99 protein-coding genes and 4 pseudogenes are annotated in these 114,469 nt (G+C 72.8%); 68 read left to right on the plus strand and 35 right to left on the minus strand.

Annotated features, from left to right (window positions below; translation table 11 throughout):
- Together SGA01_RS43075 and SGA01_RS16620 are read left to right on the plus strand one after the other, a co-directional pair.
- Window positions 1-664: pseudogene (locus SGA01_RS43075) on the plus strand (DEAD/DEAH box helicase); the annotation flags it as partial.
- A 66-nt stretch (window positions 665-730) separates the two neighbouring features.
- Window positions 731-1,528: a tetratricopeptide repeat protein gene (locus tag SGA01_RS16620; protein WP_141297403.1), complete on the plus strand. Its 798-nt coding sequence runs from the start codon at window positions 731-733 to the stop codon at window positions 1,526-1,528.
- 61 nt (window positions 1,529-1,589) lie between these two features.
- On the opposite strand, the gene SGA01_RS16625 is transcribed toward SGA01_RS16620, so the two are convergent.
- The gene (locus SGA01_RS16625) at window positions 1,590-2,885 is read right to left on the minus strand and encodes a DUF1015 domain-containing protein (protein ID WP_174867340.1); all 1,296 of its coding nucleotides are present in this window, start codon (window positions 2,883-2,885) and stop codon (window positions 1,590-1,592) included.
- Between the two features lie 82 nt (window positions 2,886-2,967).
- On the opposite strand from SGA01_RS16625, the gene SGA01_RS16630 reads away from it, so the two are divergent.
- From SGA01_RS16630 to SGA01_RS16645, 4 genes are all read left to right on the plus strand, one after another.
- Window positions 2,968-4,044, plus strand: a complete 1,077-nt coding sequence (locus SGA01_RS16630) for an HAD hydrolase-like protein (protein WP_141297287.1) — start codon at window positions 2,968-2,970, stop codon at window positions 4,042-4,044.
- 176 nt (window positions 4,045-4,220) lie between these two features.
- Window positions 4,221-5,180, plus strand: coding sequence for an iron chelate uptake ABC transporter family permease subunit (locus tag SGA01_RS16635; protein WP_174867352.1), 960 nt, complete (start codon window positions 4,221-4,223; stop codon window positions 5,178-5,180).
- Window positions 5,177-6,211: a FecCD family ABC transporter permease gene (locus tag SGA01_RS16640; protein ID WP_141297288.1), complete on the plus strand. Its 1,035-nt coding sequence runs from the start codon at window positions 5,177-5,179 to the stop codon at window positions 6,209-6,211. The genes SGA01_RS16635 and SGA01_RS16640 overlap by 4 nt, the downstream gene beginning before the upstream one ends.
- Window positions 6,208-7,095 carry an ABC transporter ATP-binding protein gene (locus tag SGA01_RS16645; protein ID WP_371866041.1) on the plus strand — a complete coding sequence of 296 codons (888 nt, stop codon included), beginning with the start codon at window positions 6,208-6,210 and terminating at the stop codon, window positions 7,093-7,095. The genes SGA01_RS16640 and SGA01_RS16645 overlap by 4 nt, the downstream gene beginning before the upstream one ends.
- Here SGA01_RS16645 and SGA01_RS16650 read toward each other — a convergent pair.
- Window positions 7,084-7,431: an SCP2 sterol-binding domain-containing protein gene (locus SGA01_RS16650; RefSeq protein WP_141297289.1), complete on the minus strand. Its 348-nt coding sequence runs from the start codon at window positions 7,429-7,431 to the stop codon at window positions 7,084-7,086. The two genes, SGA01_RS16645 and SGA01_RS16650, sit on opposite strands and share 12 nt — an antisense overlap.
- Before the next feature lie 42 nt (window positions 7,432-7,473).
- On the opposite strand from SGA01_RS16650, the gene SGA01_RS16655 reads away from it, so the two are divergent.
- From SGA01_RS16655 to SGA01_RS16680, 6 genes are all read left to right on the plus strand, one after another.
- Window positions 7,474-7,749 (plus strand): hypothetical protein, encoded by a 276-nt coding sequence (locus tag SGA01_RS16655; protein ID WP_055644302.1) that lies wholly within the window; start codon window positions 7,474-7,476, stop codon window positions 7,747-7,749.
- Window positions 7,750-7,756: 7 nt separating this feature from the next.
- Window positions 7,757-8,572: a TlyA family RNA methyltransferase gene (locus SGA01_RS16660; RefSeq protein WP_141297290.1), complete on the plus strand. Its 816-nt coding sequence runs from the start codon at window positions 7,757-7,759 to the stop codon at window positions 8,570-8,572.
- Window positions 8,569-9,489 carry an NAD kinase gene (locus tag SGA01_RS16665; protein ID WP_141297291.1) on the plus strand — a complete coding sequence of 307 codons (921 nt, stop codon included), beginning with the start codon at window positions 8,569-8,571 and terminating at the stop codon, window positions 9,487-9,489. The genes SGA01_RS16660 and SGA01_RS16665 overlap by 4 nt, the downstream gene beginning before the upstream one ends.
- Before the next feature lie 94 nt (window positions 9,490-9,583).
- On the plus strand, window positions 9,584-11,326 hold the full coding sequence (gene recN, locus SGA01_RS16670; protein WP_141297292.1) for a DNA repair protein RecN: 1,743 nt from the start codon (window positions 9,584-9,586) through the stop codon (window positions 11,324-11,326).
- The gene (locus tag SGA01_RS16675) at window positions 11,323-12,129 is read left to right on the plus strand and encodes a hypothetical protein (protein WP_141297293.1); all 807 of its coding nucleotides are present in this window, start codon (window positions 11,323-11,325) and stop codon (window positions 12,127-12,129) included. Before recN ends, SGA01_RS16675 begins: the two co-directional genes overlap by 4 nt.
- Window positions 12,130-12,237: 108 nt before the next feature.
- The gene (locus tag SGA01_RS16680) at window positions 12,238-13,389 is read left to right on the plus strand and encodes a glycosyltransferase family 4 protein (RefSeq protein ID WP_141297294.1); all 1,152 of its coding nucleotides are present in this window, start codon (window positions 12,238-12,240) and stop codon (window positions 13,387-13,389) included.
- A 69-nt stretch (window positions 13,390-13,458) separates the two neighbouring features.
- Here the strand turns inward: SGA01_RS16680 and SGA01_RS16685 are convergent, their stop codons facing one another.
- Window positions 13,459-15,081, minus strand: a complete 1,623-nt coding sequence (locus SGA01_RS16685) for a PucR family transcriptional regulator (protein WP_141297295.1) — start codon at window positions 15,079-15,081, stop codon at window positions 13,459-13,461.
- 161 nt (window positions 15,082-15,242) lie between these two features.
- Here SGA01_RS16685 and SGA01_RS16690 point away from each other — a divergent pair, with 161 nt between their 5' ends.
- Window positions 15,243-16,757 (plus strand): APC family permease, encoded by a 1,515-nt coding sequence (locus SGA01_RS16690; protein ID WP_141297296.1) that lies wholly within the window; start codon window positions 15,243-15,245, stop codon window positions 16,755-16,757.
- A 24-nt stretch (window positions 16,758-16,781) separates the two neighbouring features.
- Window positions 16,782-18,434 carry a flavin monoamine oxidase family protein gene (locus tag SGA01_RS16695; RefSeq protein ID WP_141297297.1) on the plus strand — a complete coding sequence of 551 codons (1,653 nt, stop codon included), beginning with the start codon at window positions 16,782-16,784 and terminating at the stop codon, window positions 18,432-18,434.
- A 6-nt stretch (window positions 18,435-18,440) separates the two neighbouring features.
- On the opposite strand, the gene SGA01_RS16700 is transcribed toward SGA01_RS16695, so the two are convergent.
- Both SGA01_RS16700 and SGA01_RS16705 read right to left on the minus strand, forming a co-directional pair.
- Window positions 18,441-19,823 (minus strand): FAD-binding oxidoreductase, encoded by a 1,383-nt coding sequence (locus SGA01_RS16700; protein ID WP_141297298.1) that lies wholly within the window; start codon window positions 19,821-19,823, stop codon window positions 18,441-18,443.
- Window positions 19,824-19,890: 67 nt separating this feature from the next.
- Entirely contained in the window at window positions 19,891-21,693 is a 1,803-nt protein-coding gene (locus SGA01_RS16705; protein WP_141297299.1) for a glycoside hydrolase family 15 protein, read from the minus strand.
- A 500-nt stretch (window positions 21,694-22,193) separates the two neighbouring features.
- On the opposite strand from SGA01_RS16705, the gene pyrG reads away from it, so the two are divergent.
- From pyrG to SGA01_RS16770, 13 genes and pseudogenes are all read left to right on the plus strand, one after another.
- Entirely contained in the window at window positions 22,194-23,852 is a 1,659-nt protein-coding gene (gene pyrG, locus SGA01_RS16710) for a CTP synthase (protein WP_024757730.1), read from the plus strand.
- A 98-nt stretch (window positions 23,853-23,950) separates the two neighbouring features.
- Window positions 23,951-24,577: an NUDIX domain-containing protein gene (locus SGA01_RS16715; protein WP_055644312.1), complete on the plus strand. Its 627-nt coding sequence runs from the start codon at window positions 23,951-23,953 to the stop codon at window positions 24,575-24,577.
- A 164-nt stretch (window positions 24,578-24,741) separates the two neighbouring features.
- Complete coding sequence (locus SGA01_RS16720) at window positions 24,742-26,727, plus strand: AAA family ATPase (protein ID WP_141297300.1); 1,986 nt, start codon at window positions 24,742-24,744, stop codon at window positions 26,725-26,727.
- Window positions 26,728-26,874: 147 nt separating this feature from the next.
- Window positions 26,875-27,990 (plus strand): alanine dehydrogenase, encoded by a 1,116-nt coding sequence (gene ald / locus SGA01_RS16725; protein ID WP_141297301.1) that lies wholly within the window; start codon window positions 26,875-26,877, stop codon window positions 27,988-27,990.
- Window positions 27,991-28,438: 448 nt separating this feature from the next.
- Entirely contained in the window at window positions 28,439-29,464 is a 1,026-nt protein-coding gene (locus tag SGA01_RS16730) for a ParA family protein (protein ID WP_037631020.1), read from the plus strand.
- Window positions 29,449-29,955, plus strand: coding sequence for a hypothetical protein (locus SGA01_RS16735; RefSeq protein ID WP_079037673.1), 507 nt, complete (start codon window positions 29,449-29,451; stop codon window positions 29,953-29,955). Before SGA01_RS16730 ends, SGA01_RS16735 begins: the two co-directional genes overlap by 16 nt.
- Window positions 29,956-30,000: 45 nt before the next feature.
- Window positions 30,001-31,188 (plus strand): segregation and condensation protein A, encoded by a 1,188-nt coding sequence (locus SGA01_RS16740; RefSeq protein WP_141297302.1) that lies wholly within the window; start codon window positions 30,001-30,003, stop codon window positions 31,186-31,188.
- Entirely contained in the window at window positions 31,185-31,778 is a 594-nt protein-coding gene (gene scpB, locus SGA01_RS16745) for an SMC-Scp complex subunit ScpB (RefSeq protein ID WP_079037675.1), read from the plus strand. Before SGA01_RS16740 ends, scpB begins: the two co-directional genes overlap by 4 nt.
- Window positions 31,778-33,019 (plus strand): pseudouridine synthase, encoded by a 1,242-nt coding sequence (locus SGA01_RS16750; RefSeq protein WP_141297303.1) that lies wholly within the window; start codon window positions 31,778-31,780, stop codon window positions 33,017-33,019. Before scpB ends, SGA01_RS16750 begins: the two co-directional genes overlap by 1 nt.
- A gap of 126 nt (window positions 33,020-33,145) precedes the next feature.
- Window positions 33,146-33,280: pseudogene (locus SGA01_RS42090) on the plus strand (nicotinamide riboside transporter PnuC); the annotation flags it as partial.
- A gap of 35 nt (window positions 33,281-33,315) precedes the next feature.
- Window positions 33,316-34,383 (plus strand): AAA family ATPase, encoded by a 1,068-nt coding sequence (locus tag SGA01_RS16760; protein ID WP_141297304.1) that lies wholly within the window; start codon window positions 33,316-33,318, stop codon window positions 34,381-34,383.
- Complete coding sequence (locus SGA01_RS16765; RefSeq protein ID WP_141297305.1) at window positions 34,380-35,117, plus strand: NUDIX hydrolase; 738 nt, start codon at window positions 34,380-34,382, stop codon at window positions 35,115-35,117. Before SGA01_RS16760 ends, SGA01_RS16765 begins: the two co-directional genes overlap by 4 nt.
- A complete protein-coding gene (locus SGA01_RS16770) occupies window positions 35,114-36,139 on the plus strand; it encodes an ADP-ribosylglycohydrolase family protein (protein WP_141297306.1) in 1,026 nt (341 codons plus the stop codon). The genes SGA01_RS16765 and SGA01_RS16770 overlap by 4 nt, the downstream gene beginning before the upstream one ends.
- A 24-nt stretch (window positions 36,140-36,163) precedes the next feature.
- On the opposite strand, the gene SGA01_RS16775 is transcribed toward SGA01_RS16770, so the two are convergent.
- Genes SGA01_RS16775 through SGA01_RS16785 form a run of 3 tightly spaced genes read right to left on the minus strand, consistent with a single transcriptional unit; the run spans window position 36,164 to window position 37,736 of the window.
- On the minus strand, window positions 36,164-36,841 hold the full coding sequence (locus SGA01_RS16775; protein WP_141297307.1) for a nucleotidyltransferase domain-containing protein: 678 nt from the start codon (window positions 36,839-36,841) through the stop codon (window positions 36,164-36,166).
- A 10-nt stretch (window positions 36,842-36,851) separates the two neighbouring features.
- Entirely contained in the window at window positions 36,852-37,346 is a 495-nt protein-coding gene (locus SGA01_RS16780) for a Rieske (2Fe-2S) protein (RefSeq protein ID WP_141297308.1), read from the minus strand.
- Between the two features lie 45 nt (window positions 37,347-37,391).
- The gene (locus SGA01_RS16785; RefSeq protein ID WP_141297309.1) at window positions 37,392-37,736 is read right to left on the minus strand and encodes a DUF952 domain-containing protein; all 345 of its coding nucleotides are present in this window, start codon (window positions 37,734-37,736) and stop codon (window positions 37,392-37,394) included.
- Window positions 37,737-37,808: 72 nt separating this feature from the next.
- On the opposite strand from SGA01_RS16785, the gene SGA01_RS16790 reads away from it, so the two are divergent.
- The 6 genes from SGA01_RS16790 to der all read left to right on the plus strand — a co-directional run bounded on the left by SGA01_RS16790 (window position 37,809) and on the right by der (window position 43,090).
- Window positions 37,809-38,273: a YidB family protein gene (locus SGA01_RS16790; RefSeq protein ID WP_494485669.1), complete on the plus strand. Its 465-nt coding sequence runs from the start codon at window positions 37,809-37,811 to the stop codon at window positions 38,271-38,273.
- Between the two features lie 121 nt (window positions 38,274-38,394).
- Complete coding sequence (gene aroH / locus SGA01_RS16795; RefSeq protein ID WP_141297311.1) at window positions 38,395-38,757, plus strand: chorismate mutase; 363 nt, start codon at window positions 38,395-38,397, stop codon at window positions 38,755-38,757.
- Window positions 38,754-39,842 (plus strand): prephenate dehydrogenase, encoded by a 1,089-nt coding sequence (locus tag SGA01_RS16800; RefSeq protein WP_055644325.1) that lies wholly within the window; start codon window positions 38,754-38,756, stop codon window positions 39,840-39,842. Before aroH ends, SGA01_RS16800 begins: the two co-directional genes overlap by 4 nt.
- A 329-nt stretch (window positions 39,843-40,171) precedes the next feature.
- Entirely contained in the window at window positions 40,172-40,930 is a 759-nt protein-coding gene (gene cmk / locus SGA01_RS16805; RefSeq protein ID WP_229918015.1) for a (d)CMP kinase, read from the plus strand.
- Window positions 40,885-41,571, plus strand: coding sequence for a lysophospholipid acyltransferase family protein (locus tag SGA01_RS16810; protein ID WP_190133520.1), 687 nt, complete (start codon window positions 40,885-40,887; stop codon window positions 41,569-41,571). The genes cmk and SGA01_RS16810 overlap by 46 nt, the downstream gene beginning before the upstream one ends.
- Window positions 41,572-41,641: 70 nt before the next feature.
- Window positions 41,642-43,090, plus strand: a complete 1,449-nt coding sequence (der, locus tag SGA01_RS16815; RefSeq protein ID WP_141297314.1) for a ribosome biogenesis GTPase Der — start codon at window positions 41,642-41,644, stop codon at window positions 43,088-43,090.
- 84 nt (window positions 43,091-43,174) lie between these two features.
- On the opposite strand, the gene SGA01_RS16820 is transcribed toward der, so the two are convergent.
- Together SGA01_RS16820 and SGA01_RS16825 are read right to left on the minus strand one after the other, a co-directional pair.
- Complete coding sequence (locus tag SGA01_RS16820) at window positions 43,175-43,603, minus strand: hypothetical protein (protein ID WP_371866042.1); 429 nt, start codon at window positions 43,601-43,603, stop codon at window positions 43,175-43,177.
- A gap of 212 nt (window positions 43,604-43,815) precedes the next feature.
- Entirely contained in the window at window positions 43,816-44,598 is a 783-nt protein-coding gene (locus SGA01_RS16825) for a DUF8842 C-terminal domain-containing protein (protein ID WP_055644328.1), read from the minus strand.
- A 217-nt stretch (window positions 44,599-44,815) separates the two neighbouring features.
- On the opposite strand from SGA01_RS16825, the gene SGA01_RS16830 reads away from it, so the two are divergent.
- Complete coding sequence (locus SGA01_RS16830) at window positions 44,816-45,490, plus strand: LysM peptidoglycan-binding domain-containing protein (RefSeq protein WP_229918017.1); 675 nt, start codon at window positions 44,816-44,818, stop codon at window positions 45,488-45,490.
- 2 nt (window positions 45,491-45,492) lie between these two features.
- Here SGA01_RS16830 and SGA01_RS16835 read toward each other — a convergent pair whose 3' ends face one another.
- The 3 genes from SGA01_RS16835 to SGA01_RS16845 are packed head-to-tail and all read right to left on the minus strand — an operon-like array spanning window position 45,493 to window position 49,150.
- Window positions 45,493-46,152 carry an ATP-binding cassette domain-containing protein gene (locus SGA01_RS16835; RefSeq protein WP_141297315.1) on the minus strand — a complete coding sequence of 220 codons (660 nt, stop codon included), beginning with the start codon at window positions 46,150-46,152 and terminating at the stop codon, window positions 45,493-45,495.
- Window positions 46,149-48,761 carry an ABC transporter permease subunit gene (locus tag SGA01_RS16840; RefSeq protein WP_141297316.1) on the minus strand — a complete coding sequence of 871 codons (2,613 nt, stop codon included), beginning with the start codon at window positions 48,759-48,761 and terminating at the stop codon, window positions 46,149-46,151. The genes SGA01_RS16835 and SGA01_RS16840 overlap by 4 nt, the downstream gene beginning before the upstream one ends.
- Window positions 48,749-49,150: a hypothetical protein gene (locus tag SGA01_RS16845; protein WP_141297317.1), complete on the minus strand. Its 402-nt coding sequence runs from the start codon at window positions 49,148-49,150 to the stop codon at window positions 48,749-48,751. Before SGA01_RS16845 ends, SGA01_RS16840 begins: the two co-directional genes overlap by 13 nt.
- A 123-nt stretch (window positions 49,151-49,273) precedes the next feature.
- On the opposite strand from SGA01_RS16845, the gene SGA01_RS16850 reads away from it, so the two are divergent.
- The 4 genes and pseudogenes from SGA01_RS16850 to SGA01_RS16865 form a co-directional block, all read left to right on the plus strand.
- On the plus strand, window positions 49,274-49,801 hold the full coding sequence (locus SGA01_RS16850) for an MTB12 C-terminal domain-containing protein (RefSeq protein WP_141297318.1): 528 nt from the start codon (window positions 49,274-49,276) through the stop codon (window positions 49,799-49,801).
- Complete coding sequence (locus SGA01_RS16855; protein WP_141297319.1) at window positions 49,779-51,074, plus strand: ABC transporter substrate-binding protein; 1,296 nt, start codon at window positions 49,779-49,781, stop codon at window positions 51,072-51,074. The genes SGA01_RS16850 and SGA01_RS16855 overlap by 23 nt, the downstream gene beginning before the upstream one ends.
- 77 nt (window positions 51,075-51,151) lie before the next feature.
- The gene (locus SGA01_RS16860; protein ID WP_141297320.1) at window positions 51,152-52,438 is read left to right on the plus strand and encodes a glycosyltransferase; all 1,287 of its coding nucleotides are present in this window, start codon (window positions 51,152-51,154) and stop codon (window positions 52,436-52,438) included.
- Window positions 52,439-52,513: 75 nt separating this feature from the next.
- Window positions 52,514-53,581, plus strand: a pseudogene (locus SGA01_RS16865) (helix-turn-helix transcriptional regulator); the annotation flags it as partial.
- 1 nt (window position 53,582) lies between these two features.
- On the opposite strand, the pseudogene ctaD reads toward SGA01_RS16865, so the two are convergent.
- A pseudogene (gene ctaD, locus SGA01_RS16870) lies at window positions 53,583-55,481 on the minus strand (aa3-type cytochrome oxidase subunit I); the annotation flags it as partial.
- 53 nt (window positions 55,482-55,534) lie between these two features.
- Between ctaD and SGA01_RS16875 the strand changes: the two are divergent.
- Window positions 55,535-55,750, plus strand: a complete 216-nt coding sequence (locus tag SGA01_RS16875; RefSeq protein WP_055644338.1) for an I78 family peptidase inhibitor — start codon at window positions 55,535-55,537, stop codon at window positions 55,748-55,750.
- 73 nt (window positions 55,751-55,823) lie between these two features.
- Here SGA01_RS16875 and SGA01_RS16880 read toward each other — a convergent pair whose 3' ends face one another.
- Window positions 55,824-56,639, minus strand: a complete 816-nt coding sequence (locus SGA01_RS16880) for a phosphatase PAP2 family protein (RefSeq protein WP_371866043.1) — start codon at window positions 56,637-56,639, stop codon at window positions 55,824-55,826.
- A gap of 472 nt (window positions 56,640-57,111) precedes the next feature.
- On the opposite strand from SGA01_RS16880, the gene SGA01_RS16885 reads away from it, so the two are divergent.
- Window positions 57,112-58,869, plus strand: a complete 1,758-nt coding sequence (locus tag SGA01_RS16885; RefSeq protein ID WP_141297323.1) for an MFS transporter — start codon at window positions 57,112-57,114, stop codon at window positions 58,867-58,869.
- A gap of 42 nt (window positions 58,870-58,911) precedes the next feature.
- Here SGA01_RS16885 and SGA01_RS16890 read toward each other — a convergent pair whose 3' ends face one another.
- Entirely contained in the window at window positions 58,912-59,346 is a 435-nt protein-coding gene (locus SGA01_RS16890) for a cell division protein SepF (RefSeq protein WP_141297324.1), read from the minus strand.
- A 311-nt stretch (window positions 59,347-59,657) separates the two neighbouring features.
- Here SGA01_RS16890 and SGA01_RS16895 point away from each other — a divergent pair, with 311 nt between their 5' ends.
- Window positions 59,658-60,956 (plus strand): DUF5685 family protein, encoded by a 1,299-nt coding sequence (locus SGA01_RS16895; protein ID WP_141297325.1) that lies wholly within the window; start codon window positions 59,658-59,660, stop codon window positions 60,954-60,956.
- A gap of 58 nt (window positions 60,957-61,014) precedes the next feature.
- Here the strand turns inward: SGA01_RS16895 and SGA01_RS16900 are convergent, their stop codons facing one another.
- Both SGA01_RS16900 and SGA01_RS16905 read right to left on the minus strand, forming a co-directional pair.
- Window positions 61,015-61,992, minus strand: a complete 978-nt coding sequence (locus SGA01_RS16900) for an ABC transporter substrate-binding protein (protein WP_141297326.1) — start codon at window positions 61,990-61,992, stop codon at window positions 61,015-61,017.
- On the minus strand, window positions 61,989-62,468 hold the full coding sequence (locus tag SGA01_RS16905; protein ID WP_141297327.1) for a GNAT family N-acetyltransferase: 480 nt from the start codon (window positions 62,466-62,468) through the stop codon (window positions 61,989-61,991). The genes SGA01_RS16900 and SGA01_RS16905 overlap by 4 nt, the downstream gene beginning before the upstream one ends.
- Before the next feature lie 435 nt (window positions 62,469-62,903).
- Here SGA01_RS16905 and SGA01_RS16910 point away from each other — a divergent pair, with 435 nt between their 5' ends.
- The 8 genes from SGA01_RS16910 to SGA01_RS16945 all read left to right on the plus strand — a co-directional run bounded on the left by SGA01_RS16910 (window position 62,904) and on the right by SGA01_RS16945 (window position 71,383).
- Window positions 62,904-63,761, plus strand: coding sequence for an amino acid ABC transporter permease (locus SGA01_RS16910; protein ID WP_055644345.1), 858 nt, complete (start codon window positions 62,904-62,906; stop codon window positions 63,759-63,761).
- Entirely contained in the window at window positions 63,758-65,587 is a 1,830-nt protein-coding gene (locus tag SGA01_RS16915; RefSeq protein WP_141297328.1) for an FAD/NAD(P)-binding protein, read from the plus strand. Before SGA01_RS16910 ends, SGA01_RS16915 begins: the two co-directional genes overlap by 4 nt.
- 92 nt (window positions 65,588-65,679) lie before the next feature.
- Window positions 65,680-66,600 (plus strand): amino acid ABC transporter permease, encoded by a 921-nt coding sequence (locus tag SGA01_RS16920; RefSeq protein WP_141297329.1) that lies wholly within the window; start codon window positions 65,680-65,682, stop codon window positions 66,598-66,600.
- Window positions 66,597-67,403: an amino acid ABC transporter ATP-binding protein gene (locus SGA01_RS16925; RefSeq protein ID WP_141297330.1), complete on the plus strand. Its 807-nt coding sequence runs from the start codon at window positions 66,597-66,599 to the stop codon at window positions 67,401-67,403. The genes SGA01_RS16920 and SGA01_RS16925 overlap by 4 nt, the downstream gene beginning before the upstream one ends.
- A 49-nt stretch (window positions 67,404-67,452) precedes the next feature.
- A complete protein-coding gene (locus tag SGA01_RS16930; protein ID WP_055644349.1) occupies window positions 67,453-68,427 on the plus strand; it encodes an ABC transporter substrate-binding protein in 975 nt (324 codons plus the stop codon).
- Window positions 68,428-68,477: 50 nt separating this feature from the next.
- Window positions 68,478-69,266: a DUF1684 domain-containing protein gene (locus SGA01_RS16935; RefSeq protein ID WP_141297331.1), complete on the plus strand. Its 789-nt coding sequence runs from the start codon at window positions 68,478-68,480 to the stop codon at window positions 69,264-69,266.
- A 208-nt stretch (window positions 69,267-69,474) separates the two neighbouring features.
- Entirely contained in the window at window positions 69,475-70,341 is an 867-nt protein-coding gene (locus SGA01_RS16940) for a S1 family peptidase (protein WP_255325207.1), read from the plus strand.
- Between the two features lie 148 nt (window positions 70,342-70,489).
- A complete protein-coding gene (locus tag SGA01_RS16945; protein ID WP_141297332.1) occupies window positions 70,490-71,383 on the plus strand; it encodes a S1 family peptidase in 894 nt (297 codons plus the stop codon).
- A 117-nt stretch (window positions 71,384-71,500) separates the two neighbouring features.
- On the opposite strand, the gene SGA01_RS16950 is transcribed toward SGA01_RS16945, so the two are convergent.
- Window positions 71,501-72,436, minus strand: coding sequence for a GNAT family N-acetyltransferase (locus SGA01_RS16950; protein ID WP_141297333.1), 936 nt, complete (start codon window positions 72,434-72,436; stop codon window positions 71,501-71,503).
- A gap of 117 nt (window positions 72,437-72,553) precedes the next feature.
- Window positions 72,554-73,603 carry an ABC-2 transporter permease gene (locus SGA01_RS16955; protein WP_141297334.1) on the minus strand — a complete coding sequence of 350 codons (1,050 nt, stop codon included), beginning with the start codon at window positions 73,601-73,603 and terminating at the stop codon, window positions 72,554-72,556.
- A gap of 182 nt (window positions 73,604-73,785) precedes the next feature.
- Between SGA01_RS16955 and SGA01_RS16960 the strand changes: the two genes are divergently transcribed.
- The 4 genes from SGA01_RS16960 to SGA01_RS16975 all read left to right on the plus strand — a co-directional run bounded on the left by SGA01_RS16960 (window position 73,786) and on the right by SGA01_RS16975 (window position 80,248).
- Window positions 73,786-77,334: a DNA polymerase III subunit alpha gene (locus tag SGA01_RS16960; RefSeq protein ID WP_141297335.1), complete on the plus strand. Its 3,549-nt coding sequence runs from the start codon at window positions 73,786-73,788 to the stop codon at window positions 77,332-77,334.
- A complete protein-coding gene (locus tag SGA01_RS16965; RefSeq protein WP_141297336.1) occupies window positions 77,331-78,290 on the plus strand; it encodes a DNA polymerase Y family protein in 960 nt (319 codons plus the stop codon). The genes SGA01_RS16960 and SGA01_RS16965 overlap by 4 nt, the downstream gene beginning before the upstream one ends.
- Window positions 78,291-78,470: 180 nt before the next feature.
- Complete coding sequence (locus tag SGA01_RS16970) at window positions 78,471-79,364, plus strand: esterase/lipase family protein (protein ID WP_141297337.1); 894 nt, start codon at window positions 78,471-78,473, stop codon at window positions 79,362-79,364.
- Window positions 79,365-79,495: 131 nt separating this feature from the next.
- Window positions 79,496-80,248 carry a D-Ala-D-Ala carboxypeptidase family metallohydrolase gene (locus SGA01_RS16975; RefSeq protein ID WP_141297338.1) on the plus strand — a complete coding sequence of 251 codons (753 nt, stop codon included), beginning with the start codon at window positions 79,496-79,498 and terminating at the stop codon, window positions 80,246-80,248.
- A 19-nt stretch (window positions 80,249-80,267) separates the two neighbouring features.
- Here SGA01_RS16975 and SGA01_RS16980 read toward each other — a convergent pair whose 3' ends face one another.
- Window positions 80,268-81,317, minus strand: a complete 1,050-nt coding sequence (locus tag SGA01_RS16980) for a lytic polysaccharide monooxygenase auxiliary activity family 9 protein (protein WP_141297339.1) — start codon at window positions 81,315-81,317, stop codon at window positions 80,268-80,270.
- Between the two features lie 143 nt (window positions 81,318-81,460).
- Window positions 81,461-82,129 (minus strand): response regulator, encoded by a 669-nt coding sequence (locus SGA01_RS16985; protein WP_079037678.1) that lies wholly within the window; start codon window positions 82,127-82,129, stop codon window positions 81,461-81,463.
- Between the two features lie 133 nt (window positions 82,130-82,262).
- Between SGA01_RS16985 and SGA01_RS16990 the strand changes: the two genes are divergently transcribed.
- From SGA01_RS16990 to SGA01_RS17010, 5 genes are all read left to right on the plus strand, one after another.
- A complete protein-coding gene (locus SGA01_RS16990; protein WP_141297340.1) occupies window positions 82,263-83,246 on the plus strand; it encodes a Bug family tripartite tricarboxylate transporter substrate binding protein in 984 nt (327 codons plus the stop codon).
- A gap of 92 nt (window positions 83,247-83,338) precedes the next feature.
- On the plus strand, window positions 83,339-83,833 hold the full coding sequence (locus SGA01_RS16995) for a tripartite tricarboxylate transporter TctB family protein (protein ID WP_141297409.1): 495 nt from the start codon (window positions 83,339-83,341) through the stop codon (window positions 83,831-83,833).
- A gap of 3 nt (window positions 83,834-83,836) precedes the next feature.
- Window positions 83,837-85,333, plus strand: a complete 1,497-nt coding sequence (locus SGA01_RS17000) for a tripartite tricarboxylate transporter permease (RefSeq protein ID WP_141297341.1) — start codon at window positions 83,837-83,839, stop codon at window positions 85,331-85,333.
- Complete coding sequence (locus SGA01_RS17005; protein WP_141297342.1) at window positions 85,330-85,794, plus strand: GNAT family N-acetyltransferase; 465 nt, start codon at window positions 85,330-85,332, stop codon at window positions 85,792-85,794. The genes SGA01_RS17000 and SGA01_RS17005 overlap by 4 nt, the downstream gene beginning before the upstream one ends.
- A gap of 81 nt (window positions 85,795-85,875) precedes the next feature.
- Window positions 85,876-86,286 carry a DUF6299 family protein gene (locus SGA01_RS17010; RefSeq protein WP_141297343.1) on the plus strand — a complete coding sequence of 137 codons (411 nt, stop codon included), beginning with the start codon at window positions 85,876-85,878 and terminating at the stop codon, window positions 86,284-86,286.
- A 7-nt stretch (window positions 86,287-86,293) separates the two neighbouring features.
- Here the strand turns inward: SGA01_RS17010 and SGA01_RS17015 are convergent, their stop codons facing one another.
- Both SGA01_RS17015 and SGA01_RS17020 read right to left on the minus strand, forming a co-directional pair.
- Window positions 86,294-86,776, minus strand: a complete 483-nt coding sequence (locus SGA01_RS17015) for a ribonuclease FAU-1 family protein (RefSeq protein ID WP_141297344.1) — start codon at window positions 86,774-86,776, stop codon at window positions 86,294-86,296.
- Complete coding sequence (locus SGA01_RS17020) at window positions 86,757-87,680, minus strand: GNAT family N-acetyltransferase (RefSeq protein WP_141297345.1); 924 nt, start codon at window positions 87,678-87,680, stop codon at window positions 86,757-86,759. Before SGA01_RS17020 ends, SGA01_RS17015 begins: the two co-directional genes overlap by 20 nt.
- 73 nt (window positions 87,681-87,753) lie before the next feature.
- Between SGA01_RS17020 and SGA01_RS17025 the strand changes: the two genes are divergently transcribed.
- The gene (locus tag SGA01_RS17025) at window positions 87,754-88,128 is read left to right on the plus strand and encodes a GntR family transcriptional regulator (protein WP_055644368.1); all 375 of its coding nucleotides are present in this window, start codon (window positions 87,754-87,756) and stop codon (window positions 88,126-88,128) included.
- A 24-nt stretch (window positions 88,129-88,152) separates the two neighbouring features.
- Here the strand turns inward: SGA01_RS17025 and SGA01_RS17030 are convergent, their stop codons facing one another.
- The 4 genes from SGA01_RS17030 to SGA01_RS17045 form a co-directional block, all read right to left on the minus strand.
- Window positions 88,153-89,271, minus strand: a complete 1,119-nt coding sequence (locus SGA01_RS17030) for a DUF5925 domain-containing protein (protein WP_141297346.1) — start codon at window positions 89,269-89,271, stop codon at window positions 88,153-88,155.
- An 86-nt stretch (window positions 89,272-89,357) separates the two neighbouring features.
- On the minus strand, window positions 89,358-90,122 hold the full coding sequence (locus SGA01_RS17035; RefSeq protein ID WP_141297410.1) for a polysaccharide deacetylase family protein: 765 nt from the start codon (window positions 90,120-90,122) through the stop codon (window positions 89,358-89,360).
- A 44-nt stretch (window positions 90,123-90,166) separates the two neighbouring features.
- Window positions 90,167-91,303 (minus strand): glycosyltransferase family 2 protein, encoded by a 1,137-nt coding sequence (locus SGA01_RS17040; RefSeq protein ID WP_229918019.1) that lies wholly within the window; start codon window positions 91,301-91,303, stop codon window positions 90,167-90,169.
- Window positions 91,300-92,130 (minus strand): glycosyltransferase family 2 protein, encoded by an 831-nt coding sequence (locus tag SGA01_RS17045; RefSeq protein ID WP_141297347.1) that lies wholly within the window; start codon window positions 92,128-92,130, stop codon window positions 91,300-91,302. Before SGA01_RS17045 ends, SGA01_RS17040 begins: the two co-directional genes overlap by 4 nt.
- Before the next feature lie 669 nt (window positions 92,131-92,799).
- On the opposite strand from SGA01_RS17045, the gene SGA01_RS17050 reads away from it, so the two are divergent.
- The gene (locus SGA01_RS17050; protein WP_141297348.1) at window positions 92,800-93,606 is read left to right on the plus strand and encodes an SGNH/GDSL hydrolase family protein; all 807 of its coding nucleotides are present in this window, start codon (window positions 92,800-92,802) and stop codon (window positions 93,604-93,606) included.
- Here the strand turns inward: SGA01_RS17050 and SGA01_RS17055 are convergent.
- Entirely contained in the window at window positions 93,590-94,591 is a 1,002-nt protein-coding gene (locus SGA01_RS17055; protein WP_141297349.1) for a protein kinase domain-containing protein, read from the minus strand. The genes SGA01_RS17050 and SGA01_RS17055 overlap by 17 nt on opposite strands.
- 323 nt (window positions 94,592-94,914) lie before the next feature.
- Between SGA01_RS17055 and SGA01_RS17060 the strand changes: the two genes are divergently transcribed.
- Window positions 94,915-95,187, plus strand: coding sequence for a hypothetical protein (locus SGA01_RS17060; protein ID WP_079037679.1), 273 nt, complete (start codon window positions 94,915-94,917; stop codon window positions 95,185-95,187).
- A 194-nt stretch (window positions 95,188-95,381) separates the two neighbouring features.
- On the opposite strand, the gene SGA01_RS17065 is transcribed toward SGA01_RS17060, so the two are convergent.
- The 3 genes from SGA01_RS17065 to SGA01_RS17075 all read right to left on the minus strand — a co-directional run bounded on the left by SGA01_RS17065 (window position 95,382) and on the right by SGA01_RS17075 (window position 98,353).
- Window positions 95,382-96,578 (minus strand): CaiB/BaiF CoA transferase family protein, encoded by a 1,197-nt coding sequence (locus SGA01_RS17065; protein WP_141297350.1) that lies wholly within the window; start codon window positions 96,576-96,578, stop codon window positions 95,382-95,384.
- Window positions 96,579-96,641: 63 nt separating this feature from the next.
- Complete coding sequence (locus SGA01_RS17070; RefSeq protein ID WP_141297351.1) at window positions 96,642-97,418, minus strand: ABC transporter permease; 777 nt, start codon at window positions 97,416-97,418, stop codon at window positions 96,642-96,644.
- Entirely contained in the window at window positions 97,415-98,353 is a 939-nt protein-coding gene (locus SGA01_RS17075; RefSeq protein ID WP_141297352.1) for an ATP-binding cassette domain-containing protein, read from the minus strand. Before SGA01_RS17075 ends, SGA01_RS17070 begins: the two co-directional genes overlap by 4 nt.
- Before the next feature lie 63 nt (window positions 98,354-98,416).
- Between SGA01_RS17075 and SGA01_RS17080 the strand changes: the two genes are divergently transcribed.
- Window positions 98,417-99,148, plus strand: coding sequence for a TetR/AcrR family transcriptional regulator (locus SGA01_RS17080; RefSeq protein ID WP_141297353.1), 732 nt, complete (start codon window positions 98,417-98,419; stop codon window positions 99,146-99,148).
- A 21-nt stretch (window positions 99,149-99,169) separates the two neighbouring features.
- On the opposite strand, the gene SGA01_RS17085 is transcribed toward SGA01_RS17080, so the two are convergent.
- The 3 genes from SGA01_RS17085 to hmgA are packed head-to-tail and all read right to left on the minus strand — an operon-like array spanning window position 99,170 to window position 102,578.
- Window positions 99,170-100,459 carry a type ISP restriction/modification enzyme gene (locus SGA01_RS17085; protein WP_141297354.1) on the minus strand — a complete coding sequence of 430 codons (1,290 nt, stop codon included), beginning with the start codon at window positions 100,457-100,459 and terminating at the stop codon, window positions 99,170-99,172.
- A gap of 14 nt (window positions 100,460-100,473) precedes the next feature.
- Entirely contained in the window at window positions 100,474-101,223 is a 750-nt protein-coding gene (locus tag SGA01_RS17090; RefSeq protein WP_055644380.1) for a GntR family transcriptional regulator, read from the minus strand.
- 41 nt (window positions 101,224-101,264) lie between these two features.
- Complete coding sequence (gene hmgA, locus SGA01_RS17095) at window positions 101,265-102,578, minus strand: homogentisate 1,2-dioxygenase (RefSeq protein WP_141297355.1); 1,314 nt, start codon at window positions 102,576-102,578, stop codon at window positions 101,265-101,267.
- Between the two features lie 152 nt (window positions 102,579-102,730).
- Between hmgA and SGA01_RS17100 the strand changes: the two genes are divergently transcribed.
- From SGA01_RS17100 to SGA01_RS17125, 6 genes are all read left to right on the plus strand, one after another.
- A complete protein-coding gene (locus SGA01_RS17100) occupies window positions 102,731-104,869 on the plus strand; it encodes a right-handed parallel beta-helix repeat-containing protein (protein WP_141297356.1) in 2,139 nt (712 codons plus the stop codon).
- Window positions 104,866-105,726: a cupredoxin domain-containing protein gene (locus SGA01_RS17105; protein ID WP_141297357.1), complete on the plus strand. Its 861-nt coding sequence runs from the start codon at window positions 104,866-104,868 to the stop codon at window positions 105,724-105,726. Before SGA01_RS17100 ends, SGA01_RS17105 begins: the two co-directional genes overlap by 4 nt.
- Window positions 105,723-106,991 (plus strand): hypothetical protein, encoded by a 1,269-nt coding sequence (locus SGA01_RS17110; protein WP_141297358.1) that lies wholly within the window; start codon window positions 105,723-105,725, stop codon window positions 106,989-106,991. The genes SGA01_RS17105 and SGA01_RS17110 overlap by 4 nt, the downstream gene beginning before the upstream one ends.
- 315 nt (window positions 106,992-107,306) lie before the next feature.
- Complete coding sequence (locus tag SGA01_RS17115) at window positions 107,307-112,214, plus strand: RICIN domain-containing protein (protein ID WP_141297411.1); 4,908 nt, start codon at window positions 107,307-107,309, stop codon at window positions 112,212-112,214.
- A 168-nt stretch (window positions 112,215-112,382) separates the two neighbouring features.
- Entirely contained in the window at window positions 112,383-113,705 is a 1,323-nt protein-coding gene (locus SGA01_RS17120; protein WP_141297359.1) for a hypothetical protein, read from the plus strand.
- 73 nt (window positions 113,706-113,778) lie between these two features.
- Window positions 113,779-114,408, plus strand: a complete 630-nt coding sequence (locus SGA01_RS17125; protein WP_055646415.1) for a TetR/AcrR family transcriptional regulator — start codon at window positions 113,779-113,781, stop codon at window positions 114,406-114,408.
- Window positions 114,409-114,469 lie beyond the last annotated feature (61 nt).

Below are 114,469 nucleotides of genomic sequence, written 5' to 3' on the forward strand. Positions count from 1 at the left end.
TCGTGACGAGCGTCGTGACGAGCGGCCTTCGTTCCGTCGTGATGAGCGCCCCTCCTCCTTCCAGCGTGACGACCGGCGCGACGACAACCGCGGTGGCGGCTTCCGTCGTGATGACAACCGTGGTGGCGGTTCCGGCGGTGGCTTCCGTCGTGACGACAACCGTGGCGGTGGCACGGGCGGCGGCTTCCGTCGTGACGAGCGCCCCTCCTCCTTCCAGCGTGACGACCGGCGCGACGACAACCGCGGTGGTGGCGGCTTCCGTCGTGACGACCGTCGTGATGACAACCGTGGTGGTGGCGGCTTCCGACGCGACGAGCGGCCCTCCTCGTACCAGCGTGACGACCGTCGTGACGACAACCGCGGTGGTGGGTTCCGTCGGGACGACAACCGTGGCGGCGGCACCGGTGGTGGCTTCCGTCGTGATGAGCGGCCCTCCTCCTTCCAGCGTGACGACCGTCGCGATGACAACCGCGGTGGTGGCGGCTTCCGGCGTGACGAGCGTCGTGACGAGCGGCCTCCCTTCCGTCGGGACGACCGGCGTGACGACAGCCGTGGCGGTGGCTTCCGCCGCGACGACCGGCGTGACGGCGACCGCGGTGGGTTCCGTGGGCGGGACGACCGGGGCGGCTACGGGGCGCGTGACGACCGTGACCGGGACCGTGGCGACCGTGCGCCGATCAAGCGGCTGCCGATCCCGCCGGAGGTCACCGGTGACGAGATCGACGCGGACGTGCGTCAGGAGCTCATGAGCCTGCCCAAGGGGCTGGCCGAGGACGTCTCGCGCAACCTCGTCATGGTCGCCCAGCTGATCGACGACGAGCCGGAGAAGGCGTACGAGTACTCCCGGGTCGCCCTGCGGCTCGCGTCGCGTGTCGCGGCCGTGCGCGAGGCCGCCGGCTTCGCCGCGTACGCCACGCAGAAGTACTCCGAGGCGCTGGCCGAGTTCCGTGCCGCGCGGCGGATGAGCGGTGGCGTCGAGCTGTGGCCCGTCATGGCCGACTGCGAGCGCGGCCTGGGCCGCCCCGAGCGGGCGCTGGCGATGGCCGGCGAGCCCGAGGTGCAGAAGCTGGACAAGGCCGGACAGGTCGAGATGCGGCTCGTGGCCGCCGGCGCCCGTCGTGACCTGGGTCAGCTGGACGCCGCCATCGTGACGCTGCAGAGCCCCGAGCTGGCGTCCGGCGCCGTTCACCCGTGGACCGCGCGTCTCCGGTACGCCTACGCCGACGCCCTGCTCGCCGCCGGACGCGAGAGCGAGGCGCGGGACTGGTTCGCCAAGGCCCTGGAGTCCGACAAGGACGGCGTCACGGACGCCTCGGACCGGCTCGCCGAGCTGGACGGCATCGAGTTCGTGGACGCCTTCGACGACTCGGACGACGAGGACGATGTCGAGGGCATCGAAGACGTCGAGGACGATGTCGAGGACGTCGAGGATGCGGACGACGTCGAGGACGTCGAGGGTGGGATCGTCGATGTCGCGGATGACGTCGACGATGTCGAGGACGTCGACGTCGACGGCGACGACCGTTGATCCGTTGAACATGTGAGAAGGGCGGCACCCCTCGGGGTGCCGCCCTTCTTCGTTTCCGGGCTCAGTCCAGCGCGAGGCTTCTCAGGACCAGGCCGGTCGCGGGCTTCGGGCCGAACGAGGTCGACTTGCGGGGCATCGTCACGCCCTGGCGGGCCAGGTCCCGTACGACCTCTTCGCGTACCGGGTGCATCAGGACCGCCGTACCGCCGCGGCGCTCCGCCTGGGCGACCGCGGCCTCGGTGTCGTGGATGTAGGCGATGTCCTCGGGCGCGTCCGGGATGTGCCAGATCTGCTCCAGAAGAGTGGAGTGCAGGACGGTCGCGTCCAGGGTGCGCCAGGCCTCGGGGCGGTCCGCGCGGATCGTCCGGTCGAGGAGGGTGGGGTCCGGGCGGTCCAGGAGATGGAAGGCGCCGTCACCCGCGAGGAGGAACGCGTTGCCTTCGGCCGCCGCGGTGGCCAGGGCCTCCAGGGCCATCGGCAGGGGGCGCTCGATCCGGCGTACCCGGAAGGAGTCGCCGAGGGCCGCCAGGGCGTCGGCGACCGGCAGGCGATTGAGGAGGCGGTGGATGGCGCGGACCCGCAGGGGATAGCGGGCGGTGTCGATGAGGAGGACCAGGCCGTAGTTCCAGGGGCCGGGAGCGGTGTGCTCCTCGCGCAGCCGCAGATACGTCGCCCAGCGGTGGTGGCCGTCCGCGATGAGGGCCTGGTGCCGGCGGAGCTCCTCGGCGACGGTGGCCTGTTCGGCCGGGTCGGTGACCGCCCAGAGACGGTGGTGGAAGCCGTCCTCCGTGGTGGTGGAGAGCAGGGGCTCGCGGAGCACGGCGCGCTCGATGACGGCGTCGGCGCCGCCGTCGTCCTCCCCGACGTAGGTGAGGAGCAGGGGCTCCAGATTGGCGGCCGTGGTCCGCATGAGGGCGGCACGGTCCTCGACCACGTGCGGCATGACGTCCTCGTGCGGGAGGACCACGCCCTCGTCCGGGGTGGAGAGCTCCAGGGCACCGATGATGCCGCGCTGGAGGATGCCGTCGCCGCTCTGCTCGTACACGTAGAGCGCGGGTTCCGGGTCCGGGGCGAGGACGCCGTCGGCGAGCCAGCGGTCGAGGGTGACGGCGGCCTTGCGGTGGCGGGTGCCGGCGGTGATGGCCTGCGGGAGGATCAGCCGGACGATGTTGTGGGGGTCGGCCGATTCCAGATGGAGAAGTCCGTCAGGTCGTACGACGACGTCGTAGGGCGGGGACGTCACGGCGGCGAGGCTGCCGACCCGCTCGGGGACGTAACGGAGTCCGCGGAACGGGGCCAGGCGCAGCCCTGCGTCGTCGTCGCGGACAGCGTCGGCCGCGTGACCTGAGGTGTTCATCTCGACATCGTATGTGGGCGCGGCCATGAGCGATGATCGGGGGAGCGGGGGAGACTTCACCCGGCGAGGCGAGGAGTGAGCGGTGACGGTGCGGAACGGCCAGGGGCAGCACGACGGTGGCGGCAGGAGGCTTCCGGGGAGCAGCGCGGTGGCGTTGAGCGCGGCGTACGACACGGCGCTCCTCGACCTGGACGGTGTCGTGTACGCGGGCGGGGAGGCCATCCCGTACGCGGTCGAGGCGCTCGGTGTGGCGCGCGAGGGCGGCATGCACCTGGCGTACGTCACCAACAACGCGCTGCGGACGCCGGAGGAGGTGGCGACGCACCTCACCGACCTCGGTGTGCCGGCGGTGGCCGGGGACGTGGTCACCTCGGCGCAGGCGGTCGCGCGGCTGATCGCCGAGGAAGTGCCGCCGGGGTCGAGGGTGTTGGTCGTCGGGGGCGAAGGGCTCCGGGTGGCGCTGCGTGAGCGGGGGCTCGTGCCGGTGGAGTCGGCGGACTTCGAGCCGGCGGCGGTCGTCCAGGGGTACGGGGGCCCGGACCTGCCGTGGGGGCGGTTCGCGGAGGCCGCGTACGCGGTGCAGCGCGGGGTGCCGTGGTACGCCTCGAACACCGACCTGACGATTCCGGGTGCGCGGGGGATCGGGCCGGGGAACGGTGCCGCGGTGGAGGTCGTCCGGATCGCGTCGGGGGGTCGTGCGGAGCCGAAGGTCGCGGGGAAGCCGCTGCCGCCGATGCACCGGGAGACGGTGCTGCGGACGGGGGCCGCGCGGCCGCTGGTGGTGGGGGACCGGCTGGACACGGACATCGAGGGTGCGTTCAACGGCGGGGTGGACTCGCTGCTCGTCCTCACCGGGGTGACGGATGTGGCGCAGTTGCTGACGGCGGTGCCGGAGCATCGGCCGACGTATGTGGCGGCGGATCTGCGGGGGTTGCTGGTGGGTCAGCCGGAGGTCGCCGAGGGAGCGGGTGGAGTCGTCGCCTGCGGGGCGTGGCGGGCGTCCGTGAGCGGGGGCGAGTTGGTACTGGAGGCGGCGTCCGAGGCGCGCGCGGACGTGATGGACGGGGTGCGGGCCTTGTGCGGGGCCGCGTGGTCGGCCGCGGGGGACGGGGTGTGCGGGGCGGACGCGGGGAAGGCGCTGGCGTCGCTGGGGTGGTGACGCTGGGGTGGTGACGCGGCGGGTCGATGGGGTCGTCGCTCGGGCGAGGGTAAGAAAATTGGGTAGGCTAACCTAACTCCGTGTTGGTTGAGAGTCCTTCCCGAGCGAGCGCGGATCCGACGCCCGCCGCCCCGACCGCGACACGGCGGAACTCCGTGCGTGCCGTCGGGCTGGTGGTGGCCGTCGCGGTCCTGCTGCTGGTCTGTGTCCTGAGCATCATGATCGGTGCCAAGCCGGTGCCGCTCGGAGACGTGTGGCACGGGCTGTTCGAGAACAGCGGCGTGGGCAACGACGTCGTCATCCATGACGTACGCGTCCCCCGTACCCTCCTCGGGCTGCTCGTCGGGCTCGCCCTCGGGCTGTCCGGGGCCGTGATGCAGGGGCTGACCCGCAATCCGCTCGCCGAGCCCGGACTGCTCGGGGTGAACGCGGGCGCCGCCGCGGCGGTCGTCTCGGCCATCGCGTTCCTCGGGGTGGTCGACGTCAAGGAGTACGTCTGGTTCGCCTTCGTGGGAGCCGCGGTCGTCGCCGTCGTCGTCTATCTGCTGGGGGGCAGCCGCAGCGCCACCCCCGTGCGGCTGGCGCTCGCCGGCACCGCCGCGACCGCCGCGCTCTACGGGTACGTCAACGCCGTCGAGCTGCTCAACTCCGCTGCCCTCGACCGGATGCGGTTCTGGACGGTCGGCTCGCTCGCCTCCGCCGACATGGCGACGATCCGGCAGGTCGCCCCCTTCATCCTGACCGGGGCCGTCCTCGCGCTCCTCATCGCGCGGCCCCTGAACGCCATGGAGATGGGCGACGACACCGCCCGGGCCCTCGGCGCGAACATCAACCGGACCCGGGTCGTCGCCATGGTGGCCGTCACCCTGATGTGCGGAGCCGCGACCGCGGCCTGCGGGCCCATCGTGTTCCTCGGGCTGATGGTCCCGTACATGGTGCGGGCGATCACCGGGCCCGACATGCGCTGGATCCTGCCGTACGCGGCCGTCCTCGCGCCGGTCCTGCTGCTCGGCTCCGACGTCGTCGGGCGGCTCGTGGCCCGGCCCTCCGAGCTCCAGGTCGGCATCGTGACCGCTCTCATCGGCGGGCCCGTCTTCATCCGACTCGTACGCCGCAAGAGGATGGCCCAGCTGTGACCACCAAGACCCTGCGGGCCGGCGGCGGGTTCTCCGTACGGTACGAGCCCCGGGCCGCGCTCTCCGTCCTCGGCCTGCTCGTGCTCACCGTGGCCGTCGCCGTCGTCCTCATCGGCACCGGGGACTTCCCCATGACGCCGGGCGAGGTCGTCGACACGCTCCTCGGCAAGGGCACCGTCGTCCAGGAGTTCGCCGTCATGGACCTGCGGCTGCCGCGGGTCCTCGTCGCCGTCTTCGTCGGCGCGGCGCTCGCCGTCGGCGGGGCCGTCTTCCAGTCGGTCTCCCGCAATCCGCTCGGCAGCCCCGACGTCATCGGCTTCGGTCAGGGCGCCACCGTCGGCGCGCTCGCGGTCATCGTCCTCTTCCAGGGGGACGCCGCTGCCGCGGCCGGCGGGGCCGTCGTCGGCGGGCTCGTCACCGGTGTGACGATCTACCTGCTCGCGTGGAAGAAGGGCGTGCACGGCTACCGGCTGGTGCTCGTCGGCATCGGCGCCGCCGCCATGCTCACCTCCGTCATCCACTACCTGATCACCAAGGCCAATCTGGTGGACGCCACCCGCGCCACCGTGTGGATGACCGGCTCCCTCGACGGGCGCGACTGGTCGCAGTTCTGGCCGCTGTTCGCCGTCTGCTGCGTCCTGCTGCCGCTCGTCCTCGGCCACGGCCGGGCCCTGCGCATGCTGGAGATGGGCGACGACGCCGCGTACGCCCTCGGCGTGAAGGTCGAGCGGACCCGGATCGTCCTCATGGCCTCGGCCGTGCTGCTCGTCGCCGTCGCCACCTCCGCCGCCGGGCCGATCGTCTTCGTGTCGCTGAGCGCGCCCCAGCTGGCCCGCCGGCTGACCCGGGCGCCCGGCCCCAACCTCGCCGCCTCCGCCCTCATGGGCTCGGCGCTGCTGCTCAGCGCCGACTGGATCGCCACCAACGCCTTCGGCGAGCGCCAGCTCCCGGTCGGCGTCGTCACGGGCATCCTCGGCGGCTGCTATCTGCTCTGGCTGCTCGTCACCGAACGCAAGGCGGGCCGGATATGACCACGCACGCCAAGAACAAGGACAACAGGAGTACGGGTATGACCGGTCGGCAGAAGCAGCGTCTGAGCGCGGAATCCGTCACCCTCGCGTACGAGCAGCGGGTCATCGCCCGGGACCTGTCCGTCGAGATCCCCGACAACTCCTTCACCGTCATCGTCGGGCCCAACGCCTGCGGCAAGTCGACCCTGCTGCGCGCCCTCTCCCGGATGCTGAAGCCCGCCGAGGGGCGGGTCCTGCTCGACGGGGCGTCGATCCACTCGCTGCCCGCCAAGAAGGTCGCCAAGACCCTCGGCCTGCTGCCCCAGTCCTCGATCGCGCCCGACGGCATCACCGTCGCCGACCTCGTCGCCCGCGGCCGCTACCCGCACCAGGGACTGCTGCGCCAGTGGTCGCCGGAGGACGAGCGGATCGTGCAGGAGTCGATGGCCTCGACCGGCGTCGCCGAGCTGGCCGACCGGTACGTCGACGAGCTCTCCGGCGGGCAGCGCCAGCGCGTCTGGATCGCCATGGCGCTCGCCCAGCAGACGCCGCTGCTGCTCCTCGACGAGCCGACGACCTTCCTCGACATCCAGCACCAGATCGACGTCCTCGACCTCTGCGCCGAGCTGCACGAGACGCAGGGCCGGACGCTCGTCGCCGTCCTGCACGACCTCAACCACGCGGCCCGGTACGCGACCCACCTCATCGCCGTCCGCGGCGGCGAGGTCGTCGCCGAGGGCCCGCCGTCCGAGGTCGTCACGGCCGAGCTCGTCGAGCGGGTCTTCGGGCTGCGCTGCCAGGTCATCGAGGACCCGGAGACCGGCACGCCGCTCGTCGTACCGGCCGGGCGCAAGGCGCGGGCCCGTGACACCGGGGCCGCTCAGAAGCCCGCCCTACAGAAGTGAGCGCAGCTTCAGCAGGTCGCGGAAGCCGGCCTCCAGCCTGACCCGGCCGGAGGCCCAGGCCTTCGCGAAGTTCAGCTCGCCGCCGACCATCGCCACCAGGTCGTCGCCGGTCATCGCGAGCCGGATCTGCGCCTTCGCCGGCGGCGGGCCGGGGACCGTGCCCTCGACCTCGATCCGGCCGTCCGCGAGACGGCCGGTGAAGGTCGTGTCGAGGTCCGTGATGTGGCAGCTCAGGGTGCGGTCGAGCGCGGTCGCGCCCCGCACGTCGCCGTCGGCCCGCGCGAGACTGTCCGAAAGTCTGTCCAGTGCGCCACGGCACTCAGTGATCGTCGCCATCGCCGTCGACCGTACCTCAGGGCTTCGCGATAGCGTCGGGGGATGAGCGACGCGACGACCGAGCAGGGGCCCGACGAGCGAGAAGCCGCGGGGGCCGCCGAGGACCACGAACCCGCCGCGCCCGCGCCGCTCGGCATCGCCCGGGAGCTCACCGGCCACGCCGCCGTCGACGCCCACCTGGCGCGTCTCGCCGAGGTGGACCACCTCCCGGCGGACGGACACCTGGAGGTGTACGAGGATGTACACCGTGGACTGCGCGCCGAGCTGACCTCGCTCGACGCGCACCCCGCCCCCCGTCCGCACGACAACAGGAGCTGAACCGAACGTGGCAGGAGTGGCACGCCGCCGTCTCGACGCCGAGCTGGTACGGCGCAAACTCGCGCGCTCGCGCGAGCACGCCAGCCAGCTGATCGCCGCGGGCCGGGTGACCGTCGGCAAGACCGTCGCCACCAAGCCCGCCACACAGGTCGAGACCGCCGCGGCCATCGTCGTCGTCCAGGACGACTCCGACCCCGACTACGTCTCGCGCGGCGGCCACAAGCTCGCCGGGGCCTTCGAGGCCTTCGTCCCGCAGGGCCTGCGGGTCGAGGGCCGGCGCGCCCTGGACGCCGGGGCCTCCACCGGAGGCTTCACCGACGTGCTGCTGCGCGCGGGCGCCGCCCATGTGGTCGCCGTCGACGTCGGCTACGGGCAGCTCGCCTGGTCGCTGCAGAGCGACGAGCGGGTCACCGTGAAGGACCGGACGAACGTACGCGAGTTGACACTCGACGCCATCGACGGTGTGCCCGTCGATCTCGTCGTCGGCGACCTGTCGTTCATCCCGCTCGGCCTCGTCCTGCCCGCCCTCGCGGCGTGCACGGCGCCCGACGCGGACCTCGTCCTGATGGTGAAACCGCAGTTCGAGGTGGGCAAGGAGCGGCTCGGCACCGGCGGAGTCGTACGGAGCTCCGAGCTCCGCGCCGACACCGTGAAGAACGTGGCCCGGCGCGCCGCCGAGCTCGGACTCGGTGTCCTCGGCGTCACCGCCAGCCCGCTGCCCGGCCCCTCCGGGAACGTCGAGTACTTTCTGTGGCTGCGGGCAGGCGCGCCCGCGCTGGATCCGGCGGACGTAGACCGCGCCGTGGCGGAGGGACCTAGTTGAGCTCGACAGCAGCACCATCGGGAACATCGCGCACCGTCTTCCTGCTCGCGCACACGGGCAGGCCCGCCGCCGTGCGCAGCGCCGAACTGGTCGTCCTGGGGCTGCTGCGCTGCGGCATCGGCGTCCGCGTCCTGGAGGCCGAGGCCTCGGACCTGCCACTGCCGCCGTCCGTCGAGAAGGTGCCGGAGGCCTGCTCCGACGCCCTCGACGGCTGTGAACTCCTCGTCGTCCTCGGCGGCGACGGCACCCTGCTGCGCGGCGCCGAGTTCTCCCGCGCCTCCGGGGTGCCGATGCTCGGCGTCAACCTGGGCCGGGTCGGCTTCCTCGCGGAGGCCGAGCGCGACGACCTCGACAAGGTCGTCGACCGGGTCGTGACGAAGGCGTACGAGGTCGAGGAGCGCATGACCCTCGACGTCGTCGTGTACGAGAACGGCGACGTCCTGCACCGGGACTGGGCGCTCAACGAGGCGGCCGTCCAGAAGGTGTCCCCGGAGCGGATGCTGGAGGTCGTGCTCGCGATCGACGGCCGCCCGGTCACCGGCTTCGGCTGCGACGGGGTGATCTGCGCGACACCGACCGGCTCCACCGCCTACGCCTTCTCGGCGGGCGGACCGGTCGTCTGGCCGGAGGTCGAGGCCCTGCTCATGGTCCCCATCGGGGCCCACGCGCTGTTCGCCAAGCCGCTCGTCACCACCCCCGAGTCGGTCCTCACCGTCGAGGTCGAGCCGCACACCCCGCACGGCGTGCTGTGGTGCGACGGGCGGCGGACCGTGGAGCTTCCGGCGGGAGCGCGGGTCGAGGTACGGCGGGGCGCCGTGCCCGTCAGGCTGGCCCGTCTGCACCACGCCTCCTTCACGGACCGGCTGGTCGCCAAGTTCGCCCTCCCGGTGTCGGGCTGGCGGGGCGCTCCGCACTGACGTACCCCTTGACCGGCCTGCCGGGTGCTCGAACGATCGGCGCGCCGGAGAGTTACGGCCGGGGCGATGTCGCATCGGACCAGGGAAACCTCGTATGGTCTGGGGCGTGCTGGAGGAGATGCGGATACGGTCGCTCGGGGTCATCGACGACGCGGTGGTCGAGCTGTCGCCCGGCTTCACCGCGGTGACCGGTGAGACCGGTGCGGGCAAGACCATGGTCGTGACCAGTCTGGGCCTGCTGCTCGGTGGACGGGCCGACCCGGCCCTGGTGCGGATCGGCGCGGCCTCGGCCGTCGTCGAAGGACGGATCAGCGTGCCCGCGGGCGCGCCCGCCGCCGTACGCGCGGAGGAGGCCGGGGCGGAGCTCGACGAGGGCGTGCTCCTCGTCAGCCGCACCATCTCGGCCGAAGGACGCTCACGGGCCCACCTCGGCGGGCGCTCCGTGCCCGTCGGGCTGCTCGCCGAGCTCGCCGACGAGCTCGTCGCCGTCCACGGGCAGACCGACCAGCAGGGCCTGCTCAAGCCCGCCCGGCAGCGCGGAGCGCTCGACCGGTACGCGGGTGAGGCCGTCGCCGCACCGCTCGCCGTCTACGGCGAGGCGTACAAGCGGCTGCGGGCCGTCACGGGCGAGCTGGAGGAGATCACCACCCGGGCCCGGGAGCGGGCCCAGGAAGCCGATCTGCTGCGCTTCGGGCTCACCGAGATCGAGGCCGTCGCCCCGCGCGCCGGGGAGGACACCGAACTCGCCGCCGAGGCGGAGCGGCTCGGGCACGCCGAGGCCCTCGCCTCCGCCGCGGCGCTCGCGCACGGCGCGCTCGCGGGCAACCCCGAGGACCCCGAGGCCGTCGACGCGACGACCCTCGTCGCGGGCGCGGGCCGGGCCCTGGAGGCCGTACGGTCGCACGACGCGGCGCTCGCCTCGCTGGCCGACCGGATGGGGGAGATCTCCATCCTGCTCGGGGACGTGGCCGGGGAGCTCGCCGGATACGCCGACGACCTGGACGCCGACCCGCTGCGGCTCGCCGCCGTCGAGGAGCGGCGCGCGGCCCTCACCCAGCTCACGCGGAAGTACGGCAAGGACATCGACGCCGTCCTCGCCTGGGCCGAGGAGAGCGCGGCCCGGCTCGGCGAGCTGGACGGCGACGACGACCGCGTCGAGGAGCTGACCGCCGAGCGGGACCGGCTGCGCGACGAACTGTCCGTCCTCGCCCAGGGGCTCACCGACGCCCGCACGGAGACGGCCGACCGGTTCGCCGGGGCGGTCACCGCCGAGCTCGCCTCGCTCGCCATGCCGCACGCGCGCGTGTCCTTCGCCATCAGTCAGACCGAGGACCCCGACGGTGTCGAGGTCGGCGGCCGGCGGGTCGCGTACGGACCGTCCGGGGCCGACGAGGTCGAGCTGCTGCTCGCCCCGCACCCCGGCGCGCCGCCGCGGCCGATCGCCAAGGGCGCGTCCGGCGGTGAGCTGTCCCGCGTGATGCTCGCGGTGGAGGTCGTCTTCGCGGGGACCGACCCCGTGCCCACGTACCTCTTCGACGAGGTCGACGCGGGTGTCGGCGGCAAGGCGGCCGTGGAGATCGGGCGGCGGCTCGCCAAGCTCGCCAGGACGGCGCAGGTCGTCGTCGTCACCCACCTTCCGCAGGTCGCGGCCTTCGCCGACCGGCAGCTGCTCGTCGAGAAGACCAACGACGGTTCCGTGACCCGCTCCGGCGTCACCGTCCTGGAGGGCGAGGAGCGGGTCCGGGAGCTGTCCCGGATGCTCGCCGGCCAGGAGGACTCCGAGACGGCCAGGGCGCACGCGGAGGAGCTGCTCGCGACGGCCCGGGCGGACGGGTGAGGCGTCTCGCGTCGTTCGGGGTCGCCGCGGGCGTGACGCGGGCGGTGTACGAGGGGCTGCGCCGGTCGTCGGGCGGCCAACGGTCGGCGGGTGACCCGCTGTCGGTGGGTGACCTGTCGCCGTCGGGTGACCTCTCGTCCGGCGGCCTCGCCTCGTCGGGTGACCCGCGGTGGACGCGGACCAACCACGCCGGGCGGAGCGTCGACCTGTTCGCCGGGCCCGCGACCGCTCTCGGTGCGGCCGTCGGCAGTGGCAGCGGGCCCGTGGCGTTCGCCCTGCTGGCCGCTGCGGCGTGCGGGGCGTACGACGATGTGAAGGGCGATCACCGGCGCGGTTTCCGGGCGCACTTGGCGGCGCTGCGGGACGGCGAGGTGACCAGCGGGGCCGTCAAGCTCCTCGGCATCGGCGCGGCCTCGCTGGCGGCCGGGGCGCTGCTCAAGGATCGGCCCGTGGACAAGGTCCTCGCCGGGGTCGTCATCGCCGGCAGCGCCCACCTGGTCAACCTCGTGGACGTACGGCCGGGGCGGGCGGGCCTGGCCGTGCTCGCGCTCGGCGCGCCCGGGCTGCTCCGCGGATCGCTCGCCGCCGCCCCGATGGGAGCCGCGGCGGCGGTCCTCGGCGAGGACCTCGGGGAGCGCACCATGCTCGGTGACACCGGGGCGCACGCGCTCGGTGCGGCCGTCGGCGGCGCGATCGCCGCCGGGAACGGGCGGTTCGGGCTCGTCGCGCACGCGGCGGGACTCGTCGCCGCCGCGGCGTGGGGGGAGTGGGACGCCGCCTCGCGCGCTCGCTCAAGTGGGTGAACCCTGGGGCGGGTCCGGGCGGCGGACGCCCTCCGTACAAGGGATCGACGCCGTTTCGGTGCCGGAACGTGCGTACGGTCGGCGGTACGGGCTGGCATCCTAGGGCGCGTGACACAGCTCCGTACGGTCCAAGTGCTGGGCGGCGGCAGCGCGGGCAGCAGCTCTCACGTCCGATCACTCGCCTCGGGGCTGGTGGCGAGGGGCGTGCGGGTGACCGTGTGCGCCCCGGCAGAACTCGACCGTCTCTACGACTACCTCGGTGCGGGGGCGCACTTCGTGCCCCTGCCGCGCCTCGGGGACCCCGCGACCGTCACCGCGCTCCGTAACGCCTGCATCGGCGCGGACGTGGTCCACGCGCACGGGCTCCAGGCCTCCGTGCGGGCCACCCTCGCGCTGTCGGCGCCGTCCTGCGGGACGGCTTGTGGAGGGCTGGGGTCCGGTGCGTCGGGGTCCGGCGTGCCCGGGTCCGGTGGGGGGCGCACGCTGCTCGTCACGACCTGGCACAGCCGGAACCACCTGGGCGGGGCGCGGGGCGGGGTGCAGCGACTCCTGGAGCGGAGCACCGTACGGGCCGCGTCCGTCGTCCTCGGGACATCGTCCGAGCTCGTCGACCGGGCGCGGCGGCGCGGGGCGCGGGACGCCCGGCTCGCGCCGGTCACCGTGCCGGCCGGGCGCGGGCCCGTCTGCCTGCACGACGGCAAGGCCCGGGCCGAACTGGGCGCGGTCGACCGGCCCTTGCTGATGGCCGTCGGAGCGCTCGAACGAGGGCGGGGATACGGGACGCTGCTCGACGCCGCCCGCTCGTGGCGGGACCTCGACCCGCAGCCGCTGCTCGTCATCGCGGGCGAGGGGCGCGAACGGGCCGCGCTGCAGCGGCGGATCACGGCGGAGCGGCTCGCGGTGCGGCTGATCGGGCGGCGCGACGACGTCGCGGAGCTGCTGGCCGCCGCGGACGTCGCGGTCCTCCCGTCGCGCCGGGAGGCCCGGTCCCTGCTCGCGCAGGAGGCGCTGCGGCTCGGCGTCCCGCTCGTCGCGACGGCGGTCGGCGGAGTGCCGGAACTGGTCGGGGACGCGGCGGAGCTCGTGCCGTACGGGGACGCGGCGGCGCTCGCGGGCGCGGTGCGGGGGCTGCTGGAGGACGCGGAGCGGCGGATGGACCTCGCGGCGGCGGGGCGGGTGCAGGCGGGGACCTGGCCGACGGAGGACGAGACCGTCGCGCATGTGCTGAGCGTGTACGACGAGTTGGCGGGGCGGCGGTAGGCGGGGGCGGGCTGGGTGATTCCCCCGCCCGCTCCCGCCTACCGCCCCTTCCCGAAGCCCTGCGGCCTGTTACGTCGCGTGGCGGCGGGCCCTCAGGGCCAGCGAGAGGGCCAGGACCGTTTGGGGGTCGTCCAGGTCCGTGCCCAGGAGTTCGGAGATGCGGGCCAGACGGTTGTAGAGCGTCTGGCGGTTGAGGTGGAGTTCGCGGGCCGTCTCCGCCTTGCGGCCCGCGTGCGCCAGGTACGTCTCCAGGGTCGGCAGCAGCGGGGGACGGGACGCGCGGTCGTGGTCCCGGAGCGGGCCGATCGCGCGGTCCACGAAGGCCGCCAGGTCCGGGTGGTCGCGCAGCCGCCACAGCAGCAGGTCGATGTCGAGGCGGCGGGCGTCGTACCAGGGGAGGTCCGACAGGCCCTGCGCCGCCGTCGCCGTCTCCGCCGCGTGCCGCAGGCCCGCCGAGGCCGCCGCCCAGCTTCCGGCGACGCCCACGACGACCACCGGCGGGTGGACGCCCGCACGCTCCAGGCCCGCCCGCTCCACGCCCGCGCGGAGCGCCGCCGCGACCCGGTCCGCGACGGCCGTGCGCTCCGACTCCGAGCGCAGGCCCAGGAGGAGCGGGACCCGTCCCTCGACCGGGCGGACGCCCAGCAGGACCGGGACGCCGACGGAGGAGAGCTCTTCGAGGACCGCCCGGGCGAGGAGCGCCCAGTTGCCCGAAGGGGAGAGCTCCGAGGCCAGCCGCATGACCACCGGCAGCAGCGGACCCTCGCCCGGCTTGAAGCCGAGGACGCGGGCCTGGGCCGGCGCCGCCTCGGCCGTGATCCGGCCCTCCGCCAGGTCCGTCAGGAAGTCGCCCCGGCCGCGCGCGGCCAGCTCCTCCTCCTGGCGCGCCTGCATGAGGACCACTGCGAGGATGCCCGCCGCCCGCTCGGCCGCCATCCGGTGGACGGGGGAGAGGGCGCCGGAGACCGCGAGGAGGACCAGACGGGCCCGGACCGAGCCCGTACCGGGGCCGCCGCCCGGCACGTCGACGAGGACCGTACCGGTGGGCGGGCCGGATTCGCGGGCCGCGCGCTGGCCGCGCAGCCCGTCCCACACCTGGAGCGGGTCGGCGGGACCGGACTCGGTGCCCGCCGCGTACAGCAGCTGGCCGTCGGCGGTCTCCAGGAAGACCGGGTTCGCGGCGAAGTCGGAGAGGATCCGCAGGACCTGCGGGACCCCACCGCCGCCGAGCAGGGCCTCCGTGCACTGCCGGTGGACCTCCTCGGCCTGCCGGAGGAGCGCGTAGTGGCCGTTGACGATCTCGGTGTGGATCTCCTCCGTGACGGCCACGAAGGGGACCTCGCGGTGCAGCTGCACCAGGGGGAGCCCGGCGGCCCGCGCGGTCTCCACTATCGTCGCCGGGAGGCGGGCGAAGCGCGGGCCGAGCTCCACCACGAGCGCGGCGATGCCCCGGTCCGCGAGCCGGCGGACGAAGGCCCGCTGCTCGGCCGGACGGGTCCCGAGCCCGAGGCCCGTGGTCAGCAGCAGCTCGCCGCCCTTGAGCAGCGACGCGATGTTCGGCACCTCGCCCGCGTGCACCCAGCGCACCGTGCGGTGCAGCCGGTCCGCGCCGGCGACGACCTCCGGGAGCCCGCTGCGCAGCCCCGGGAGTTCGAGCGCCCGCTGCACGGTGATCCCGCCCTGATTGTCCATGGGGCCGGACGCTACCCGCGTCCGTGTTTCCGTGACATCACCCCACGGTCACGGCACCGGACACTTCGTACATCGGGGCGACAACTCGTCGCCCCATGGCGGGAATTGTGCGACCGCATGTCGATTGTGGCCTGCATCACACGCGAGGATGCTCTCGCGCCATGGCAGAGAACTCCACCCCAGAGGTCCACCGGCTGAAGGCGAACTCCGTCGGTCTGGTCGGCGTCGTCTTCATGGCCGTCGCCACCGCGGCCCCGATCACCGCGATGACCGGCAACCTCCCCATCGCCGTCGGCTTCGGCAACGGCACCGGCGCACCCGCCGGCTACCTCTTCGCGACGCTCGTCCTGACCGTCTTCTCCGTCGGCTATGTCGCCATGGCGAAGCGGATCACGGCAGCGGGCGCCTTCTACGGCTACATCTCGCACGGTCTCGGCCGGATCGCCGGCATGGCCTCCGGCATGCTCGCGGTCCTCGCGTACATCGTCTTCGAGGCCTCCATCGTCGGCGTCTTCGCGTACTTCGCCAAGACGACGGTCGCCGATCAGCTCGGCGTCGACATCCCGTGGATCCTGTACGCGGCGGTCATGCTGGCCGTGACGGCCGTCCTCTCGTACTTCGACATCAATCTGACCGCCAAGGCACTCGGCGTGATGCTCATCGCGGAGATCGCCGTCCTCTTCGCGGTCGCCACCGCCGTGCTGATCGCCGGCGGAGGACCCGACGGCATCCCCGTCGAGCCGATCAACCCCATGAACGCCTTCACCGGCACCTCGGCGGGGCTCGGGCTCTTCTTCGCCTTCTGGTCCTGGGTCGGCTTCGAGTCGACGGCCATGTACGGGGAGGAGTCCCGCGACCCGAAGCGGGTCATCCCGCGCGCCACCCTGATCTCCGTCATCGGCGTCGGTCTCTTCTACATCTACGTGTCGTGGATGACGATCGCCGGAAACGGCCTCACCGGGTCCGTGAAGCTGTCGGCCTCCTCCTCCCCCCTCGACCTGTTCTTCGCGCCCACCCAGTCCTTCATCGGCGCCTGGGCCGTCGACGCCTTCCAGTGGCTGCTGCTGACCGGCTCCTTCGCCTGCGGCATGGCCTTCCACCAGTGCGCCTCGCGCTATCTGTACGCCATCGGCCGCGAGGGCTTCCTCCACCCGGCGCTCGGCCGCACCCACGCGCGGCACGGCTCGCCGTACATCGCCTCCTACGTGCAGAGCGCGATCGCCGTCGGCCTCGTCGGCGCCTTCTGGCTCACCGGCCAGGACCCCTACATCCACCTCTACACCCTGCTCGCGATCCTCGGCACGATGGCGATCCTCATCGTCCAGACCCTGTGCTCCTTCGCCGTCATCGGCTACTTCCGCAAGAACCACCCCGAGGACCGGCACTGGTTCAGGACCCTCACCGCGCCGCTCCTCGGCGGCATCGGCATGATCGCCGTCGTCGTCCTGCTGGTCATCAACATGGAGACCGCGGCCGGACTCGCCGCCGACTCCCTCTTCTTCAAGGCGATCCCCTGGATCGTCGGCCTGGTCTTCTTCGGAGGCCTCGGCCTCGGCTTCTACCTCAAGGCCAAGCGGCCCGAGCGCTACGAGATCATCGGCCGGATCGTCCTGGAGGACGCGGCCGAGCGCCCCGCCGAGGCAGCCCCCGCCCCCGCCGTCGTACCGCAGAGCTGATTCCCCCTCCCCAAGGAGCGCTCCATGGCACGCACCAACCCGATGCACCTGCTGAAGCGCCTCGCCGCCGAGCACGCCGACGCCCGGCGTCTCGACATCCCCGTCGACGAGCTCAGAGGCATGAGAGCCGACGCCCTCGGGCGCCGCTCCCTGCTCAAGTACGCGGCCGCCGCCGGTGTCGTCGTCGGCGCCGCCGGGGCAGCCGGCCTCGGCGGGGCCGTCCCCGCCCGCGCCGCCACCCCGTCCCCGCCCGTCAAGAACTCCGCCAGGGTCGCCGTCGTCGGCGCCGGGATATCCGGCCTCACCGCCGCCCTCACCCTCCAGGACGCGGGCCTCAGCCCCGTCCTCTACGAGGCCGACCCCTCACGCGTCGGCGGCCGGATGTGGACCCAGCGCGGCCACTGGGCGTACGGCCAGACCTCCGAGATCGGCGGCGAGCTGATCGACACCGGCCACAAGAAGATCCTGGAGCTCTGCCGCCGCTTCGACCTCGACGTCGAGGACTTCCTCGGCGGCGGACCCAACGGGGCCGAGGAGGTCCTCTGGTTCGGCGGCGCCTACTACCCGCGCCACCAGGCCGACGAGGACTTCAACGCGGTCTACCAGGCACTGCGCCGCGACCTCTCCGAGGCGGGCGAGGTTTTCTGGAACCAGACCACGCCCACCGGCACCGCCCTCGACAACATGTCCGTGTACGAGTGGATCGAGACCCGGGTCCCCGGCGGCCACTCCTCGCCGCTCGGCAGGTTCATCGACGTCGCCTACAACGTCGAGTACGGCGCCGACACCACCGAACAGTCCTCGCTCGCCCTCGTCCTGCTCATGGGCTACCAGACCAATCCGGGCAACTTCAACATCTGGGGCCTGTCCAACGAGCGGTACCACATCGTCGGCGGCAACGACCTGCTCCCCAACGCCATCGCCGGCGCCCTCACCTCCGGGACCCTGCGCCGGGGCTGGTCCCTGACCGCCGTGCGGTCCAACGCCGACGGCACCCAGACGCTGACCTTCACCGAGGCCGGCGCCGTCCGGACCGTCACCGCCGACCACACGATCCTCTGCCTCCCCCTGCCGGTCCTCAAACAGCTCGACCTGTCCCTGGCGGGCTTCGACCCCCTCATGCGGAACCTGCTGCGGGACGCCCGCATGGGCCACTGCACCAAGCTCAACATGCAGTTCGGCACCCGCCCCTGGCGCGGCACCGGCCCCTGGCCCGGGGTCTCCGCCGGAGACTGCTTCACCGACAGCGAGGTCCAGCAGACCTGGGACACCACCAAGGTCCAGGGCGGCACCGGCGGCATCCTCATCCAGTACGGCGGCGGCAGCCTGGCCAGGAACCTCGACCCCGCAGGGCCGTTCTCCACCGAGTCCGACCCGTACGTCCGGAACCTCGTCACCCGCTACCTCGCGGGCATCGACGCCTTCTTCCCCGGCACCTCCGCCGCCTACACGGGCCGCGCCCAGCTCTCCGCCTGGCACAAGAACCCGAACGCCCTCGGCGCGTACTCCTGCTGGCCCGTCGGCTACCTCCACCGGTACGCGGGATACGAGGGCAAGGCCCAGGGCAACGTCCACATCGGCGGCGAGCACTGTTCGTACGACTTCCAGGGCTTCATGGAGGGCGGCGCCACCGAGGGCGAGCGCGCCGCCAAGGAGGTGATCGACGCGCTTCGCTGAGCCGGCTCAGCGGGCCGGCACGATGTTCTGGTTGAAGCGGAACACGTTGGCGGGGTCGTACTGGGCCTTCACGGCGGCGAGCCGGCGGTAGTTCTCCTCACCGAAGGAGGAGACGATCCGCTGCTCGCCCTCGGCACCGATGAAGTTCAGGTACGTCGCCTCGATGGCCCACGGCCGCGCGTCGGCGCGCACGTCGTGGACCCACTGCTTCGCCTGCTCGTCGTATGCGGGGTCCTCCCAGGTCGCGAACGGGTGCACCGCCCAGGGGGCGGTGCGCCACGGCTGCGGGTACTCGGAGGGCCCCGCGGCCACGGCCCCGCCCATCAGGAACAGCACGTGCTGGGTGGCGGTCGAGGCCGGGATCCGCGCGCCGCGGTCGCAGAAGACGTCCACGGCCTCATCGGGGAAGTCCCGCAGGTACTCGGCCGACCAGTAGTTCCGCAGCCCGGGCGGGTCGTCGAGCATCGTCTGCAGGTCCACGTACGGGATGTCCGTGACGACCTCGACCACGGGCTTCAGCGCGAACAGCGGCGCCGCGAACTCGCGCAGCTCGGAGACCGGGCCGGTGTACGTGAACAGTGCCCCGCAGACCAGCTTGCCGACCAGGTCCTCGGGGACGAAGGGCTCGGGGGGCGCAGGCATGTAGATGGCGCCGCCGCCCATCTCGTCCGGCGCGCGGACGCCGAGATCGCGGAAGGTGCGCACGACCTCGGGCGCGTCGCCGGGCAGGAACAGCAGCATCGCGACGCTCATCTCGGGCAGCGGGTGCAGCCGCAGCGTCAGCGAGGTCGCCACCCCGAAGTTGCCGCCGCCGCCGTGCAGCGCCCAGAACAGCTCCGGGTTCTCCTCCGCGTCCGTGTGGACGTGCTTGCCCTCGGCGGTGATCAGGTCGGCGGCGAGGAGGTTGTCGCTGGCGAGGCCGAACTTCCGCTCCAGCCAGCCCGAGCCGCCGCCCAGCGTGAAGCCGCCGACGCCGGTGGTGGACACCCGCCCGCCGGTCGTCACCACGTGGAACGGCTGGCACGCGTGGTCCAGGTGGGCCATGGTCGCCCCGCCCTCGACCCGTACCGTCATGTCCTCCGGGTCCACGACGACCCCGTGCATCCGGCGGAGGTCGACGATCAGCGCGCCGTCGATCATGGAGGTCCCGGCGACGCTGTGCCCGCCGCCGCGCACCGCGATCGGCAGCTCGGCCTCACGGCCGAACAGGATCGCGTTGGACACGTCGGCCTGCGTGGCGCACTGGGCGATCACCGACGGGCGCCGGTCGATCATGCCGTTGTGCAGGGCACGAGCCTCGTCGTAGCCCGGACCGCCGGGGGTGATCACCTCGCCGGCCAGGTCCTCGACCAGTCCGGCCAGGGCGCTTTCGGAGACATGGGGAGCCATGGGAGCCCCCTTTTCGTACGGGGGACAGGACCCTCCCAGCGTATTCCGGCGGGCCGTGCTCCGCGCCTCAGCCGCCGTACGCCCCGCTGGCCGTCAGGCGCAGCGCGGTGTCGATCAGCGGGACGTGACTGAACGCCTGCGGGAAGTTGCCCACCTGGCGCTGGAGCCGGGGGTCCCACTCCTCGGCGAGCAGCCCGAGGTCGTTGCGCAGGGAGAGCAGCTTCTCGAAGAGCGTGCGGGCCTCGTCCACCCGGCCGATCATCGCCAGATCGTCCGCGAGCCAGAAGGAGCAGGCGAGGAACGCGCCCTCGTCGCCCTCGAGGCCGTCGACGCCGGCCTCCTCGCCGGCCGTCGGGTAGCGCAGCACGAAGCCGTCCTCCGTGGACAGCTCCCGCTGGATCGCCTCGATCGTGCCGATGACCCGCTTGTCGTCCGGCGGCAGGAAGCCCATCTGCGGGATCAGCAGCAGCGAGGCGTCCAGCTCCTGGGAGCCGTACGACTGCGTGAAGGTGTTCCGCTCCGGGTCGTAGCCCTTCTCGCAGACGTCCCGGTGGATCTCGTCGCGCAGTTCGCGCCAGCGCTCCAGCGGGCCGTCGGCGTCCCCGGACTCGATGAGCTTGATCGTGCGGTCGACGGCCACCCAGGCCATCACCTTGGAGTGGGTGAAGTGGCGGCGCGGGCCGCGGACCTCCCAGATGCCCTCGTCGGGCTGGTCCCAGTGCTTCTCCAGGTAGTTGATCAGCTTGATCTGGAGGAGGGAGGCGTAGTCGTTGCGGGAGAGCCCCGTCATGTGCGCGAGGTGGAGGGCCTCGGTGACCTCGCCGTAGACGTCCAGCTGGAGCTGGTTGGCGGCGCCGTTGCCGACGCGGACCGGGCCGGAGTTCTCGTACCCCGGCAGCCAGTCGAGCTCCGCCTCGCCGAGCTCCCGCTCGCCCGCGATGCCGTACATGATCTGGAGGTTCTCGGGGTCTCCGGCGACCGCGCGAAGCAGCCAGTCCCGCCAGGCGCGGGCCTCCTCGCGATAGCCGGTGCGCAGCATCGAGGAGAGGGTGATCGCCGCGTCCCGCAGCCAGGTGTAGCGGTAGTCCCAGTTGCGGACGCCGCCGATCTCCTCGGGCAGCGAGGTGGTCGGCGCGGCCACGATCCCGCCGGTCGGCGCGTACGTCAGCGCCTTCAGCGTGATCAGGGAGCGGACCACCGCCTCCCGGTAGGGGCCGTGGTACGTGCAGTGGTCGACCCACTCGCTCCAGAACTCGGCGGTCGCCGCCAGCGAGCCCTCCGGGTCCGGCAGTGCGGGCGGCTCCTTGTGGGAGGGCTGCCAGGAGAGCGTGAAGGTGATCCGGTCGCCGGGGGAGACCGTGAACTCGGAGTACGTCGTGAGGGACTCGCCGTGCGTCTCCGCGTCCGTGTCGAGCCACACCGAGTCGGGCCCGGCGACGGCGACCGTGCGCTCGCCGACCTTGTGGACCCAGGGCACGATCCGGCCGTAGCTGAAGCGCATCCGCAGCGCGGAGCGCATCGCGACCCGGCCGGAGACGCCCTCCACGATCCGGATGATCTGCGGCGCGCCGTCGCGCGGGGGCATGAAGTCCGTCACCCGGACCGTGCCGCGCGGGGTGTCCCACTCGGACTCCAGGATCAGCGAGTCGCCCAGGTAGCGGCGCCGGTCGGCAGGGGGTGCCTCGGCGTCCTCGGCCACGGTGGGACCCACCCGCCAGAACCCGTGTTCCTCCGTGCCGAGCAGCCCCGCGAAGACCGCGTGGGAGTCGAAGCGGGGGAGGCACAGCCAGTCGACGCTGCCGTCCCGGCAGACCAGCGCGGCCGTCTGCATGTCTCCGATGAGTGCGTAATCCTCGATGCGCCCGGCCACGTGCTTCACTCCAGTCGAACGGCCACGTCCGCCCCGTGGGGCGCTTGCTCGGTTGCGCCGGCTGGGTGTCAGCCGGGTCTGCTGGTGTCAGCGGTCAAGGGTTCGTCGACGAGCTCTCGGTCCGGTCGGGCCGGCGGGGTGTTGCCGATGGCCGGTCTGCTCGGCGGGCTGTGTCCGAGCAGAATACGTCGCACCCTAGTGACCCGGTGATCACGCGGGTAACGCAGCTGCTCCGATCGGGTGAACAGGCCCGTGACCACGTCGATCACCCCGCCGGACGGATCCCGCCCCACCCTTCCGTAGCCGTCCGTGAACACCCGACTGCCGCGTGTGGCCGGAAGCGGTCTCCCGATGTCGCTGATACCCTGGTACCCCGTGGACCGGTGGGAAACGGCGACAGCCGAGGACCCCGAAACCGCAGCGACGGCACCCCCCGATTCTTCCGGAGGGGACGCCGGTACGCACCTCCAGAACGCGACCACGGGAGCCCCCTCTTGGCGATGCCGCCCAACACCACGACGACCAAGCACATCTTCGTCACCGGGGGTGTCGCCTCCAGCCTCGGCAAGGGCCTGACCGCCTCCAGCCTGGGTGCGCTCCTCAAGGCCCGCGGCCTGCGGGTCACGATGCAGAAGCTCGACCCGTACCTGAACGTCGACCCGGGCACGATGAACCCCTTCCAGCACGGTGAGGTGTTCGTCACCAACGACGGCGCCGAGACCGACCTGGACATCGGCCACTACGAGCGCTTCCTCGACGTCGACCTCGACGGTTCGGCCAACGTCACCACCGGCCAGGTCTACTCGCAGGTCATCGCCAAGGAGCGGCGCGGCGAGTACCTCGGCGACACCGTGCAGGTCATCCCGCACATCACCAACGAGATCAAGTCCCGGATCCGCCGCATGGCGACGGACGACGTGGACGTCGTCATCACCGAGGTCGGCGGCACCGTCGGCGACATCGAGTCCCTGCCGTTCCTGGAGACCGTCCGCCAGGTCCGCCACGAGGTCGGCCGCGACAACGTCTTCGTCGTGCACATCTCGCTGCTGCCCTACATCGGCCCCTCCGGCGAGCTGAAGACCAAGCCGACCCAGCACTCGGTCGCCGCCCTCCGCAACATCGGCATCCAGCCGGACGCGATCGTCCTGCGCGCCGACCGCGAGGTCCCGACCGCCATCAAGCGCAAGATCTCGCTGATGTGCGACGTCGACGAGGCCGCGGTCGTCGCCGCGATCGACGCCAAGTCGATCTACGACATCCCGAAGGTCCTGCACACCGAGGGCCTGGACGCCTACGTCGTCCGCAAGCTCGACCTGCCCTTCCGCGACGTGGACTGGTCCACCTGGGACGACCTGCTGGACCGCGTCCACAACCCCGACCACGAGGTCACCGTCGCGCTCGTCGGCAAGTACATCGACCTGCCCGACGCCTACCTGTCGATCACCGAGGCCATGCGGGCCGGCGGCTTCGCCAACAAGGCCCGGGTCAAGGTCAAGTGGGTCACCTCCGACGACTGCAAGACGCCGGCCGGCGCCAAGAAGCAGCTCGGTGACGTCGACGCGATCCTCATCCCCGGCGGCTTCGGCGACCGCGGTGTGAACGGCAAGATCGGCGCGATCCAGTACGCCCGCGAGAACAAGGTGCCGCTGCTCGGCATCTGCCTCGGCCTCCAGTGCATCGTCATCGAGGCCGCGCGGAACCTGGCGGACATCCCGGACGCCAACTCCACCGAGTTCGACCCGGCGACCGCGCACCCCGTCGTCTCCACGATGGAGGAGCAGCTCGCGTACGTCGAGGGCGCCGGCGACCTGGGCGGAACGATGCGCCTGGGCCTGTACCCGGCGAAGCTCGCCGAGGGCTCGATCGTCCGCGAGGTCTACGACGACCAGCCGTACGTGGACGAGCGCCACCGCCACCGCTACGAGGTCAACAACTCCTACCGCGCGGAGCTGGAGAAGAAGGCCGGCCTGGTCTTCTCCGGCACCTCCCCGGACAACAAGCTCGTCGAGTACGTCGAGTACCCGCGCGAGATCCACCCCTACCTGGTCGCCACCCAGGCGCACCCGGAGCTCCGCTCCCGCCCGACCCGCCCGCACCCGCTCTTCGCGGGCCTGGTCAAGGCGGCCGTCGAGCGCAAGACGGGCAAGCCCGCGAAGTAACCGGCGCTGTCGTCGGTCGGCGTTAACGTTGCCGGGGTACGGGTCCTTGACGACGCGTACCCCGGCTTTCGTGTGTGCGCGTACGTGGGAGGACCCAGATGGAGCTGCAGGACACCCCGGAGGAGTGGCGGGTCGTCGCGACGACGACCCCCTTCCAGGGAAAGAAGACCAGTGTCCGCACGGACGAGGTGGTCATGCCGGACGGCACGGTCGCGAGCCGCGACTACCAGGTCCACCCCGGCTCGGTGGCCGTCCTGGCCCTGGACGAGCAGGACCGGGTCCTGCTGCTCAAGCAGTACCGGCACCCGGTGCGGCAGAAGCTGTGGGAGATCCCCGCGGGGCTCCTCGACGTGCCCGGTGAGAACCCGCTGCACGCCGCCCAGCGCGAGCTGTACGAGGAGGCCCACGTCAAGGCCGGGGACTGGCGGGTCCTGACGGACGTCTACACGACCCCGGGCGGCTGTGACGAGGCCGTGCGGATCTTCCTCGCCCGGGACCTCGCGGAGGCGGAGGGCGAGCGCTACGAGGTCTCCGACGAGGAGGCCGACATGGAGCTGGCGCGGGTGCCGCTCGCGGAGCTCGTGCGCGGGGTCCTCGCGGGCGAGCTGCACAACAACTGCCTGGTGGTGGGCGTCCTGTCGCTGGCCGCCGCGCGCGCGGGCGAAGGAGTCGAGGCGTTGCGCCCGGCGGAAGCGCCCTGGCCGGCCCGTCCGTTCACTTCGTGACGGCCCGTCGGGAACGCGGCGGTGTGACGATCGGCTGATCCGATCGGGGGATGTGTCCGCCGCGCTCCACCGGGTCGGTGCCGCGCGCTGAACTACGCTCGGAATCGCCCGTGCGGAGACCCCCGCGGGATCGGCTCGTGCGCAGGTGGACGGGAGCGTGGCCCGTGACGGATCAGGCGGTGGCGGCGGCCGTGGGCCGGCGGTTCTTCGGCCGGCAGCGGGAGTTGAAAGCCCTGCACGCCGACATCGAACGGACCGGCCTCGACACCCTCACGGGTCGCAAGGCACCCCGCGCCCGGGTCCTGCTCGTCGCCGGCAAGCCCGGCTCCGGGCGTACCGCCCTCGCCGAGGAGCTGGCCGACGGCCTCGCCGACCGCTACCCCGGCGGGGTGTTCCGCGCCCGGCTCACCGAGCCCGGCGGCGACCCCGTCCCCACCGCCCGCGTCGCCCAGGAACTCCTGGCCGCGCTCGGCGTGGCCGAGCCGCCCGGCGCCGGCGAGGACGAGCTGACCGAACTGGTCCGCCACGCCCTCGCCGGGCGCCGGGCCGTCCTGATCCTCGACGACGCCGTCGACGCCGAGCAGGCCGACCCGCTGATCCCCGACGACCCCGCCACCCTGGTCGTCGGCGTGTCGCGCGGGCCGCTCACCGGCATCCCCGACGTCCGGCCCTGCACCCTCGGCGGCCTCGACCCCAAGTCGGCCATCGAGCTGCTCACCGCCTTCACCGGCTCCGTCCGCATCACCGTCGACCCGCAGGCCGCCGAGACCCTCGTTGAGGAGTGCGGGGGGATGCCCGGCGCCGTCGTCCTCGCCGGGGGCTGGCTCGCGGCCCGCCCCAAGGCCTCCGTCGCCGATCTCGCGAAGCAGCTGCGCGGGCTGAGCGGCGACCCGCTCACCCGGACCTTCCTGCTCGCCCACGAGGCGCTGCCCGCGACCGCCGCCCGGATACTGCGATTCCTCTCCCTGGCCCCGCTCGGCCGGGCGGACGCCCACACCGCCTCCGCGCTGGCCGGCTGCTCGGTCTCCGCGGCGGACACCACCCTCGCCGACTTCGCCGCCCTGGGGCTCGTCTTCGCCGGTGACGACGGGCAGTACGAGGTTCCCGGCCATCTCGTCCCCCTCCTTCGCGCTCAGCTGGAGGAGCGCGACCGGCCCGCCGAGGTGCAGCTCGCCCGGGCCCGGATGCTGGAGCGGACCGTACGGCTCCTCCAGTCGTGCCGTGCGGTCACCGAACCCGAGGGCTCGCCCGCCCGGCGGAAGCTCGCCGGTCTGCCGCGCGCCCTGCGCTTCCCGAACCGGGCCGCCGGGGCCGACTGGCTGCGCTCCCGGCAGCCCGTCCTCCTCGCCTCCGCACGCCTCGCCGTCGCCGACGGGGAGCTCGACACCCTGGCCCGCCGCCTGATCGCCTCCTTCGTCAGGGCGCTGGCCGCGCACCGGGGCGCCGAGGCCGCCGCGCCCGAGCTGTACGGCCTCCACCAGCTCGTCCTGGACGTGGCCGAGCGGCGCGGGCTGCACCGCGAGCGGGCGGCCGCCCTCCTGAACCTGGCGGACCTCGACGCGAGGACCGGACGGACGAAGGACGCTCTGCTGCGATATCGGTTGGCTTTGGACGCCGGCAGGGCAGCAAATGATCCGTACGCCACCGGTCGGGCGATGGAATCCGTAGGTGGCTCGTATCAGGAGCTGGGGGACTGGCAGCGGGCCGGCGACTGGTACGGCCGCGCGCTGGCCCAGCGCCTCGCCCGCGACGAGCGCGCCGACCAGGCCCGGTTGTACGGACGCCTCGGCGCCGTGCAGACCTACGCCGGGCGGTACGGCGAGGCCCTGCGGAACTGGCGGGCCGCCGCGGCCGGCTACCGCAGGCTCGCCGATCTCCCTGGCCACGCCCGGGCGTTGAGCGAGGCGGCCCGGGTGCAGGAGTACGCGGGGCGGCCCGAGGAGTCGCTGCGGACCTGCGAGGAGGCGGTGGAGTGGGCCCGGCGGGCGCAGGACACCCGGCTCCAGGCGGCCCTCCAGCTGCGCCTCGCCGACACGCTCGACCGGCTCGGCGACCCCGCCGCGGCCGGGCTGCACAGGGCCGCGGCGGAACGATTGCTGGAAACGCGCGCCACAGCCTGCGAAATCCGTAGTGGGTTCGAGAAAGATTAGTACTTTGAAAGGCTAGACACCGGGAACTCCTTCATTAGACTGGGTCCGCCGCGTTCGAACGTGGTCTGCCCCGGTGCGCCGCAGTGCATCCGGGTATGTATCGCAGTACCCCAGTTGTCCCCCCAGATTCAAGGACCGTGATCGACGATGAAGGTCGGCATCCCCCGCGAGGTCAAGAACAACGAGTTCCGCGTGGCCATCACCCCTGCCGGTGTCCACGAGCTCGTCCGCAACGGCCACCAGGTCTTCATCGAGCAGAACGCCGGTGTCGGCTCCTCGATCACGGACGAGGAGTACGTCGGCGCCGGCGCCGAGATCCTCGCCACCGCCGACGAGGTCTGGGCCACCGCCGACCTGCTGCTCAAGGTCAAGGAGCCCATCGCGGAGGAGTACCACCGCCTCCGCAAGGACCAGACCCTCTTCACGTACCTGCACCTCGCCGCCTCCCGCGAGTGCACGGACGCGCTGCTGGAGTCCGGCACCACCGCCATCGCCTACGAGACCGTCGAGACCGCGAACCGCGCCCTGCCGCTGCTCGCCCCGATGTCCGAGGTCGCGGGCCGCCTGGCCCCGCAGGTCGGCGCGTACCACCTGATGCGCTCGGTCGGCGGCCGTGGCGTCCTCCCCGGCGGCGTCCCCGGCACCCACGCCGGCGAGTGCGTCGTCATCGGCGGCGGCGTCTCCGGCTGGAACGCCACGCAGATCGCCGTCGGCATGGGCTTCCACGTGACCCTGCTCGACCGTGACATCAACAAGCTCCGCGAGGCCGACAAGATCTTCGGCACCAAGGTGAAGACGATCGTCTCCAACGCCTACGAGCTGGAGAAGGCCGTCATCGAGGCCGACCTCGTCATCGGCGCCGTCCTCATCCCGGGCGCCAAGGCCCCGAAGCTGGTCACCAACGAGCTCGTCGCCAAGATGAAGCCCGGAAGTGTCCTTGTCGACATTGCGATCGACCAGGGCGGCTGCTTCGAGGACTCCCACGCGACCACCCACGCCGAGCCGACCTTCCAGGTCCACAACTCGGTCTTCTACTGCGTCGCCAACATGCCGGGCGCCGTCCCGAACACCTCCACCTACGCGCTCACCAACGCCACGCTGCCCTACATCGTGTCGCTGGCGAACAACGGCTGGGCCGAGGCCCTCCGCCGTGACTCCGCGCTCGCCCTGGGTCTCAACACCCATGACGGCAAGGTGGTTTACAAGGAGGTCGCCGAGGCGCACGGCCTCGACCACGTCGAGCTGAGCGCCCTCCTGGGCTGATCTTCGAGGCGCCGCCGTCAACCGGTGCCGTCAATGCCACACACCCGGCCGGACCTTGTTCGACAAGGTCCGGCCGGCTGTGCGTCCGGCCCCGTCGGGGGCCCGAGCAACTCGCCTCGAACGTAACCCTTTAACCGTTTCGCGCACCCCTGAAACGTACGGATGCATGCCTGCGCACCCTTGACAGAGAGGTGTTCGGTTGCCGACACATCCGGCCGGGTCCGGCGGATTGTGTTGCTGCGGAGCGGTGACACGCCATAGAGTCGCCAACCGTCGGCATGGTGCCACGCTGACCTATCGATAAATGTTCCTGGTGACATCCAAGGAGGTAAGACGACTTGTGAATGAGTCGACAATTACTCCCGGGAGCGGTGCGCCAGGTGCTCCGATCGGCTCCGTCGCGGTGCGGACCTTCGCGACGCACCAGCCCATGACGACAGCCCACACGATGAAGACGATGGACGGCCTACACGTGAACGCCACGGCCGGCAACGAGATGGGCCGAGAGTCCACCCACTTCGCCGCCTTTGACGAGGTGCCCGAGGGGCACTTCTACGACCCCGACGCCGAGTACGAGCCCGACCCGGAGTACGCGGCCACCCTCGCACCCGACGCTGCCCGCCAGCGTCGCGAGCGGATCGGCCCCACCGGACGGCCCCTGCCGTACTTCCCGATCCCGGGTCCCCTGACCGACCACGGACCCGCCAAGATCATCGCGATGTGCAACCAGAAGGGCGGCGTCGGCAAGACCACGTCGACCATCAACCTGGGTGCCGCGCTCGCCGAGTACGGACGACGGGTGCTGCTCGTCGACTTCGACCCGCAGGGAGCCCTGTCGGTCGGCCTCGGCGTGAACCCGATGGAGCTCGACCTCACCGTCTACAACCTGCTCATGGAGCGGGGCATGTCGGCGGACGAGGTCCTCCTCAAGACCGCCGTACCCAACATGGACCTGCTGCCGAGCAACATCGACCTCTCGGCCGCCGAAGTCCAGCTCGTCAGCGAGGTCGCGCGCGAGTCGACGCTCCAGCGCGCCCTGAAGCCGCTGATGAACGACTACGACTACATCGTGATCGACTGTCAGCCCTCGCTCGGCCTGCTGACCGTGAACGCCCTGACGGCGGCTCACAAGGTCATCGTGCCGCTGGAATGCGAGTTCTTCGCCCTGCGCGGAGTGGCGCTGCTGACCGAGACGATCGAGAAGGTCCAGGAGCGGCTCAACCCCGACCTGGAGCTCGACGGCATCCTCGCCACGATGTACGACTCGCGGACCGTGCACAGCCGTGAGGTCCTCGCGCGCGTCGTCGAGGCCTTCGACGACCACGTGTACCACACGGTCATCGGGCGGACCGTGCGCTTCCCGGAGACCACGGTCGCCGGCGAGCCCATCACCACGTACGCCTCGAACTCCGTGGGCGCCGCCGCCTACCGTCAGCTCGCCAGGGAGGTGCTCGCCCGGTGTCACGCCGAGTGAGTCTGCCCGGCGCCGACGAACTCTTCCGTACGACCGGGGGGACGGCGCTCCAGTCGTCCTCACCCCGCCGGGCCGTCCCGGCCCCGGCGGGCGAGAGCGACACGGCGGCGGCCGAGAGCTCCGCGGAACACACGGCCGCGGACTCCGAGGCAGCCGAACCGCGGGCCCGGACGGCGGAGCCTGAAGGCCCCGCCGCCCCGAAGCCCGCGGGCCCCGCCGCGGTCCCGGCCCCGGCAGCCGCCCGGCGGCGCGGCGGTCGTGCCCCGAACAGGCGGCCCAGCGGCCGTGAGCGCCACGACGAGAAGATCACGGTCTACGTCTCCGCCGAGGAGCTCATGGACCTGGAGCACGCCCGACTGGTGCTCCGCGGTGAGCACGGGCTCGCCGTCGACCGGGGCCGGATCGTCCGGGAGGCCGTCGCGGTCGTCCTGGCGGACCTGGAGTCCCGCGGCGACGCGAGCATCCTCGTGCGCCGCCTGCGCGGCCGCTGACGGTAGCCTGCGGGCTGCCGAGCTCTCCGTTCCCCCTGGACCCCCATGCACCACGCCTCTGACGAAACGTCCCGCCCGCCGGGCCGCCGCCCCCTGGGCCGCGGTCCGGGCGGGACACGGGGGTCCGCGGCCCATGAGGGCCCGGGGGTGGGAGTGGCCCTGCCGGGGACGGAGGCGGAGGTCGAGCCCGTAGCCGAGGCTGTAGACCGGCTTGTGGCGGAGCCCGTAAACGAGTCTGTCGACACGTCCGTGGTCGATGCTTCGGTCGATTCCGTGGTCGAGATCCTGGCCGAGCCCGTGGCCGATCCCGTGTCCGTCGCTCCTGCCGGGAGCGCGGTCGCCGAGGCCGCCGAGGTCGGCGACGGGCGGTTCACCGTGCGGCTCGCGAACTTCGAGGGGCCCTTCGACCTGCTCCTCCAGCTCATCACCAAGCACAAGCTCGACGTCACCGAGGTCGCCCTCTCCCAGGTCACCGACGAGTTCATGGCACACCTCCGTGCCCTGGGCCCCGACGGCGACCTCGACCAGACCACCGAGTTCCTCGTCGTCGCCGCCACCCTGCTCGACCTCAAGGCCGCCCGGCTGCTGCCCGTCGCCGAGGTGGAGGACGAGGCCGACCTCGCCCTCCTGGAGGCCCGCGACCTCCTCTTCGCCCGCCTCCTCCAGTACCGCGCGTACAAGCGGATCGCGGAGATCTTCCAGGACCGCTGGGAGGCCGAGGGCCGCCGCCACCCCCGTACCGTCGGACTCGAACCGCACCACGCCGAGCTGCTCCCCGAGGTCGTCATCTCCATCGGCGCCGAGGGCTTCGCCAAGCTGGCCGTCAAGGCCATGCAGCCCAAGGCCGAGCCCCAGGTGTACGTCGACCACATCCACGCCCCGCTCGTCAGCGTCCGCGAGCAGGCCGCCGTGGTCGTCGCGCTGCTGCGTGAGCGCGGGACGGCGGCCTTCCGCGAGCTGATCGAGGACGCCGGGGACACCCTCACCGTCGTCGCCCGCTTCCTGGCCCTCCTGGAGCTCTACCGGGAGAAGGCCGTCGGCCTCGACCAGGAGACGGCCCTCGGGGAGCTCACCGTCACGTGGGCCGGCGGCGACGGGGAGACCCGCGTCACCGACGAGTTCGACCGGGAACCCGACCCGGACCGGGACGCCGACCCGGATCCCGCGTCCGACCCGGACCCCGTGTCCGCCCCGGATCCCGCATCCGCCCCAGAAACGGAGGCCCAGGAGTGAGCGACCTCAAGCCCTCCCTCGAAGCCGTCCTGATGGTCGTCGACGAGCCCGCCACCGAGCAGCACCTCGCCAAGGTCCTGGACCGGACCCCGCGCGAGGTGGCCGACGCCCTGCACGAGCTGGCCGACGAGTACACCGCCCAGGGCCGCGGCTTCGAGCTGCGGCGGGTGGCCGGCGGCTGGCGCTACTACACCCGGGCGGCCCACGCGGCGGCCGTCGAGGCCTTCGTGCTCGACGGGCAGCAGGCCCGGCTCACCCAGGCGGCCCTGGAGACCCTCGCGGTCGTCGCGTACCGCCAGCCGGTCAGCCGTTCCCGGGTCTCCGCGGTCCGCGGAGTCAACTGCGACGGGGTCATGCGGACCCTTCTCCAGCGGGGTCTGGTGGAGGAGGCGGGCGCGGAACCCGAAACAGGTGCGATCCTGTACAGGACGACGAACTATTTCCTGGAGCGGATGGGCCTGCGCGGCCTGGACGAACTCCCCGAGCTCGCGCCTTTCCTCCCCGAGGCGGAGGCGGTCGAGCCGGACTCACTGGAAGGCGTCCCGTCGTTCGATCCGGACGCAGACGTAGACGACAAGACGGAAATTTGATGCGAAGCAGCAGCGGCAGGAACAGCAGCGGAAACAACGGCGGGAGCCGTGGTGGCAACAGCGGCGGCCGCGGCGGCAGCGGCGGTGGCCGCGGCGGCAGCAGCAGTGGCGGCGGTGGCTACCGCGGCGGCAGCAGCGGCGGCGGCGCCGGTCGTGGGGGCAGCGGCGGCGGTGGCCGCGGCAGCAGCAGCGGCGGCGGCGGTGGCTACCGCGGCGCCGGCGGCGGCCGTGACGACCGGCAGGGCGGCGGCAGCGCCAGGCCGCGCAACCCGCGTCCCGAAGAGCGCCAGTACGACGTGCCCGGCCTCGGCGGCTCCGCCGGCGGCCCCAAGAGCGGCCGCGGCTCCTCCGCGCGCGGTGGCGCCAAGGGCGGCCCCCGGCAGTCCCCGCAGCGCGGTGGCGGCCGTACCGAGCCGTCCCGCTCGCGCGAGTACGACGCCCGCACGGAGGAGCGCAACCGGGAGCGGTACGCCGGCAAGCCCGAGATCAAGACCCCCAAGACCCACCCCGGCGCCGAGCAGGAGGGTGAGCGTCTGCAGAAGGTCCTCGCCCGTGCCGGCATGGGCTCCCGGCGTGCCTGCGAGGAGCTGATCGAGCAGGCCCGCGTCGAGGTCAACGGCCAGATCGTGCTCGAGCAGGGCATGCGCGTCGACCCGGAGAAGGACGAGATCAAGGTGGACGGCCTGACCGTCGCCACCCAGTCCCACCTGTTCTTCGCGCTGAACAAGCCCTCCGGCGTCGTCTCCACCATGGAGGACCCGGAAGGCCGCCAGTGCCTGGGCGACTACGTCAACAACCGTGAGACCCGGCTCTTCCACGTCGGCCGGCTCGACACGGAGACCGAGGGCATCATCCTGCTCACCAACCACGGTGAGCTGGCCCACCGCCTCACGCACCCCAAGTACGGCGTGAAGAAGACCTACCTCGCCGCGATCACCGGCCCGCTGCCCCGCGAGGTCGGCCGCATGCTCAAGGACGGCATCGAGCTGGAGGACGGGTACGCCCGCGCCGACCACTTCCGTGTCGTCGAGCAGACCGGCAAGAACTACCTGGTCGAGGTCACGCTGCACGAGGGCCGCAAGCACATCGTGCGCCGGATGCTGGCCGAGGCCGGCTTCCCGGTCGACAAGCTGGTCCGTACGGCCTTCGGTCCGATCTCCCTGGGTGACCAGAAGTCGGGCTGGCTGCGCCGTCTGACCAACACCGAGGTCGGCATGCTGATGAAGGAAGTCGGGATGTAAGTCCCACCCCTCTCCGCGAGAGGCCCGTGACCGCACGTCGGTCACGGGCCTTTTTCGCGCTTGTGGCCGAGACCCGTCAGCATTTATAGTCAAGGTGACTCTTAAGGAGCGGGTGTGAGTCTCGCGTTCCTCTTCATCGCCCTCGCCGCGTGCGGCCGGCGGACCTGGACCCACGGGGGTGGACCAGGCTCCGGCCTCCTCCCGGTGCGCCGCATCTGCGGCACCGGGTGGGCCCGGCCGCTCGCGGCGGGGGCGGTGGGGGCCGAACGAGCTCCGACGACGGGAGGTCCGACGACATGAGGCGTTTCGGTCACGGCCTCGTCCTCGGCGGCTTCTGTCCGCCGCACGCGGGTCACCACCACCTCGTCCGCACCGCGGGTCGGCGGTGCGAGCGTCTCACCGTGCTCGTCCGCGCCTCGTCCGGCGACAGCCCGTCCCTGGCCGAGCGGGTCGCCTGGATGCGCGAGATCCACCCCGACGCCTTCGTCGTCGGAGCCGTCGCCGACCTCCCCGTCGGTCTCCGGGACGCCGACGTCCTGGACGCCCGCCTGGCGGTGCTCCGGGCGGCCGTGCCCGAGCGCGTCGACGCCGTCTTCACCTCGGAGCCGTACGGGGAGGAGCTCGGCCGCCGCCTCGGCGCGGAGTCCGTCGCCGTCGACCAGGACCCCGACCCCACCCGCTTCCCCGTCTCCGACGCCGCCGTCCGCGCCGACCTCCCCGGCTCCTGGGACTTCCTGGAGGCCCCGGTCCGCGCAGCGCTCACCCGGCGTGTCGTCGTCCTCGGCGCCGAGTCCACCGGCGCCACCACCATGGCCCTCGCCCTCGCCGACCACTACCGGCGGCGCGGCGGCGTCTGGGCCCGCACCCGCTACGTACCGGCGTACGGGCGCGAGTACGGCGAACTCAAGCTCGCCGGGCTCCGGGCCGAGCACCCCGGCGCCACCCGGTCCGACGTCACCTTCCGCTCCTCCGACTTCCCCGTCATCGCACAGCGCCAGGCCGAACTGGAGGAGGAGGCGGCCCGCGACGGCTCGCCCGTCCTCTTCTGCGACACCGACGCCTTCGCCGGCACCATCTGGCACGAGCGGCACATGGGCACCGCGAGCGCCGAGGTCGGGGAGATCGCCGCCCGCGGCAGGCAGCACCTCTGGCTGCTCACCGACCACCGGGGCGTCGGCCGCGAGGACGACGCGCTGCGGCCCTGGATGACCGCACGCTTCCTCACCCAGCTCGCCCACACCGGCCGCCGGACGGCCGTCCTCAGCGGCCCGCACGAGGAGCGGCTCGCTTCGGCCGTCGCCGCCGTCGACGCCCTGCTGGCCGAGGGCGCGCACCTGACCGATCGCATCGCGGAGGGCCGATGAGCACCCCCAAGGCACCCGAGGGCTACGACAGGCACGCTTTCGAACCCTTCGCCGTCACCGTCGACCTCGCCGTCCTCACCGTCCGCGAGGAACGCCTGCACGTCCTCCTCGTCCAGCGCGGCCAGGAGCCGTACGCGGGGGAGTGGGCGCTGCCCGGCGGCTTCGTCCTGCCCCGCGAGTCCGCCGAGACGGCCGCCCGCCGCGAGCTCGCGGAGGAGACCGGGCTGGCCGGGGCCATCGTCGAGGGACTCCACCTCGAACAGCTCCGGACCTACAGCGACCCCGACCGGGACCCCCGTATGCGGGTGGTCTCCGTCGCCTTCACCGCGCTCGTCCCGGGCCTGCCCGAGCCACGCGGCGGCGGCGACGCGGCCGAGGCGCGCTGGCTGCCCTACGGCTCGTACGGGCCGCTGGCCTTCGACCACGACCGGATCCTCGCCGACGCCCGCGAACGCGTCGGCGCCAAGCTCGAGTACAGCTGCCTCGCCACCGCCTTCTGCCCGCCCGAGTTCACCCTCGGCGAGCTGCGGCAGGTGTACGAGACGGTCTGGGGCGTCGAACTCGACCGCCCCAACTTCCGGCGCAAGGTCCTCACCACACCCGGCTTCGTCCGGGCCGTGGAAGGACCGCCGCGCCGCACCGGCGGACGGGGGAAACCGGCCGCGCTCTACCGGGCGGGAGAGGCCACGGCCCTCCACCCGCCGCTGCTCCGACCGGAAGGACGATCCACATGAAGCGGCAGACCGCCAAGAAGGCCGCCACCGGGGCGCTGATCGGGCTGGCGCTCGGCGACGCGCTGGGCTTCCCGACCGAGTTCCACGACGTGCCGTCGATCCTCGTGAAGTGCGGGCCCTGGCGGCAGATGGCACTGCCCGTCAGGAACAAGAAGGCGTACGTCACCGACGACACCCAGATGACCCTGGCCTTCGCCCGGGGCATCCGCACGGCCACGGACCGGGGCGTCCTCGCCCCGCTGCGCCTCGCCCGGCCCGTCCGGGACGAGTTCGTCGACTGGTACCACTCGCCGGAGAACAACCGCGCCCCCGGCAACACCTGCCTGCGCGCCTGCATGCTCCTCGACGGCGACCGGCTCTGGCAGGACGCCAGCCAGATCCACTCCAAGGGCTGCGGCGCCAACATGCGGGTCGCGCCCATCGGGCTCGTCCCCGGCCTGAGCGAGGAGCAGCGGGCGGGCGCCGCCCAGCTCCAGGCGGCCCTCACCCACGGCCACCCGACCGCGCTCGCCGCCTCCGACCTCACCGCCCGCGCCGTCCACCTGCTCGCCCGGGGCGTGGACCCGGCCGGGCTCGTCGGACAGCTGCGCTCGTACGCGTACGAGAACCGCTCCCGCTACCACGAGCACTGGCTCGGGGACCTCTGGACCCGCTCCCAGGACCCCAGCGCCCTGTCCTTCGTCCGGCGGGGCTGGGACGAGTGCCTGGCCGTCCTGGAGCGCCTGGCCGCCGTGCAGCGCACGGCCGACCCGGAGCTCGACCCCTGCGAGTACACCGGCGACGGCTGGATCGCCGAGGAGGCCCTCGCGACCGGGCTGCTGTGCTTCCTGCTCTTCCCCGACGAGCCCCTCACCGCCCTGCGCAGGGCGGCCTGCACACGCGGCGACTCCGATTCGATCGCCGCCCTCACGGGCGCCTTCGCCGGCGCGCACCTGGGCGCCGACGCCTGGCCGGAGGAGTGGGCGGAACCCATCGAGTACCGCAGCGAGCTGCTGGCCTTCGGGGCGCTCTGGGACGTCTGAGCGGGGGACCGGCGCCGCCGGGCGTCAGAGAGACGCGCGGCGGGCGCGGATCAGGAAGTCCTGGACGCGGGCGTGGTCCGGGGCGGCCGGGAGGGGGCTCGTGTCGTGGGCGTGGTCCGCCTCGTCCTGGAGGCGGTTCATCCAGGACTCGACCTCCTGCCACGACACCTCGCCGCGCTTGACCGCGAGATAGCGGTCGCGCTCCTCGCCGACGTCGACGCGGAGTTCGCCCGTGCGCAGCAGGTCGCGGCAGCTCGTCAGCAGCCGCAGCAGGTGCATCGCGTGCTTCCAGCGCGGCTGCCCGTGCTGCCGGACGTCCGCGTCCAGCTTGCGGCGCTGGCCGCCGGCGTACCGGACGAAGGTCTGGTGGGCCTGCCGGGAGAGGAACGCCCCGCGCAGGGAGAGCAGTTCGCGCCCGGTGTCGTCGACGTGCTCGACGACGGGGGAGTGCAGGCACTCCAGGACGTTCGGGTTGTTGCGCAGGGCCAGCTCGCAGAAGCGCTCCAGCTCCCAGCTGAACTGGTCCTCGCCCGGGCCCTCCACATGGGCCGGGGGCTTGTCGAACCGCCAGAAGAGCGGCGTCGGGGCGAGATAGACGCCCCGCACGTCGGTGTCGCTGCCCTCGGTCGCCAGACCGAAGGCGCGCGAGCCCATCACGCAGGAGTAGATCGTGTGGTCGCGCACCAGCTCGTCCGGAGTCATGGCGGTGAGATTACGCGAGGGTGATCGATTCCCCCGAGACAATAATCTCCTCGGCCGGGAGCGGGCGGGTGGCCGGGCCGTGCGCCACCGAGCCGTCGGCGATGCGGTACTTGGAGCCGTGGCAGGGACAGTCGATGGTGCCGTCCGCGACCTTGTTCACCAGGCAGCCCTGGTGGGTGCAGACCGCGGAGAAGGCCTTGAACTCGCCGGCGGTGGGCTGCGTGACGACCACCTTCTCCTTGGTGAAGACCGTGCCGCCGCCGACCGGGATCCCGGAGGTCCTGGTCAGCGGGGGAGCGCCGGTCGCCGTGGCCGAGGTGGCGGGCTCCTCCGGGGTGGCGGATGCCGCGGACGTCGCGGGGGCGCTCGGTGCGGCCGAGGTGTCGGGTGTGGCCGGGGCGGTGGTCTCCGTACCGCCGTCACCCCCGCCGTCCGAGCCGCAGCCCGCCGTCAGGGCCGCGGCGGCGATCAGGACGGTACGGCGGTTCGTGGCGCGTGAAGTCATGGTGCCCAGCTTGGCGGCGCCCCTGCCGGAGGTCCCGCAACACGCCTACGGGCGGGGCGTCAGCTCCCTCGCACGGCCGTCCGCGTCCCGGCGGACCTCCAGGACCTCCCGCACCGCGGTCCGCTCGATCGCTCCGTAGACGTGCGGGTAGAGCCGGCCCTCGGCGCCCTCCCAGCGGACCTCGCCGGCCAGCCGGGACTCGTCGATCACCAGGACCAGGAGCGGGCCGGGCACGGACCGGTAGGGGCCGTCGGCGATCGCCAGGGCCGCGGGCTCGTCGGCCGAGCAGTGGACGAAGCCCTCGGCGGCGAGCGACGCCGGGGCGTAGGGGGCGGTGGGATCGGCGGGGTCGGCGGACCAGTCGGCCAGCGGTACGACGTGCAGCAGCATGCCGACTGTTCTATCGCGTGCCGACCGCTCCACCGCGTGCCGTGTGTACACCAAGTGGCGGAACGGCGCGATATGGGTGAGATTGAGCGTGTTCCGTACCGGACGAAAGGCAGAACGATGGCGGGAAACGACCTCGGCAGTCTCCTCGGCAGCCTCCTCGGAGGCGGCCAGGGCGGTAGCGGCGGCGGCGTCCTCGGCTCCCTGCTCGGCGCCCTCGCGGGCGGCAAGAGCGGCGCGGGCGCCGACGGCGCGAACCCGCTCGGCGGGCTGATCGACATGCTGACGAAGTCCGGCCTCGTCGACCAGGCCCAGTCCTGGGTCGGCACCGGCCGGAACCAGCCCGTCAGCGGCGCCCAGATCACCGAGGCCCTCCCCGACGAGACCCTCCGGAAGGTCGCGGCGGACGCCGGCGTCAGCCCGCAGGAGGCCGCCGACCAGATCGCCCAAACCCTGCCCCAGGCCGTCGACAAGCTGACCCCGAACGGCTCGGTGCCCCAGGGCTCCCTGGAGGACATCATCCGGCAGCAGCAGCTCTAGGGCAGCCGTCCGGCAAGTCCCCGGCGTCCGCCCTCCGTCTCGGAAGGCGGGCGCCGCGACGCGTCCTGCCCGCCGCTGACTAGGCTGAACGGAGCACTTGACGCAGGCGAAGGAGCACGACGTGGCGGTACGAGCGGTCCGAGGAGCCGTCCAGCTGGAACGGGACGAGGCCGGACACATGCGCGAGCAGGTCGAGGAGCTGCTCACCGCCGTCCTCGCGCGCAACGAACTCACCGCCGACGACCTCATCAGCATCTGGTTCACGGCCACCCCCGATCTGCACAGCGACTTCCCCGCCGCCGCGGCCCGCGGGATCGGCATCGTGGATGTACCCCTCATCTGCGCCCAGGAGCTCGACATCGAGGGCGCCATGCCGAGGGTCGTCCGGCTCCTCGCCCACGTCGAGACCGATCTGCCCAAGTCCCGGATCGCGCACGTCTACCTCGGCGCCGCGGCCGCCCTGCGCAAGGACATCGCCCAGTGAGAACAGCGCTCGTCATCGGCACCGGACTGATCGGCACCTCCGCCGCGATCGCCCTGGCGAGCCGGGGCGTCACGGTCCACCTCCGCGACCACGACCCGGCGCGCGCCCGGACGGCCGCCGCGCTCGGCGCGGGCACCGACGAGGCGCCCGAGGGGCGCGTGGACCTCGCGATCGTCGCCGTACCCCCCGCGCACGTCGCCGCGACCCTCGCCGAGGCGATGTCGGCCGGCCTCGCGCGCGGCTACCTGGACGTGGCGAGCGTCAAGGGCGGGCCGAAGCGGGAGCTGGAGGCGCTGGGCCTCGACCTCACCGCGTACATCGGCTCGCACCCGATGTCCGGCAAGGAGCGCTCGGGCCCGCTCGCGGCGACCGCCGACCTCTTCGAGGGGCGGCCCTGGGTCCTCACCCCGACCCGGGACACCGACACCGAGGTCCTCAACCTCGCCCTGGAGCTCGTCGCCCTCTGCCGGGCCGTGCCCGTCGTCATGGACGCCGACGCCCACGACCGGGCCGTCGCCCTCGTCTCCCACACCCCGCAGCTGGTGTCGTCGATGGTCGCCGCGCGCCTGGAGGAGGCCGACGAGTCGGCCGTACGGCTCTGTGGGCAGGGCATCAGGGACGTCACCCGGATCGCCGCCTCCGACCCGCGCATGTGGGTCGAGATCCTCTCCGCGAACCCCGGCCCGGTCGCCGACGTCCTCTCGGGCGTCGCCGCCGACCTCGACGAGACGGTCCGCGCGCTGCGCTCCCTGCAGTCCGCCGACGAGGACAAGCGCCGGGACGGTGCGTCCGGGGTCGAGGACGTCCTGCGCCGCGGGAACGCCGGCCGGGCCCGCGTCCCCGGCAAGCACGGTGCCGCCCCCACGGCCTACGAGACCGTCGCGGTCCTCATCAGCGACCAGCCGGGCGAGCTGGCCCGGATCTTCGCCGACGCCGGTCGGGCGGGGGTCAACATCGAGGACGTGCGCATCGAGCACGCGACCGGTCAGCAGGCGGGCCTGGTGCAGCTGATGGTCGACCCGGCGGCGGCGCCGTCCCTGAGCGCGTCCCTCCAGGAACGAGGCTGGGCCCTACGCACCACCTGACCCCCGGCCTTGTCCGGGCAGCCGCCCGCCAGCGCCACCGCCCCCGTCGCGGGCAGCGGCTCCGGTGGGTTGGAGCCCGCCCCCGCCCGTTGCGGGCAGTCGTTCCGCCGGTGCGGAGCCCGCCCGCTACGGCGGTGCCGCACCCCCCCGTGTGCCCACCCTCCCCCAGAGGGGGGACCCCCAGCCCTGCGGGACGATTGCCCACACGGAGGGTGGGCACAGTCCGGCAGGGGTGCGGCCCGCATGGGGCGCGGGGCGCACGCCCAGTGCGCGTCGTCCTGTGGGCGCGCGCTCACGCGTCGGGTGCTCGCGGTCGTGGGTGGGGCCGAATGGGTGCTGGGGACTCGGTAACCTTGTGGAGGTGCCCGCATCTCGGCGAGGCCCTATCGCTCCCCCAGGAAGGTGTTCCCACCGTGGAATCCGTGATCGTCGCCATCGACGGGCCGTCCGGCACGGGCAAGTCGAGCACCTCCAAGGCGGTCGCCGCCAAGCTGGGGCTGAGCTACCTCGACACCGGCGCCCAGTACCGGGCGATCACCTGGTGGATGATCAGCAACGGCGTCGACGTGACCGACGCCGAGGCCGTCGCCAACGCCGCCTCCAAGCCGGTCATCGTCTCCGGCACGGACCCGGGCCGCCCCACCATCACCGTGGACGGTGCCGACGCCGCCGGTCCCATCCGTACCGAAGAGGTCACCTCCAAGGTCAGCGCCGTCAGCGCCGTCCCCGAGGTGCGGAGCCTGATCACGGAGCTCCAGCGGTCCATCGCCCGCAGCGCCGAGCACGGCATCGTCGTCGAGGGCCGGGACATCGGTACCACCGTCCTGCCGGACGCCGACCTGAAGATCTTCCTCACCGCCTCGCCCGAGGCCCGTGCCGCCCGCCGCTCCGGCGAGCTCAAGGGCGCCGACGTGCACGCGACGAAGGAAGCCCTGATCAAGCGGGACGCGGCCGACTCCAGCCGTAAGACCTCCCCGCTCGCCAAGGCCGGCGACGCCGTCGAGGTCGACACCACCGACCTCACCCTGGACCAGGTCATCGAGTGCGTCGTCACCCTCGTGGACGAGAAGAGGACGGCCGCCAAGTGACCGTGCCCTCCGAGAGGGGCGCCGCCGTCGGCCGACGCATCGGCATCGGCCTGATGTACGGCTTCTGGAAGCCGCGTGTCCTCGGCGCCTGGCGGGTGCCGGCCTCCGGCCCCGTCATCCTCGCCGTCAACCACGCGCACAACATCGACGGCCCCATGCTCATGGGCACCGCACCGCGCCCGGTGCACTTCCTCATCAAGAAGGAAGCCTTCGTCGGGCCCCTCGGGCCCTTCCTGGAGGGCATCGGGCAGGTCAAGGTCGACCGCGACAGCACCGACCGGAACGCGATAGGCAACGCCCTGGGCGTCCTGGAGCAGGGCGGCGTCCTCGGGATCTTCCCCGAGGGCACCCGGGGCGAGGGCGACTTCGCCTCGCTCCGCGCGGGCCTGGCGTACTTCGCCGTCCGCAGCGGCGCGCCGATCGTCCCGGTCGCCGTCCTGGGAAGCACCGAGCGCCGCGGACGGTTGGTCAAGGCACTGCCTCCGCTGCGCGGCCGCGTCGACGTCGTCTTCGGCGACGCATTCGAGGCGGGCGACGGCTCCGGCCGCCGCACCCGCAAGGCGCTCGACGAGGCCACCGTACGGATCCAGGGGCGGCTCTCCGCTCACCTGGAAAACGCCAGGCGCCTCACCGGGCGCTGAGCGAGACTTTCAGTAGTGGGCCCCGCGGCTCGGGGACCCACCGACCACGAATGATCAAGGAACGGACTTCATGAACGACCAGCACGACCACGGGGCGCTTGGCGACGCCGAGTACACGGAGTTCATGGAGCTCGCCGCGGAAGAAGGCTTCGACGTCGAGGAGGTCGAGGGCGCGATCGAGGAGGCCGGGCACGGCCCGCTCCCCGTCCTCGCCGTCGTCGGCCGTCCGAACGTCGGCAAGTCGACCCTGGTGAACCGCATCATCGGCCGCCGCGAGGCCGTCGTCGAGGACAAGCCGGGCGTCACCCGTGACCGCGTCACCTACGAGGCCGAATGGGCCGGGCGCCGCTTCAAGGTCGTCGACACCGGCGGCTGGGAGCAGGACGTCCTCGGCATCGACGCCTCCGTCGCCGCCCAGGCCGAGTTCGCCATCGAGGCCGCCGACGCCTGCCTCTTCGTCGTGGACGCCACCGTCGGCGCCACCGACACCGACGAGGCTGTCGTCAGGCTGCTCCGCCGCGCCGGGAAGCCGGTCGTCCTCGCCGCCAACAAGGTCGACGGACAGTCCGGCGAGGCCGACGCCGCCACGCTCTGGTCCCTGGGCCTCGGCGAGCCGTTCCCCGTCTCCTCGCTGCACGGCCGCGGCACCGGCGACCTCCTCGACGAGGTCCTGAGGAAGCTGCCCGAGGCCCCCGAGCAGCGCTTCGGCAGCGCCGTCGGCGGCCCGCGCCGCATCGCCCTCATCGGCCGCCCGAACGTCGGCAAGTCCTCCCTGCTCAACAAGGTCGCGAACGAGGACCGGGTCGTCGTCAACGAGCTGGCCGGCACCACCCGCGACCCGGTCGACGAGCTCATCGAGCTCGGCGGCGTGACGTGGAAGTTCGTCGACACCGCGGGCATCCGCAAGAAGGTCCACCTGCAGTCGGGCGCGGACTACTACGCCTCCCTGCGGACCGCCGCCGCCATCGAGAAGGCGGAGGTGGCCGTCATCCTCATCGACACCACCGACAAGATCTCGGTCCAGGACCAGCGCATCATCACGATGGCGGTCGAGTCGGGCCGCGCCATCGTCATCGCCTACAACAAGTGGGACGAGCTCGACGAGGAGCGCCGCTACTACCTCGAGCGCGAGATCGAGACCGAGATGCAGCAGGTCACCTGGGCGCCCCGGGTCAACGTCTCCGCCAAGACCGGCCGTCACATGGAGAAGCTGGTCCCGGCCATCGAGACCGCCCTCGCCGGCTGGGAGACCCGTGTCCCCACCGGTCGGCTGAACGCCTTCCTCGGTGAGATCGTCGCGGCCAACCCGCACCCGATCCGGGGCGGCAAGCAGCCCCGCATCCTCTTCGGCACGCAGGCGGGCACCAAGCCGCCGCGGTTCGTGCTCTTCGCCTCGGGCTTCCTGGAGGCCGGCTACCGGCGCTTCATCGAGCGCCGTCTGCGCGAGGAGTTCGGCTTCGACGGCACCCCGATCCACATCTCGGTGCGCGTGCGCGAGAAGCGCGGCCGTAAGAAGTAGTCCGTGGGCGGTCCGCCGCGCGGATCGACGGAACGGCTGAGGGCCGGGGCTGGTAGCCCCGGCCCTCAGCCGTTCACGGATGTCTCAGAAGCCCCTGCGGGGGCCCGGCGGGAGCGCCGCCGGGGTGTGGTGCTGCTGCGCCGGCCACATCTGCGGATACGCGGAGGCGTACCGCTGACCGCTGCCGTAGCCCTGTACGGCTCCGTATCCCTGGCCGTTCCCGTACAGACCCGTGCTCGTGGTCGTACCGAAGGCCCGGAAGGCCACGTCCTCCTCGCCGCTGCGGTCACCCGGCAGCGTCCGGAACGACCGCCGGTACTCCGAGAGCAGGGCGTCGTAGATCGGCGTGGGCGACTGGCCCGCCGCGACGTCCTGCGCCGGGCGCATGGCGGGGATCTGGCTCGGATAGGGCTGGAGGAAGGGGTCGTATGGGTGCACGTACGTGCCAACGACCCCGCCGCCGGTCGGATGCGGGCGGCTCTCCGAAAGAGCGGCCCGCCGGGGGCGCGGCACGGTCGGCACCTCCGGCACCGCCGCGCCTCCCGTGCTCCTCGCTCCCGCCACCCCCAGGGGGGCACCCGCCGCCGGTCCACCGGCGCCGGTGAACCCCGCGGTGCCTGTCAATCCGCTCAGCCGGCCCGGCTGTCCCGGCCCTCCTGGCGTCGGGGGTCCCACCCGTCCGCCTGGGGCCCGCGGGGGCCTTATGCCGGGCCGGCCGTCGTCCATCAGGTACCGGCCAGCGGCATCGCCGCCGCCACCAGGCGCCCGTTCGCCGCGGCCTTCTCCAGGGCGTCGCGCAGCAGGTCCTCGCGCGGCTGCTGGCCGATGGAGCCCACCGGGGCGGCGAAGACCAGGACCGTGTGCGACTTGTTGGCCGCCGCGCGCCAGCCCTCGGTGACCTGGAGCGGCTGGTGCGCCTGCCACCAGGCGGCCTGACCGGCGCCGTTCGGCCCCGGCTGGAGGACGGAGTGCAGCTGGCCCATGGCGACCAGGACCGACCAGCCCGGCAGCGGCGCCGGCTTCTCGTTGAGATCGGTGACGGGCCGGAAGCCCTGCTCCGCGAGGAGCGGCAGGAACTCGTCGACGAGGCCGTCCGTGCCCGGGCGGGCCACGGGGGCGGTCGGCTCCACGACCAACGCCGGGTGCAGCTCGCCCTCGATCAGGACGAGACCGCTGGTGACGCCGAGCACGGCCTGCTCGGGGTGGGCGGCGGACAGCGCGTCGGCGGCGTCCGACGCGGTGATCGAGGCGACGGCTCCCTGGAGCTGCGCCTCGGCGACCTTGACGACCTGGGACGGGATGCAGCTGGCGTGGGCGAACGCGAGGACCGCGGTCTCCTCACCGACGAACAGCACCGTGCTGGTGCGCTCCTGCTCGGAGTCCCCCGGCGTGCGGCAGGAGGTGCAGTCGTAGCTGCCCGGGGCGTTGTCGCCGGCAAGCAGCCGGTCGGCTTCTTCGTCGCCGATCTCGGCGCGTACGTCCTCGCTGACGTCGAGCATGCGCGGCACGGGGGACTCCCTGGACTCGGTACGGGGGGACGCCGGGCCGTTCCCGGGCGTCTCATGCCGACTTCAACGGGTCAGGATCGGCCGGGGTCACGCGTGGAAGCGAGGCAACTTGCCGGTGGCTCGTGCGGCGGGGCCCGTGACTCCGACCGGGTGGGGTGTGAACAGTGTTCCGCGCGGCACGGGCCGGGGGTGCCGGGCGGCTGCCTAGCCTGCCCCGATGTCGAAGATCCGATTTTGGACGGCCGGTCCCGCGGTGGCCGCGGCGGCGGCGCTGATCGCCCTGACGCCGGTCTCCGCGCACGCCCGGGACGCGTCCGAGGGGCCGTGGGACACCGCCGTCGCGCCGCCGGCGGGGGCGCAGGCCGGGACCGTCGCGGGGGAAGTGTCGGGGGCCGTGGCCGACGCGGTCTCCGGGGCCCTCTCGTCCGCCGCCGACGCCGTGCGCGCGGCGGCCGCGGTGCCCGGCTACGCCTGCGCCGGCGACCAGTGGCCCTGGGGCTGCGTCGCCGAGTGCGAGAGCAGCGGCCGCTGGCACGTCAACACCGGCAACGGCTTCTACGGCGGCCTCCAGTTCTGGCAGCCGACCTGGGTCGAGCACGGCGGCACGAAGTACGCCCCGCGCGCCGATCTGGCGACCCGCCCGCAGCAGATCACGATCGCGGAGGAGGTCCTGCGCACGCAGGGCTGGGGCGCCTGGCCCGTCTGCTCCAAGCGGTACGGGCTGAGCGGCCGGGTCCACACCGTCCAGCCGGGGGACTCGCTCGGCTCGATCGCCCGGCGTTTCGCCGTCAAGGGCGGCTGGCAGGCGCTCTACGCGGCGAACCGGAGCCTCGTCGGGCCCGACCCGAACCGGATCGTCGTCGGCACGATGCTGCGGATCGCGCCGCTCTGAGGTCAGAGCGGCGCCCCTCGGGGGTACTCGTGCGGCTCCCCGCCCGACGCGCGGGAGCCGCGCCGCAGCTCCTGGACGAGCGAGCCGCGTGGCAGCCCCTCCGGTACGCGCTGCTCGGCGAGGACCACGGCCGCCCCGCGCTCCACGGCGAGCGCCGCGAGCAGCGCGTACGTACGGGCGGCGACCGGCGGGGCCATGCCGAGCGACGGCTCGTCGACCAGCACCACGCGTGCGGGCCTCAGCAGGGCACGGGACAGGGCCAGCATCCGGCGCTCCCCACCGGAGAGGGTCCCGGCGGCCCGGGACAGCAGGGGTACGAGCTCGGGGTACGGGGCGGGGGCGCCTCCCGGCACGGTGAGCGCGAGGTTCTCGGCGACGGTGAGCCCCTCGTACACCGCGCGCAGATCCGGTACGAAGCAGAGCCCGCGGCGTGCCCGCGCGTGCGGCGGGAGCCGGGTCACGTCGGCCCCGCGCCACAGGACCCGGCCGGAGGAGAGCCGGACCGTGCCGGCGAGGGCCCGCAGGGCCGTGGTGCGGCCCGCGCCGTTGCGCCCGAGGAGCACGGTGACGGTGCCGGCGGGCACGGGCAGGTCGAGGCCGTGCAGGGCCTCCAGGGGGCCGTAGCGGACCCGGGCCGCGCGCAGTTCGATCTCGACGCTCATGACAGGATCCGGCCGCCTTCCATGGTGTGCACGGTGTGGGCGATCCCGGCGACGAGGTCCGGGTCGTGCTCGACGACGAGGACCGTCAGGCCGTCGGCGGCGAGCGCGGCGAGGATCCGGGCGAGCGCGGCGGTCTCGGCGGCGTCGAGGCCGGCGGCGGGTTCGTCGAGGAGGAGTGTGTGCGGCTGCCCCGCGAGCGCGCGGGCCAGCTCGACCCGGCGCAGCGTCCCGGTCGGCAGGTCGGCGGCCGCGCGGTGCCGTACGGGGCCTGCGAGGCCGACCAGCCGCAGGCTCCGCTCGACCGCGGCGGGGTCCCCGCGGACCCGGCCCCGGTCCGCGCCGAGGCGGACGTGCTCCTCGACGGACAGCGACGGGAACACGGCGAGCCGCTGGAAGGTCCGGGCGATCCCGAGACGCGTCCGGGCGTGCGCCGGGCGGGAGGTGATGTCGGCGCCGCCGAGCGTGATCAGGCCCTGGTGGTGCCGGGGGCGGAGGGTACCGGCGAGGCAGTCGAAGAGGGTGCTCTTGCCGGCGCCGTTGGGGCCGACGAGGGCGGTGATGCGGGCGGGGGTGAGGGCGAGCGTGACGTGGGAGAGGGCCGTGATGCCTCCGGGGTAGGTGAGGGTGAGGTCGTCAGCGCGGAGTTCCGGGGCGGGGGCCGATGCGGGTGCGCGGCCCGGTGCGGGCCGGTGGGGGTGCGTCCGGCCTTCGGCCGGACGGGCGTTCCCACCCGCATCACCCGTGCGGGGTGTCGACAGAGGTGCGGGTCTTCCTGCGGGGGGTTCGGCGCCGTCGGCGGCCGACGGCCGGTGACGGCGTGCCCGGCCGCCCGCCGGTTCGGTGGCCTTGGGGAGCAGCAGCGTCGTCAGCGGGGGGAGGCGGCCCGACTGGGTGGCCAGGAGGCCGATCAGGGCCGCTGCCGTGCCCGCCCGGGGGCCCGCGTCCAGGGTCACCAGGAGCGCCGCCCCCACCAGGGGCGTGAGCAGGCTGTCGGCGCCGGCGCCGAGGACCAGGACGGCCGCGAACCAGAGCAGACCGCGCACCGGGTCGTACGCCTCCGGGTCGAAGGCGCGCAGCCCCATGCCGAGCAGGCCGCCGCCGAGGGCCGCCAGGGCCGCGCCCAGGACGAAGGCGAGGAGCTTGAGGGCCGGGACCGGGACGCCCGCCGCCTCCGCGCCCGGTTCGTGGTCCCGCAGGGCGGCCAGCGCGCGGCCCGTGCGGCCCCGGCGCAGCGCCGCCACCAGGGCCAGACAGCCGGCCAGCAGCACCAGCTCCAGGGCGTAGAAGGCGCGGTCGTCGGAGAAGCCCGCAGGGCGGCCCAGGGACAGGCCCGCCGTCGCGTACGGCTGGGTGAGGACGAAGCGGCTCACGGCCACGCCGGTCGCCAGGGTGGCCAGGGCGAGGGCCAGGCCGTGACGGCGGATCGCCGGCCAGGCCGTCACCAGACCGGCCAGGGCCACCATCGGCACCGCGAGCCCCAGCGCCAGGAGGACCGGGACGCCCGCCGTGGCCAGCAGGGCCGTGAACAGCGCGCCCAGGCCCGCGTACGCCGCCTGGCCGAGGGCGATCTGGCCGCCGCGGCCCGCCACCACGACGAGGGACAGCAGGATCATCGCGAGCGCCGGGACCTGCACCGCCGTGTGCAGGTCGGAGCCCGCGAAGCCGAGGGGGAGGAGGAAGAGGACGCCGATGGCCGGCCAGAGGAGGGTGGGCACGGGCGGGGTGGGGGGCGGTGGGGGCAGGGCGTCCCGGCCCTTGCCGCCGACGCCCGGCAGGACCAGCGCCGCCACCAGGAGCGCCACCACGAAGAGGTTCGCCCCTAGCGCCTGCACCAGCGGGCCCGCCCATCCCTCCGGGTGCAGCCGTGTCATCTGCGCCTGGGCCACCCCGATCGCGACCGCCGCCACGATCGCGACCGGCAGCGAGCGCATCCGGGCGATCACCGCGACCGCGATCACCTCGATGACGAGCAGGGGCATCCCGTACGGGTCGAGCCGTACGTACGGGGCGAGGAGCACGCCCGTCAGCCCGGCCGTGAACGAGCCGAACGCCCAGCCCGCCGCCGCCACCCGGTCCGCGTCCACCCCCGACAGGACGGCGAGCGGACGGTTGTCGACGACCGCCCTCAGCTCCCGGCCGAACCGGGTCCACCGGGTCACCGCCGTCACCAGGCAGGCCAGCGCCACCACCGCCGCCAGCTGTGCCCACGGGTCGTCACCGAGCAGCACCGGCGCGTCGTCCCGTGCCCCGACGCCCCACAGCAGCGCCGCCCCGCCCACGAGCAGCACGAAGACGCCGATGGAGGCCACCAGGGTCTGCGCCGGGTTCGAACCGAGGAGGGCGAGCGGGCGGAAGACGCCCCGGTCCAGGACGAGGCCGATGCCGGGCGCCACCACCAGGAGCGTGACCAGGGCGCCCAGGGGCAGCGGCCAGTCCCACACGACCACCAGCTGCCGCAGGACGTACGCGCAGATCATCGCGACGGCGCCGTGCGCCAGGTTCAGCACGCCCGTCGCCCGGTAGGTGACGATCAGGCCGATCCCGGTGAGCGCGGCGGCGCTGCCGACGGCGAGGCCGGCGAGCGTCAGTTCGTACGTCAGGGAGGCCATGGCTCACATACCGGGCAGGGGTCCAGGGGCGCGTCGCCCGCCTCCGTCGCCTCCGCCTTGCCCGCCACCAGCGGGCAGTCGGGGCGATGGGCCAGGGTGCCTCCGGGCACCCGGAGGGGCGGGCCGTCCGAGGAGGGCGGGGGAGTCTCCGCGGTCTCGGGCGGGGGCGCCCGGTCCGGTGGGCTCGCGGGGAGCAGGAGCGCCGCTGCGACGAGCACCGCGCCCGCCACGACCAGCGCCGCCCCCGGCACCGTGCACGAGGCCAGATAGGGCAGCTGCCGCTCGGCGAAGCGCTCGCCGGAGATCCCGTACCAGCCGAGCACACACAGCACCGCGCCCACGGCGGCCGCCGTGACACCGCCCCACAGCAGGATCCGGGACCTCTGCACGGGCCTCCCTCGTCGCTCCCTTTTCTTGCACTATGCTCTGGTTTCTTGCGCTATGCCCCTGTTCGCCCCACTCTGGAAGCAGCAGGCCGTACGGCCTGGAGAGACACCCGGTGGTGAGCCCAGATGGTTCTCGAACGACTCGGCGGACGTCCCCGGCTCGCTGCCCTCGCGGCCGCCGCCCTCCTGGCCCTCGCCCCCGCCGTCGCGGGCTGCTCCGACGACTCGACGTCCGGCAGCCAGGTGTCGGAGACCCCGCCGCCCGGGATGACCGCCCTGCCGCCGGGGGAGGACGAACCCGCCGACGCGGCCGCCGCCGAGGCGGAGATCACCAAGAACTGGACGGCCTTCTTCGACCCGAAGGTCCCCGCGGCCGAGAAGGTGAAGCTCCTGGAGAACGGCGAAGCGATGCAGCCCGTCCTCGCCGCCTTCGCCGGCGACAGGAACGCCGCCATGACCTCGGCGAAGGTCACGGGCGTCGAGTTCACCTCGGCCACCGAGGCCAACGTCACCTACGACCTGCTCGTCGGCGGGGCCCCCGCCCTGCCCGACTCCCAGGGCACCACGATCCTCCAGGACGACACCTGGAAGGTCTCCGTGAAGACCCTCTGCGGCCTGGTCGAGCTGAGCGGTGTCACCGTTCCGGGCTGCTGAGACGGTCGCGGCTCTGCTCCTGGCCGTGCTGCTCGCGCTCCTCGCGGGGTGCGGCAGCCGGCTCCCGGAGCGGGCCTTCGAGACGCGGCCCACCGCCAACCCCCCCTCCGGCGGTGAGCCGCTCCGCGTCGGGATCATCACCAGCGCCACGAGCCCGGTCGGCGGGCAGGCCTTCATCGGTCCGCGCGACGGAGCCCGCGCCTACTTCGACGCGCTCAACGCCCGCGGCGGCCTCGACGGACGCCGGGTCGAGGTCGAGACCTGCGACGACGGCGGCAGCGGCGTCGGCAACAACGCGTGCGTGCACCGGCTGATCGACGAGCGCAAGGTCTTCGCGCTCGTCGCCACCACCGCCCTCGACTACGCGGGCGCGCCGCTCGTCGCCAAGGCGGGCGTCCCCGACATCGGCGGCCAGCCCCTCACCCCCGCCTACGACACGTATCCGCACCTCTACGGGATCTACGGCAGCTCCGCCCCGCGCACCGGCGGGAAACCCGGCTGGAACGGGACGCTGTACGGCGGGACCGAGGTCTACCGCTGGTTCGAGCAGCAGAAGGGGGCCAGGACCGCCGCCGTCGTCTCGTACAACCAGGCCGCGTCGGCCGCGTACGCCCGGCTGGTCTCCGACGGGCTGCGTGCCGAGGGCTACCGGGTCGTCGACGAGCAGGTCGACTTCGCCCTGCCCAACTTCCGCGCGGTCGCCGCCGATCTGCGGGACCAGGACGTCGACCTTCTCTTCGACGCGATGGACACCCATGGCAACGTCCGGCTGTGCGAGGCGATGGAGGCGCTCGGGGTCCGCGTCGACGCCAAGGTCACCAACGTCCAGAACTGGTCCTCCTCCGTCGCCGAGGACTACGCCCGCGCCCCCGGTTGCCGGAACGCCCTGTGGGTGACCGGAGCCAGCCGCAACCACCAGGACACCGGCCACCCCGCGGTCCGCGAGTTCCAGGCGGCCATGGGGCACCGGCCCTTGTCGCAGTGGCAGTTGGAGGGGTGGGCGGCGGCGATGTGGTTCACCGACGCGGCCCGCTCCTGCCTTGCCGGGGGCGGGCTCACCCGGGGGTGCGTCGAGGAGTTCCTGAACCGGCCGGAGCCGTACACCGCGCGCGGACTGCTGCTGCCCGTCCGCTTCGAGCACCTCGCGCGACCGCCCGAGACCCGTCACACCTGTCTGTCCGTGGCCCGTTGGGAGGACGGCCGGGGCTGGGTGGGGCAGGGCGACATGACGGACAACTGCGCGACCGTTCCCATGTTGGGCTATCGCCCGTGAAACGGAGGTACGTCCCGGCAGTACAGTCAGCGCGACCGACAGACCGACATCACTGACCGGGGGGAACCGGCAGCGCGATGCGTATCTCCTTTCTGCTCCACAACGGTTACCACTACGGCGGCACGATCCGGACGACGTTCACGCTCGCCGAGCAACTGGCCACCCGACACGAGGTCGAGGTCGTCTCGGTGTTCCGCCACCGGGACCGGCCGCTCCTCGGCCTCCCCGCGGACGTGACGCTCCGTCATCTCGTCGATCTGCGTGAGGACAGCCCGGATCACGACGGGCGCCACCCCGACCTCCACCGGCCCGCCGAGGTCTTTCCGCGCGGCGACGGCCGCTGGAAGCAGTACAGCGCGCTCACCGACGCCCGGATCGGGGAGTACCTGCGCGGCGTCGAGGCCGACGTGCTCGTCGCCACCCGTCCCGGGCTCAACGTGCACCTGGCCCGGCAGGCCCGGCGGGGGCCGGTCCTCGTCGGCCAGGAGCACCTGGTCCTGGCCGGCCACAGCCGCCGGCTACGGCGGGACATCCGGCACGAGTACCGGCTGCTCGACGCCGTCACGACGGTCACCGAGGCCGACGCCCGCGCCTACCGGAGGCTGGGGCTGCCCGGCGTACGGATCGAGGCCGTGCCCAACAGCGTGCCCGCGCCCGCCCTGCCGCCCGCCGATCCCGCGGCGCGGACCGTCGTGGCGGCGGGCCGGCTGACCCGCGTCAAGCGGTACGACGTGCTCATCGACGCCTTCGCCGAGGTGGCCGCGGACCACCCGGACTGGACGCTGCGGATCTACGGCACCGGCGACGCGGTCGAGGACCTTCAGGGGGAGCTGGCCCGGCAGATCGAGGAGCGGGGCCTCGGCGGGCAGGTCTTTCTTATGGGCGCCGTCCATCCGATGGAACCGGAGTGGGCCAAGGGCTCGATCGCCGCGGTGACCTCGCGGCGGGAGTCCTTCGGGATGGCGATCGTGGAGGCGATGCGCTGCGGGCTGCCGGTGGTGGCGACCGACTGCCCGAACGGGCCGCGCGAGATCATCGAGGACGGGGTCGACGGGCGGCTCGTGCCCGTCGACGACGTGGCCGCGGTCGCGGCGGCGCTGCGCGGCCTCGTCGAGGACGACGAACTGCGCGCGAAGACCGCGCGGGCGGCACTCGCCTCCTCCGAACGCTTCGACCCCGCCCGGATCGCGGCCCGGCACGAGGCGCTCTGGACGGAACTCGTCGACCGGGGCGCGAGCCGGCGCACCCACTCGGCGGGGCACGCGAGGCGGCACCACGAGATCGGCCGGGCCGTCGACGCGCTCTACCTGCTGAGGGCGAAGGCCGCCCGTCCGGTGCGCGGCCTGCTCCGCCGCCTCCACTGACGGCCTTTCGATCCTCCGGCCCTCGCGGTCGCATCGAGGACCGTAACTGTCCGCGAGGGCTGACAGACTCGAGGCATGTTGGAGACCTCCGCACGGCTGCTGCGTCTGCTCTCGCTGCTCCAGGCCCACCGGGAGTGGTCCGGTGCCGATCTCGCCGACCGGCTCGGGGTGACCTCGCGTACGGTACGGCGCGACGTCGACCGGCTGCGCGAGCTCGGCTATCCCGTGCACGCCAGCCCCGGGACCGGCGGTGGCTACCAGCTCGGGGCCGGGGCCGAGCTGCCGCCGCTGCTCCTCGACGACGAGGAGGCCGTGGCGGTCGCCGTCGGTCTGCGCACCGCGGCCGGCCAGGGCGTCGAGGGCATCGGCGAGACGTCCGTACGCGCCCTCGCCAAGCTGGAGCAGGTCCTGCCGGCGCGGCTGCGGCGGCGGGTCGGCGCGCTCACCGACTTCACCGTGCCGATGCTCCGGACCCCTCGGGAGCGGGTGGACCCGGAGGTGCTCACCGAGCTGGCCAACGCCTGCCGGGACAGCGAACGGCTCCGCTTCGCCTACCGCGACCACGGCGGCGCCGCCACCCGCAGGACCGTCGAACCGCACCGGCTGGTCTGCACGGAGCGGCGCTGGTACCTCGTCGCCTGGGACGTCGACCGGGGCGACTGGCGGACCTTCCGGGCCGACCGGATCGAGCCCAAGCCGCCGCACGGCCCGCGCTTCCCGCCCCGGGAACCGCCCGCCGACGACCTCGCCGCGTACGTGTCGAAGGGGGTGTCCGGCTCGGCCTACGCGACGGAGGTGACCGTCCGGCTGTTCGTCCCGCTCGCCGAGGCCGCCGGGGTCGTCGGTCCGATGGACGGGGTCCTGGAGCCCGAGAGCGAAGGGACCTGTCTGCTGCGGGCGGGGGCGCACAACCTCCAGGTCGCGGTGGTGCACGTGGTGCTCATGGGGCTCGACTTCGAGGTGGTCGAGCCACCGGAGCTGACGGAACGGGTCCGCGACCTCAGGGACCGGCTGTCCCGCGCTCTCGCTCGGACGGAGGGGGAGACGGCGGCGGGCTCGTGATCCGCATCCGCTCGAAGGCCGCGAACTCCGGGTGGCGCAGGTCGAAGGCCGGCGACTCGGAGCGGATCCGCGGCACGGAGTCGAAGTTGTGCCGGGGCGGCGGGCACGAGGTCGCCCACTCCAGCGAGCGTCCAAAGCCCCACGGGTCGTCCACGTCGACCTTCGCGCCGTACCGGTGGGTCCACCACACGTTGTAGAGGAAGGGCAGCGTGGACGCGCCGAGCAGGAAGGCGCCGATCGTCGACACCGTGTTGAGCGCCGTGAAGCCGTCCGCGGCCAGGTAGTCGGCGTACCGCCGGGGCATGCCCTCCGCGCCGAGCCAGTGCTGCACCAGGAACGTCAGGTGGAAGCCGACGAACAGCGTCCAGAAGTGCATCTTGCCGAGCCGCTCGTCGAGCATCCGGCCGGTGAACTTCGGCCACCAGAAGTAGAAGCCGGCGAAGGTCGCGAAGACGACCGTGCCGAAGACCGTGTAGTGGAAGTGGGCCACGACGAAGTACGAGTCGGTGACCTGGAAGTCCATCGGCGGCGAGGCGAGGATCACCCCGGTGAGCCCGCCGAAGAGGAACGACACCAGGAAGCCGACCGACCACAGCATCGGCGTCTCGAAGGAGAGCGAGCCCCGCAGCATCGTCCCGGTCCAGTTGAAGAACTTCACCCCGGTCGGCACCGCGATCAGGAAGGACAGCAGCGAGAAGAACGGCAGCAGCACCGCGCCCGTCGCGAACATGTGGTGCGCCCAGACCACGACCGAGAGGCCGGTGATCGCCATGGTGGCCGCGATCAGCGTCGTGTAGCCGAAGATCGGCTTGCGGGCGAAGACCGGGATGATCTCGCTGACGATGCCGAAGAACGGCAGCGCGATGATGTAGACCTCGGGGTGGCCGAAGAACCAGAAGAGGTGCTGCCACAGCAGGGCCCCGCCGTTCTCCGGCTGGAAGACCACGGAGCCGAGCCGCCGGTCCGCCTCCAGGACGAGCAGCGCCGCCGCGAGGACGGGGAAGGCGACGATCACCAGGACCGCCGTGAAGAGGATGTTCCAGGTGAAGATCGGCATCCGGAACATGGTCATGCCGGGGGCCCGCATCCCGATGATGGTGGCGAGGAAGTTCACCGAGGTGAGGATCGTGCCGAAGCCCGAGAGCGCGAGCCCCATGATCCACAGGTCGACGCCGACGCCCGGCGAGCGCTCCAGGCTGTTGAGCGGGGCGTAGGCGGTCCAGCCGAAGGCGGCCGGGCCGCTCGGCGTGAGCAGCGAGCCGATCACCATCAGGCCGCCGAAGAGGAACAGCCAGTACGAGAACATGTTCAGCCGCGGGAAGGCGACGTCGGGTGCGCCGATCTGCAGCGGTACGAGCTCGTTGGCGAAGCCGGCGAAGGTGGGCGTGGCGAAGAGCAGCAGCATGATCGTGCCGTGCAGCGTGAAGGCCTGGTTGAACTCCATGTTCGACACGAGCTGGAGCCCCGGGCGGGCGAGCTCGGCCCGCATCAGCATGGCCATGAGCCCGGCCAGCAGGAAGAAGACGAACGAGGTGACCAGGTAGAGGTGGCCGATCTTCTTGTGGTCGGTCGTGGTGAGCCAGTCGATCAGTACGCGGCCGTGCCGCTGTCGGGCCGGTTCGACGGTCGGGGTCGCTGTCTCGGTGCCCATCGCTGCCTCCGCCTCGCCCCCGGGGGTGTCTTGCCGGGCATCGGGACATGATGCGGGCAGCGGGCCGGCGGGGGAGGGAGGCGGCGGGGGCGGTTGCTCCGGTCGGCCGACACTCCCCGGCGGAGTCGTCGTAAGCGTTGTGTAAGGGAAACGTGAGGGCACGGCGTGCGAGGTCCGGATAATTCGCCGCGTGACGCCCGGGGAACGGGGAATTCCCCGGGATTTCGCCGGTGCCGTGATCCCCTCGTGCGAAGTGCCGGAGCCTCTTCGGAATTGCTGGAGAATCGACCCGGAACTGTCCCATCGAGTGATGGTCGGCGTGTCAAACATATGTCGAGAACTTGTGACACAAGCGTGACCGCGAAGAGGCTAACGTGAGGCCCATGTCACCCACATCGCGCACTCCCGAACCGCCCCGCGACGCTCCCGAGTCCTATGTGGGACTGGATGCGGACGGCGCCGAGCGGCTCGCCAGGGCACGGGGCTGGAAGGTCGTCAGGTCCCTGCCGCCCGGCTCGATCATCACCATGGAGTACCTGTCCGGACGCATCAACTTCGAGGTCGAGGACGGCGCCGTCACCCGCTGCTGGCTGGGCTGACGGGCGGAGCGACGAACGCGGGAAGGGCCCCGGACCGGGTTCGGTCGGGGCCCTTCCTCGATGTCGGGGGCGGTCAGCCGCGGGTCGCCGGAGCGCGGCCGCGGGCCACTCCCACGGTCTCGCGGACCGGCTCCTCGGACCCGGCCGGACGCTGCGGGAAGAAGGCCGGGCGCGGGCCACCGGAGGCCACGGGCAGGGAGGGCACCAGCCGGCGGCGGTCGCGCAGCCGCTCCAGCAGACGGTCGCGCATGGCGAGGATCCAGGACTCCGCCACCGCGAGGAGCGGCTCGCACCAGGGCAGGGCGAGCAGGACCAGCAGCCCCGCGGCCCAGCCGAGCACCACGTCGCTCAGCCAATGGGTGCCCAGATACACGGTGGTGAGACCGACGCCGAGCGCGACCACCGCGGAGGTGGCGGACAGATAGCGCCTGGCCCGTGGGGTGGTCGCCAGGTAGGCGAGGATGCCCCAGGTCACGACCGCGTTGGCGGTGTGCCCGGAAGGGAATATGTCGCCGCCCGCGAAGAGCTCGGCGGAGCCGACCTGTGTCGCGTAGTGGGGGCCGAGACGGCCGAGTCCGAGCTTGACCGCGCCGACCGAGACGTTGAGCAGCAGCAGCGCGGCGCCGAGACACAGCAATGGCCGCAGGGTGTGCTGGCGCCAGGAGCGCCAGCCCAGCCATGCGGCCACCATGACGGCCGTGGGGCCGCGCTGACCGAGGACGACGTAGTAGTCGAGGAAGGCGTGCAGTTCGGGCCACTGCTGATAGGGCCGGAACAGCATGATCTTCCAGTCGAGGGTCACCAGCCAGGTCGACAGCACCACCGCGACGACAATGGCCAGATAGAACGCCGACGCCCCGCCGAAGAGCGCGAGACGCGTGCGGGTCATCCGAGGGACCTCTATCTTCGGCGGTTCCGGCTCCCGGTCCAGCCGGGCAAAGATGTCGGTACGCACCCAATCGACGTTACAGGGAGTGAGAAGCAGACCCGGTCGTTCCGGTGCCTTCGTGATGACCATGTGATGTGGAGTAGGTCTCAGTCGCCACTCCATTCCCGGCGTCCGTCGGTAAATCCGATGACCTTCAGCCCTATTGGCGGTGCGGCTCTTTCCGGAAGAGTGTTTGAGCGCAGGGGAATTGCCTCAAACAGATATACGTACGGAATTCCATGCGACGCGCGGCCCGCTCCGAGTGGCGTACGCCACACGGGGAGGCCCGCCGGGGTGAGAGCTGCGCCACGCGCTCGGGGCTTGAACTCGCGTACGCTGACGGCTCACTCGCCCGTCGATGTCGGGCCGCCCCAGGGGCATACGCCCTGGTCGGCGCCTGCCGAGCGCGAGAGCTTCACTGGGAGGTACGTACATGCAGCGGACGATCACGGCCCGAGCACGAGAGCGTGCCGCCGACGGCGGAACCAACCGCTGGGTCGTCCTTTTCGTCCTCTGCGTCAGCCTCCTCCTGGTCGCCCTCGACGCGACCATCCTTCACGTCGCCGTCCCCTCGCTCACCGAGGACCTGCGCCCCAGCTCCACCGCGCTGCTCTGGATCGTCGACGCCTACCCGCTGATCTGCGCCTCGCTGCTGATCCTCTTCGGCACCCTCGGCGACCGGGTCGGCAGACGGCGGGTCCTCCTCCTCGGCTACGCGCTGTTCGGCGTCGCCTCGGCGGTCGCCGCCCTCGCCACCGAGCCGGGGGTCCTCATCGCGGCCCGCGCGCTGCTCGGTGTCGGCGGCGCCATGATCATGCCCGCGACGCTCTCCATCCTCCGGACGGTCTTCCCCGACCGGCGGGAGCGCGCCACCGCGATCGGCATCTGGACCGCCACCGCCGCGATCGGCGCCGCCACCGGACCGGTGCTCGGCGGCTTCCTCGTCGAGAACTACTGGTGGGGCTCCGTCTTCCTCATCAACATCCCGCTGATGGCGCTGATCCTGCCCCTCGGCCGCCGCCTCCTCCCGGAGTCCCGCGGCGCCACCGACGGACCCTGGGACGTCCTCGGCGCCCTCATGGCCGCCGCCGGAGTCCTCGGCTGTGTCCTCGGGGTCAAGCGCGCCGGAGCCGGCGAGCCGCTGCTCGCCCTCCCGACCGCGGGGCCGCTGCTGCTCGGCGCCGGACTCCTCGTCCTCTTCGTCCGCAGGCAGAAGCGGCGCCCGCACCCGCTGATCGACATGCGGCTCTTCTCCCGGGCCGCCTTCACCACCTCGGTCGGCTGCATCGTCATCGGCATGCTGGCCCTGGTCGGACTGGAACTCATCGCCGTCCAGTACCTCCAGCTCGTCCTCGGACTGAGCCCCCTGGAGACCGGGCTGCGGCTCCTGCCGCTCACCTTCGCCGCCATGGCGGCCGGCGCCACCGGCTCGTACACCCTGCGCAGGATCGGCCCGCGCCGGATGGTCGGCTGGGGCTTCGTGCTCACCGCAGGCGCGGTGCTGCTGCTCACGTTCATGGGCCAGGACGACCGGCCGCTGCTGCTCACGGTGGGCTTCGTGCTGCTCGGCTTCGGCCTGCAGACCACGCTCTTCTCGGCGTACGAGTCGATGCTCAGCGAGGCGCCGCAGCGGAGCGCCGGCGGCGCGGCCGCGATCGGGGAGACCTCGTACCAGCTCGGTGCCGGCATGGGCATCGCGCTGCTCGGCAGCGTGATGAACGCCGCGTACGCCCCCGGGCTCGCCGCGGTCCCCGGGGTCCCGGCGGAGGCCAGCAGCGCCGCGTCGAACTCCCTCGGCGAGGCCTACAAGGTCGCCGACCAGCTCGGCGGCACGGCGGGCGAGGCCCTGCACCAGGCCGCGCGGCACGCCTTCGTGAACGGTCTGCACATCACGCTCTGCGTGAGCGCCGTGCTGCTGCTCATCGGTGCGGTGATGGCCCGGCGACTGCCCCGGGTCATGGAGTGCCCGGCGGAACCGGACGAGTCGTGTGACTCGTACGAGGTGCACGAGTCGTACGAGTCGCGTCAGCCGGCCACGTCGTGCGAGCCGATCGAGGCCCGTGAGCCGATCGAGACGCGTGAGTCGATCGAGGTCCGTGAACCCGCCGAGGCCCGTGAGGCCGCCGAGCCGCGGGTGCCCGCGACCCGGGAAGCGATCGAGCCCGCCGGCTCCGGACGTCCGGCGCACTGACCCGATCCCTCGGGTGGTGTCCGGTCGGGCCGGCGGGCCCGCTCAGCTCTGGTTGAAGAAACCGTCCTGCGGACGCCGACGGGTCTCTCCGCCGACGATCTGGGTGTCGGCGGGAGTGAGCAGGAAGACCCGCGTCGCCACGCGCTCGATCGAGCCGCGCAGGCCGAAGGCGAGACCGGCGGCGAAGTCGACCACGCGCTTGGCGTCGTTCGGCTCCATCGCGGTCAGGTTCACGATCACCGGAACACCGTCCCGGAAGAGCTCTCCGATGCCCCGGGCGTCCCGGAAGCCGTCCGGGGAGACGGTGGCGATCCGGCGGCCCTGCTCCTGGGCGGTGTCCGTGGCCACCCGGACACGGGGGTCCGTCACCCAGGCGTCGCCGTTCTCGGCACCGTCGGCGTACTCGTCGTCGTAGTAACGCTCGTCGTTGTCCTCGACGAGTCCCAGCCAGGCACTTGCCTTGCGCACCGATCCCATGGACGCCTCCTTTCAGCGCGGTCACTTGTGGTTCCGCAATCCCTATCGTCGTCCATGATGCGGATCGCGCGCCAAGCGGATACACGCCGCGCAGGGGATTCGTGACGGTACTGGTGCAGAACGTGAGCGTCGATTCCTGGCGATACGTCAGGAAACTTGCGGTATGCGGGGCCTGACGGAGGGACGTGCAACTTAAAATATGAAAGTCGGGCCAGAAGGGTGACGGTGGGCGCGTACGGGTGAACGACCCTGCTCGCTACGATGCCGCGAAGCCGCTCGACGGCACTTCGCACGGCGCACGGGGGAAGCTCATGTTCGGAATCGTCAGACCTTGCACGCACCGGCTCACCGACGGGCTCAAGACCGAGTGGATGGCCCACCTCTGCGGCCTCTGCCTGGCACTTCGCGCGGACCACGGGCAGTTCGCCCGGGTCGTCACCAACTACGACGGGCTCATCGTCTCGGTCCTGACGGAGGCTCAGACAGGGGTGACCGCGGCGGGCCGTCGCACGGCCGGGCCCTGCGCGCTGCGCGCCATGCGGACCGCGCCCGTGGCCCAGGGCGAGGGCGCGCGCCTCGCCGCCGCCGTCTCGCTCGTCCTCGCCTCGGCGAAGGTACGGGACCACGTAGCGGACCGGGACGGCCTGTTGGCGCGCAAGCCGGTCGCCGCGGCGGCCCGCCGGGTCGCCCGCTCCTGGGACAAGGCCGGGGCCAGGACCGGCCGTGCCCTCGGCTTCGACACCGCCGTCCTCGTCGATGCCGTCGACCGGCAGACCGGGATCGAGACCCTCGCGGGACTCGGCACCCCCCTGCTCACCGTCACCGAGCCGACCGAGACCGCGACCGCGGCCGCCTTCGCGCACACCGCCGTCCTCGCGGGACGCCCGGAGAACGCCGTGCCGCTCGCCGAGGCCGGCCGGCTCTTCGGCCGCCTCGCCCACCTCCTCGACGCCGTCGAGGACCAGCAGGCCGACGCGGCGGCGGGCGCCTGGAACCCGCTCACCGCGACCGGCACCTCCCGGGAGGAGGCCCGCCGACTCGCCGACGACGCCCTGCACGGGATCCGGCTCGCGCTGCGGGACGCCGAGTTCGCCGACGGCAAGCTCGTCCACGTCCTCCTCGCCCATGAACTCCGGACCTCGGTGGACCGCGCCTTCGGCACGACGAGCTGCTCGCACGGGGCGCAGGGGCAGGGGCAGGGGCCGGTGCACGGGCAGGGCCCGGTGCCGGGGAACCCGTACGCGCCCCACGGGTCGGGACCCGTCCCCGGCAACCCGTACGCTCCGGGACCCGGCGGCCCGGGGGGACCCGGTGGGCCCTACGCCCCCGGGCCCGGCGGCCCCGGTGGTCCCGGCGGACCGTTCCCGCCCGGGCCGCCGAACCGGCGCGGCCTGATAGCCGGGTGCGCCCTCTGGGTCGGTCTGGCCTGCACCTGCCAGATGTGCTGCGGGACCTTCGAGGACCCCTGGAGCCGGCAGCGTCGCGAGGGGCTCTGCCAGCAGTGCGACCCCGGCAGCTGCTGCGACTGCTGTGACTGCTGCAGCAACTGCTCCTCCTGCTGCGAGGGAGACGGCTGCTGCGGGGACTGCAGCTGCGGCTGCGACTGCTGACACCCCGTCGGGCACCCGGCCTCCTCGCCGGGCGCCGCCCGCCCCGCCCGCGCACCCGCTACTTCGTCGGCGCCGGGATCTCCGGCGGGGTGATCTGCGACCGCTCGATGCCCGAGCCCGTCACCCCCCACTTCTTCAGGATCCGGTCGTACGTCCCGTCGGCCTTCAGGCCGTTCACCGCGGCCTGGAAGGCGGGGGCGAGCGGGGTGCCCTTCTTGAAGGCGAAGCCGACGTCGAGCCGGCGGTACTCGTTGAGGAACTTCACGTTCTTCTGCTGCGTCACCGCGTAGCGCACGCCGTTGATCGTGCTCATCAGGACATCGCTGCGGCCCTGCTGGAGCGACATCCAGACCGCTCCCGTCTCGTTGAAGACGTTCACCTCGTACGCCGGCTTCCCGGCCTCCGCGCACCGGCCCTTGTTCTTCTCCAGGGTCTGCTCGAAGGTGGTGCCGGCCCCCGTCGCGACCTTCAGCCCGCACAGCTGCGTGAGGTCGGTGACCGCCTTCAGCGAGCTGTCGGACCGGGTGGCGAAGCCCTGCCCGTCGTTGATGTACGTGACGAAGTCGATCGTCTTGCGCCGCTCCTCGGTCACGCCGAAGTTCCCGGTGCCGACGTCGTACTTGCCGCTGCTCAGCGCCGGCAGGATCGCTTCGAAGCCGACGACCTCCCGCTTCCACTCCAGCCCGAGGGCCTTCGCCACGGCGGCCGCGAAGTCGGAGTCCACCCCGGTCACGGTCTTGCCGTCGGGCAGATAGGTAGAGCTGGGCGGGGTCCCGACGGAGGTGGCGATCGTGAGGACGCCCCGCTGCCGGACGTCGGCGGGGAGCAGCTTCGCCGCTGCCTCGTTCTTCTTCACCGCCGACACCACGTCCTCGGTCGGGAGCGAGCCCTTCGCGGCGCCCGGCGCTCCGGAGGCCCCGGCCGGCGCGGTCGCGGGCTCGCCTCCGGAGCAGGCGGTGAGAGCGAGCGCGGCGGCGGTGATCAGCGCGAAGCCGAAGGTCGTGCGGGCGGTTCCGGAACTCGTACGCGTACTCATGGTTTCGGGTTCTCCAGGAACTTCTCGAACGGCAGGGGGCCGAGTGACTCGAGATCGGCGGACACGTCGAAGAGGGGCCGGTAGCCGGTCGCCAGATAGAGGCCCCTGGCCTCCGGCTGACGCGGACCGGTCGTCAGATAGACACGGGTGTAGCCGCGGGCGGCGGCCTCGCGTTCGAGCACGGTGAGGACACGGCGGGCCAGCCCGCGCCTGCGGTGTGCCGAGTGGGTCCAGATCCTCTTCAGCTCGGCGGTGTGCTCGTCGTAGCGGCGGTACGCGCCTCCGGCCACGGGCCGGCCCTGCTCCAGGAGGAGCAGGAAGGTGCCGTGCGGAGGGGCGAACTCCTCGGTCGGGTAGCGGCTCAGGTCGTCGGCGGTGCCGTACCGGGTCGTGTACTCGTGCGCCAGCTCGTCGAGGAGCGGGCGCGCCAAAGGGTCGGTGGTCGTGGTCCGGCGTACGGACAACGTGAACGTCATGAAGGTCCTTCAGGACGAAGGAGGGCAAAAGGGCAGGGCGAGGGGAGGGAAGAGCTCAGGCAGCCACGAAGGGCTCAGGCACCGGCAGGGGGCCCGGGTGTGAAGGCGCCGCGGAGAACAGCACGCGGGCAGGGAAGAACTGCGGGCAGAGCGGAGGGTCGGCTCAACAGGAAGAGGACCACACGCGACCGAAGTCGATGTGGGAGCGCTTGACCAGCTGCTGCGGATGCATGGGCCCCAGTGGAACAGGCATCCGTGCGGACGTCAACCACGATGAGACGTACGGCTCACAGTGCGGACACCCTTGACAGCAGGGCGTGTTGACCGCATAGCCTCGAAGGAGCGGATCGGGCTGAGGGGCCCGGATCCGTGCTCAGTGCGTGTGAAGGCGCACCCCGTGTTCGATCCGCCCCCTGGCATCCACGGAGCCTTCGCATGACCACGCCCCTCGCCACCCTCGTCAAGACCGACTCCACGGCCCCGCCCGCCGAGCCGCCTCCGCGCGTCGTCCCCACCCGTCGCGCCGGACAGTGGGTCACCGCGGCCGTCGTCCTCGTCCTCCTCGGCCTCGGACTCCTCTCGGTCGTCCGCAACAAGGCCTTCCAATGGGACGTCGTCGCGCAGTACTTCACCTCCGCGTCCGTCCTGCGCGGCCTCGGCCTCACCCTGTGGCTGACCGCCCTCGTGATGGCGCTGGGTTTCCTCCTCGGCACCCTGCTCGCCGTCTTCCGCCTGTCCGCCAACCCCGTGCTGCGCGCGGTCAGCTGGGGCTACGTCTGGTTCTTCCGGTCCACGCCGATCCTGGTCCAGCTGCTGTTCTGGTTCAACATCGGCGCGCTCTACCCGACCGTCCTCGGCGTGCACACGGTCAACCTCCTCGGCCCCGTCGCCGTCGCCGTCATCGGCCTCACCCTGCACGAGGCCGCCTACGCCGCCGAGGTCGTGCGCGGCGGCATCCTCTCCGTCGACCGCGGCCAGATCGAGGCCGCCCAGTCCCTCGGACTCGGCCGCCTGCGCCGGCTCACCCGGATCGTGCTGCCCCAGGCGATGCGCGCGATCGTCCCGCCCGCCGGGAACATGCTGATCGGCACCCTCAAGGGCACCTCGATCGTCTCCGTCATCGCCGTCCAGGACCTGCTCTACTCGACCCAGCTCATCTACCACCGCACGTACGAGGTCATCCCGCTGCTCCTCGTCGCGACCCTCTGGTACGTCGCCGTCACCTCGGTCCTCAGCCTCGGACAGCACTACGTCGAGCGGTACTACGCCCGGGGCACGGGAGGTGCCCGATGAGCACCCGTCCGAAGGGCCCCCGCCCCTCGATCGTCGTCGTGGGCGCCGGACCGCGCGGGACCGGCTTCCTCGAACGGCTCGCCGCGAGCCTGCCCGAGCTGTACGGCGACGACCCCCTCGACGTCCACCTCGTCGACCCGCACCCGCCCGGCCCGGGCCGGATCTGGCGCACCGAACAGTCCCCGCTGCTGTGGATGAACTCCCAGGCCGAGGACGTCACCATGTTCACCGACGAGACCGTGTCGCTCGACGGGCCTGTCAGGCCGGGACCCACCCTCGCCGACTGGGCCGACATCGAGGGCCGCACCTTCCCCACCCGCCCCCAGCAGGGCGCCTACCTGCGCTGGGTGTACGAGCGGGCCCTCGCCGCCCTGCCCGCCTCCGTCACCGTCCACGAGCACCGCACCACCGCGCTGCGCGTCGGCGGCCCCCGCGACGGACGCCAGCGGGTCTGGCTGGAGGCCGGCGCCGAGCCCCTCCTCGCCGACCTCGTCGTCCTCACCGTCGGCCACCTCGGCGCCGAACCCGCCCCGGAACAACGGGCGCTCGCCGACTTCGCCGCCCGCCACCGGCTCGTCCACCTCCCGCCCGACTTCACCGCGGACACCGACCTCTCCGCGCTGCCCGCGGGCGAGCCCGTCCTGGTCCGCGGCTTCGGCCTCGCCTTCGTCGACCTGATGGTGCTCCTCACCGAGGGCCGCGGCGGACGGTACGAGGGGGAGGGCGACGACCTCGTCTACGTACCCTCCGGCCGGGAGCCCGTGCTGCACGTCGGATCGCGGCGAGGCGTCCCGTACCACTCGAAGATCGGATACGCCCTCGACGGCGAACGCCCCCCGCTGCCCCGGTTCTTCGGGACCGAGCAGACCGACGCCCTCCTCGACCGGGACGGGCCGCTCGACTTCCGCCGCGACGTGTGGCCGTTCATCGACAAGGAGCTCGGCTGGGCCCACTACCACCGGCTCTTCTCCACCCACCCCGAGCGGACCGCCCTCGCCTGGAGCGACTTCGAGCAGGCCTACGCGGCGGCGCCACCGCGCGGAGCCGAGATCGCCGCGCTCGTCGCCGCCGCCGTCCCCGACCCCGCCGACCGGCTCGACCTGGACGGCCTCGACCACCCCCTCGACGGGGTCCGCTTCGGCTCCGCCGAGGCGCTCCAGGACGGCCTGCGCGCCTACGTCACCGACGACCTGAGCCGCCGTCACGACCCGGCCCACAGCCCCGACGCCGCCGTCTTCGCCGGGCTGCTCTCCGTCTACGGACAGCTCCTCAGGCTCGGCGAGCGCGTCGACACCGGCGGCTGGTGGCACGGCTTCTTCAGCTACCTCGCCTCCGGCCCGCCCGGGCCCCGGCTCCGGCAGCTCCTCGCGCTCTCCCGCGCCGGCGTGGTCCGCTTCCTCGGACCCCAGGTCACCGTCGAGACCGACGAGGAGCGCGGGGTCTTCCGGGCCGTGTCCGCCGCCGCGCCGGGGGAGTGGACCGAGGCGCGCGCCCTCGTCGAGGCGCGGCTGCCCGACCCCACCCTGGAGCTCACCGACAGCCCGCTGCTGCGCGCCCTGTACGAGGACGGTGCCCGGGCCACCGCCAGCGGACTCCTGGTCGTCGACCCCACCGACGCCAGGATCCTGGAGCGCGACGGGCGCCCGCACCCGCGCCGCTTCGCGCTCGGGCCGCACACCACCGCCCGGGCCGGCGGGGCCTTCACCCGGCCTCGTACCGGCGGGATCGCCTTCGGGCAGAACGACGTCGCGGCGCGGGCCGCCCTGTCCTTCCTGCGTGACCGGGCCGACCGGAGCTGTCGGCTCCCGGCCTCGCTGAGCGCCTGATCCGCGCCTCTGTTCTGCGCCCCTGATCCGCGCCCCTGATCCGCGCCCTGCTCCCGCTTCCTCGCTTCCCGACCCGTTCCCGAGGTACCGCCATGGCTCTCACCAGCGATCCGCCCTCCGCCGTCCCCCTCACGAAAGACCCGGAAGCCGCCGCCCCTTCCCCCACCCCCACGACGTCCTCGGCACCCGCCGACCTCGTGGTCGTCCCCGTCCGCCACCCCTGGCGCTGGGTGGCCGTCGCCGCCACCGCCGTCCTGCTCGCGCAGTTCGCCCACGGGCTCATCACCAACCCCGGCTGGGAATGGGACGTCTTCGCCGCGTTCTTCACCACCGAGACGATCCTCCGGGCCGTCTGGGTCACCCTCCAGCTCACCTTCTACGGCACGGCCCTCGGCTTCGCGATCGGCATCGTGCTGGCCTTCATGCGCCTCTCGGCCAACCCCTTCCTGCGGTCGGTCGCCTTCGCCTACATCTGGGCCTTCCGCTCGATCCCGCTCATCGTCCAGCTGCTCTTCTGGTTCAACCTCGCCTACCTCTACAAGGAGTTGAGCATCGGCATCCCCTTCGGGCCGAGCTTCCTCTCCTTCGACACGATGGGCCTCGTCGGGGAGATGAGCGCCGCCGTCCTCGGGCTCGCCCTCCACCAGGCGGCCTACGCGGCGGAGATCGTCAGGGGCGGCGTACTCGCCGTGGACGAGGGCCAGTCACAGGCGGCGGCCTCCCTCGGCATCCCCCGGCTCCGGCAACTGCGGCGGATCGTGCTGCCGCAGGCGATGCGGTCGATCCTGCCCAACGCCGCCAACGAGATCATCTCGCTCTTCAAGGGCACCTCGATCGTCTCGGTCATGGCGATCGGCGAACTCTTCTACCAGGTGCAGGTCGTCTACGGCCGCAACGGACGGGTCGTCCCGCTCCTGATGGTCGCCACCGCCTGGTACGTCCTGCTCACCACCGCGCTCTCCGTCGTCCAGCACTACGTCGAACGCCACTACGCGAAGGGGAGCGCCCGATGAGCTCCGCCACCACCACCGTCTCCGCCGCCGTCTCCGAGACCGCCACCGCCAAGGTCGAGATCCGCTCCGTCCACAAGAACTTCGGCCCGCTCCACGTCCTGCGCGGCATCGACCTCGACGTCCGGGCCGGCGAGGTCACCGTCGTCCTCGGCCCCTCGGGCTCCGGCAAGTCCACCCTCCTGCGGACCATCAACCACCTGGAGAAGGTCGACAGCGGCACGGTCAGCGTCGACGGCACCCTCGTCGGCTACCGCCGCTCCGGGAACAGGCTCTACGAGCTGCGGGAGCGCGACATCCTCAAGCAGCGCACCCGGATCGGCTTCGTCTTCCAGAACTTCCACCTCTTCCCGCACCTGACCGTCCTGGAGAACATCGTCGAGGCGCCCGTCTCGGCCCTGAAGCGCCCCCGCAAGGAGGCCGAGGCCGCCGCCCGGAAGCTCCTCGACCGCGTCGGACTCGCCGACAAGGCGGAGGCGTACCCCAAGCAGCTCTCCGGCGGACAGCAGCAGCGGGTCGCCATCGCCCGCGCGCTCGCCCTGGAGCCGGGGCTGCTCCTCTTCGACGAACCGACCTCCGCGCTCGACCCCGAACTGGTCGGCGAGGTCCTCGACGTCATCAAGGACCTGGCCGCCTCCGGCACCACCATGATCGTCGTCACGCACGAGATCGGCTTCGCCCGTGAGGTCGCCGACACCGTGGTCTTCATGGACGAGGGCCGGATCGTCGAACAGGGCCCGCCGGCCGAGGTCCTGGACAGCCCGCGCCACGAGCGCACCCGCGCCTTCCTCTCCAAGGTCCTCTGACCCTCGCTGTCTTGCTCTCTCCCACACTCACACGCACAGGAGCACCGTCATGAAGTCCCGCCGCACCGTCCTCGCCGCCCTCGCCTCGCTCACCGCCCTCGGACTCCTCACCGCCTGCGGCTCGGGGGAGGCCGCCACCGGCGAGATCAAGCCCGAGGGCCAGAAGGGGAACGGCATCAACGTGGGCCCCGACCAGAAGCGCGTCCACACCGCCAAGGTCGAGGCCATCGCCGCGCAGGTGCCCGAGGCCGTCCGCAAGAGAGGCACGCTCGTCATCGGCGTCTCCGCGAACAGCAGCCCGCCGCTCGCCTTCCGCGCCACCGACGACAAGACACTGATCGGCACCGAGCTCGACCTCGCGATCCTGGTGGCCGACACCCTCGGCCTGAAGCCCCAGTTCGAGCCGGTCTCCTGGGAGAACCTCTTCGTCGGCCTCGACAGCGGCAAGTACGACGCCGTCTTCTCCAACGTCACCGTGACCGAGGAGCGCAAGGACAAGTACGACTTCGCGACCTACCGTCTCGACGACCTCGCCTTCGAGGCGAAGAAGGGCTCCGGCTGGACGGTGAAGGGCCCCGAGGACGTGGCGGGGAAGAAGATCGCCGTGGGCTCCGGCACGAACCAGGAGAAGATCCTCGTCGACTGGTCCGCGCAGAACGAGAAGGCGGGCCGCAAGGGCGTCGAGATCTCGTACTTCCAGAACACCAGCGACTACTACCTGGCCCTCCAGTCCGGCCGGATCGACGGCTACCTCGGCCCCAACCCCGTCGTCGCCTACCACGTGGCCTCGGCCGGGCAGACCGAGGTCGCCGGGAAGTTCTCCGGCGCGGGCGCCGGGCTCCAGGGCAAGATCGCGGCCACCACGAAGAAGGGCAGCGGCCTCGTCGCCGCCTACGCGGCCGCGATCGACCACATCGTCGGGAACGGCACCTACGCCCAGGTGCTGAAGCGCTGGGGTCTTGGCAGCGAGGCCGTGGAGAAGTCGGAGATCAACCCGCCCGGCCTGCCCCGCACCAAGAACTGACCCACGGCGCGCCACGGGCTTCGCGAGCCCGTATGGAAAGGTGGAACACCATGAGTACGGATCCCCAGCACGACTGGCAGCACTGGCACGAGCAGCGTGAGGCGACGGTCTCCTCCTCGTACGGCCCGCTCTCCCTCACGGGCACGCACTGGCTCGAGGATCACCCGGAGGGTCGAATTCCGGCCGTTCCCGGCGAGTGGCGGGAGGACGGCGACGAGGTGGTCCTGACGGCGGACGCCGAGGACGCGATCACCGTCGACGGGAAGCCCTTCACCGGCACCGTGCGGCTCACCGCCGACCACCCGCCGATCCACGAGTCCCGGGTCGAGTCGGCCGGCCGACGGCTCGTGGTCCTGCGGCGCGAGGGGCTCTGGGCCGTACGGGACTTCGACCCCGGATCGGAGGCGCGGCGCGCCTTCGCGGGCATCGAGGCCACCCCGTACGACGAGCGCTGGGTGGTGCCCGGCGTCTTCCGTCCGTACGAGGAGACGCGCAGCGTGCGGGTCGAGAACGCCGACGGGCGGGAGCGCGGTCTCGGGCTCGCCGGGGAGCTGGCCTTCGACCTGCACGGCGGCGAGCACACCCTCCAGGTGGCCGTCGAGGACGACGGCTCGCTGTGGGCTGTCTTCGCGGACGCCACCAGCGGCCGGGACAGCTACCGCTTCCGGTTCCTGCGGCCCGAGGCCCCGGCGGCGGACGGCTCGGTGACGGTGGACTTCAACCGGGCGCTGCTGCCGCCGTGCGCCTTCGCCGACCACTTCATCTGCCCGTTCCCGCCGCCGGGCAACACGCTCGACACCGCGGTACCGGCGGGGGAGCGCCGGGTGAACCCCGCCTGACCTCTTCTGACCAGGGCTTTTCGCGCGGTGCGCGGATGACGGACGCCTCCGGCCGCGACGGCCGGGGGCGTCCGCCCGTTCCGCGGTCTTGTGCGTCCGCTCCGTGGGCGTCACCATCGCTCACGGTGCATGTCAGGAACACGTCACCTGATGGCGCCTCACGGGCCCGCCATCCACGGGCCCCTCCGCTTTTCCCAGAAGGAGAATTGTGAGGAGCACAGTGAGGAACACCCGCACCCGTCTGCTCGCCCTCGTCGCAGGAATCGCGGCCGTGACGGCCGTCGGGCTCCCCGGCGCCCAGGCCGCCCCCGTCCCCGGCCCGGCCGGAGCCGCCCAGCTCGCCCGCGCCGACGCCGCCGTCGACGCCGCCGGGGTCGGCGGCACCGCCTGGTACGTGGACAGAGCGTCGGGCCGGGTCGTCGTCACCGCCGACTCCACCGTCACCGACGCGGGGATCGCGAAGATCCGCGCGGCGGCCGGCGCCGACGCCGGAGCCCTCCGCGTCCAGCGCACCTCCGGCGTCTTCACGCCCCTGCTCGGCGCGGGCGACGCCATCTACGGCAGCGGCTACCGCTGCTCGCTCGGCTTCAACGTGCGCAGCGGCAGCACGTACTACTTCCTCACCGCCGGCCACTGCGGCAACGTCGTGAACACCTGGTACACCAGCTCGGCACAGTCCACCCTGATCGGCGCCACCGTCGGCTCCAGCTTCCCCGGCAACGACTACGCGCTGGTCCGCTACGACAACGCCTCGCTCGGCCACACCGGTGGCTTCACCGCCGCCGACGCGTATGTGGGCGAGTCGGTCAAGCGCTCCGGCTCCACCACGGGCACCCGCAGCGGCACCGTCACGGGCCTCGACGCCACCGTCCGCTACTCCGGCGGCGGCACCGTCCGCGGCATGATCCAGACCAACGTCTGCGCCGAGCCCGGCGACTCCGGCGGCGCGCTCTACGACGGCACCAAGGCGCTCGGCATCACCTCCGGCGGCAGCGGCAACTGCTCCACCGGCGGGACGACCTTCTACCAGCCCGTGCCGGAGGCCCTCGCCAAGTACAAGGTCGCCCTCTACTGAGCCCGTTGAGGACCCGTACGGCCGAAAGGCGCCCTTGCGGCGTGAAGTCGTGCAGTCCGAAACTCCCCCACAGCGCAGGCCCTTGGCCGCGCCTCACGGGCCCGGCACCCCACGGCGGGCCCCCGATTCCCCTCTGGAGGAACGAGAAGTGAGGACCACGCGCACCACCCCCACGAGAACCGTCCGGATGCTCGCCGTCGCAGCCGGTCTCGCCGCCGTCGCGGCGCTCGCCGTCCCCACCGCGAGCGCCGACACCGCGCAGACCTTCGGCGCCGAACGGCTCTCGGCGGCGAGCGACGCCGTGCTCGCCGCCGACGTGGCCGGCACCGCCTGGCACGTCGACAGCGCCACCGGCGCGGTCGTCGTCACCGCCGACTCCACGGTCTCCGCCGCCGAGATAGCGAAGATCAAGCGGCAGGCCGGGGCCAACGCCGGCGCGATCCGGGTCGAGCGGACCCCCGGCACCTTCACCAAGCTGATCTCCGGCGGCGACGCGACCTACGCCGACGCCGGCTGGCGCTGCTCCCTGGGCTTCAACGTCCGGGACAGCGCGGGCACCTACTACTTCCTCACCGCCGGTCACTGCACCGACGGCGCGGGCACCTGGTACTCCAACTCCTCGCGGTCGACCGTCCTCGGCTCCACCGCCGGGTCGAGCTTCCCGACCAACGACTACGGCATCGTCCGCTACACCAACAGCTCGGTCACCAAGTCCGGCACCGTCGGCAGCGTGGACATCACCAGCGCCGCCAACGCGACGGTCGGCATGTCGGTCACCCGCCGGGGCTCCACGACCGGCACCCACAGCGGCTCGGTGACCGGCCTCAACGCCACCGTGAACTACGGCGGCGGGGACATCGTCTACGGCATGATCCGCACGAACGTCTGCGCCGAGCCGGGCGACTCCGGCGGCCCGCTCTACTCCGGCAGCCGGGCGATCGGCCTCACCTCGGGCGGCAGCGGCAACTGCTCCTCGGGCGGGACGACGTTCTTCCAGCCGGTGACGGAGGCGCTGAGCGCGTACGGGGTCAGCGTCTTCTAGCAGGCAGGCGAGCCCCGGGCGTACTGCGGCGAGTAGCCCGCCGCGGTACGACAGTGCCGCGCCGTCCGCCCCGCGCGAGGAAGCGCGGGGCGGCGGTGCGTCGCCCCGCGGTCCACGTCAGAGGGCGCGGGCGAACTCCAGCCGGTCGGCGAAGTTCACGTACCCCGCGCGCTCGAAGGCCTTGGCCATCGCCACGTTCGCGGCATCGCAGTCCCCGCGGATCTCGGTGGCCCCGGCGGCGGCCAGGACGCGCGTGCCCCGGATCACGACCGAGGTGGCGTACCCCTTGCCCCGGTGGGCGGGGGCGACGCCGACGAATCCGATGACCGGAACGCTGGGGTTCTCGGCGGGCAGGCTGATCACGGCGACGGTGCCGTCCGCGTCGTAACCGAGCTCCCACCACGTGGGCTCGTGCTTCAGCTCGGCCGTCTCCTCGAAGAGCAGCTCGGCCGCGCGTCGCGCGCCGTGCTCCTGTACGTCGGCCGCGAGACGGGCGTCCGCGGTGTCCGCGAGCAGCTCGGCGAGGACCGCGACGAAGGGCTCGGGGCCGAGTTCGGCGAGCGAGCGGAAGGTCAGCCGGGGGTCGTCGGCGGGCAGTGCGCCGGTGGGGACCTGGAGGCTGAACCGGCGTCCGTCGCGGATCGCCGCGAAGCCGGACGCCCGCAGCAGCTCGCCCCGGCGCTCCGGGTTCCGCTGGAACTGCGGGGCCTGGGCGGGGGAGTCGACGACGTGCTCCAGCTCCTTCGCGCCCAGCTCCCCGGCCTTGGCCGCCGCCGCGTCGAGCAGCGCGGCCGCGGTCTCCGGCGCGTCCTCCGGCGCCTCGAACAGCACCAGCGCGAGCGGGACCTCGTGCCCCGGTATGGTCCACAGCACCACGCTGCCGGTGAGGCGGCCGTCGCCGTCCTCGGCGACCAGGCACCACTCGGGCCGGGTGCACGCGCTGTCGAGGAGCTGGGTGAGGTACGCGCGGGTGGCGGCGTTGCGCTCGGGGTCGCCGGGGTGCTCGATCAGAGCGGGGAGTTCGTCGGGACGGGCGGGGCGAACAAAAGTCACGGAGAGCCTTGTCGGTTCGAGGGACGGTCGATGGTGCCCCGCGAACGTAGCGGTCAACGAGCCGGTGAGCCAGGGGTTTTGTTTTCGGCGGGTCGCCAGTGGGTCGTCAGCGGGTGGTCAGCGGGTCGGCCCGCCGCTCGCGGTGTCGAGTTCCCCGGAGATCGGCTCCGCCTCCGGCTTGCGCTTCAGTGAGGACATCACCAGGGTGACGACGGCGCCGACGACCGCCCAGGCCGAGAGGACCAGCATCGAGGCGGTCATGTCGTTGCCCTTGAAGTACGCGATGGAGCGCGCCGCCCAGGTGCCGGCGCCCGGCGGCAGCCACGGGCCGATCGCCTTCCAGAACGGGGGCAGCATCGGCAGCGGGAAGGCGCCGCCCGCGCTCGGGTTGCCCGCGACCACGATGAGGAGGATCGCCAGGCCGATGCCGACGATCCCGAAGACCGACTGCAGGGCGAGCGTGGCGGCGCCGACGGCGAAGACGACCAGGGTGCCCAGGCCCCACAGGGCCGCGATGCTGCCGGGCAGGGCGCCCAGGATCGGGCCGACGATGATCGCGCCGCCGAGCCCGCCGAGGGCCGCGTAGAGCGCGAGGACGCCGAGCCGGATGATCGCCCGCTCCCGGTTGGCGGGCCGTGAACCGGCGCTGATCGCCAGGATCGCGGCGCAGATGTAGCCGCCGACGCACCAGCCGACGACGAGGTAGAAGGCGGAGAGCCCGTCGAAGTCCTCCGGCGACGCGGGGGCCACGTCGACGGTCCGGACGGTGCGCTGCTGGGTCGCCTCCAGCTTGGTGAAGATCGACTCCAGGGCGGAGGAGAGCACGGTGCCGCCGCCGGAGGCGACGAGCAGGGTGTCGGTGCGGCCGGTGGGGTCGACGACGAGGGCCCCGTCGATGTCCCGGTTCAGGATCTGCTTCCGCGCCTCGGCCTCGTCGGTGACGGTCCGGGGGTCGATCGGCCCGCCGGGGAGCTTCTCCAGCTGCCCGACGAGCTGGGCGGAGACCCGTGGGGGTGCGACGACGCCGAAGGGCACGTCCGTCGGCTTCGGGTGGTGCAGGGCCCCGACGTACGAGGTGATGAACAGGAGCTGGAGGGCGAAGACGCCGACGACGAGCAGGGCGGCTCGGGGGGTGACGGCGCTTTTCAGTTCATCGACGAGACTCATGCCCCCCAGGCTCCGGGGCGCAGGGTGTTTCCGCAGGTAGGAGGGGTCCGAATGGCTGACATGGGTGGGGGAGGGGTGTCCCGCGTTCGGGTTATCGTACGCACGTTCGAAATGCGTTAGGGTGGGAACGAGGGGGTGGGAACGTACGTACGAATTCGATGCGGGAGTGCGGGAGGTGCGCCATGCCGGGATTCACGCACCTGCACACCGCGTCGGGCTACTCCCTGCACTACGGGGCCTCGCACCCCGAACGGCTGGCCGCCCGCGCGGCCGAGCGGGGCATGGACGCGCTCGCCCTGACCGACCGCGACACCCTCTCCGGCGCGGTCCGCTTCGCGAAGGCGTGCGCAAAGGAAGGCGTCCGCCCCCTGTTCGGCGTGGACCTCGCCCATGAGGCGCCGGAGCCCGCGCACGACACGGGGCAGGGCTCCGCCCGCCGGGTGCCCGTGCGCGGCGGCGCCTTCGTCGACGAGTCCGCGCCCCGCGCCCTCTTCCTCGCCCGCTCCCGCGCCGGCTGGGCCTCCCTCTGCGCCATGATCACCGCCGCCCACGCCGGAGGCGGCACGGGTGGCGGCGGTACGGGCGCGGGAGGCACAGGCGGGCAGCCCCTGCTGCCCTGGGCCGCCGGGTACGACGAGGGGCTGATCGTGCTCCTCGGCCCCGCGTCCGACGTCGGCCGCGCCCTCGCCGCGGGCCGCCCCGACCGGGCCGCCCGGCTGCTCGCCCCCTGGCGCGAGCGGTACGGCGACGCACTGCGCCTGGAGGCCGTCCACCACGGCCGCACCGGCACGGGCCCCGGCTCCCTGCGGCTCGCCGCCCGTACCGTCGGCTTCGCCGCCGAGCAGGGCGTCCCGCCCGTCCTCGCCAACGCCGTCCGCTATGCCGACCCCGGCCTGGGGCCCGTCGCCGACGTCCTCGACTCCGCCCGCCGCCTCGTCCCCGTCGACCCCCGCAAGGAGCTCGACAGCGGAGAGGCCTGGCTCAAGGGCGCCGAAGGGCCCGACGGCATGCTGGCCGCCGCCGAGCTGATCGTCGAGGCGGCCGGCTTCCGCCGGGACGCCGCCCACCGGCTGCTCGACCGGACGGCGGCGGTCGCCGCCGACTGCCTGGTCGACCCCGAGGACGACCTCGGCATCGGCTCCGCGCACTTCCCGGAGCCGTACCTCGTCGGCGCCGAACACCGCACGGCCCAGCGTGTCCTCGCCTCCCGGGCCGCCGCCGGCATGGTGCTCAAGGGGTACGAGAAGCGCCGCGCCTACTGGGACCGGATGCACCGCGAGCTGGACGTCATCGCCCACCACGGCTTCGCCACCTACTTCCTGACGGTCGCCCAGGTCGTCGACGACGTCCGGGGCATGGGGATCCGGGTCGCCGCCCGCGGCTCCGGCGCCGGCTCCCTCGTCAACCACCTCCTCGGCATCGCCCACGCCGACCCGGTCGAGCACGGCCTGCTCATGGAGCGCTTCCTGTCCAAGCGCCGCACCGTCCTGCCCGACATCGACGTCGACGTCGAGTCCGCCCGCCGCCTGGAGGTCTACCGGGCGATCATCGGCCGCTTCGGCACCGAGCGGGTCGCCACCGTCTCCATGCCCGAGACCTACCGGGTCCGCCACGCGGTACGGGACGTCGGCGCGGCCCTCTCCCTCGACCCGGCCGAGATCGACCGGATCGCCAAGGCCTTCCCGCACATCCGCGCCCGGGACGCGCTCGCCGCCCTCGACGAACTGCCCGAGCTGCGCGAACTCGCGGGCGAGCGCGATAAGTTCGGCCGGCTCTGGGAGCTGGTCGAGGCGCTCGACGCACTGCCGCGCGGCATCGCCATGCATCCCTGCGGGGTGCTGCTCTCGGACGCCTCGCTGCTCACCCGCACCCCTGTGGTGCCGACGAGCGGCGAGGGGTTCCCCATGTCGCAGTTCGACAAGGAGGACGTGGAGGACCTCGGGCTGCTCAAGCTCGACGTCCTCGGCGTGCGCATGCAGTCCGCGATGGCCCATGCCGTCGCCGAGGTCGAGCGCGCCACCGGCGCCCGCCCGGACATCGACGCGATCCCGGAGGCGGACCCCGAGACGTACCGGCTCATCCGCTCCACCGAGACCCTCGGCTGCTTCCAGATCGAGTCCCCGGGCCAGCGCGACCTCGTCGGCCGGCTCCAGCCCGCGTCCTTCCACGACCTCGTCGTCGACATCTCGCTCTTCCGCCCCGGGCCGGTCGCCGCCGACATGGTCCGCCCCTTCATCGAGGCCCGGCACGGCCGCGCCCCCGTCCGCTACCCGCACCCCGACCTGGAGGGGCCGCTGAAGGAGACGTACGGCGTGGTCGTCTTCCACGAGCAGATCATCGAGATCGTCCGGATCATGACCGGCTGCCGCCGCGACGAGGCCGACCAGGTGCGGCGCGGGCTCTCGGACCCCGGATCGCAGGGCCGGATCAAGGCCTGGTTCGCCCGGGAGGCCTCGGCGCGCGGATACGAGGACGAGGTCGTCGCCCGTACCTGGGAGATCGTGGAGGCCTTCGGCTCGTACGGCTTCTGCAAGGCGCACGCGGTGGCCTTCGCCGTGCCGACGTACCAGTCGGCCTGGCTCAAGGCGCACCACCCGGCGGCCTTCTACGCGGGGCTGCTCACCCACGACCCCGGCATGTACCCCAAGCGGCTGCTGCTCGCGGACGCGCGGCGGCGCGGGGTGCCGGTGCTGCCGCTGGACGTGAACCGCTCGGCGGTCGCCCACCGTATCGAACTGGTGTCCGATACTCCGGCGGTGTGGGGCCTTCGGCTCGGCCTCGCCGACGTCCACGGCATCGGCGAGACCGAGAGCGCCCGCATCGAGGCCGGACAGCCCTACGCCTCCCTGCTCGACTTCTGGGAGCGGGCCCGCCCGCGCACCCCCGTCGCCGAACGGCTCGCCCAGGTCGGCGCGTTGGACGCCTTCGGCGCCAACCGCCGCGACCTGCTGCTCCATCTGACCGAACTCCGGCGCATCCACCGGGGAGCCGCCTCCCACGGCGCTCAACTCCCGCTCGCCCAGGGCGGGAAGACCGCCCCCGTCGGCCTCCCCGACCTCGACGACACGGAACGCCTCAGCGCCGAGCTCGGCATCCTCGGCATGGACACCTCCCGCCACCTCATGGACGACCACCACGCCTTCCTCCGGGAACTCGGAGTCGTCTCCGCCCAGCGGCTGCGCGACACCCCCCACGGCCGGACCGTCCTGGTCGCGGGCGCCAAAGCCGCCACCCAGACCCCGCCCATCCGCTCCGGGAAACGGGTCATCTTCAGCACGCTCGACGACGGAACGGGCCTGGTCGACCTCGCCTTCTTCGACGACGCCCATGAGCGCTGCGCCCACACCGTCTTCCACTCCTGGCTGCTCCTCGTCCGGGGCGTCGTGCAGCGGCGCGGACCGCGCAGCCTCAGCGTGGTCGGCTCGGCCGCCTGGAACCTCGCCGAACTGGTCGAACTGCGGGCGTCCGGCGGCCTGGAGGCGGTGGGGGCGCGGCTCGCCGAGCCGGGACCGACCGGAGGGGCCGGCGGCGACGGCGGCAATGGCGGGAACGGCGGCAATGGCGGGAACGGCGCGAACGACGACTTCGCGCCCGCCGGCGACTCCGGCCGCCGCATCACGATGTCCACCGGCTACGAGATGAACCCCTGGGCCGACCTCCGGCCGGCCGGGGAGGGCGTCGCCGCACCGGCGCGGAAGCTCTGGCACAGCAGCCCGGGGAGCGCGGGATGATCCTCTGTATACGCTTCCGCCTCGAACCGATGTGGGAGGCTCTGCTTCCGCAACTGGTCGAGCTCCTCGGCGAGTTCACCCCGACCGTCGAGACCGCCCCGCCCGCCGAGGTGCTCGCCGACGTGCGCGGCGCGCTGCGCTACTTCGGCTGGAGCCCCGCCGAACTCGCCTCGGTGATCCGGGTCAGAGCGCTCGCCCTGTACGGCGTCGACTGCGTCATCGGCGCCGGCCCCAACCCCATGCTGGCCCGGACGGCGGCCCGCGAGGCCCGGCCCGGCGTCACCCTCGTCGCCGAGGACCCGGCCGCCTTCCTGCGCGACCGGCCGGTCGTCACGCTCGACGGCGTCGGCCGCGCCACCGCCCGTACCCTCTGCGGCTACGGACTCGACTCCGTCGGCCGGGTCGCCGACGCGCCGCTCGGTGTGCTCCAGCGGCTCGTCGGCGCGAAGACCGGCCGCGAGCTGTGGGAACGGGCGCGGGGCATCGACCGCACCCCCGTCGTCCCGAACGCGGTCTCCCGGTCGATGGCGGCCGAGCGCTCCTTCCCGCACGACGAGATCGACCGTACGGAACACCGCAGGGCCCTCCTCTCGCTCGCCACCGAGCTCGGCGCACGGCTCCGCGCGGAGCGGCAGGTGTGCCGCTCGCTCGCGGTCACCGTGCGGTACGCCGACCGCAGCACCACGACCCGGAGCCGTACCCTGCCCGAACCGACCGCCCACTCGGCGGCGCTCACCGCCCTCGCGTACGCCGTCCACGACTCCTTCGGCCTCCAGCGGGCCCGGGTGCGGGGGATCGCGCTGCGCGCCGAGGGCCTGACGGCCGCCGAAGGGGCCGCCCACCAGCTGTCCCTGGACCCGACGGACGAGAAGACCCGCAGGATCGAGGCGGTGGCGGACCGGGCGCGGGCGAAGTTCGGGCCGCGGGCGGTACTGCCGGGCTCGCTGGTGGCCTGATCATCCTTCCGTACGCGCTTCTTGACGACACCTCACTTTTTACCGACGCGTAACTTCCCAGCCGAGGCTACCGATGCGTAGCTTGGCTGAAGCGCATCCCCACCGCGCATCCCCACTTGTGGTCCGGGCCGCAGGGCACAGCACCCCCACCATCCCCTTGAGCCGCAAGGAGATCGCCCGATGCTGCCCCGGAAATCCCGCACGTCGAAGCCCTGGAAGCACGCCGTCAGAGCGCTGTCCGTCCTGCTGCTGACCGCCGCCGCCACGCTCGCCCCCACCGCCACCGCCTCGGCCCAGACGGAGACCGCCGCCTCCAGTCGTGGCTGGAACGACTTCTCCTGCAAGCCCTCCGCCGCCCACCCGCGCCCGGTCGTCCTCGTCCATGGCACCCTCGGGAACTCCGTCGACAACTGGCTCGTCCTCGCGCCCTACCTGGTGAACCGTGGCTACTGCGTCTTCTCGCTCGACTACGGCCAGCTGCCGAACGTGCCGTTCTTCCACGGGCTCGGCCCCATCGCGAAGTCGGCCGAGCAGCTCGACACGTACGTCGACCGGGTCCTGGCCGCGACCGGAGCCCCCGAGGTGGACCTCGTCGGACACTCGCAGGGCGGCATGATGCCCCGCTGGTACCTCAAGTTCCTCGGCGGGGCCGAGAAGGTGAACGCGCTCGTCGGGATCGCCCCCGACAACCACGGCACCACCCTCCTCGGCCTCACCAAGCTCCTGCCGTACTTCCCCGGCGCCGAGGACCTGATCAAGGCCAACACCCCGGGCCTCGCCGACCAGATCGCCGGCTCGCCGTTCATCACCCAGCTCAACGAGGGCGGCGACACCGTGCCCGGCGTCCGCTACCACGTCATCGCGACCCGCTACGACGAGGTGGTCACCCCGTACCGCTCGCAGTTCCTGTCCGGCCCGAACGTCACCAACGTCCTCATCCAGGACAAGTGCGCGCTCGACCTGTCGGAGCACGTGGCGATCGGCACGGTGGACCGGGTCACCTTCCACGAGGTGGCCAACGCCCTCGACCCGGCCCGCGCGACCCCGACCACCTGCCTCTCGGTGATCGGCTAGCGCCGGTCCCGTCATTGGGCCGACAAATGACGCTCGTCGGGTGTGGTTGACGCGCGTCGACGCGGCGGCCAGTCTCGGGGGTGGCCCGACATCACGGGTCACCCCCGGTCCTGTGAGGCAATGGAGGCTCGATGCCCCGACGCACCGCACGCTCCTCGTTCGTCCGCCTGCTTCTCTCGATTGTCATGCTCATGGCTTCCGCAGTGGGTGGAGTGGTGGCAACCGCCGGCACCGCCCATGCGGACGGCTGCTACACCTGGTCGCGCACCCTCTCCGAGGGATCCTCCGGCTCCGATGTGACGGAACTGCAGATCCGTGTGGCCGGCTACCCCGGCTACGGCGGGGTCCTCGCGATCGACGGAGCCTACGGCCCCGGGACCGCCGCAGCCGTCAAGCGCTTCCAGGCCGCCTACGGACTGGTCGCCGACGGCGTCGCGGGCCCCGCGACCTTCAGCACGATCTACAGCCTCCAGGACGACGACTGCACACCGGTCCACTTCTCCTACGCGGAGCTGAACACCTGCAACACCACCTGGGCGGGCGGCGCGGTGACCGCGTCCGCCGCCAAGGCCAACGCGCTGCGCACCATGTGGAAGCTGGAGGCCCTCCGCCACGCACTCGGCGACCAGTCCGTCCGGGTCACCAGCGGTTTCCGCAGTCACGCCTGCAACGACGCGGTCGGCGGAGCCGCGTCGAGCCGGCACCTGTACGGCGACGCGGCCGACCTCGGCTCAGGGCCCCACTCGCTGTGTCGCCTCGCCCAGCAGGCCCGCAACCACGGCTTCAACGGCATCCTCGGGCCCGGCTATCCCGGACACGGCGACCACACCCACGTCGACCACCGCGCCGGCCGTTTCTGGTCCGCGTCCAGCTGCGGCATCTGACACGACCGGCGCCGGGCCCCTACCCGTGGGTCCGGCGCCGCCGGGCGGCCCCGAAGAGCACGGCCGCGCCCAGCGCGAGCACGGCGGCGCCACCGATCGCGAGGTACGGGGTGGTGGCGTCGCCGCCGGTCTCGGCCAGCTCCACCCCGGACTCCGAACCGGCTGCGGGAGCAGGCGCGTTGGGCGCGGCGCTCTCGGCGGCCGGCGCCGTGGTCGCGGCGGTCGCGCTGGGCTCCGCGGCCGGCTGAGTGGCCGGCTGCGTGGCCGGCTCCGTGGTCGGGGCGGCCGTCGCGGGCGCGGCCGCCGTCTCCTCCGCCCCGGTCGACGCGTCGTGGTCCCCGTGCCCGCCGTGCTCGACGGAGGACTCGTCCTTGCCGTCCTCGATCTGCTCCTCGCTCGGCGCGGAGGCGGTCGGCGCCGGGGCCGTACCGCCGCCGCTGTCCGCCCCGAACACCACGTCCGAGCAGGTGTAGAACGCCTCGGGGGAGTCGGAGCGCTGCCAGATCGAGTAGATCAGATGACGGCCGGTCTTCTTCGGCACCGTCCCCTGGAAGACGTAGTCGCCGCTCTCCATCCGCGGGTCGGTCACCTTCGCGAACGGCTTCTCCTCCAGGTCCGCCCACGTCAGCGGCTTCGACGGGTCGTACCCGTCCTTCGTCACGTACAGCTCGAAGGAGCCCCGGTGCGGCGCCGTCCCCTTGTAGCGGAACGTGTGCCCACCCGCCTCCATCCGGCTCGCCGGCCAGTCCGCCCGCGCCAGGTCGAGCCCCCGGTACTTGTCGTTGCCCGCGCTGCACAGCTTGCCGTTCGGGATCAGCTCCCGGTGCTTCCCGGCGGCGTTCGCGATGTTCACCGCGTTCCAGTCGTAGAACGCCTGCGTCCCACTCGCCGCCACCGCCGCCTTGCACGCCGCCGACGTCGGCGACTCGGGCCCCTCCGCGTAACAGGCCGACACCCGGCTCACCGGATCCGTCATCGACCCATGGGCGAACGCGGACCCGGACGCCAGCCCGGAGAGTGCCAGCACAGCGGAGGCGGTCACGGCCGCGGTCGTACGGCGAGAGGTCATGGGGGGACAGCTCCTTCACGAGGGTGGTGTGGGGGGTTGGCTAGGAAACTAGCCGCCCGGAACCGTGAAAAAGCCCGTGGAGAGCGGGAGATGGCGATCCTTAGGATCGCTTTAAGGTGGAGGAAAGAGGCGCCTGAGGAAAGTCAGCCCAGCCGTCGGTAGCGGCGTTCCGGGCGGCCCGTTCCGCCGTAGCGCAGGGTGATCTCCGCGCGGCCTGTCTGGGCGAAGTACTCCAGGTAGCGGCGGGCGCTCACTCGGGACAGGGCGCCGGCCTCCGCGCATTCCGTCGCCGAGAGGCCCTCCGGGTGGGCGCGGAGGATCGAGTCGACCAGGTCGGCCGTGTGGGCGGCGAGGCCCTTCGGGAGTTCGCGGGAGCCCCGGGGGCGGGTGCCGAAGATCTGGTCCACGTCCTCCTGGCGGGCCTCGGCCAGGTCGTCGAGGCGGGTGTGGAGGGACGCGACGTGGCGGAGCTGCTCGTGGAGGGCCGCCTGGGTGAACGGCTTGATCAGGTAGTGCAGCGCGCCGGCGCGGAGCGCCGAGCGGATCGTGCCCACGTCCCGGGCCGCGGTGATGAAGAGCGCGTCCATGCCCAGGCCCGCCGCCCGCAGCTCCCGCAGCACCCGGATCCCGTCCATGTCCGGCAGGAAGACGTCGAGGAGTACGAGGTCGGGGCGGAGCCGCTCGGCCGCGCGCAGCGCCTCGGCGCCGCTGTGCGCGACCCCGGACACGGTGAAGCCCTCCACGGCCGACACGTAGCGGCAGTGCAGCTTGGCGACCATGAAGTCGTCGTCCACCACCAGCACATTCGTCACGCCGACACGCTAGGTCGCGACCACAAGGACCACAACGTCCATTGATTGCGGAAGAGAGACAGCTTCTTCACGTACGTGCAACATGTGGGCCACCTCACACCCCCATTTACCTCCTACCTGAGAGGCGGCACACGTGCGTCTGCGCACCCCCCTCGCTCTCCTCGGGTCGGCGTTGCTGGTCCTCGTGGGTCCGCCGCTGCTCACCACCGGCAGCGGATCCGACACCGGCACGCAGATACCCGGACTGCGCTTCATGGTCCCCAACACCCCCGGCGGCGGATACGACATCACCGCCCGTACCGCCGCCAAGAACGCTGAGGAAGCGGGCCTCACCGGCGACATCGAGGTCTTCAACCTGCCCGGTGCAGGCGGCACCGTCGGTCTCACCCGGCTCGTCGGTGAACGCGGCAACGGCCGCCTCGCCATGTCCATGGGCCTCGGCGTCGTCGGCGCCGTCCACACCAACAAGACCCCGAGGACCCTCGCCGACACCACTCCGATCGCCCGGCTCACCGAGGAGCAGGACATCGTGGTGGTCGGCAAGGACTCCCCGTACAAGACCATCCAGGAGCTGCTCGCCGCCTGGAAGAAGGACCCCGGCAAGCTGCCCGTCGGCGGCGGCTCCTCGCCCGGCGGGCCCGACCACCTCGCTCCGATGCTGATGGCCCAGGCCGCCGGGATCGCCCCCAAGGACGTCAACTACGTCCCCTTCGACGGCGGCGGCGAACTCCTCGCCTCCATCCTCGGCAACAAGGTCGGCTTCGGCGTCTCCGGCGTCGGCGAGTACCTCGACCAGATCAAGGCGGGCGAGCTGCGTCTCCTCGCCGTCACCGGTCCGAAGCGGGTCCCCGGCCTCGACGCCCCCACGCTCCGCGAGGCGGGTCTCGACACCGAGTTCACCAACTGGCGCGGCATCGTCGCACCGCCGGGCCTCTCCGACGCCGAGCGCGAGAAGCTCGTCGGGCTCGTGACGAGACTCCACGACTCGCCGCAGTGGCGCGAGTCCCTGAAGACCCACGGCTGGAACGACGCCTTCCTGCCCGGCGAGGAGTTCGGCGACTTCCTCACCGCGCAGGACGAGCGGGTCGGTACCGTCCTCAAGGAGCTCGGCCTGTGACCGCCCACCCGAACCCCAAAGCGACCCCCGACCCCGACGCGAACCCCGACGCGAACCTCAACGCGACCCCCGACCCGAGGCCGAACCCCTCGGTGAAGAACTGGCTGCGCGAGCGCTCCGAGCTCGGCGTCGGCGTCCTCCTCTTCCTCCTCGGCGTCCTCGTCCTCACCGACGCCCTCACCCTCGACACCGACGTCACCGGCCGCGGCCCCGTCGGCCCCGCCACCGTCCCCGTCGTCGTCGGCTGCGGCCTGCTCGTCGTCGCCGTCCTCCTCACCGTCGACGTCCTGCGCGGCGGCCGAGGCGAGGCCGAGGCCGGCGAGGACATCGACCTGACCGAGCCCGCCGACTGGCGCACCGTCCTGCTCCTCGCCGGGGTCTTCCTCTCCTTCGCCGTCCTCATCGGCCCCCTCGGCTTCCCCGTCGCCGGCGCGCTCCTCTTCTGGGGAGCGGCCTACGCCCTCGGCAGCCGGCACCTCCACCGCGACCCGCTGATCGCGGCCGCCCTCTCCTTCTTCACCTACGGCGTCTTCGACAAGCTGCTCGGCGTCCCGCTGCCCGGCGGCCCGCTGATGGGAGTGATCTGATCCATGGATTCCCTGTACTCCCTCATCGACGGCTTCGGGACCGCCCTCACCCCGATGAACCTGCTGTGGGCCGCCGTCGGCGTGCTCCTCGGCACCGCCATCGGCGTCCTGCCCGGCATCGGCCCCGCCATGGCCGTCGCCCTGCTGCTCCCGGTGACGTACGGACTCGAACCGACCGGCGCCTTCATCATGTTCGCCGGCATCTACTACGGCGCCATGTTCGGCGGCTCCACGACCTCGATCCTGCTCAACACCCCGGGCGAGAGCGCCGCCGTCGTCGCCGCCATCGAAGGCAACCCGATGGCCAAGGCGGGACGGGGCGCCCAGGCGCTCGCCGCCGCCGCCATCGGCCACTTCGCCGGCGGCATGATCGGCACGATCCTGCTCGTCGTCCTCGCCCCGACCGTCGCCGCACTCGCCGTCGACATCGGCGCCCCGGACTACTTCGCGCTCATGGTCCTCGCCTTCATCGCGGTGACCTCCGTCCTCGGCTCCTCCCGCATCCGCGGCCTCGCCTCCCTCCTCATCGGCCTCACGATCGGCCTCGTCGGGCTCGACCAGATGACCGGCCAGCAGCGCCTCACCTTCGGCTCGCTCCAGCTCGCCGACGGCGTCGACGTCGTCATCGTCGCGGTCGGTCTCTTCGCGATCGGCGAGGCCCTGTGGGTCGCCGCGCACCTGCGCCGTACGACGGGCGAGGCCATCCCCGTGGGCCGGCCCTGGCTCGGCCGGGACGACGTGCGGCGGACCTGGAAGTCCTGGCTGCGCGGTCCCTTCATCGGCTTCCCGTTCGGCGCGATCCCGGCCGGCGGCGCCGAGATCCCCACCTTCCTCTCGTACGTCACGGAGAAGCGGCTCTCGAAGCACAAGGAGCAGTTCGGCAAGGGTGCCATCGAGGGCGTCGCCGGACCCGAGTCGGCGGCCTCCGCCTCCGCGGCGGGCACGCTCGTCTCGATGCTCACCCTCGGCCTGCCCACGACCGCCGTCGCCGCCGTGATGCTCGCCGCCTTCCAGCAGTACGGCATCCAGCCCGGCCCGCTGCTCTTCGAGCGGGAACCCGAGCTGGTCTGGGGCCTGATCGCCTCGCTCTTCGTCGGCATGGTGCTGCTGCTCGCCCTCAACCTGCCGCTCGCGCCGGTCTGGGCGAAGCTGCTGCGCATCCCGCGCCCGTACCTCTACGCCGGCATCCTCTTCTTCGCCGCCGTCGGCGCGTACGCGGTGGGCGGCGAGGCGCTCGACCTGGTCATCCTGCTCGTCGTCGGTCTCATCGGCCTCGGCATGCGGCGCTACGGACTTCCGGTGCTCCCGGCCGTCATCGGCGTCATCCTCGGCCCGGCCGCCGAACAGCAGCTCCGCCGCGCCCTCCAGATCAGCGACGGCTCCCTGACGGGCCTGGTGAACACCCCGTTCTCGGTCACCGTGTACGCCGTCGTCGTGGTTCTCCTGGCCTGGCCCCTGTCGGGGCGGGTGATCAGCCGCCGCCGTAACGTGTCGGCATGATCCACGAGACACCCCGCCCCGCAGTCCCCTCCGACGTGCCCGCGGTGAAGGCCGTGACCGATGCGGCCTTCCACCACTACATCGATCGGATCGGTCTCGTGCCGGCGCCGATGGAGGCCGACCATGCGGCGAACGTGGCCGCGGGGCGGGTGTTCGTCGTCGGTGACCCGGTGGCCGGCCTCGTCGTGGTGGTCCCCGAGGCCGACCACCTCTACCTGGACGAGGTCGCCGTCCACCCCGACGCCCAGGGCACCGGCCTCGGCCGTGTCCTCATGGAGTGGGTGGAGGCACGGGCGCGGCAGCTCGGCCTGCCCGAGGTGCGGCTGCTGACCAACGCGATGATGTGGGAGAACCAGAAGCTGTACGAGCGGTACGGCTACGAGGTCGTCGAGCGGCGCGCGGACGGACCGTACGATCGTATCCACTACCGAAAAGTGCTCAACTCGCCCCCGATGGGGTGAGTTTCGGACATGGAACGGCTTGATCCGGTATCCCTGGCGGGCAGTACTTCCAACCCCCCACGCCCCGAAGGGACCCCGCTCATGCGCGTCCGTACCGCCCTCGCCGCAGGCGCCCTGCTCGCCGTCGCCGTCGCCCCTCTCGCTCACGCGGGAGGGGTCGACGGCCTGTCGGTCCACGGATACGGCACCGTCGCCGACGACAGCACCGTCACCCTCTCCGGCACGTACCGCTGCACCGACGACAGCGAAGGACCCGTCTTCGTCAGCTCCACGCTCCGCCAGGGGGACCGTTCCGCCGGGATCGGCGGCACCCAAGCCGTCTGCGACGGGCACCTCCGCGAGTGGGTCAACACCTCCGTCGTGAAGGACCCCGCCTACCGGCCGGGCGCCGCCCGGGTCGAGGCCACCCTCGTACAGCTCACGGCCGACGAGCTTGGCCTCCCGACGCCCGGCTTCCTCGCGACGGAGGAGTCGGACGTCGAGCTGCGCTGACCGCCGACTACCGGTCCAGCAGGTCGATCAGGCCCTCACGGCCGAGCACTTCGAGCTCGTCGAGGGCCACGACGGCGCGGTTCGCCGCCTCCGGGTCGGTGGCGGCGAGGCCGCTCGCCTCGAACTCGTCCTCGTCGAGCCGCAACACCTCGCTGCCGTCCGCCGACACCCACAGGTCCAGGTCCAGGTCCTCGACCACCACCCCGGAGCCGTCGATCTCGGCGGGCCGGGTGATGTCGCAGTACCAGCCCTTGAGGGTGCCGTCGCCGGACCACACCTCCTTGACCGTGTACCAGCGGTCCCGCCAGTAGTGCTCCACGAAGACGTCGCCCGGCTCGAACCGCACGAAGCCGAAGTCCCGTACCCCCTCGGCGGCCCACGGGGCGCGGACCGACAGGCGGCCGCCCTCCTCCGTGAGGACCTCGGCCGGGTAACGGATCTTCGTCCGCCCCGCCTTCATCAGGGTGATCTCAACCGATCGTCCGGACATGCCGTACCTCCACCGCGCCGATCTCGTATCCGAACTGCTTGTTGATCGCCAGCATCGGCTCGTTGCCGGTGTCGTTCCCCGTGAACGCCTCCACGCAGCCCGCCGCGCGGGCCCGGTGCAGGGACGTGTTCTTGACGAGCTTCGCGAGACCGCGGCCGCGGAAGGCGGGGGCCGTGCCCGTCATCCCCGAGGCGTACCGGCCCAGACCGTCCGTCTGCGCCGCGCTGAACGCGGCGGGCACCCCGTCCACCACCGCGACCGTCGTCAGCGTCCGGTCGAGGAGGGGATGGGACCAGGTGGTCTCCCGCCAGTGCGCGAAGTCGTCCATCTCGACCCCCACGTCACCCGGCTCGTCGGCGGTCGTCACCGCGTCCAGCTCGAAGAGCGGCCGCGGATCGTCCGCGAAGTCCTCGGCCGTCAGCAGCTCGACACCGGCCGGCGGCTCCTGGAGCGGCGGCAGTTCGGCCGCCGCCAGGTCCAGGCGGAGGAAGTACGCGGAGCGGCTCGGCGCGTAGCCCCGGCGCTCGGCCCAGGTACGGTTCCGCGGCTCGTCCAGGGCCCAGGTGTACAGCGTGCGGGCACCCCGCTCCGCGACGTGTTCCTCGCCGGCGCGCAGCAGCAGCGTGCCGGCGCCGAGGCCCGCGTGCGCCGGGTCCACGTACACGTTGACGTAGCCGATGCCGGGCTCCGGCGCGTCGTGCGCGATCCCCACCTGGGCCGTCCCGATGACCGTGCCGTCCGCGCTCACGGCGACCAGCGGGCGGTAGTGGCTGTCGGGGTGGGCATGCGCCCAGTCGAACACGAGCTGCTCGGCGGTCGCGAGCATGAAGGGCAGTGCGGCGCGGCGGACCCGGGCGAAACCCTCGGCGTCCTCGGTCCGTACATCACGGACGATCACAGTCATGTGGTCGCACGCTACGTGTGGATGGTGGCCGCCGCCTCCCATTTTCCCGTGGGGTGGGGGCAGAATCGGAGGGGTGACACTCACCATCGCCGTGGACCACGAATCCACCACCGCTCCCTACGAACAGCTGCGTGCCCAGATCTCGGAGCGGGCCCGGTCGGGCAGACTGCCGGTCGGATACAAGCTGCCGACGGTACGCGGGCTCGCGGAGCAGCTCGGCCTCGCCGCGAACACGGTCGCCAAGGCGTACAAGGCACTGGAGTCGGACGGGGTGATCGAGACCCGTGGCCGCCACGGGACCTTCGTCGCGGCGGCCGGCGACGCGGCGACCCGCCGTGCCGCCACCGCCGCCGCCCAGTACGCCGAGGAGGCCCATCGCCTCGGCCTCGGCCGGGCGGCCGCGGAGGCGGCCGTGAGCGAGGCCCTGCGCGCGGCCTACGACAGCTGACCGGTCCCTGACCGCGGTCCGGCTCTACAGGTAGAGCCCCGCCCCCGCCGTACGGGGCTCCGGGAGGTCCGCCGGGGGCGTGCCGCGGCGCAGCGCGAACAGCTCCGCCAGCGTCGCGCCCTCGCGCGGCACGCCCTCCTCGCGCCCGAGCCAGGAGACCGACTCCGCCCTGGTCATCTGTCCGACCTCGATCCGGGCCAGACAGCGGCCGGGGCGGACCACGGCCGGGTGGAGCCGCTCCAGGTCCTCGTTGGTGGTGACCCCGACCAGGACGTTGCGCCCCTGCCCGAGCAGCCCGTCCGTCAGGTTGAGCAGCCGCGACAGGGCCTGCCCCGCGGTGTGCTTCGCCTCGCCCCGGATCAGCTCGTCGCAGTCCTCCAGGAGCAGCAGCCGCCAGCGGCCCTTCGCCGTCCCCTCGTCCTCCCCGATGGCGATGTCCATCAGATAGCCGACGTCGTTGAACAGCCGCTCCGGGTCCAGGACGCAGTCCACCTGGCACCACTCCCGCCAGGACCGGGCCAGGGTCCGCAGCGCGGACGTCTTGCCCGTCCCCGGCGGCCCGTGCAGCAGCAGGAGCCGGCCCGCGATCGACTCGGGGGTCACCTTCATCAGCCGGTCCATGGACTCGGCCACCGGTGCCGAGTAGTTGGGCCGCACCTCGTCCCAGGTCCCGGCGCTGATCTGCCGGGTGGTGCGGTGCGGGCCGCGCCGGGGCGACACGTACCAGAACCCCATCGTCACGTTCTCCGGCTGCGGCTCCGGTTCGTCCTTCGCCCCGTCGGTCGCCTCCTTCAGGACGCGCTCCGCGAGCTCCGCCTCCGTCGCCGTGACGGTGACGTCCGCGCCGCGGTTCCAGCGGGAGATGAGCAGCGTCCAGCCCTCGCCCTCGGCGAGCACGGCGCTGCGGTCGTCGTCCTTCGCGGCCCGCAGCACCCGGGCGCCCGCCGGAAGGAGCGTCGCCTCGGGCTTGACCCGGTCCAGGGTGGTGCTGTGCGAGTGCGGCTGCTCGCCGGTCGCGAAGCGGCCGAGGAACAGCGCGTCGACGACGTCCGACGGCGAGTCGCTGTCGTCGAGGTTGAGCCTGATGGGCAGCGACCGCTGCGGCTCGGACGGTACCGGTGGGGTGTCAGCCATGGCGCCCATGATCCGGCAACCGGGCATTCCGTGCACCGTGTTTTGAACGGGACGTTCCCCCCGGTGGCCGGTCCGTCCGCCGGTCCGGCGGTACGTCAGATCCAGTGGCCCCGCGTCGCACCCCGGGCGCGTCGCACCAGTGCGTAACCCTTCGTCATGGCCCGGTCCGCCGCGAAGTTCCGGCCGATCGCCCGGCCTTCCACGAGCCGGGTGAACTCCTCGATGTCCGTCGACCGCCGCACGGTGACCCTCTCCAGGGCGTACGGCCCCTGACAGCGGCAGGCCAGGGCGTTGCCGACGGCGAGCGCCTGGGTGAAGCCGGCCTCCCGGACCGTGCGCCGGACCCGCCGGCTGGAGTATCCGTAGGGGTACGCGAAGGAGGCCGGGGCGCTCCCGAGCTCCTCGCCCACGATCTCCCGGCAGCGCAGCGTCTCGAAGCGCAGCCGCCGCGCGTCGATCTGGTCGAGCTGCGGATGGGTGTGGCTGTGGCCGCCGATCTCCGTGCCGGCCTCGGCCAGTTCGCGGACCTGCTCCCAGTCGAGCATGGTGTCGAGCGCGCCGCCCTCGTCGTGCTTGCCGCGCAGCCAGCCGGTGGAGACGAAGACGGTGCTCGCGAAGGAGTGCCGGGCGAGCACCGGGAGAGCGTGCCGGTGCACGCCCTCGTAGCCGTCGTCGAAGGTGATGAGGAGCGGCCGGGCGGGCAGCGGGAGGCCGGTGCGCCAGGTGGCGGCGAGCGCGGCGGTCGTCAGCGGGGTGAAGCCGCGCTCGGCGACCACCGCCATCTGCGCGGCGAAGGCCTCGGGGGTGACGGAGAGCCCGAGGGTGGCGGGGGCGGGATCCCGGTCGACGGCGTGGTACATGAGGACGGGCACGCCCCGGGTGTACGCGGCGTCGGACTCGGCGCTCACGAGGAGGCCCCCTCGACGACGCCGTCCTGGGCCGCGCTGTCCTCGACCGCTCTGTCCTCGACCGCGCTGTCCTCGACCGTACGGCTCTCGACGGCGCTGTCCTCGACCGCACTGCCCCTGGCCGCGCCCTCCTCGGTCCGCTCGATCGGGCCCCAGGAGAAGGTCGGTCCGCCGCGCCGGGTCCGCAGGGTGCCGAGCGCGTAGCCGCCGGCCGCGACCGTCACTCCGGTCACGATCGCCCCCGCCCGTCTCGCGCCGCCTGACCGGCCGCGTAGCGCGTCACGCACCCCGCGCAGCACACCGGCGGGCAACACCCTTGTCGTGTAGCGCCGTTCGGACTCCAGGCCCTTCTGCGCGCCGACGCTCCGTGCGACGAGCGCCTTGGAGAGCCCCTCGGCGTACACCCGGGTACGGAAGTAGCCGAAGCGCTCGCGGACCGCGGGCACCTTGTGGTGGATGACCGCCCGGTCGTCGATCAGCAGGACCGCCCCGGGCATCGCCTTGGAGAGCCGGATGCACAGCTCGGTCTCCTCGCAGCCGAGGGGCCGCCGGTCGCCGTCCCGGCCGATGCCGGTGGCGAAGCCGCCGGCCGCGTCGAAGGCGGTGCGGCGGAAGGAGGCGTTGCCGCCGAGGACGTTGCGCACGCGGGCCCGGCCCGGGGGTAGGCCCCGGTACGTACAGCCGACGACCCAGTCGAACTCCTCGGGGAACCAGGCCGGACGGCGGCCGGAGGCCCAGGCGGGCAGGGTCCGGCCGCCGACGGCCATGACCTCGGGTCCGTCGTAGGCGGCGGCGAAGTGGTGGAGCCACTCCGGCTCGGCGACGGCGTCGTCGTCGAGGAAGGCCACGAACTCGCCACGGGAGGCGGCGATTCCGGTGTTGCGGCCGGAGGAGAGGCCGCGGGGGCCCGCGTTGGCGAGCACCCGCACCTCCTCATGGAGCCGCTCGTCCGCGTACTCCTCGGTGAGCCGTTCCAGGAGCCGCTCGTTGTGGTCGACGACGAGCAGGGTCTCCAGCGGCGGCAGTGACTGCTTCCGTACGGACTCGACGGCGGCGAGGATGTCCTCCCACCGCTCCTCCGTGTAGACGCAGATCACCACCGAGAAGCCGTGCGGGGACGTGCGGTCGCTCAAGACACCTCTCCCCGAGGGACGTTGACCGAGAACGCGGCGGGCCGGCGGCGGGCCGCCTTACGGACGCCCTTCTCCTTGAGGATGACCTTGAGGACCCGGATCCCGTCGCGCACGGCGTTGAGGTTGCTCACGCCGTGGATGCGCAGGTACTCGTGGCTGGGCACTTCCTGGACCTTGAGGCCGGCCTTGACGACCCGGATGTTGATGAGGGTCTCGATCTCGAATCCGGTGCAGTCGAGCGTGACCTTGTCGAGGCAGTGGCGCCAGAAGGCGTTGTAGCCGTAGCAGAGGTCGGTGTAGCGGGCGCCGAACTTGCGGTTGACGAGTGTGCAGAGTGCCCAGTTGCCGAGTCGGCGAATGGTCGTCATGTCGTCCGTGCCGCCGCCGTTGGCGAATCGCGAGCCCTTGGCGAAGTCGGCGCCGCCGACGAGGGCGGAGACGTAGGAGACGATCTCCTGGCCGTCGGCCGAGCCGTCGGCGTCGACCATGACGATGATGTCGCCGGTGCAGGCGGCGAAGCCGCTGATCAGGGCGTCGCCCTTGCCCTTGCCGACCTGCTTGACCACCTTGACGTCCGGCCGGAGTTCACGGGCGACGTTCACGGTGTCGTCGGTGGAATTTCCGTCGACGAGGACGACTTCGTGGATCCATTCCGGCAGCGTCTTGAAGACGTACGGAAGATTTTCCGCCTCATTCATCGCGGGAATGACGACACTCACCGGGGGAGTGATCGCCAAATGCGAAGTGATGGCGCGGTACTGGGCCGCTATTCGACTCGGCTCGGTCATTTCTTGGCCCGTAGTGGCCGGGCGCAGGAACGAGCTCATGGGTCCTGATTCCCTCTCGTCCGGTGGGCCGCCCACCCCTTGGGCGGTCCGATGGTGTGTCCGGTTCGAAAGGGGGGTGCTCGCTTCGCCCACGCGGGATCGACTGTAGAGTCGATCCCCTTGTGGGACCGGCGAGTTGGCATGACTGGCCGCGCGGTACCCGCGACCCGGCGCACATACGGACACCGAGCACGGCACCCCCCTACCGCGCCCCGCACCGGAGCCATCGCGACGCTAGAGCCCTCCCCTGAGCCGCTTTGCTTGATGGTCCTGTGCGGGTGAGATGTACGACGGTATTGATGAATGGGACTGTATGGCAAGTCCCGGCTCGGTGACCCGCTTTTCCGCAGTTTGGTGAAGCTTCGTCGGTCAGATGCGTAACTGTCCCGGTCGGATTCGGTCAATCCGTTTGCATGCAGGGAACAGTGATGCGGGATCACGCTTCTGTGCTTTGTTGTGCGAACGTGTCGTGAATGTGTCGCGGTCGCGTGCGATCCATTATCGGGAGCGGAAGTTCCGCTTCCTGTATGGCCGGATCTCGACTGTCGCCACCGGAGGCTCGCCTGAGCGGCGCTGGAGTCCGGCACCAGTTTTGACATGAACACTTCCGGTGCGGCGGATCCGATGCTACTACCTGGTAGCGCAGAGATCCTGCTACAGGGAGGTTCCATGAGACTGCCCCGCTTCGCGGCCCTTTCGTCCTCGCTCCTGCTCGGCGCCGTCCTCACCCTCACCGGGGTGAGCGCGGCTCAGGCGGCCGAAACCGCCGCCCTCGACTATGTGGCGCTGGGGGACTCGTACTCCTCCGGTGTCGGTGCCGGCAGCTATGACAGCGCCAGTGGCGACTGCAAGCGCTCCACGAAGGCGTTTCCGGTGCTCTGGAAGAACGCCAACGCCCCCTCGTCCTTCGCGTTCACCGCTTGCTCGGGCGCCCGAACGGGTGATGTGACCGCCAATCAGCTCGGACCTCTCTCGGCCGCCACAGACCTGGTCTCCATCACGATCGGGGGAAATGACGCCGGTTTCGCCGACGTCATGACGACCTGTGTGCTGCAGTCCGAGGCCACCTGTATCAACCGCGTGAATCAGGCCAAGGCCTACGTGGACTCCACGCTGCCCGGCAAGCTCGACTCCGTCTACACGGCCATCAGGAACAAGGCGCCCGGCGCCGAGGTCGTCGTCCTCGGCTACCCGCGCTTCTACAAGCTGGGCGGCAACTGCGTCGCCGGTCTGAGCGAGGCCGAGCGCAGCGCCATCAACGGCGCCTCGGACTACCTCAACGCCGCCGTCGCCAAGCGTGCGGCCGACCACGGCTACACCTTCGCCAGCGTCGTCCCGCCCTTCACCGGCCACGAGATCTGCTCGGGCTCCGCGTGGCTGCACAGCGTCAACTGGCTCAACATCGGGGAGTCCTACCACCCGACCGCGGCCGGACAGTCGGGCGGCTACCTGCCGTCCTTCAACGGGGCGGTGTAGCGGATCCGTCCTTCGTACCCGTCGAGCCGGGACCGGCCGGAGCGGTGCTCGTGACCCCGCCCGGACCGGGACCGGCGCCCGGTTCCCCGTCCCGTACGAGGTGGTACGTCAACGCCCCGGTGATCAGCAGGGTCCCGACGAGCCCGGCCGCCAGGACCGGGCCCCGGCGGGGCCGTGCCGATCGCCGGGGCGGCCGCGCTCCCGCGGGCCCCGGTGACGGACCCCCGCCGCGCGGCCCGTCGTCGCCACCGCTCCCGCTCCTCGGGCGGCTCGGAGTGCCGGAACTCGTGCGTGAGGACCCCTCGGCCGCCCGTGGCGCACCGCCCGGGGCCGATCGCCTCAGCTCGCGCTCGGCCTGATCCGCCGTCAGGGCCGACCCGGAGTCCTCGCCGAGGAGCCGGCCGATCACGGAGGTCAGCGGCCCGGGCCGGCCTCCCACGGCGTTGTCGAGGAGCACCCCGAGGGACCGCAGCTCAGCCGCCGCGTCCCGTGCACCCTCCGGTGGGGCGGTGATCCCCGTACCGAATCCCGTCACGACGACCCGCCCGTCGTTGGCGAGCAGGACGTGTCCCGGGTCCACGCCCCGGTGGGGGGCGCCCGCCTCGCGCGCCGCCCGGAGCGCGGCGAGCACCTCCGCACCGACACGGGCCGCCTCCGGGGGAGGCAGCGGACCGCCGGCCTCCAGCGTCTCGGCGAGGCTGAGGCCGCGGACCAGCTCCATCACGACCCACGGCCGGCCGTCCTCGGTGGCCACGCCGTGCACCCGCACCACCGAGGGGTGGGAGATACGGGCGGCCGCCCGCGCCCCGCGCTCCAGGCGCGCGTACAGCAGGGGGACTTCGTCGGCCGGGAGCCCGTCCGGGGCACGGAGCTCCTTGAGGGCCACCTCGTGGACGAGCGTCTCGTCGAGGGCGCGCCAGACCGTGCCCGTCGCCCCTTCCGCGAGGACGTCCAGCAGCCGGTAACGACCCGCGATCACCGTCATGGCTCCACGGTAACCGAGCGGTGTCCTTCCGACTCCGGTCCGTACGGGACCGGGCGGGCCGGAGCGGTGGAACGATCTTGGTGGCGGAGATCACACCCGTCCGCGTGGCCGGTGGGCGCCGCCCTCGGTGCAGGATGGTTCGTGACGGTTCGACAGGTGTTCGAGGCCTGTCCAACTCACCCTGGAATCAGATGGATTCGCACAGTGACCGTCAACCCTCGTACGGGGGCGGTGAATCCCGTCGGCGGGATACACGGGTGTGACGGTGGAGCGATAGGGTTAACCTGCCCGGGCCGGGTGCCCTTGTACGGGTGGGGAGTGACATGGAACAGATAGCAATGCGCAGCAGGCCGCGAGTGCCTGCCATCACCTGCGGGAGCAGCGCGACGAGTTCGCGCCTCGACCGCCATCTCGCGGTGCTCGGCGGTCCCGCCGTGCCGCAGCGCGAGGTGGCCGAGGCGACGCTGCTGATGCGGGAACTGACGTCGCGTATGCCGGAGGCGCCGGTGCACAGCCACCGCGGCCGCAGCGCACGCGTCTCGCTCTTCGCCCCGCTCCGCCGGCTGCGCCGCTCGCTCTTCGGCGCGCGCCACTAGAGGGCCGGGGGTCGGGCCGCGTACCCCGAGGTCGCCCGCCCGCTCCGACCGCTCTCCCGTACGACCCCGCTCGCGACAACGCCGGACGTGTCCCCGCCCGTCCGGCGTTCCGTCGTGTCCGGGCCGGTCGGCCGCCCCTGAGGTGCCGAGGGGCCTCGACCGTTGCGCCGGCCCCTGGTGCGCCGGGCGGTTCGTCAGGCGATCACGCCCGCGCTCCTGAGCTCCTTCACCTCCGCCTCGGGCACCCCGAGCTCCCCGAGGACCTCGTCCGTGTCCTGCCCGAGCGCGGGGATCCGGTCCATGCGCGGCTCCGGCCCGTCCGGGAAGACGATCGGCGGCAGCAGTGAACGCAGCGGCCCGACCGGGGAGTCCACCGGCCTCCAGCGGTCCCGGGCCGTCAGCTGGGGATGGTCCGCGAGCTCCGCGACCGAGTTCAGCCGGGCGCAGGCCACGCCCGCCGCGTCGAGCCGCGCCAGCGCCTCCGGGGCCGTGAGCGGGGCCAGCGCCTCCGCCACCACCGCGTCCGTCGCCGCACGCCCGGCGACCCGCGCCGTGTTCGTCGCGAAGGCCGGGTCCTCGGCGAGCTCGGGGCGGCCGATGACCTGTTCGGCGAGCCGCCGCCACTCGCGGTCGTTCTGCACGGAGAGCAGCACCAGGCCTCCGTCGGCCGTCGGATAGGCGTCGTACGGGGCGATCACCGCGTGCGCGAGCCCCGTTCGCGCCGGGCTCGTGCCTCCGTGCGACCCGTGGTGCAGCGGATGCCCCATCCACTCGGCCAGCGAGTCGAGCAGGGAGACCTCCACCGGGCCGCCGCGCCCGGTCGTGCCGCGCCGGACGAGTGCGGCGAGGACGCCCGAGAAGGCGTACATCCCGGCGGCGATGTCGGCCGCCGGGATCCCCGACTTGACCGGCTGGTCCGGGGTGCCGGTCACCGAGACGAGCCCCGCCTCGCACTGCACGAGCATGTCGTAGGCCCGCTTGTGCGCGTACGGACCCGCCGCCCCGTATCCCGAGACGTCCACGGCGATCAGCCGCGGGTGCGCGGCGCACAGCGTGGCGGCGTCGAGACCGAGGCGGGCCGCGGCGCCCTGCGCGAGGTTCTGGACGAAGACGTCGGCGCCGGCCACCATGCGCCGGACGAGCGCCAGACCCCGGGGGTCCTTGAGGTCGACCGCCACCGACTCCTTGCCGCGGTTGCACCACACGAAGTGCGAGGCGAGGCCGCGGGCGGCCGTGTCGTACCCCCGGGCGAAGTCCCCGCCGTCGGGGCGCTCGATCTTGACGACACGGGCACCGAGGTCCGCGAGCTGCCGGGTGGCGAAGGGGGCGGCGACGGCCTGCTCGACGGCGACGACCGTGATCCCTTCGAGGGGGAGTGGCTGAGTGCTCATGACAGCCCTGCCTACCCTGCCGGGCCCGGCCTTGTCATCAGGGGATACGTCACCCCGGCCCGGTCAGCGACGGGCGTAGCGGCGGACCGCGAGCGGGGCGAAGAGCGCGATCAGCACGAGCGACCAGAGCAGCGCCCCCGCCACCGGGTGCGCCACCGGCCAGGCCGCGTCCGTCGGTACGGGCGCATTGCCGAAGAGCTTCCGTACGGCCGTCGTGACCGCCGAGATCGGGTTCCACTCGGCGATCGTCCGCAGCCAGCCCGGCATGCCGTCGGTCGGGATGTACGCGTTGGAGAGCAGCGGCAGCATGAAGGAGGCGCTGCCCAGCTGGCCGGCCGCCTCCTCGCTCTGCGAGGCCAGGCCGAGCAGGATGCCGATCCAGGTCGTCGCGAAGCGGAAGAGGAGCAGCAGCCCGAAGGCGCCCAGGGCCTCCAGGGCGGTGCCCTCGATCCGCCAGCCCATGGCGAGTCCGACGAGGAGCAGCGGGACCGTGCCGACCGCACTCGCCACCAGGTCGGCGAGGGCCTGCCCGAGGGGGACGGCGGCCCGGCTCACGGGCAGGGTCCGGAAACGGTCCATGACGCCCCGGTGCGAGTCCTGCGCGGCCTGGAACATGCCGGTCATCAGGCCGCCGGACGCCGTCGCCACGAGGATGCCGGGGACCAGATAGGCCCGGTACTCGGCGCCCGGCACGGCGAGCGCGCTGGCGAAGACGTACCCGAAGAAGAGCAGGAAGACGATCGGCATCGTCTGGGTCATGACGGTGATGGCGGGGGCGTGCCGGATCCGCTGGAGATGGCGGCCGAGGACGGCGGTCCCGTCGTGCACGAGCGCGCTCACGCGGCGGGCTCCTTCCGGGCGGTGAGGCGCAGGAACACCTCGTCGAGGGTGGGCGGACGCAGGGACGCGTCGACGATGTGGACCCCGGCGGCGTCGATCTCGCGGACGAGCCGGGGGAGGGTGAGGGTGGTGTCCGCGGTCACCGCGCCGACCGTGCGCCGCTCGGCGTCCAGGACCGGGGCCGCGCCGGTGAGCCGGTCGAGGACGGCGGCGGCCGCCTCCAGGAGCGAGGGGTCGGCGACGACGACCTCGGCGTGGTGGCCGATGAGCGCCTTGAGCTCGGCGGGTGTGCCGCGCTGGGCGACCCGTCCCTCGTCGATCAGGACGATGTCGTCGGCGAGCTGGTCGGCCTCCTCCAGGTACTGGGTGGTCAGCAGGACGGTCGTGCCCTCGGCCGCCAGCTCCCGTACGGCGTCCCAGATGCCGTTCCTGCTGTGCGGGTCGAGGCCGGTCGTCGGCTCGTCGAGGAAGAGGACGTCGGGCCGGACGAGGAGGCTCGCGGCCAGGTCGAGGCGGCGCCGCATCCCGCCCGAGTACGTGCGGGCGGGCCGGTCGGCCGCGGCGGTCAGGTCGAAGCGCTCCAGGAGTTCGCCGGCGCGGGAGCGCGGGGCGCGCAGCAGCCGGGCGAAGAGCCGGAGGTTCTCGGCGCCCGTCAGGTCGCCGTCGACGGAGGCGTACTGGCCGGTGACCGCGATCTTGCCGCGGACGCCCGCCGGGTCGCGCACCACGTCGTGCCCGGCGACCCGCGCGCTGCCCGCGTCGGGTGCGACCAGGGTCGTCAGGACCCGGACGGCGGTGGTCTTGCCGGCTCCGTTGGGGCCGAGGACGCCGCAGACCGTGCCCTCGGGGACGGCCAGGTCGAGCCCGCGCAGGGCGTGGACCTCCCCGTATCGCTTCCGCAGACCCTCACTAAGTACAGCGTACGTAGTCGTCATGGCGCGACCATACCCCACTACGTACGGTGTACGTAACTACGATGGGGGTCGAGGTGATGATCCATGGCGGGCCGAGCGGCCGAACCGGAAGTGATCTGGGCCCGGCCCGAGCGCGCGGGCCGCGGTCCCAGACCGGCCTACAGCCGGAGCGACATCGTGGCCGCCGCGGTCCGCGTCGCCGACGCCGACGGCATCGACGCGGTCTCGATGCGCCGCCTCGCGGGTGACATCGGCTGCGGCACGATGTCGCTCTACAACTACGTCCCGCGCAAGGAGGACCTGTACGAGCTGATGGTCGACGCCGTCAGCGCCGAGTACGAACTCTCCGAACCGCTCGGCACGTCCGGCGGCGACTGGCGCGCGGACATGCTCGACATGGGCCGGCAGGCGCGTGGAATCCTGCACCGCCACCCTTGGGTGATCCGCCTGATGACCACCGGCTACGCCTACGGCCCGAACGCCCTGCGGTTCCTGGAGCACTGCCTCGGCTGCCTCGACGGCCTCGACCTGCCCGGCGGCACCAAGATGGAACTGATCGCGAGCGTCAACGGCACCGTGATGACCATCGTCGCCAACGAGATCGCCCTCGCCGAGCGCGCCCGCTCCCTGCCCTGGTCCGGCGAACAGGAACAGGCCGTCCGCGGCGCCTATCTGATGCGGCAGCTCGCCGGCGGCGGCTACCCCCGGCTGGCCGCGGTCCTGGCCTCGGCCGGAGCCGAACCCCTCGACCCCGAGGAGATCTTCGAGCGGACGCTGCGGCGCGTGCTCGACTCGTTCGTGCCCGCCCCGGCCTGAGGGCGCCTGCCACAGCGCCCTCTAGAGGAGGGCGAACTGGCCCTCCGGGCCCTCCTCCTGATGGTCCAGTACGGACGCGGGGCGGCGGGCCCGGTCCGGCACGGGCAGCACTCCGGCCGCCCGCAGCTCCTCCCGGGTCGCCGTGCCGGACTCCGTGAAGGCGGCGCGCTCCGGCTCCCGTGCGCCGAGCAGCGCCAGGACCGTGACCAGGTCGAGCAGTTCCGAGGTCCACTCCTGGGGCCAGCCGGCCGGGCCCATCGCCTCCAGAGAGCCCGGCTCCGCCGGCGCGGTCCGGTGCGCGAACCACTGCTCCAGGACGCGCACCCCGCCGACCCGGAACTCCCAGGCCTCCGGCGGTACGGGGGAGATCCGGCCCTCGCCGAGGCACAGGACCTCGTCCCCCGCGTCGTACGTCACCGCCTCGGGCCGTGCGGGGACCGCCGCCCGCACATAGGGGCGGCGCCCGCCCGGCAGCCGGGGCTTCGACCCGCTCAGGGCGCCCCGGAGCTGGACGTCGGCGAGCTCCCGGCCGAGCGCCACGCCCGCTGCCCAGACCTCCGGGTCCCCGGGGAGCGGGACGCGGCAGCCGGCGGGGGAGGGGAGGGCCGCCGCGACCGTCCAGGCGAGCCACTCCCGGGCGTCGACCTCGTGCCCGTACCGGCGGGTGAGGAAGGGCAGCAGGCCCGGCGCGAGATTCGGCTCCCGGCCGCCGGGCCGCCGGAACAGCGGGCGGATCCGGCCGGGCCTGCCCGCCGGGGAGCGGCCCTCGGGGAGCGCGGCCGTCACCAGGAGCGCGGGGCCGGCTGACCCGAGACCGGGCGCTCCGTGACCGGCTGACCCGTGACCCGTCGGCCCGTGACCGGCCGACCCCTGACCGGCCGCCCCGGGGACGTACCCCTGCTCGACGGCGAAGATCTGGGGCTCGCCGACGACCCGCCACAGCTCGGGGCGCGCGGTGTCGATGAGCCGGTGGTCGGGGAGCAGCCACTGCTCGTCGAACGGCCCCTGCGCGACCCGTACCGGCTCCGGGAACGGGCCCGACTCGCGGGCGAAGCGCGCGGTCCCGGTGCGCTGACCGGGCAGGGCCGCCACCGCGCTCGACGGCGTCCGCGCCCGGCTCGGGCGGAAGAGCGCCTCGCGCTCGGCCCCCTCGGCGGCGGTCAGCCGGTCCCAGCGGGCCCGCAGGGTCCGCACGTCCGGCGCCACGATCCAGGACCGCCCGAAGCGGAGCGGCGCGACGGACCACGGCATCAGGTCGTCGAGGAGGGGCAGGTCGTCGTCCGCTCCGGGCGCTGTCGTCACGCCCCGCATGCTAACGACCGCCCTCAGTGCGCCTCCACCGTGACGGTGAAGGAGAAGCGGTCGCCGCGGTACCGGATGCGGGCCACGTCGACGACCCTGCCGTCCTCGTCGTAGGTCACACCGGTGTAGTGGAGGATCGGCGAGAGCAGCGGGACCTGGAGCAGGCCCGCCGTCTCCGGGTCGGCGAGGCGGGCCTCGACCGTGTCCGTGATGCGGCTGATCCGCACCCCGACCACGTCCCGCAGCACCTTCGTCATGGGCCAGCGCTCCAGGTCGGCCGGGTCGATCGAGGCCGCGAGCTCGGGCCGCACCGCGTTCTCCACCCAGTTGGTCGGCTCGCCGCTCTCCCCGTCACGGCGCAGTCGCCGGTACGCCACGACCTCCGCCACGTCCGGGAAGTACTCGGCGAGCTCGCCCGGCACCGGCTCCGCGCCGTGGCCGAGGACCGTCGTCCGCTCGCCCGACTGCTGGGCCACGATCGCGTCGATCGAGCCGAGCAGCCGGCGCGGGGTGGAGCGGCGGGCACCCGGCTCGATGAAGGTGCCGCGCCGCCGGTGCCGGCTGATCAGGCCCTCCTCCTCCAGCTCCTTGAGGGCCTGGCGCATGGTCAGCACGCTCACGCCGTAGTGGGCGGCGAGCTGCTCCTCGGTGGGCAGCCGCAGCGAGGCGTCGGGCGTGCGGCCCAGTATCGAGGCGCGCAACGACTGCGAGACCTGATACCAGAGCGGCAGCTTGCGGTTCAGGACCAGCGAGTCGGGAGCGAAGGCGGTCACGTGTTCTCCGTACGAGGGCCTACGGGCTTACGGCCACGACACTACGGCCGGAAGTGGCGCTCCAGACCCTGCCATACGTCGTCGTACCCCTTCTGCAGATGGTCGGCGTTCGCGGCTTGCGGGGTCGCGGTCACCGGCCAGCGGGTCTCGAACATGAAGGCGAGGCCGTCGTCGATCCGCTGCGGCTTCAGCTCTGCCGCGCTGGCCTTGTCGAAGGTCTCCCGGTCGGGGCCGTGCGCGGACATCATGTTGTGCAGCGAGCCGCCGCCGGGCACGAAGCCTTCGGCCTTGGCGTCGTAGGCGCCCTCGATCAGGCCCATGTACTCGCTCATCACGTTGCGGTGGAAGTACGGCGGGCGGAAGGTGTCCTCGCCGACGAGCCAGCGCGGGGCGAAGACGACGAAGTCGACGCCCGCGAGCCCCGGGGTGTCGGAGGGCGCGGTGAGGACCGTGAAGATCGACGGGTCGGGGTGGTCGTAGGAGATCGTCCCGATGACGTTGAAACGGCGCAGGTCGTAGACGTACGGGGTGTGGTTGCCGTGCCAGGCCACGACGTCCAGGGGGGAGTGGCCGTAGGTCGCCGACCACAGGTGGCCGCAGTACTTGTTGACCACCTCGACCGGTCCCTCGACGTCCTCGTAGGCGGCGACGGGGGCCCGGAAGTCGCGGGCGTTGGCCAGACCGTTGGCGCCGATGGGGCCGAGGTCGGGGAGCTGGAAGGGCGCCCCGTAGTTCTCGCAGACGTAGCCCCGGGCGGTCTCGTCCAGGAGCTCGACACGGAAGCGGACGCCGCGGGGGATCAGCGCGACCTCGCCGGGGTGGGCGGCGAGCAGGCCCAGCTCCGTGCGGAGCAGGAGGCCGCCGCGCTCGGGGGCGATCAGCAGCTCGCCGTCGGCGTCGCCGAAGACCCGCTCCATGGAGGCGTTGGCGTGGTAGAGGTGCACGGCCATGCCGGTGCGCTGGGTCGCGTCGCCGTTGCCGCCGAGGGTCCACAGGCCGGCGAGCCAGTCGGTGCCGGGGGCGGGCTCGGGCAGCGGGTTCCAGCGGAGCCGGTTGGGGTCGGGCACGGTCTCGGTGAAGGGGGCCCCGCGCAGCGTGCCGTCGTCGATCCGGGTGAACGGCGGGTGCGCGGCCGAGGGGCGGATCCGGTAGAGCCAGGAGCGGCGGTTGTGCGCCCGCGGCTCGGTGAAGGCGCTGCCGCTGAGCTGCTCGGCATAGAGGCCGAGGGGTGCGCGCTGCGGCGAGTTACGGCCGTGCGGCAGTGCACCGGGGACCGCCTCCGAGCTGTGCTCGTTGCCGAAACCGGTGCTGTAGGTGAGCGCCTCGGCCGTCTTCCTGGCCTGCTCCGTGGTCATCGCCCGCTCCTGTCCTGAGCCCGCAAGGGAATCCTATGGATGACCGTAGGATTCCGCGGCGCTCACGTCAACGGGGGCATGGCGGGAGGTGTTCCGGATTGGTGCTGCGCGAGGGGGTCAGAAAAGATGAACAATGCTCTACTCTCACGCGCATGTCCTGGACCCGAAGATTCGTCCTCGCCCTCTCGGTCGTGCTCGCGGCCCTCGCCGGAGCCCTGCTCGCCGCGCCCGGGGCCCAGGCCCACGAGGAGCGGCCCGTCACCTTCCCCGACGGCTCCGGCACCGTCCCGCAGCCCCGCTCGGGCGAACCCGACCTCCTCGTCTGCAAGACCGACCGCGCCGACTTCGCGCGCCGGATATCCGGCTTCCCGGCCCCGGTCAAAGCCCGCAACCTCGCCCTCCTCGACCGCTGCGCGCGCGAGGGCTACCGCCACCTCCAGGAGGCCGTCGACGCCGTCGACCGGCCCGGGATGACGATCGCGGTCCTCCCCGGCCTCTACGAGGAGGAGCCCTCGCTGCCCAAGCCCACCGGGGCGTGCGCCGCGCTGAAGGCCCCGAACTCCTCGCTGGGCTACCAGATCCTCAGCTTCGAGCAGCAGCGGCAGTGCCCGCACAACCAGAACCTGGTCGCGATCCTCGGCAAGAAGAACCTCCAGATCGAGGGCACCGGCGCCTCCCGCCTCGACGTCGTCTTCGACGCCAAGTACCAGAAGCTCAACGGCATCCGGGCGGACCAGTCCGACGGTGTCTACTTCCGCAACTTCACCGCCCAGCGCACCACCTTCAACTCGCTGTACGTGCTCGCCGCCGACGGCTTCGTCATCGACGACGTCCTCACCCGCTGGAACGACGAGTACGGCTTCCTCACGTTCGCCTCCGACCACGGCCTCTACAAGAACTGCGAGTCGTACGGAAACGGCGACTCCGGCATCTACCCCGGCTCGGCCTCGAACATCAACGACGGCCGCGGCTACGACGTGCCCCGCTACTCCATCGAGATCACCGGCTGCCGCAGCCACCACAACATGGTCGGCTACTCCGGCACCGCCGGGGACTCGGTCTGGGTCCACGACAACGAGTTCGACCACAACATGGGCGGCGCCTCCATGGACTCCGCCTTCCCCGGCCACCCCGGACTCCCCCAGAACCACGCCCGCTTCGAACGCAACCTGATCCACGACAACAACCAGAACTACTACCCGTACGTCGCCGACGGCACCTGCGCCAAGCCGCCCGTCGACCGCGGCTACGAACGAGGCGTGGTCTGCCCCCAGATCTCCATGCCCCCCGGCACCGGCATCATCACCGCGGGCGGCAACTGGAACCTCTACGAGAACAACTGGGTGTACGGCCACCAGCGCGCCGCCTTCTACCTGAACGCCGTGCCCGCGTTCATCCGCGGCGAGTCCGACCGGGCCAAGCAGTTCGACACCTCCCACCACAACCGCTACGCCGACAACCACCTCGGCGTCGACAAGGCCGGCAACTCCCGCCCCAACCGCACCGACGTCTGGTGGGACGGCCAGGGCAGCGGCAACTGCTGGCAGAGCGACGCCGGCGCCGCCAGCCCCGGCGCCCTGCCCGGCTGCGGGGAACGCCGCGGCGACGTCTCCGGCGACACCGACCGCCTCGTCGGCGAACCCGTCAAGCTCGCCCAGCTCCTCGTCTGCGCCGACTACAACGTCCAGGCGCGCCGCCTCCCGGCCGGCTGCGACTGGTACGGCGCCCGCGGCCTCCAGCGCGTCGAGACCCAAATCGCCCTCGGCAGCGCCCTCGTCCTCGCCCTGACCGGCACCGCCCTGTGGTGGCGCCGCCTGCGCGGCAACAGGCTCGCGGGCCTGGCCACGCTCGCCGGCCTCGCGGGCCTGACCCTTGACGTGGTCGGCTCGACCCTCGCCCTCACCCCGACGGCCGTCCCGGCCCTCGCGCTGCTCCTCATGGGCGTGTGGTGGACCCTCGTCGGCCTCGCCCTGCGGCCCACCCGCCCCGTCTTCGCCTGGACCACGGTCGCCCTCGGCGCCCTCACCCTGCTCGACGCCTTCGACAAGGCGGTCCTGATGGTCCCGGGCATCCCCCTCAGCCCCGCCTGGTTCCGTCTGCTCCTCGGCGTCGTCTGGGTCCTCTGGGCGGTGATCGCGGCAGGCACCCGCACCCCGCCGACCACCCCCGGTACCGACTCGGACTCCGGCACCGGCACCGACTCCGGTACCGGCACCGAGCCGGGAGCGGATTCCGATTCCGATCTCACCCCCGCCGGTGAGGCCCGGCCCCGCGAGGAGGGAACCGCGTGACACGCACGAGGCACCCGCGTGGGGCGGCGACGCCCCTCGTCTCCCTGGTGCTCGTCCTGGCCGCCGCGATGCCCCTCGCGGGCTGCGGCGGCCCGGCCACCACCCACCACAAGCCCGGCACCACCCACGAGGAGGCCTCCGGGAGCAGCGGCACCCTCCTCCCGGCCCGCGACGAGTCCGGCCACCGGCTGCGGGAGGTCCCCGCGGCGACCGCGCCCACCGTCCGGGTCGAGGCCAGGCCCGACACGGAGGGCGGTTGGAACGTCCACCTCACGGTGGAGAGGTTCCGCTTCACCCCGGACAGCACCGGCGGCGCCGCCCTCCCCGGCCGGGGGCACGCCCGCCTCCTGGCCGACGGCCGGGAGACCGCCCGCCTGTACGGCGCCTGGGGATACGTACCGCCCGGCGTCCGCACCCTGACCGTCCGCCTCCACGCGGACGACCACACGGTCTGGGCCGTCGACGGCGCCCCCGTCCAGGCCACCGTCCGCCTGGACGGCGCCCCCGCCACCTCGGCCCCGCCGACCCCCCGACCGTCGGGCCCAGCCACCACCACGGCCACCGCCGCGCCGCCGAGCCCCCGGCCGTCCGAGACCGGCCGGACCGTCACCCTCACCATCACCGGCAAGACCGTCGAACCACCCCCTTCCCGCATCGAGTTGAAGAAGGGCGAGCGCCTCACCCTCCGCGTCACCGGCGACCGCGCCGACACCGTCCACGTACACGGCTACGACCGCGAAGTCCCCCTCTCGCCCGGCGTCCCCGCTACCCTCACCCTCACCGCCGACCGGACCGGTCTCTTCGAGGTCGAGACCCACGAGTCCGGACTCCTCCTGACCCAGCTCGTCGTCCGGTGACCGGCGCCCTCCTGGCCCACGGCATCGGCTCCCGGCACGACCTCCCCCTCTCGCCCTTCTACGCCTACGCCGGCGCCTTCACCGCACTCCTCGTCTCCTTCCTCGCCCTCGGGCTGCTCTGGTCCACCTCCCGCTTCCGTGGCGAGCTGGCCGGGCGCCCCCTCCCCGCGGCCGTCCAGCGGGTGGCCGACGCGCCGGCCACCCGCACCACCCTCCGGCTCCTGGGCGCCGCCCTCGCCCTGCTGGTACTCCTCCACCTCCTCCTCGGCCCCGACGACCCGGACCGCAACCCCGCGCCCGGCGCCCTCTACGTCCTCCTCTGGGTCGGACTCGTCCCCGCCTCCCTCCTCCTCGGCCCCGTCTGGCGCCTCCTCAACCCGCTCCGCACCCTCCACGCCCTCCGCCCGCCGAGGAATCCGCGCCCGGTGCCCGCCGCCGTCGGCATCCGCCCCGCCGCCGCCGGGCTCCTCGTCTTCACCTGGCTCGAACTCGTCGCCCCCGACAACACCTCCACCACCACCCTCCTCATCGCCCTCGCCGTCCACACCGGTGTCCAGCTCCTCGGCGCCGCCCGCTACGGCGACCGCTGGTTCGCCCACGCCGACCCCTTCGAGGTCTACTCCTCCCTCCTCGCCCGCCTCTCACCACTCGGCCGCCGCGCCGACGGCCGACTGGTCCTGCGCTCCCCCTTCCACGGCCTCGACTCCACCCCGCAGACCCCCGGTCTCGTCGCCACCGTCTGCGTCCTCCTCGGCTCCACCGCCTACGACGGCCTCTCCGACAACCCCCGCTGGATCACCACCCTCCAGACCTCCTCCCTCGACCCCACCCTCACCGCCACGCTCGGCCTCCTCGCCGTCGTCGCCCTCGCCGCCGCCTGCTACGGACTCTGCGCGGGCGCCCTCCGCCTCATGGACCGGTCCCTCACCACACCGCTCACCTCCTTCGCCCACTCGCTCCTGCCCATCGCCCTCGGCTACCTCGTCGCCCATTACTTCTCGCTCTTCGTCACCGAAGGGCCACGTACAGTCATCATGGCAGCGGGTACTGACAACGCCCTCTCGCCCGCCCCACCGCTGGGTCCCGGCGGCCTCGCGACCCTCCAGGTCGCCGCGATCGTCACCGGTCACGTCCTCGGTGTCGTCGCCGCCCACGACCGCTCCGTCCGGCTCTTCCCACCCGCCCGGGCCGTCGCGGGCCAACTGCCGCTGTTCCTGCTGATGATCGCGTACACCCTCGGAGGCATCGGGCTGCTCATCGCCTGACCCCCCGACGTCGAAGAACCATCAGTAACCCTCTTGAACAAGGGGGTTGGGCTGAGGCTATGGTGATCCCCGCGCGCCCGGCGGAGCCTGACCACTCCACGACGGCGCGCACATCACCGGCGGCCGGGGGGACAGCGCCGCCACGGGGAGGAACGGAACCGCCGTGCCGCGACACCGGCTCGTCGTACCCGGATCACCGGGACGCCGATCCGTCGCGCCCGCCTGATCCGCGCGCAGAGTTCCGGACTCTCCTGAAGGACGTCCCCACCGTCCTCGTTCCACACGAAGGATCCACTCTTGCGTTTCAGACCAGGAATGCTCATACCTGGATCACGGTTGTCCGCGATCCTCACCCCTCTCACCACCTCCGTGGTCGGCCTCGCCGTGCTCGGCGGCATGGCCGTCCAGCCCGGCACCGTCGCCCCGCGCATGGCCACCGTCGGCAACGACTACGACTGGTACGACGACACAGCGGCCGAGCAACTGCGGCAGGACCAGTGCCTGATGGCCGAGGTCCTGCGCATGGGCGGACCCGCCATGGGGGCCGTCGCCAAGGGCGGGCTCGACCTGCCGCCCGAGGGCCTCCACACCGCGGCCGACCGCAAGTACTGGCAGGACACGCCGCTCGCCACGGCGTTCAAGCAGGACAAGGCCGCCGCCGACAAGGAACTGGCGGACATCTACGCCCTCCGCGAGAGCTGGAAGAAGCCCGTGTACGGGCTGACCACTCCGGCGGGCATCAACGACGCCACCTTCCACTGGCCGCCCGGCATCAGCGAGGGCGAGGACTTCCACACCCAGACCGGCCTGACCAAGTGGATCGCCGACCGGTACTGGAAGGACGAGGGCGACTTCTACGTCGATCCCACGCCGAAGGCCGACGAGAAGACCCGCAAGGCCGTCACCGACCTCGGCACCCCTCTCTACGGCACCCCTCCCAACCCGCAGACCAGCACCGACTGGTACCGCGACGGAGCCGAGCACGAGGGCTTCAAGTGGCTGAAGGAAGCCACCTTCGAGCCCACCGGCAGCGACAACGCCCGGCTCTTCCTCGCCGCCGGCGGCTTCCCCCGCAAGGCCCCCACCCCGGGGACCGCGGAGTTCCGCATCGCCGTCGAGGACATGAAGACGCGCTACTCGACCTGCGCCTGGCGCGACGCGATCGACCCGAACAAGGTCCTCGGCCCCGTCGCCGAAACGGCCGCCGCCGAGTGGCAGCAGGAGATCGCCGCCCAGGCCGCCCAGCGGAACCGGGTCGTCAGCGCGAGCGTGAGCGCCACCAAGGCGCTCGCCACCGGCTCGCGGGCGCTCGGCCAGATGCTCGGCCACTCGTGGGTCGCCGACCACCTCACCCGCTGGCAGGACCACTGGTCCGCGGGCGGCGTCGGCTGGATCGGTGACGCCGAGTCGACGATCGAGCTCAAGGCCGCACCGGGCAAGTGCCTGGAGTCCCAGGGCGGCGGAACCGCCAACGGCACCCCGGTCCAGGTCTACACCTGCAACGGCGGCGCCGGGCAGAAGTGGCGGATGGAGGGCGACGACCACGGTCTGCACCTGCGCAACGTCAAGTCCATGACCTGCCTCGACGTCGCGGGTGGCGGCACGGCCGTCGGCACGAAGATCCAGCTCTACACGTGCAACAGCTCCCCGGCGCAGACCTGGGCCTACACCCCCCGCGCCACCACCGCGCTGAAGGGCGTCGGCTCGGGCAAGTGCCTGAACTTCCCGACGTACGACCTCGGCAAGGACGCGCTGCTCGCCACCTGCAACAGCACCGGCCCGCAGCAGCTCACCATCAAGCCCTCCGGCAACAAGGGCGAGGTGCAGCCCAAGGCCCACTTCGACCAGGCCACGAAGGGCATCGCGGACGCCCGCGCGGGCGCGAAGGCCCAGCTGCTGGTCATCAAGCAGCAGGCCGCAGCCGTCGCGGCGGCCGTGGCCGCCTCCGACGCCGCCGAGAAGGCCGCGTACGACATCGCCGACGCCCAGGGAGTTCCGCGCGGCCGCGGCATGCTGGTGGGTCTGCAGAAGGCCCAGGTCACCAAGGGCATCTCCGCCGCGCTCACCGCGATGGTGAAGGCCGGCGAGACCGCCGAGGCCGCCACCAGGGCCGCCGCCGCGGACAGCGAGACGATCGCGCAGCGCGCCCTCGCCCAGGCCTCCCTGTCGAAGGCCGAGTTCCGCAAGGAGGCGGCCCACGCTGCCGAGCTCCAGGCCAAGGCCGCCGCGGACGGGGCCAAGCTCCAGCGCGACACGGCCAAGAAGGAGAAGGAGACCGCCGAGGCCAAGCTCGCCGTCGCCCTGAAGGCGGAGGCCGACGCGAAGGCCGCCGCGGCCGACGCCCACGCCCGCAGGCTGTCGGCGGAGGCGGAGGAGAAGACCGCAGAGAAGGAGAAGCTGACCGCCGTCGCCAAGCAGGGCGAGGCGGCCCAGCACCGCAAGAACGCCGAGGCGGAGGCGGTGAAGGCGCAGGACGCCAAGAAGCTCGCCGAGTCCGCCGAGGGCACCGCGGTCGAGAAGAAGAACGACGCGGTGAAGGCCAAGGACAAGGCCCGCGAGCTGCGGGACGACGCCTGGGCCGCCGAGCAGCGGGCCGACGCCGCCCGCGCCAAGGCCGACGCCAAGGAGGCCTACGCCCAGGCGCACAAGGCCGACGAGCACGCCCAGGCCTCCCGCGAGGCAGCCGACACCGCGGACACGCACGCCGACGCCGCCGAGGCGGCGGCGGGCCGGGCCCGCGGCGAGGCCGACGCGGCGACGGAGGCGGCCGCCGAGGCGGACGCCGCCGCCGACCGTGCCGAGGCAGCCGCAAGCCGGGCCCGCGCCGACGCGGACGCGGCCCAGGCCGCCAAGCTCCGGTCCGAGGCCGCGGTGGCCACCGCGACCAGCGCCGTGGCCGACGCCCTGGAGGCCTCGAAGCGTGCCGCCGACGCGGCGAAGACCGCGCTGCAGCTCGCCGACGAGGCGGAGGCCAAGGCCAAGGAGGCCAAGACCCACGCGGACGAGGCGAACAAGGAGGCCGGCAAGGCCCTGGCCGCCGCCGCCGAGGCCGCCGGCTTCGCGCACGTCACGGCCCAGGCCGCGGTCGACGCGGGGAACTCCGCCGCGCAGGTCGCCCAGCCCGCCAACGACGCGATCCAGCTCGGTTCCCCGTACGTCACGACCGACTCGGCCGCCGGCCTGGTCGTCCTGACCGGCCAGGCGTCGAAGACGATCGCCGAGCAGCAGAAGGCCGTCGCCGACACCCACGCCGCGAACGCGAAGGACGAGGCGGCCGCCGCCAAGGCCATCGCGGACGCGGCCACCGGCGAGGCCAAGCAGGCCTATGTGCACGCCGCCAACGCCGCCGCCCACGCGGCCGACGCGCGCACCTACGCCAAGGAAGCGCTCGGGTACGCGGCCGACGCCGCCCGGACCGCGGCCAAGGCGGCCGAGTCCCTGGCCCGTACGGTCGAGTGGGACCGCCAGGCCGGCGTGGACGCCGAGGCCGCCGACAAGGCGGCCGGGCGCGCCGAGGGCCACGCCAGGTCCGCCCGCGAGTCCGCCGACCAGGCAGCCCTTGACGCCCAGGGCGCCCGCGACGCGGCAGCCGCCGCCGAGCAGGCCGCCAAGGACGCCCGAGCGGCGGCCGACCGCGCCGACGCCGCCGCGACCCAGGCCGAGGAAGCGGCCAAGGACGCGCTGCGGTACGCCAAGGAGGCACAGCAGGCGGCCGAGTCCGCCGCCCGCAAGCAGGCCAACCAGCAGATCGCGGACGGCGCGGGCACGGGCGGGGTCGGCGGCACGTTCTTCGTCGTCGACGAGAGCACCCTCAACGTGACCGACTCCAAGCAGCGGGCTCCCTGCGTCCTGGAGCCCGGCTGGATCGGCTGCACGGTCACCTTCGACGTCACGTTCGACGTCGAGGTCGACTTCTTCATGTGCACCAACCCGAACGTGCCGGCCACGGCCGCGGGTTGCCCGTCCGAGGACACCCTGCAGCTCCAGCGGCAGTCGTTCAAGGGACTGAAGAAGGAGGTCACCCGCTACTTCAGCAAGTGGGACCTCATCCAGGAGACGATTGTCTACAAGGTCCTCAAGGCCGCCCTGCTCCAGGACTTCATCGACTGCTGGAAGGGCAGCGCCGGCGGCTGTGCCTGGGCCGCGAGCAACTTCATCCCCGGCAAGGCGTTCGCCAAGGTCGGAGAGGCGATCACCGCCCTCCACGCCGCGCTGAACACCGGGATCGGCGTCCGGGACGCGTTCAACACGCTCAAGGCACTCGACGGGCTGGACCCGGCGACCCTCGTGCGGCTCGAGAACACGGTCAACCTCTACGAGGACCTGCTGACGTCCTGCGCGCGCAACAGCTTCCCGGGAACCACCCGGGTGCTGATGGCGGACGGCAGCCACAAGCCGATCGCCGACGTGCGCGTCGGCGACCGCGTCCTCGCGGCGGACCCGGACAGCGGCGAGCGACGTTCCCAGACGGTCTCCGCGACCTACGCGCACGACACCGACCGGCTCGTCGACATCACCTTCGCCGACGGGTCCGTCCTGACGAGCACCGCCGGACACCGGGTGTACGTCGAGGGGCGCGACTGGACGCTCGTCTCCGAGCTGCGCACGGGCGACGCCCTGCGCGCGCCCGACGGCTCCCTGCTCGCCGTCACCGGGCTGCGGGACCGCGCGGGCCTCGCTCCGCGCGAGGTCCACGACCTGACGGTCGAGGGCCTGCACACGTTCTACGTGCGTGCCGAGGGGCAGCGGGCGAAGGACCTCCTGGTCCACAACTGTGCGAAGCTCACCGACGAGCTCGAGTTCCCCAACAGCGGGGCGCACACGATCCGCCGTCACGTCGACGTGACGCCCGAGAAGGCCAAGCAGTTCGCGATCGAGAACGGGAGGAAGAACCTGGCGCCGGTCAGCAGCGTCTGGACCAATCAGGACGTCGCGCAGGACGCGGTCAACGCCGTCATCCAGTACTACTTCTTCCCGCAAGGGAACAGGCGGGACGCCAGCTTCACGGCCTTCGACAACTTCCTCCACAAGCGGGGTCAATGGCGGAACAAGGACGAGTTCCCCATCTTCGGCACGTACGACGGACACTCCCCGCTCGGGAAGATCTACGACGACCAGGGCAATTGGACCGAGGCCAGCAACCGGGTCAAGGTGGTGCTGAAGAGGCTTCCGCGACAGGACGGCCACGACGGATTCATCGTCTTCACGGCGCATCCGCTCTGACGGCTCCCCTCGGCGCACGCAGGCCGATGGACGAGAACCGATGCACGGAGGCCGGTGACCTGATCACGGGTATCACCGGCCGAGCATGACGACGGGCCCGCTCCGGTCACGGAGCGGGCCCGTACGGCGTGGGACGCGGAAGCCAGAGGAAGCGAGAGGAAAGTGGGCATGGCAAGACAACGCGAGGCGTACGGAGCCTTCTACGAGGGGGACTTCGGCCTCAGCGCGCTCGCCGCGCGCCTCCACGCCTCCACCGGGCCCGTCGACCCCCCGACGGCGCTGGGCCTCGCCGCGGACGTGGCCGGGCTGGGCGACGGGGAGGGTGCCGTCGAACTCGGAACGGACGTACGGCTCCTGCTGGAGTCCGCCGTCCCCGACGAGGCGCTGCGCACGGTGTGGCGGGCGGCCACGGGCGGACGGTTCGACCCGGCCGAGCACGGCACGGACGTCCGCGGCTGGCTGCGCCGGCTCGCGGAGCGGTACCCGGCCCGCGTACGGGAGGCGGTGCCCCGACACTGGTCCCTCCTGCCACCGCCCGTGATCGACGAGGCGGAGCTGCGTGCGGACGTCGTCGCCGAGATCCGGGCGTCGGCCGCCGAGGGGGGCGCCTTCACTGACCTGCCGTTCGCCGGCCTTCCGGGAGCGCTGGAGGCGATCGCCGAGGAGGCCGACGCGGACCTCGCCCTCCGGCTGTACCTCCGGGTCCTCAAGACCCGGCGCGTCACCGTCGGCAAGCCGCAGTTCGACCGGCTGGCGGCGCTCGACGAGCGCCTCGCGTACCCCGGTCCGCTCCTGTACGACGACCTCGCCGTGCGGTGGCCGCCCGTGGACCCCGCCCGCCGGGACGCCGAGGGCGACTTCGGCCTCACCGAGCTCGCCTTCCGCTTCGCCGGTCCGTGGCACGAGGACGTGCCGCGCCAGGTCCTGGAGCGGGCCGTCGCCGCCGACGAGGCCGGGCAGACCCCGGGCTCCGCCGCGGCCGCACTCCTCCAGGACGCCCTCCGGCTCCTGGAGTCCCCGGTGCCCTCCGGCACGATCGTCACGGTGTGGGGCGCCGCGTCGGAACAGGGGTACGACATCGAGCGGGCGGGTCTCGACGGGAGGGCGTGGCTCCGGGCGGTCGCCGCGGCCTGCCGCGACCACCTCGCCCTGGTCGCCCCCGGCTATGAACCCCGTACGGTTCCGGTCAGGGCCGAACTCGCCGGCGCCGTCCTGGACGTGCTGGGGGAGTCGGCACCCGGGCTCGCGGGCCGGACCGTGAGCCCGCACGCGCACCCGCTGCCCGCTCCGGTCGTGGCCGAGGCCGTCGCGCGGGTCGTCACCGAGGCCGACCCGGACCTGGGCTTCCGGCTGCTCGTCCGCCTCCTCGCGGTCCTCGCCGTGCCGCTCACCGAGGAGCGGTACGCCCGCTTCCGCACCCTCGCCGAGCGCTTCGGCCACGGCACCTGGCACGTCTCCGAGGCCCTGGAACTCCTCGTGCGGCAGGAGTGAGCGCACCGCCCGGGCCGCGCGGGCCGAGGTCCGGGCCGCCCGGGCCGTCCCCTCCCGCCCGATGGGCGGCATCATGGACCCCGTGCCCCAGTCCCACGCCCCCGCCCCGTCCACGCTCCGCCGCACGCCCGTGCAGCAGCGGAGCGCCGAGCGGCTCGCTCGGATCCTCGACACCTGCGCCGAACTCCTCGACGAGACCGGCTACGAGCAGCTGAGCACCCGCGCCGTCGCCGCCCGCGCCGGTGTCCCCATCGGCTCCGTCTACCGCTTCTTCGACAACAAGCGGGCCATGGTCGCCGCGCTCGCCCACCGCAACCTCGACCGGTACGCCGAGCGGATCGCCGCCCACCTCGACGCCACCGCCGAGCCCGATCCCCACGGCGCCATCGACGGGGTCCTCGACGAGTTCATCGCCATGAAGCGGACCGTCCCCGGCTTCGCCCTCGTCGACTTCGCCGTGCCCGCCACCGAGGAGACCGGCGAGGACCCCAACGCCCTGGTCGCGGAGCGGATCTGCGACCTGCTCGCCGCCCACCTCGGCCGCCCCGCCGACGAGGCGCTGCGCCGCAAGGTCCGCGTCGGTGTCGAGACCGCCGACACCCTGGTCCGGCTCGCCTTCCGCACCGCCCCCGAAGGCGATCCCGCCGTCATCGACGAGACGCGGCAGCTCCTCCACGCCTATCTCGCGCCCTCCCTGTCGTAACGGTCCCCGCCGCAACCCCGCCCGCTGTATCCCGTCCCGCCGTAACCCTCCCGGGCATGCC

The sequence above is a fragment of the Streptomyces gardneri genome (assembly GCF_006539185.1).
In the GTDB taxonomy this organism is placed as follows: Bacteria; Actinomycetota; Actinomycetes; order Streptomycetales; family Streptomycetaceae; genus Streptomyces; species Streptomyces gardneri.

Bases quoted from the DNA above. Each gene is read 5' to 3' on its own strand.
- SGA01_RS16645 (WP_371866041.1), top strand. From the start codon at position 6,208: ATGACCACGCACGCCAAGAACAAGGACAACAGGAGTACGGGTATGACC.
- SGA01_RS16695 (WP_141297297.1), top strand. From the start codon at position 16,782: ATGGCACGCACCAACCCGATGCACCTGCTGAAGCGCCTCGCCGCCGAG.
- SGA01_RS17035 (WP_141297410.1), bottom strand. From the start codon at position 90,122: ATGTACCACGCCGTCGACCGGGATCCCGCCCCCGCCACCCTCGGGCTC.
- SGA01_RS17055 (WP_141297349.1), bottom strand. From the start codon at position 94,591: ATGACGGTGATCGCGGGTCGTTACCGGCTGCTGGACGTCCTCGCGGAA.
- SGA01_RS16715 (WP_055644312.1), top strand. From the start codon at position 23,951: ATGGAGCTGCAGGACACCCCGGAGGAGTGGCGGGTCGTCGCGACGACG.
- SGA01_RS16775 (WP_141297307.1), bottom strand. From the start codon at position 36,841: ATGACTCCGGACGAGCTGGTGCGCGACCACACGATCTACTCCTGCGTG.
- SGA01_RS16765 (WP_141297305.1), top strand. From the start codon at position 34,380: ATGAGCACCCCCAAGGCACCCGAGGGCTACGACAGGCACGCTTTCGAA.
- SGA01_RS17085 (WP_141297354.1), bottom strand. From the start codon at position 100,459: ATGCGGGGCGTGACGACAGCGCCCGGAGCGGACGACGACCTGCCCCTC.
- SGA01_RS16905 (WP_141297327.1), bottom strand. From the start codon at position 62,468: ATGACGTTCACGTTGTCCGTACGCCGGACCACGACCACCGACCCTTTG.
- SGA01_RS17120 (WP_141297359.1), top strand. From the start codon at position 112,383: ATGGCAAGACAACGCGAGGCGTACGGAGCCTTCTACGAGGGGGACTTC.
- SGA01_RS16955 (WP_141297334.1), bottom strand. From the start codon at position 73,603: ATGAGTCTCGTCGATGAACTGAAAAGCGCCGTCACCCCCCGAGCCGCC.
- SGA01_RS16685 (WP_141297295.1), bottom strand. From the start codon at position 15,081: ATGGACAATCAGGGCGGGATCACCGTGCAGCGGGCGCTCGAACTCCCG.
- SGA01_RS17060 (WP_079037679.1), top strand. From the start codon at position 94,915: ATGGAACAGATAGCAATGCGCAGCAGGCCGCGAGTGCCTGCCATCACC.
- SGA01_RS16840 (WP_141297316.1), bottom strand. From the start codon at position 48,761: ATGGCCTCCCTGACGTACGAACTGACGCTCGCCGGCCTCGCCGTCGGC.
- SGA01_RS17100 (WP_141297356.1), top strand. From the start codon at position 102,731: ATGTCCTGGACCCGAAGATTCGTCCTCGCCCTCTCGGTCGTGCTCGCG.
- SGA01_RS16655 (WP_055644302.1), top strand. From the start codon at position 7,474: ATGAGCGACGCGACGACCGAGCAGGGGCCCGACGAGCGAGAAGCCGCG.
- SGA01_RS16910 (WP_055644345.1), top strand. From the start codon at position 62,904: ATGACCACGCCCCTCGCCACCCTCGTCAAGACCGACTCCACGGCCCCG.
- SGA01_RS16880 (WP_371866043.1), bottom strand. From the start codon at position 56,639: ATGACCCGCACGCGTCTCGCGCTCTTCGGCGGGGCGTCGGCGTTCTAT.
- SGA01_RS17115 (WP_141297411.1), top strand. From the start codon at position 107,307: ATGCTCATACCTGGATCACGGTTGTCCGCGATCCTCACCCCTCTCACC.
- SGA01_RS17080 (WP_141297353.1), top strand. From the start codon at position 98,417: ATGGCGGGCCGAGCGGCCGAACCGGAAGTGATCTGGGCCCGGCCCGAG.
- recN (WP_141297292.1), top strand. From the start codon at position 9,584: ATGGTCTGGGGCGTGCTGGAGGAGATGCGGATACGGTCGCTCGGGGTC.
- SGA01_RS17125 (WP_055646415.1), top strand. From the start codon at position 113,779: ATGGACCCCGTGCCCCAGTCCCACGCCCCCGCCCCGTCCACGCTCCGC.
- SGA01_RS16875 (WP_055644338.1), top strand. From the start codon at position 55,535: ATGTCACCCACATCGCGCACTCCCGAACCGCCCCGCGACGCTCCCGAG.
- SGA01_RS16700 (WP_141297298.1), bottom strand. From the start codon at position 19,823: ATGGCTCCCCATGTCTCCGAAAGCGCCCTGGCCGGACTGGTCGAGGAC.
- SGA01_RS16925 (WP_141297330.1), top strand. From the start codon at position 66,597: ATGAGCTCCGCCACCACCACCGTCTCCGCCGCCGTCTCCGAGACCGCC.
- SGA01_RS16625 (WP_174867340.1), bottom strand. From the start codon at position 2,885: ATGAACACCTCAGGTCACGCGGCCGACGCTGTCCGCGACGACGACGCA.
- ald (WP_141297301.1), top strand. From the start codon at position 26,875: ATGAAGGTCGGCATCCCCCGCGAGGTCAAGAACAACGAGTTCCGCGTG.
- SGA01_RS16960 (WP_141297335.1), top strand. From the start codon at position 73,786: ATGCCGGGATTCACGCACCTGCACACCGCGTCGGGCTACTCCCTGCAC.
- SGA01_RS16900 (WP_141297326.1), bottom strand. From the start codon at position 61,992: ATGAGTACGCGTACGAGTTCCGGAACCGCCCGCACGACCTTCGGCTTC.
- SGA01_RS17010 (WP_141297343.1), top strand. From the start codon at position 85,876: ATGCGCGTCCGTACCGCCCTCGCCGCAGGCGCCCTGCTCGCCGTCGCC.
- SGA01_RS17075 (WP_141297352.1), bottom strand. From the start codon at position 98,353: ATGACGACTACGTACGCTGTACTTAGTGAGGGTCTGCGGAAGCGATAC.
- SGA01_RS16835 (WP_141297315.1), bottom strand. From the start codon at position 46,152: ATGAGCGTCGAGATCGAACTGCGCGCGGCCCGGGTCCGCTACGGCCCC.
- SGA01_RS16975 (WP_141297338.1), top strand. From the start codon at position 79,496: ATGCCCCGACGCACCGCACGCTCCTCGTTCGTCCGCCTGCTTCTCTCG.
- SGA01_RS16650 (WP_141297289.1), bottom strand. From the start codon at position 7,431: ATGGCGACGATCACTGAGTGCCGTGGCGCACTGGACAGACTTTCGGAC.
- SGA01_RS16770 (WP_141297306.1), top strand. From the start codon at position 35,114: ATGAAGCGGCAGACCGCCAAGAAGGCCGCCACCGGGGCGCTGATCGGG.
- SGA01_RS16790 (WP_494485669.1), top strand. From the start codon at position 37,809: ATGGGTGAGATTGAGCGTGTTCCGTACCGGACGAAAGGCAGAACGATG.
- SGA01_RS16730 (WP_037631020.1), top strand. From the start codon at position 28,439: ATGAAGACGATGGACGGCCTACACGTGAACGCCACGGCCGGCAACGAG.
- hmgA (WP_141297355.1), bottom strand. From the start codon at position 102,578: ATGACCACGGAGCAGGCCAGGAAGACGGCCGAGGCGCTCACCTACAGC.
- SGA01_RS16930 (WP_055644349.1), top strand. From the start codon at position 67,453: ATGAAGTCCCGCCGCACCGTCCTCGCCGCCCTCGCCTCGCTCACCGCC.
- SGA01_RS16690 (WP_141297296.1), top strand. From the start codon at position 15,243: ATGGCAGAGAACTCCACCCCAGAGGTCCACCGGCTGAAGGCGAACTCC.
- pyrG (WP_024757730.1), top strand. From the start codon at position 22,194: ATGCCGCCCAACACCACGACGACCAAGCACATCTTCGTCACCGGGGGT.
- SGA01_RS16980 (WP_141297339.1), bottom strand. From the start codon at position 81,317: ATGACCTCTCGCCGTACGACCGCGGCCGTGACCGCCTCCGCTGTGCTG.
- SGA01_RS17065 (WP_141297350.1), bottom strand. From the start codon at position 96,578: ATGAGCACTCAGCCACTCCCCCTCGAAGGGATCACGGTCGTCGCCGTC.
- SGA01_RS16860 (WP_141297320.1), top strand. From the start codon at position 51,152: ATGCGTATCTCCTTTCTGCTCCACAACGGTTACCACTACGGCGGCACG.
- SGA01_RS17045 (WP_141297347.1), bottom strand. From the start codon at position 92,130: ATGAGCTCGTTCCTGCGCCCGGCCACTACGGGCCAAGAAATGACCGAG.
- SGA01_RS16885 (WP_141297323.1), top strand. From the start codon at position 57,112: ATGCAGCGGACGATCACGGCCCGAGCACGAGAGCGTGCCGCCGACGGC.
- SGA01_RS17005 (WP_141297342.1), top strand. From the start codon at position 85,330: ATGATCCACGAGACACCCCGCCCCGCAGTCCCCTCCGACGTGCCCGCG.
- SGA01_RS16830 (WP_229918017.1), top strand. From the start codon at position 44,816: ATGTCGAAGATCCGATTTTGGACGGCCGGTCCCGCGGTGGCCGCGGCG.
- SGA01_RS17020 (WP_141297345.1), bottom strand. From the start codon at position 87,680: ATGACTGTGATCGTCCGTGATGTACGGACCGAGGACGCCGAGGGTTTC.
- SGA01_RS16895 (WP_141297325.1), top strand. From the start codon at position 59,658: ATGTTCGGAATCGTCAGACCTTGCACGCACCGGCTCACCGACGGGCTC.
- SGA01_RS17015 (WP_141297344.1), bottom strand. From the start codon at position 86,776: ATGTCCGGACGATCGGTTGAGATCACCCTGATGAAGGCGGGGCGGACG.
- SGA01_RS16760 (WP_141297304.1), top strand. From the start codon at position 33,316: ATGAGGCGTTTCGGTCACGGCCTCGTCCTCGGCGGCTTCTGTCCGCCG.
- SGA01_RS16785 (WP_141297309.1), bottom strand. From the start codon at position 37,736: ATGCTGCTGCACGTCGTACCGCTGGCCGACTGGTCCGCCGACCCCGCC.
- SGA01_RS16920 (WP_141297329.1), top strand. From the start codon at position 65,680: ATGGCTCTCACCAGCGATCCGCCCTCCGCCGTCCCCCTCACGAAAGAC.
- SGA01_RS17000 (WP_141297341.1), top strand. From the start codon at position 83,837: ATGGATTCCCTGTACTCCCTCATCGACGGCTTCGGGACCGCCCTCACC.
- SGA01_RS16780 (WP_141297308.1), bottom strand. From the start codon at position 37,346: ATGACTTCACGCGCCACGAACCGCCGTACCGTCCTGATCGCCGCCGCG.
- SGA01_RS17030 (WP_141297346.1), bottom strand. From the start codon at position 89,271: ATGGGCGCCATGGCTGACACCCCACCGGTACCGTCCGAGCCGCAGCGG.
- SGA01_RS17050 (WP_141297348.1), top strand. From the start codon at position 92,800: ATGAGACTGCCCCGCTTCGCGGCCCTTTCGTCCTCGCTCCTGCTCGGC.
- SGA01_RS16970 (WP_141297337.1), top strand. From the start codon at position 78,471: ATGCTGCCCCGGAAATCCCGCACGTCGAAGCCCTGGAAGCACGCCGTC.
- SGA01_RS16890 (WP_141297324.1), bottom strand. From the start codon at position 59,346: ATGGGATCGGTGCGCAAGGCAAGTGCCTGGCTGGGACTCGTCGAGGAC.
- SGA01_RS16850 (WP_141297318.1), top strand. From the start codon at position 49,274: ATGGTTCTCGAACGACTCGGCGGACGTCCCCGGCTCGCTGCCCTCGCG.
- SGA01_RS16915 (WP_141297328.1), top strand. From the start codon at position 63,758: ATGAGCACCCGTCCGAAGGGCCCCCGCCCCTCGATCGTCGTCGTGGGC.
- SGA01_RS16965 (WP_141297336.1), top strand. From the start codon at position 77,331: ATGATCCTCTGTATACGCTTCCGCCTCGAACCGATGTGGGAGGCTCTG.
- SGA01_RS16740 (WP_141297302.1), top strand. From the start codon at position 30,001: ATGCACCACGCCTCTGACGAAACGTCCCGCCCGCCGGGCCGCCGCCCC.
- SGA01_RS16935 (WP_141297331.1), top strand. From the start codon at position 68,478: ATGAGTACGGATCCCCAGCACGACTGGCAGCACTGGCACGAGCAGCGT.
- cmk (WP_229918015.1), top strand. From the start codon at position 40,172: ATGGGTGCTGGGGACTCGGTAACCTTGTGGAGGTGCCCGCATCTCGGC.
- der (WP_141297314.1), top strand. From the start codon at position 41,642: ATGAACGACCAGCACGACCACGGGGCGCTTGGCGACGCCGAGTACACG.
- SGA01_RS16750 (WP_141297303.1), top strand. From the start codon at position 31,778: ATGCGAAGCAGCAGCGGCAGGAACAGCAGCGGAAACAACGGCGGGAGC.